Source organism: Actinocrispum wychmicini, from assembly GCF_004345645.1.
GTDB lineage: Bacteria > Actinomycetota > Actinomycetes > Mycobacteriales > Pseudonocardiaceae > Kibdelosporangium > Kibdelosporangium wychmicini.
Window position 1 is genome coordinate 1 of sequence record NZ_SLWS01000002.1, and the last position, 115,343, is coordinate 115,343.

Sequence of the window (115,343 nt, forward strand, 5' to 3'; positions counted from 1 at the left end):
TGGCGTCATCGGTGTCACCGAGTACGCCTGTTGCAAGGTGGTCACGCCCTCCCCAAAGCGCCGCGACCCCCGTACAGTCATCTCTCACACCTCCTCGATATTCCTAAGGTCGTGTCCAGGCATGACGGCGGGTTCCAGGCAGCCACCCGAGACACCCGCCGCCCTGCCGGACAAACCATCACCACTCCTCCGAAGAAGCACGTCAAGCTCCTCCAGAGACACCTTCAACACCGCCGCGAGTTGACGGCGACGTAGCGGTTCGGGAACCGACTCGCCACGCTCCCACCGGCTCACAGTGGACCGGTCAACACCCAACGCATACGCGAAGCTTTCCTGGGTATGTGCCAGCACCTCCCGCCGAGTAGCAAGCCCGCCGCGCCGTTGCCTGATCATGACGTCGCCCTGTCCTGCTCACGAATCGCCTGAGCACGGGTACGTTGACGGCGAGCAGCCACGAACGCCTCTCGCGCCAGCACCGGGTACATCTTCCCGATGTCGATCAACACATCGGCATTCGCCTCATGCCACTCCGCCCGCTCCTCAACAGGAACCGAGTCATTCGGCCGGTTCTCGACCAACTGAACGATCCTGCGCGCGAACTCAGCCGCCCGATCCGTACCCGTCGCCGCCTCCTGCCCCTGCTCACCAATCCGCTCAGCCTGTTGCAGCTCACGGCGAGCAGCCACGTTCGCATCCCGCGCCAGCACCGGGTACAACCCGCCGAGCTCGAACAGGACCTTGGCGTTGCGCTCATGCCAACGCACCCGATCAACAAGCGGCCCCCCGCTCGGCCGATTCGCCAGCACCTCAACCACCTTCCAAGCGACATCGACCGCGCTGTACTCCTTCCTAGTCACGGCCGCCCTCCAACAACTCACGGGCACACTCCCGCGCCGCCTCAGCCTCACGCCGCGCCGACGCCGTATGCGACGAATCAACCCGAGCGATCTCATCCAGGATGTTGGCCTGCCGCAGATACCAGGCCGCCCACTGCACCCTGGTCGCCGACTCGGTAGGCCGCGCCGACCGCAGGTCAGCCAACGCCACCGCCAACACACTCGGGGAATCACCCGGCCCCTGCATGTCCATCACTGATACCCGCCGCCCGAATCGCCGAATGGATCACGCGCGACGAAACAACGTCCACTGCGGTCACCCGCCTCAGCAGGCGCGGGCATCCCGTCCGGGTCCAGCCGTTCCGCCAACACCATGGCCGCATCCGCCAGGTCCAACAGGAACGCCGCGAACATCGCGCGGTCACCCTTCCCAGCCGGTGACGCGATCAACACTTCGCCCGGGTCCAGCGACAGTGACAGGCCCGGCGGATCGTTCTTACTCCCCACCAATACCTCCACTGTCGCTTCCGGACCCACCGCCCACAACACCTGACCTAGCCCAGACATCACGCCGCCGACTTCGACGCATCACCGGCCGATGCCGCCTTGCCACCACCCGAGGCACGCGAGCCCGCACCCGCACCGGCCGCCTTGAACCCGGTCGCCCGGAACGCGTACGACTGGTACTTGAACTCACCGTTACCCGCCAGCCGAGGCTCAGCCGTCACACCCTCCAACTCAATCGGCCGCATCCCCGGCAACACCTCACTCGTAGTCGGGACCGGCTGAACGTCACCGACCAACGTGATCGTGAACGACGCCCGCTTCGCGTTGCCCTCATCCGGGTCCGTCACGTTGATCTTCCACTGCCGCTTGCCCGTCAGCTCGTCACTCTTCTGCCGCACCGGCCGACCCGACGCCCTGTCCTCCCGAGACTGATACTCGTTGTCCGGCAACACCTCACCGACCAACACCAGACCCTTCGGGAACGCCTCATCAAACGAAATCGGAAACCGGTGACCCTTGGGAATAGCCATCATTAGTCCTTCACTGGTTGTTGTGTATCGTTGCTTCCTGCTTCATGGTCCACAAGTTCAGAACGCCCCCGCGTAAGCACGTCAATCAGCGAGTCAAGCGCCGTACGATCCACCAGCAATACGATCGGGAAGGCGTTGCCAAAGCGCACCTCCACGCGGTCGGCGAAACCGAGCGTTCGCAGGCGAACCGGCAAGTCGTTCGTGATGTGCACCAGTACTACGTCTCCCACGGCAGCACTCAGCAGTCACCACGTCCGTACCCGGACCTACGTTGCGCTTGGGGTCCGCTTTGGCTGATCATCCTCAGCACCTCCTGTACTCGTCCTGACGTTCCCGGCACCTACCACTTTCGACGAAAACGTGGGACGTACCCACCGCACCAGAGGATTTCTTGGGACGTCCCTGGTACACTCAAGTCGTCCCTCGTGTCCCTGGGAGGTCCCGCGTGCCGAACGAACGTCTACGAGATGCCCTGTTCAGGAGGGGGTTGGCGCCCGCCGACGTAGCGGCCAAGATCGGCGTTGACTACAAGACGGTTGAGCGTTGGATCACCAAAGGGCGTACACCGTACGCGAAGCATCGCCACACAATCTCTGCCCTTGTTCACGAGTCGGAGAACTACCTATGGCCGGACGCAATCGCCCCTGAGCGGGTAGCAGAAATCGCCGAGTCCGAGGTGGTAAAGATATATCCGCACCGACATGCACTCCCGCGTGAAGTATGGGATACGTTGCTGCACAACGCCAATGACCACATTGAGATTTTGGTGTATTCGGGGCTTTTTATGACCGAAGACCCCAAGATGATCCGCAGACTTCGCGGGAAAGCCATGGCTGGTGCGAGAATTCGCATACTACTTGGGGAGCCCGACAGTGATGAGGTCGAGAAACGGGGTAATGACGAGAATATTGGCACCGGCACAATGGGGGCGAAAGTGCGCAACGCACTCGCCTTCTTCAAGGCTATTAACGGCGAATCTGGCATTGAGGTTCGTTGTCACTCGACCATTCTCTACAACTCAATTTATCGATTCGACCAGGACATGCTCGTAAATACACACGTTTACGGCTTTATGGCCGCTCACGCTCCCGTCATACACCTACGGCAGCTTTCGAGTGGTAGCTTGTTTGAAACATACTCAGAAAGCTTCGAATCAGTATGGAAGGGCTCAACACTCCCGGTTTGGTAGTTTGTGGACTGGTTCACCTTGGAAAGGTTCCTCTTGTCACGCAAAGATTTCTATAACGACCCCGGCGCTCCCGTAGCAAATAGTATTACTGTCGCGGTAAGTGTTGTTATTCAGAACAAGACTGGTGAGCTTCTCCTCATTCGGCGCACGGACAATAACCTGTACTCGATCCCTGGAGGCGGTCAAGAAGTCGGCGAGTCGCTTGCGCAGACGGCTGTTCGCGAGGTTCGAGAAGAGACCGGCATTACCGTTCGAGTGGTCGGAGTGATTGGGGTCTATTCCGACCCGAAGCACGTTATAGCGTACACGGACGGCGAGGTAAAGCAGGAGTTTTCTATTTGCTTCCGAGCAGAGCCTATCTCGGGCACTCTTCAGACCAGCAGTGAGTCAAGCGAGGTGCAATGGATCAGCCTCAAGGATTTGAGGGGTCTTGACATGCATCCGTCTATTCGCTTGCGCATCGACCATGGACTAACACGTCAGGAAGCGGCCTACTTTAGCTAGCCTGGCGGGATACCTTGCTTTACTCGCCGGCAGGTTCGCTCAGCAGCACCCTGCAATTCGGGAGTGGATGCTTCAATGGCCTTCGACACTAGATGGTCGGCACCATAGCGGCGCCGAACTTCACTCAGGCGATCATCTATTGTCGTCGGCCGCCCGTCTGGCGCGGTTGTCATGTCTGCCCACCAAAGGGCGTCACGAAGAGCTGTGCGCTCATCCGGATAACCCTCAAGCGTCGACTCCAAACCGCGCAACTTTGCCTCTTGGATCGCGTTGGAGTGACGGGCTATCAGGGCGCAAAGCCTGCTATTTGCATTCAAGCCTTCGAGGTATTGCGCACCGTCAAGCGGGTGAAATCCGGTCTGTACGACGTCGGGAGCATAACCGACATCGTGCAACAGGGCTGCGGCGACAAGCAAGTCAGCGTCATGCCCGAACAGTGCAGCAACTTCGGCCGCTCGAACTGCTACACCTTGCACATGCGCCCACCGACGCGGCAATGCTACTTCAAGTCGCGTCCGCGCTATCTCACGTGCCCACGTCTCGATACCCATAATGCCATTGTAGGAGCACACAACCGGTCACGCTCAACGCCGGAGGACTATCCGTCTACCCGCGCGTGGGGCGCCCTCTCGTGTCTGTCGATTGTGTCCGTCCGATTGCGTCCGTCGTGTGTTGCCGAATTTGGCTCTATGGGATCAAGGCGCGCCGCCGCCGCCGGCGCGCATCACGCTCGCAGCTCGGGCCAGCGGCATCGCGACACGACCGGGCTCCCGCTCCGCTCCGCCCGGTCGGCCGCCCGCCGAGCCCCAAGCTGCACGCGTGAGTCCCAGCAGCCGACGACGGCGCACAGGCCCCACACACCAGCCCCTCAACACACCCCGAACACACGTCAACCCGCCAGCTCCAACCACGCGGAGCCGACGGGTCGACAACCCACGAACACAGTGACCCACACAGGCCAGCACCAGCCGCGGAATCCACCCGGGCAGCACCACAACTACCCCAACGACTTTTATGGGCGTACTTCCAGCATGGTCACCCTGCGCCGCTCCCGCCGTCTCACTTTCCAGCCCCCTACCGATACGGGCACAGCAACAACGACCGCAACGCGAGGTCACCAAAGGTCCCTCTCCTTTGATCATTTAACACCGGCCCGCCGCCATCAAGAGCGCCTAACGGCGTCGCTCCGCAAGCTCCGCGATGGACGCAAGCGTCCACTCTTGACAACGACGACCCGGTGCTAACGCGCGGCAAGGGCGAGGGGTGAGGGGGCGGGCAGGGACCGCCCCAATCACCTCCACACCGCCCGTCACCGAGGAGGCCACCATGACCGGACAGCTCGCATTGTTCCCCGCCTTCCAGCTCACCCTCTGGACCCGCTACGACCTGAACCAGACCTACGGCCCCGACCGTCCCAAAGGGACCAGGGCAGGCAAGGCCAGGCCGTCTACAGGCCGTCCCACGTCCAGCCACGTCCCGCCGCAACCGGACGCAACGAGCACAAACCAGCAGGTCAGGACAGGTACGCGGGGTTACACCCGCAGGCCGGGGAAAGCCGGGCGAAAGATGCCGTCCTTCTTCCGTGCTGGGTGGCTTTCCCACCTTGCCGAGCTCAGCCCCGGCATCGCCGACCTGGTGACCAGGGAGGCCGCCCGGGTCCGGGTGAGTCTTCCGCTGGGCAACCGGGTCATCGACATGTCGAAGACCGGGTGGTTTCCCCTGGACGCGAAGCTCTTGGGCGTCCAAGATGAAGAGGACCAGGCATGGTCTCCGCAAACCCACGCCAGCCCCGGACCGCCTGGTGGATCCTTGCCCACGGTCGACGTGGACGACCTGCCCGACCACCTCACGTTGTGGCGCCTACTGGCGCACGGCGACACTCTGATCGACCAGTTGGCAGCTGTCTGTCCGGACATCCGATCACCGGGTCCGATCCTGCCGGCCCGGCCGTCGGACGCCGCGTACTTCTTCGACCTGGAATCGTGGTCGCACAGTGGGAAGCCGGACATAGACATCCCGCCACCGCATGGACATCTGCTGTCGATAGCCGCAGGGACCGGTATGACCCCGCGCGAGGCGGCACAACGGGCAATTGATCTGGGCGCGAACGGCGTCACGGTCGAACACTTCACCGGCGACGTGACGCTGGACCTGAACACGACCGATCGCGCGCTGCTCAGTAGCAGCCTCGACGGCCGCCCGCTCTGGCTCACGGTCGACAAGCCGGTGGAGCCCGAGCACATCGTTCTGGCCCACCAGCGGATGAGGATCAGTTGCGACACCGCAGTTCGGCGGCTCAGCGAACTCGGCTATCACGTACGCAATGCCGACCACCTGCCGAAACAGCCCGCAGAGCAGGACGCGGTCCTGTTGAGAGGCTTGGACAGCAGCGAAATCGTGCCCCCCGGACACATACTGGCGGTGTCTCGGCGGCTGGTCAGGCCCGTCCAAGAGGTCGTGGAACGTCTCGCTGTCTACGGCCTACGCGCGCGTTCGATTCCCGAACCGGTACTCGACCATGACGTCAAGATCCTTTGCCGAGACGCGGACGGTGACGAACCTTGGCTCAAGCCTACGGCCCGGGTTCGGCGGCATCACGTCGTCAAGGCTTCGGCGATACTTGGCCTCGCCTGTGCTGACATCGCGGCTCGACTTCGCGAGTACGGATTCGACGTGAGTCCGATCGAGAATCTCCCGGCACGCGCGGGTGAGAGCGAACTTGCCCTTCTTCGAAGGGAGCTCAACGGCGAGGGCTCCTGGATCGACACCGACAAACCCGTTCCCGCAGGTCACCTCGTCGCGTTGTCCCATCATTACGGCTGGACCGTTCGTGAAGCCGCCGATCGCATGGCCAACTACGAACTGACCATCCCGGCGGAACTTCCGGACAGGCCTGAAGTCGGTGATCTCATGCTTCTCAGCGAAGGCTTCGACGAGGAACCACCGTGGCTCACCACTGAGGATCCGATCGCGCCCGGTCATATTCTCGACGCTGCGCAACGGCACGGTCGCACCGCCGAAGAGATCGCTGACCGGCTACGAGCCTACGGGTTCGACCCGCCACCGACGAGCACTTTGCCCGACCGCCCGACGCTGATCGATCTCAAGCTTCTCAGCCGATACCTTGACGGTACACATCCGTGGCTGACCAGAGCGGAACCGGTGACCCTCACGTTCCTGATCCGTGCGGCGCGGAAACTCCGCCTCGATATTCTCGAGGTCGTGACCCGCCTCACAAACGCGCGGCTGGACGTCCCCGACCCCACGGAACTCGTGCGCACAGCTCTTGCACGAGTGCCTCGTGTCGCACCCCCACTGTGGACAGTGGGAGAAGGAGCCAATGGGCAGGAGGACGTTTGAGATAGTGGATCTGACAGAGATCTAGCGGCTCGCAGGTCGATCCAAGAGCGAGATCGCGGCCAGTCCCGGCGCGGGACCGCGGACCGTGTGGCCGGCCTTGATGCAGGGCCGATCACAGTGTCAGCGTGGTGACGGAGTCCGAACGAACGGGTCGCGGGGCGGACGGCTGTCCTGACCGTCGGGGTCGGCGACGCGCGTCGGTTCGACCGGTTCACTGAACAGGTTCTCGCGTGAGGCGCGGTGCTCCGCGAGCGGATCAGTCTCGCCGTTCCACTGGTAGGTGCACGGATGACTGAACAGGCCTTGTTCCGCTTGCACTACGGTACTGATGGAAGGTCCTTTCAGAAAGATCATGGGGTGTCCCGGGGCAACGTCACCGCCGCGCTCACCGGGAGAGATACCGTGGCACGCGCACGCGGACCACATTCACCCATGGCAACTCCGCGGCCGCCGCCCTGCACCTGTTGCCGCTGTTCCTGGTCCAGTCGCTGCTCGCGTTCAGCAGCGGCGTGACCGCGACGATCGCCACCTTCAAGGGTACCCGCTTGGCCGGGGCGGGCTGGGTCACGCTGGGTATCGGCGCGGCCGGCCTGATCCTGCTGGGCGTGTCGGCGGATCCGAGCCCGGCGGCCGCCCTGCGACCCGGGTGGCACTGGATCCTGCTGGGGATGGCGGCGCCGGTAGCGGCCATCGCCGGCTACGCCAAACGCCGCGATGACAGGTGGGCGGCGCTGATGCTGGCGCTCGGCGCCGGCCTGGGCTTCAGTGTCGTCGGCATCTCGGCGCGAACGCTGAATCCCCCGGACGCGATCTGGCGGCTCATCCTGGAACCGCCGGTCTGGTCCACCGTCCTCAATGGACTCACTGCGGCCGTGGTGTTCGCGATGGCCCTGCAGAAGGGCAGACCGACAGCGGTCACGTCCATCATGTTCACCACCAACACAGCACTCTCGTCGCTGATCGGGCTCGTCTACCTCGACGACCGTGTCCGCGGCGGTTTCACGGTCCCGGCCGTCGCCGGATTCGTCCTCGCGATCACCGGTGCGATCGGCGTCGCGCACTACTCGGCCAGTACCCGCCAAAAAGCACCGGGACGCGACCACATCCCGAGATAGCAGGCCCAGGTCTACCATTGAGGCACAACCGCTCCGGACCTCGGCGGCATGTGTGCACGCCCATAACGCCAGGTCGAGAGGTACCACAGTGGACGTTTCGGATACCGGCCCGCAGCGTCACCCCGCGGAGAGTCCACACCCGGTCGGCGACGCCTTGCCGGTCGTGCCGAGGCTCTTGCAGGTGAGCGCCGCACTGGGCTGGCGGTTGTTGGTGGTCGCCGGCGCCCTGTACGTGATCGGTTTCGTCGCCGGCTATCTCGGCGCGGTGATCGTCCCGATCGCCATCGCCCTGCTGCTGGCCGCCCTGCTCGCACCTGCCGTCGGATACCTGGTCAACCATCGAGTACCCCGACCGCTGGCCGTCGTCGTGGTCCTCATCGGCGGCCTCGCGGTACTCGGCGGGTTGCTCACGTTCGTGATCATCACCTTTGTCAACGGCCTGCCGGCCCTGCGAGTCCAGCTCGGCACCAGCCTCGACACCGTCGGGAAATGGCTCACCACCGGCCCGTTGCATCTGAGTGCCGAGCAAGTACGAACCGTCGTCGACAACCTGCTCACCACCGTGACCAACACCCAGACCGGCATCACCTCGGGAGCCCTGACCACCGCCGCGACCATCGGCGAGGCCCTCGGTCAGATGCTGCTGATCCTGTTCGTGCTCATCTTCCTGCTGTCCGACGGATCCCGGATCTGGGCGTTCCTGCTACGCGCCGCCCCGCACCGGGTCCACGCCCGGATCGACGTCGCCGGCCGCCGCGCCCTGGCCAGCTACGTGCGAGCGACGGTCGCGGTGGCCACAGTCGACGCGGTCGGCACCGGGACCGGCCTGGTCATCCTCGGTGTTCCGTTGGCGATCCCGCTGGCCGCACTGGTCTTCCTCGGCGCGTTCATCCCGATCGTCGGCGGGATACTCGCCGGCGGCATCGCCGTGCTGATCGCCCCGGTCGCCAACGGACCGGTGCAGGCGCTGGTACTGCTGGGCATCGTCATCGGCGTCCAGCAACTGGAGGCCCACGTACTGCAACCCCTGCTGCTGGGACGAGCCGTCCAACTCCACCCACTCGCCGTGGTACTCGCCATCGCGGTCGGCCTGGTCGCGGCCGGCATCCCCGGCGCACTGCTCGCCGTCCCGCTGCTCGCGGTGCTCAACTCAGGTATCCGCTCTCTGCGCAACGAAACCGCCGACCAAACCGAGGTCGAGGCATCCGGCCGTGAGCCGGCCGCGCTCACAAATAAACCGGGCCACCCGTGAAGACGGGCGGCCCGGCCTGTTCATTCGGCTTTCCCTGTTATCCGATACAACCCGGAACAGGAGACGGACTGCTGACACAATTCGTCGGGGTGTTGGCCGTCACCGTGGAGGTGTTGAGTGTCGCCGAGCCGGCGACGTAGTAGATCCCACCGGGATTCACGACCGAGGAGTTGAGCGTTACCATGCTGCTGGTGATCGTGAGCGTCCCGTTGACGCTCGCGATGCCGCCGGCCTGGTGGGCGGTGTTGGACTTGACGGTACTGCTGGTGAACGTCGCGGCCGCCGGCGTACCGGTGCTGTAGACGGCACCGCCGAGACCGTCCGCGGCGTTGCCGGACAGCTGACTGCCGGTGAGGGTGACCGCACCGAAGTTGAGGATCCCACCGCCGTTGTTGTGGCCTGTCGCCGCGGCGTGGCCGCCGCTGACGGTGACCGCCTTGAGCGTGATTCCGCCCGTGGGCCCGACCTGGGCGATCCGGAACGCCGACGCCGTACCGGCGCGGGTGATGGTGTTGGCGTTGCCCTCGAAGGTGATAGGTGTGGTGATGACCGGGAGCCCGGCAGGGCCGTTCACACCGTCGCTGCCATGGCTGGCCGTGAGGGTGTACGTGCAGCCCGGGGTCAGGGTCACTGTCCCACCGCCGGCCGCGTTGGCCGCCGTCACCGCCGTGACGAGGGATGTCTCGTCACATGCGACTGCCGCCTCGGCGGTCGCGGGTACGAGCAGGGCCGTGCCGGTGGCAAGAGTTGCCGTTCCGGCAAAGGCGAGAATTGTGCGACTGTATCGCATGAGGACTTTCTTGGAACTGAGACCGATGGTGGTCGAGCGCAAAACTCGAACGTCCCGCAGGAGCGGTCACCGGCGGTCAGGAACAACCATCTCGAACACTACACCGGTTGACCCGGCGTGCCGGATATGTGACCAATTCGACCCGATTCAAACTCAGGCCGGCCCGGCAATTCTGGATCACCCGATAATGCTCGACGGTCCCCGTCCGAGAACTCGGCGCCGCTCGTGTCCAATGCGGGTCTATACTGGTGCTGTCACGGCATTGCTCCTTCCGCGATCGGGCTCGGAACACCGTCCGGTGGACGAAGGACCGCTCCAGACCCTGGCGGCGCATGAGTCACCGCTGTCGCGCCCATGAGTGGTCTACCGCGGAGGAGACATCGGCCATGGTCAACATCAATGCCGCTTAGTTAAGCGATCTTGCCGAAGATGTGCAGTTCAGGGGGTTGGTCGTAGCGGGTGCCGGTGTGGCTGGGACGTTTGGTCAGCTTGTCGCCAACCTGAATTCGTTTGACCACGCGGGGATACGAGCGTTGCCGACGTCCCCGGGTGCGGCGTTGCCGGATCTCGTCACAGGTCTCGATGATCGCGTTCGTCAGGCGGTGAGGGGGAAAAACCCGCCTGGTTGGTGACCTGGCGGCGGACGGCGTTGAGGCTGCGGACGAACGACAACTCGTCCACGTCCAGGCCGTCATCGGCGTCCATATCGTCCGCGGCCTCGTGCATGAGATCCCGCACCGCGTAGTGCTGTGCGTGCCGAAAAACTAGGTCCGTGCTGTGAGCTGGGACTTCGCCGACAGGGTGCCGGGGATCCGGCGTCAGTCCTGAACATGTTCAAATAGTTGGCCGCGACTCTTGAACATGTTCAGTTTGACCTTCGTGGCCTGTCCTAGTCGAGAACCTCGCTATCGGTTCTGGCCTGGGCGTTTACGCGGCGGGTTGGTATTCGTTGAGTAGTCCGCCGAGGCGTTGTCGGCGCCGAATCCGATCGAACCGTGCAGGGAACGGGACCACGGTTGGTTCATCGTCAGGAGCACGCAGAAGCATCCCGGCACCCTGGTGGCTGCGCCCGGCGTTGTGGTGAGTGACATAGACGTCGAGCACCTGGCGCAGATGACGTTCTCCGGTGATGAGAATCCGGTCAGTACACTCCCGGCGGACAGAGCCAATCCAGCGCTCAGCGAAAGCGTTCATCCGCGGGGCCTGCGGCGCGGTGAGCACGATCTCGATGCCGACAGACGCGAAGACCGCGCCGAAAGCAGCACTGAACTTGGCGTCACGGTCGCGAATCAGGTACCTGAATCGGTGGCCGACCTCCTCCAGATCACCGGCAAGACCACGGGCCACCTGAACCACCCAGTCCCCCGTCGGATGCGCTGTAATGCCGAGCAAGTGGACCCAGCGTGTCGTGATCTCGATGACGAACGCGGCATACAACCGCTTCAACGCCACGGTATCGACGTGGAAGAAGTCGACAGCAATCAGGCTTTCGGCCTGGGCGCGGAGAAAAGTGCGCCAACTGTCGTCGCGGTGGGTCGATGGCGGGACCTTGTTGGCGCGCAGGATCCTACGGATGGTGGAGGCAGCGACTCGATGGCCGAGGCGACGCAACTCGCCCTGGACACGAACCACACCCCAGGTCCGGTTCTCTTTCGCCAGACGCACAATCAGAGCTACCAGTTCGTCGCCGATCGGCGGACGACCCGGCGGCCTCGGCTGCCGCCATCGCGCTGCGACCAATCGACGGTGCCAGCGCAGCAACGTTCCCGGCGTGACCATCCGGCAGGCGCGCAGCGCGGTGGGAAGCAGCCGGGCCAGCGCGGCCAAGACCGCCCGATCTGACCAGGACAGGCGCGGCCTCGGATTGACCCGCCGTAATACGGCGACCTCCTGCCGTAATGCGAGTATCTCCGCGTCCTTCGACGCCGACGATCGAGCGAACAGAGCAAGCCACGACAGCACCTGGACAACGAGCCGATAGACCAGACCAACAGACACGAACGCCGATCTTCAGACACCACGAACGCCCAGGTCAAACCAGATGGCCGCGTTCTCGACCAGGACAGGCCGGTAGAGCGTCGACTTGGGCCTGCGACTGCTCGTCGGTGGTGACTTCGTACACGCGGTTACAGGCCCAGGCGTGCCTTGGTCTCAGACACAGGCTCGTCGTCGGGGACCCGCTGCCCGGTGAGCCTGCCCGCGGCCCGCCGGTACATCGCCCGGTGCCCTTCAGGTCCAGCTGCGGCGGTGAGCTGCGCGACCGTCCGCCAGTCCTCAAGGGTCTCCAGGACAGGGGCCAGGTCAAGCGTATCGGCGGCGATGGCCAGAGCCGCGCGCCAGTCCCGTGCGAACTCCTCGGCCTCCTCCGGAATGAGGGCAGCGCGCACCTCGGCGGCGGTGGCGTTGGCGAACGGCGGTCCGCTCCGGCCGTGCCGAGGTTGAGGAGCTGCTGCGGCAGTCACACGCAAACCATAACCCATCGCTCTGGTGACTGCGCCCGGCGTTCTGAAAGGCGGCATAGACGTCGAGCACGTCGCGTAGGTGACGTTCCCGGTGATGAGGCCCCGGTCGAAACCGCGCTACCAAATGTCATCCACGCAGATCAGGGGCGAGCGCTGCGAGATCGGACCTGCCCAACGCCCCAGCACCACACACCGCCACTCGGTCCTCGGCACGAATGACTCGACACCACTCGCGGGACCGCGCCGCACCCAGCCGCAACCGCTTGCGCAGAGTCTCCGCAGAGATCGGCCGACCAGTCCTCACCCAATGCTCGCGATTGAGCCGAACCGCCTCGGAGAACCGACCCCGATCAGCCCGCCCCACCGGCAACTGAGGTACCGCCTCGCGCTCAACCTGCCGCGACGACTCCGCCACTACATGAACCGTCGACTGCTCTGTGGTGCTCTCCGAGTGAGCGCCGGGCGCCGGGGTCAACGGCGCCGATGGCATCTCCGCAACAGCGCCCTCAGCCTGGACCGCAGCGAGCACACGCGCACACGCATCGCTCGCGTGGACACCGGCACGCAGCAACCACACCACATCCGCCGGAGCCAGTCGCCGCCACCGCCGACCGTAACGCCTCCGAAGCAGAGCGATCACCCGACGCAACTCCAACTCTGTGTCGACTGCCTGGCGATAGCTGGTCAGCTGCCACAACACCATCCGCCGCCACAACAACCACGTCCGCCATGGCGCCAACGCCCATCGAACCAATGGGATCGCGTCGCGCAACGTGTTGTTGGCCTGGCCTATCCGCCGAAGCAGTACCGTACGGCCTGCTTCGACGATCGCCAGCAGCATCAACGGGGCCGCCGAATGCAACCCAACCGCGATCCAGTCCGGCCATCCGCCCGCCGCGTTCGCAGCGATCGTGCCAACCGACAGCACACGAACGAGTTGCCGCAGCCACCCGACCGGCGCGCCGATCCAAGCCAGCACCACCACAGCGATCAAGCCACCGTCGATACCGGCCGGCACCCAGTCTGCCAACGGCACACCCTGCCGCGCAGCCAACTCAGACACCGTCACATACGAACCTGCCAACCCATAACCGGCTACCACCACACCCAGAACCACCGCCGCAGCCACAGCTGCGAGCTGTCCCGAACTCAACCTGCGCACACGTTCCCCCGCCGAGAACTCGTCCGATGAGGACATCATTGCTGAGATTCCTCCCGCAGTCGTGGCTGCCGCTGCCACCATGCTCATCACGACCACCCTCCTGCCGGTGAACGATCCGACAGAACCCGGCACGTGCGAGCCCGAGGAGAGCCCGAGAGGACCGAAACAACACAACACCTCGCGACACGACCCGGCAAGCCACAATGGACACGACGTGCGAAAACACTGTAGAACACCATTATTCGTCACCACCTGACACGGCCTCCTCTTAACCAGCGGGTTCGGGGTTCGAGTCCCTGGCGGCGCACCCGAGAAAGTCGGCGGCGACCAGCCAATCCTCTCATCGTTGAGGATCATGCTGGTCGCCGTTGATCTATGGTGGGGCCGGCGGGTGGCCACGGTTGGCCGCCAACGCGTCCGTGATGCGCCGAGGTCGTCTTGCCAGACTTCGCATCCGACCTGCGACAATCCATTTCGCGCACGCAGCACCTCGCCTCGGTGCAGCTGTTCACTGAACGCGTTCAGAAGCCCCACCCTATATCGACGAACTCACGCTCCCAGCGCTTCGATCTCGCCGCCACGGCACGCCCGCGGCGTCACAGTCTGCCGCCCATCCGGGGACAACCGGCTGCTCAAGCTTGGAACAGCAGACCCCGTCCGCAGTCGCCATGTCATCTGCGGACTTCCTCGTCCGGTGGCCTGAACGTCGCTCAGCCAGACGCTTCTTCGGTTGTGGCAACAACTCCTCACATATGAGTTGGTCTTTCTGATCGATCTGCTCGCTACGCCACCTTCACCCGCGCCCGTGTCCGCGGCGGCATCACTATCGGCGTCACTCCGGCACGCGAGCGTCGGCGACCACGCCGGGGCCGACCTCGCAACTTGCGCGCCGTCCGTTGCGCAGCACGCAATACCAGATCTACGGCCGCTTCCGCCGCCTTGTGCGCCAAGCATGGCAACACACTGGTGTACGTGTCCGCGGTGAGCACGATGCTCGAATGTCCCAGCATGTCCTGCACCGTCTTCAGCTCGTTGCCCGCCGCCAGCGACAGACTAGCCGCACCATGCCGCAGATCATGCAACCTGATCGGCGGAAGCCCAGCCTGTGCCGCCACCTTCCGGAACGTGTGGGTCAGATAGCCTGGACTCAACGGATCACCATACTTGTTGACAAACAAGAACCCGTCAGCACGCCGTCCACGAGACGCTTACGCTCCTGCGCGTCACGCAAGCGCCGCAACACCGCCACCAGCACATGATCCAACGCGACCACGCGCACACTCGACTCCGTCTTCGGTGGACAGATCACAGTCTTGCCATTGTGATCCTGAACCCTGATGCGACACCATCAACACCCGCGCATCCAGATCGATGTCGCACCACCGCAACCCCGCCGCCTCACCGCGGCGCAGACCCAGCAACGCGACCAACAAAGTACAGCGGATACAAATGATGGCCACGGGCGTGGTCCAAGAACGCCGCAGTCTGCGCGACCGTCCACACCGCCACCGACGGCCGCTCTCCAGTGGCCTGCCAGTGAGCGACCCGAGGTTCGGTCCACACCACCGCTCTCGGCCGACGCCCGGACGGCAACTCCACCCACCGAGCCGGGTTCTGCTCGATCAGACCACGCCGGATCGCACCATTAATGCCACCCGCAGCACACCCCGAATACGCTGCAACGTCGCGGCCGACAACGGTTTGCCCCGCGCGGTCGGCATCCGCATCAACGCTGCGAACATGGCTTGAATCTTGCCCACGGTCAAGTCCTTCAACACAATCCCACCCAGGTACGGCTTGAGATAGTCCCGGACATGCTGCACATACAGACGGCGAGTCGACACAGCCAGCGACTGGCGGGTCTCAAGCCAGAGATCCAGCCACTGCCCCACCGTCACCACGCTGAGATCCGGATCCACATCCGCACCCAGCAGATAGTCGCGCGCCTGCTCAGCCGCAACACGCGTCCGAAACCCACCACGCCGCACCCGCTGCCGCGTCCCGTCCCGGCCAACCGGCAACTCGAACGAGAAATACCACGACCCATGCCCACGCTCACTCAACCGCGGACACCCTCGACCGAGGCGACGCCCGTCGACGCGACAACCACACCGTTTGCACACGTTTCCTCGCCTGTCCATCATGAGGTCCCTTCACATATCGATCTATGAGCCCTACCCACGGCGCTGCCACTGAGCGTCGACCGGGCCGCATCACAGACCCCGCATCCAGATCGTCTACACACAACGCCCTGAACAACAGCCAAGTCGTTCCGCGCCAGCACACCTCATCTCACGTCAGATACGCCCGCAAGCAAACGATCCGAAGAGAACATCGAGAAATATCACCGATGTGAGTGACGGGCAGGGCCGCTCGCGCATGTCGAGACGCCGGGCCACGTCAGTGTCGCCATCACCACCGGTGCGGTTCACCGCGTGGCGTCTACTTCCTGCCGGTGATCGTGGCCAGGACCTGTTCGGCGACCGCTGTCGTCGCCTTGCATGAGCCCTGCTCCCGAGGCGAGATGACGTTGTACTGGAGCACGTTGACGCCGACGTAGCTGGTGTCGGTGATGCCGATCGCGAGGTTGCAGAACTCCGGGGAACCCTGGCCGGTGTAGTAGATCACCGGATGGCCGGCCATCGTGTCCGGCTTCCAGTACTCGGGTGAGGCGCCCTGGGCGTGTTCGGTGACCAGCTTCGCCAGGCCCCACTGCGGCTCAACGAAGGTGGTCACCCACAAGGTTGCGCCTGCCGAGAATGTCATCCACGCAGGTCAGGCGGCATGGTGATACTCGTTGAGAATGCCGCCCAAACGCGGGCGTCGACGGATGTCGACACGGGCGAGTTCGTCCTTATTGGTGATCAGCGCTGGCAGCGGCCGTAGTGGTTGGGCGTTGGCGATATACCTGATGGACAACCCTGCCGGGTGATCATCGCAAGAGCAGGACAACGCTGACACCGCCCCAAGCCAACACCCATATCGCTATTCGAACCCCTGGCTGGCCAAGCACGAGATCAACTCCTGGGCGTCTTGTCGTCTCTGTGGGCCGAGGGGGTGTCGAAGTCGGGCGGCAGTTCGGGGATGGGGGCGAATTCGTTGGTGCGTGTATCGACGTAGAGGGTCAGGCGCCCGGGTAGACACACCGAACAGTCCGGGAAGACCATCACATAGCTAACCATCGCCAGATTGGCCAAGAACTGCGCGCGACCGGGAATGATCATCTCGCATTCCTCACCGGGTGCGGTGGCCGGGATCGGCAGCAGGGGTGGGACGAATGGGGTGCTCGCGGTTACCAGCGGCCCGACCGATACAGCATCCGGTCCCGCCAATGTGCGGTTCCGGTGTTCGCCAGCCGTTGCCGGAGCAGGAAGACGTGGTTCGATGGCAGGCCAACCGTGCGATCGGTGACATCGCCGGCGAACGCTTCGAGGTCGCTGGCGAGCGCGATCGAGTCGCCCGGCACAGGCACGCCGCGTCCCTCTGGGGTACCGCCGAGGCGCAGCAGCCGTTCGGCCTCAGTGAGCTGGTCGTATTGGTCGAAACCGATCTCCCGGACGATTTTCTGGTAGTCACGGAGCCAGCGTGGGCCGGCGAATTCCGCCAGCAACTGGTCGAAGCTACGCCACCATCGGCTGCGTGGCAGCCGCTCCGCCAGACTGAGCCACTGCCGTCGGCGGAACTCCGGTGTGTTCGACGGCGCGGCCGCCAGCACCGGTTCGTCCGGCCAGAGCGGCTCGACCTCGGCCTCGGACCGGCCACCGGCCAGCAGGGCCTCCGCCAGTGCCTCCCAGATCTCGGGCGGCAGGTCCGCTTCGCCCTTCTCGACCCTGCTGAGCCGTTGACGGCTCACCTCATCCTCGGGAAAGCCATGCGTTTCGAGCAGCTCGATGAACTTCTGCTGAGACATCGTCCCGCGCAACGCCTTCAAGTGCTGCCCCTTCATCGCTGCGCCCATTCCTTGTAACAGTCACCGAGATCTTCGGGAGGTACCGTAGCCGTGTAGATGAGGCCCAGCAGAAGCGTAGGGAAGCAGTGCACGCCGTTGGGCCACATCGCCTTGACACAGAACCGGTACGTGCCGGGCCGTTCCGGCGCTCGCACCACGCACCGCACCTCAGCCGTGCCACCGGGATCGGTGTCGGGGACAGGCAGGAACGGGACCGTCTTCGGGCCGTCGGCAGTGAGGCCAACGGGAAACAGCAGCCGGTCCCGCCACGGCACGGTGCCAGTGTTGTGCAGCACCCACCGCACCACTCGGTATTCGCCCGGCCACACCAGCATGCCTTCCGGGTTGGGTAGGTCGCCGTCGCCGAGCGTGCCCGTCTTGTCGCCGCGGCTGGGATGCCAGGCCGACCGGTCATTCCATCGATCCCGACGGGCGCGTAGTTCGTTGGCCTGGTCCCGAAGTATGGCGAGTACGTGGTCCGGAGCGTCCCGCAGGTCGGCGCGGAGCGCCTCGAACTCCGTGCCGGGCGGAAAATCCGTCGGCAGGTTGCGAGTTCGTTTCGGCGGAACGTGGCGCTGGTCCGCGCGCATCGCGTTCGCCCACGCGTGCATGGCAATGAGGTATCCGTCGCCGCCGAAGGCGATGTCGTAGGCGCGGACCAGCCACGGCCGTACCCGGCTGGCCTGAGCGTATTCGGCAGTCTCGTCGACGCCGTTCTTGCTCAGCCATTCCGGCACCCGCAGCCGCGCGTTGGTCCCCCGTTCCACGTGGGACAAATACTTCTGGGTCACCAGATGCGGCGGCGAATGGCGGCCGCCGGTTCGCGATTCAGCCCCCTCGATGTCCGGATACAACCGGCGGAGCGTCGCGTTGAGCACCTCGGCCGACGCCTCTTGGCTGTCGCCGGTCGCGGCTCTGATCTGCCGCATCGCGGCGCTGAGCTCGCGGGTGGGGACGATATGCCGTGGAGCGCCGGCTAGCCGAACGCCGGCCAGCCTGACGCCCTGCCAGAAGTCGATCGACGCCACGCCGGTGAGCCCCTCTCGCTGGATACACAGGATGATCCGATGACACGTGGTCGCCCCGGGGACACGATGCCGCGGCAATGTTAACTTGCGCGGATATGACGGTCGTCCGAACAGTGGCGTCATGCGGCGGAGTTCTTCATCAACACCCTCGTTCCTCGTGCTGTGCGACGAATGGCTGCCCCGGCACGGCGGGATCTCGTCCTTCCACCGATCCCTCGCGATCGCACTCGTCACAGCCGGTTACCGTATCGCGTCGCTGGTGCTGACCGCGTCGCCGGCGGAACACGCGGACGCGGAGCACCATGGTGTGCGGCTGATCACCGCTGTGGACACGCCGGGTGGTCCCAATTGGTATGTCTGCCCGGACAAGGTGCGAGAGTTCGCCCCGGACGTCGTGATCGGCCACGATCGCGTGAGCGGGAACGCGGCGTGGTGCTACGCGAAGGTACAGTTCCCCGGCGCCCGGCTGGTGCACATCGTGCACACCGCTCCGGCGGAGATCGAGCCGCACAAAGGCAACAACGAGACCACCCGGATCATCGAACAACGTGAAGACTTCACACGGCGCCTGGCCGCTGACGCGGACGTCGTCGCGGCTGTCGGACCTCGGCTGACGCGCACCACCCAGTCTGTCATCGACGACGGGTACGGCACGGTCCAGGTGGTCCGGCTCGATCCAGGGCTGACAGTTCCGGCGGCTGCCGAGGGTCGCCGCAGGCGTGTGCCGGCTACGTCGTCTGTGTTGATGTTGGGCCGTACCAACGAGATCCGGCTCAAAGGACAAGACATCGCCGCGAAAGCGGTGGCCGTGCTCGCAGCGAGCAGTGACATCCCCACCCTCTGCCTGCGGGTACGCGGCGCACCCGCGGACGAATGTGACCGGCTGCGCGCCCACCTGGCCGGCCTGGCCGGAGCGCCAGCGGACCTGATCTCGGTGCTTCCGTTCGTACCGGACCGGGACCGGCTGGATATCGAACTCAACCAGGCTGCGCTGTGCGTCATGCCTTCCACTGTCGAAGGATTCGGCCTTGTCGCCCAGGAAGCGATCGCCGCAGGCACACCGGTCTTGGTCAGTTCCCGAAGCGGCATCGCCGAGCTGCTCGCCGAACAGCTCGGATGGTCGGCCGAACCCTTAATCGTGCCGGTCACCGGCGACGTGGACCGGGACGCTGCGGCGTGGGCGGATGCGATGCGACGCACACTCACCGATCTGTCCGGCGCGTTCGACCACGCACACCATATCCGTGAGCTGCTCGCCCCAAGGTTGCGCTGGAACGCCGTGGTCGACCGATTGGCGGGCACGAACCGCCCAGGCAGTGCGGTGCACCTGGGCTGACGTCTCAAGAGATCGCGTTCAGGCGGGCGCGAACCCCGTCAGCCTCCGGGTTTCCCAAGCACTCCAGCAGCGCCAAGGAACGCCGCCAAGCTGAGGTTGCCTCAGCCACCCGCCCGGCCGCCTGGTGCACGAGCCCGATCTGGTCCAGCGCGAGTGCCGCGAAATAGTCATCGCGCAAGGCGACGTCCAGCGCGAGCGATTCCTCATAGGTCGCCACCGCCGCGTCCCACTGCCCGAGATGGTGATAGACGGAACCGAGTACGCGCAACGCATACGCCCTACCTTCGTCGTTGCCGATAGCCCGGTACAGCGCGAGGGCGGCGGTGCAACAGCTGATCGTCTCCTGCGGGGCGCCCAGGGCCAGCGCGCAGCGGCCGATCGCGCTCAAGGCAGTGGCGCGGAGATTGGCGCTGCTCGCGGCTTCGGCCAACATCAGGGCTTGGCGCGCGTCGGCGTACGCCTCGGCCACCCGGTCCTGTCGCCAAGACTGGGTGACCCGGCCAAGCAACGAGTCAGACTCCTCGGCTTGCTCGCCGAGCTCATGAAACAGGACCACCGCCCGTCCGAGGAAGTCCTCGGCTTCCGCGTCCCGGCCTTGCCGGACGAGAGACTTGCCCAGTACCCGGCAGATCTTGGCCTCCCCGTACGGGTCGCCGAGCCTGTGCGTGCCGAAAACCACGTCCATCAAGGTCAAGCGGCACGTTGATATTCGTGAAGGATTCCGCCGAGACGATCGCGTCGGTGGACGGTAAGGCGTTCGATCTGGCCGGGTTCAAGTACCAGCGGGAGGGCTCGCAGAGGTGCTGCGGCGGCCAGCGATCGGTGGGTTCGGTGCAGGTTGTAGTGCCGCTCGTACTCACGCAGCGCGTGCCGGAGGTGGGCCTCGTTCCACATCAGCATCCGGTCCAACAGTTCGGCCCGTAACGTCCTCACCCATCGTTCGATGATCGCGTTCATACGAGGCATCCGGACACCGGTCAACACCGTGGCGACCCCGGCGCCACTGAGGATCTCGTCGATCAGTGCGGGGTACTTGGCGTCGCGATCGCGGACGAGGAACCTGACCCGCACGAGGTGTCCAGCGTCTTCGAGATCCATCAGCAAGTTGCGGACGGCCCGCGTCACCCAGGCATGGATGGGATGCGTGGTCGTGCCGAGTATGTGCACGCGTCGGCTGGCGTGATGGATGACGGCGAGGATGTACTGGCGGACGCCGGTCAGAGTGACGGTCTCGATGAAATCCATCGCCAGGATCGCCTTGGCCTGGGAGCGCAGGAAGTCAGCCCAGGTGACAGACACCCGGAGCGGGGCCGGTTCGACGCCAGCCCTCTTGAGGATCTCCCACACAGTCGAGGGAGCGATCGAGATGCCCAGGAGGGCGAGTTCGCCATGGATACGCCGGTAGCCCCACGACGGGTTCTCGGCGGCCAGGCGCAGGACAAGGCGGCGAATCGACGCGACCGTGCGCGGACGCCCTGGCCCGCGGCTCATGCTCGCGCGGACGTGGCGGCGTTTTACCAGGTTGCGATGCCACCGAAGCACCGTGTCCGGACTGACCAGCAGCCGCAACCTACGCAGCGCCGCGCGGCCCAGCGGCACCAGCAGTGCTGCGAGCAACGCCCTGTCCTCAGGCCACAATCGTGGACGCCGGTCGCCGAGTTGTCGTTGCAAGACGGCGAGTTGGTGGCGTAACGCAAGGATCTCGACGTCCTTCTCACGATCGGTCATCGGCAGCAGCCGAAGCATGCCGAAGGCGTGAGTGACAGCGAGATAGGCGAAGCGAACGAGCACGAATCGCGATCATGCCGGACAGCGACCGGTCACACGCCGATGGCCGTTGACCTGCTTCGATGAATTTCTCGGCACGAATAACATTCACACCGTCGAGAATCCTGAAGCGGGACGAGTTCTCGGCGAGTTCCCGAAGAGGGTCGCCGCCCCTATCCGCGGCCGGCCCGTAGGCGACCGGTGAGTTGTCGTCGGCGTGGTGTGTGCGACTCGTCATCCCGAGTGCCACCAGCCATCACCCGACGACCCGCCAAACATGACGACGATGCCGGGGACTCATCAAGTTGACCACTCAATCAGCGATCGAGCCGGACGTCCCGCGCTCCCATCCGGGCGGGATGTGTTGCCAGTTGCCGGCGATGTTGGGATAGTCGTGGCAGGTGGGATCACAACCCTGGGGGCAGAGCCACTGTGTCACTGTACGAGTATCTGGCTGACCGGTATCCGGGTCCCGTCTACATCTATGATCTCGACCGGGTAGTGGCCGCCATCACGGATCTCCGGGAAGCCCTACCCGACCACAGCCGGGTCTACTATTCGCTCAAAGCCAACCCGCACATCGACATCGTTCGTGAGCTGTGCTCAGCGGGTTGTCTCGCGGAAGTCAGTTCGTCCGGTGAGTTGGACAGCGCGTTGGCGGCCGGGCACAGTGGCGAGGACTGCCTGTACACCGGCCCGGGAAAGACCGACGCAGAGATCGCTTATGCCCTGCGGCGCGGCGTCGGCCTTGTCTCGGTCGAGTCGGTGGCCGAACTGCGTCGGCTCGACCGACTGGCGGCCGCGCAGCAGGGTCCTGCCGGTGTCCTGCTGCGCGTGAACGCCCACCGCGAGGCCGGGTCCGGCGGCATTCACATGACCGGCTCCGCGTCTCAGTTCGGGATCCACTTCGATCAGATCGGCGAAGCGGTCGCGGTCGCCCAGGATTGCCCGTCGATCGATGTGCGCGGTCTGCACCTGTTCTCCATGAGCAACGCTCAGGACGAGGACAGCCTCATCAAAGAACTTGAGTCCAACATCGCCACCGCTCGGCGGATCCAGGACACGTTCGGCCTGCGAGTTCGGCTGGTCGACCTGGGCGGCGGCTTCGCCGCGCCCTACACCCAGGCACAGACCCGGCCGAGCTATCCCGCTCTGCGGGAGGCGTTGCGGAGACAACTCGACCAGCATCTCCCTGGCTGGCGCTCTGGTGTCCCGGAGGTGGCCTTCGAGTCCGGGCGATATCTGGTCGGGGACAGCGGCAGTCTCATGTGTACCGTCACGGACGTCAAGACCAGCAACGACACCTGTTTCGTCGTCCTCGACACGGGCGTGAACGTCCTCGGCGGGCTCTCCGGTATCGGGCGGCTGCTCCCGTTGTCCGTTCATCCCCTCGCCCCGTTCCCCAGTGCCGACGCCAACGAGATCCGGGCCACGCTGGTCGGTCCTTTGTGTACACCCGCGGACGTGCTTGGCCGCAACGTGGATTTGCCCGCCGTGCGACCGGGAGATCGCCTGGTCATCCCGAACGTCGGCGCCTACGGCCTCACCGCGAGCCTGCTCGGGTTCCTCAGCCGCCCCACTCCCTGTGAGATCGTCCTGCGGCACGGGAAGATCGTCTCGGAGTCCCGTCTCGAACTGGTGCGGGTGCCCGCGGGCAAGGAGTCAGCCAGGTGATCTCGCGTGTCTTCGACCTTCTGGACACGGCGGCCTCAGCCAGACCGGACGATCTCGCGGTCGTCGACGATGCCGGCGAGTGGACGTACGGCCAACTCGCCGACCACAGCCATGGCTTCGCCGCCTGGCTCACATCTGCGGGGATCGGTGCCGGCGACCGAGTTGTGGTTGAAGCCACGCCTCGTCGTGAGTTCGTCGCGATGCTTTACGGCTGCCTCCGAATCGGCGGGATCTTCGTCCCGATCAGCCCAAGCATGAAAGAATACCAACGTGACCACGTTCTGGCCGACGCGGAGCCGGCTATCGTCATCGCGGACTCCGATCAGGCGGACGTGTGGCAGCAGGTTCGGGCGACGCTCACCGAACCCTTCCGATCGGCCGAGGTCTTGCCGACCGATATCGCACTGCTGATCTACACGTCCGGAACCACGGCGGCTCCCAAGGCCGTGGTATCACACCACGGCCACGTCGTCTTCGCGACCGGTGCCATCGGCTCCCGGCTTCGATACCGGCCCGACGACGCCGTGCTGTGCCGGCTGTCCTTGGCCTTCGACTACGGGCTGTACCAGGTGTTCCTGTGCGCTCAGGCGGGTGCACGACTGATCCTGCCCGGCCAGGGCGCTCCCGACTTGCTGCTGCTCGCCGAAGCGCGACGCAACCGCGCCACCGTGGTTCCAGTAGTGCCGTCACTGGCCACGATTCTGCTGCACTGCGCGCGACGTGACCGGGCTTCAACCGGCATACGCCTCTTCACGAACACGGGCGAGGCCCTGTCGCCCGCGACCATCGCGCGACTGCGGGAACACTTCCCTGGTGCCGGGATCCAGTTGATGTACGGAACCACGGAGTGCAAACGGATTTCCATCCTTGAGGTCGACGGTGACCTGGAGCGTCCCGGGTCAGTCGGTCGCCCGCTGGACGGCACGAAGGTGGATATCGTCGGGGAGGACGGTAGGCCGCTGCCCGCCGGCGAGACCGGCGAGATCGTGGTGCGCGGTCCACACGTCATGGCGGGGTACTGGAGATCTCCCGAACTCACTGAACGGACGTTCCGAACCGACCAGGACACCGGAACTGTCGCCCTGCACACCGGCGACTATGGATGTCTGGACAGCGTGGGGCATATCTACTTCCACGGCCGACGAGACGACATGTTCAAGCGCAGGGGCACACGCACCAGTGTCCAGGAAATCGAAGCCGCCGCCAAGGACATCCCGGGTGTCGCCGAAGCGGTGTTGTTGCTTCCCAACGAAGAGCGCGACATCGTGTTGTGTGCGGTGGCGACGATCGGGCCAGCGGACATCCTCAGTGGACTCGGTGAACGGTTGGACTCGGCCAAAGTCCCGGACGTGTGCCTGGTGTTCGACCACTTCGACCGTAGCTCGAACGGGAAGATCGACCGGGAGTCGGTGGCGCGACGCGTGTCCTGACCGAACCGCTCAGCGCGCCAAGCTCCGCACCCGCATCCGGGTGTATTCGAGCAGGCCGTAGTAACCGTACTCGACACCGATGCCGGACGAACGGAAGCCACCGAACGGCACGTTCGACCGCAGGTCGCCATGAGTGTTGACCCAAGCGGTCCCGCAGTCGAGCGACGCGGCGACAGCGGCGGCTTCGGCCTCGTCACCCCACACCGAGCCGCCGAGGCCGTATTCGGTGTCGTTCGCCCGCCGGATCGCCACGTCGACGTCCGTATACGCGAGCACCGGGAGCACCGGGCCGAACTGCTCCGTCACCTCCACCTCGGTTCCTGGCGGCAGCCGGTCCATGACCGTCGGGGGGTAGAAGTAGCCGGGCCGGTCAAGCTTCGCCCCACCGGTCACCGCTCTCCCGCCGGCCTGCCGGGCGGCCGTCACCAGGCCCGACACCCGTTCGAGCTGCGCGTGTTCGGCCAGCGGGCCGAGGTCGGTCACCGGTGCGTCCCCGTCGCCCACGACAGCTCGCCGTGCCTCGGACGCCAGCGCGTCCACCAGATCGCCGTAGTCGGCCTGGTGTACGTATACCCGCTTGATCGCCGCACAGAACTGGCCGCTGTTGACCATCGCACGTCGAAATATCCCGGGAGCGATCCGACTGATGTCCGTGCCGGGAAGGACGATGCACGCGTCGTTCCCACCCAGTTCGAGGATCACCTTCTTGAAGTCACCCGCCACCGACCGGGCGATCAGCCGACCGGTGTGGATCGACCCGGTGAACGACACCACTTGCACAGCTGGGTCCCCCACCAGCGCCTGCCCCACATCGCCGGCGCCGATCACGATGCCGAGAACGTCGGCGGGCAACACGTTCGCCAGCAGTTCGACCATCCGCAGGCTCGACAGCGGAGTGACCGGCGAAGGCTTCAGGACGACGGTGTTCCCGGCCAGCAACGCGGGCGCGATTTTGGTCACCGCCAACAACACGGGATAGTTCGACGGCGCGATTGCCGCCACCGTACCATAGGGCGGACGACTCAGGTCGATCTCCGCCGCCGGCTCCGCCACCAGCGACTCCGATGGCACCCGCAAAGCGGCGGTATGGCCGAACCACTCAGCCGCGAGGGTGACTTCGGCGCTGGCGTCCGCGAGTGGCTTGCCTTGTTCGCGGGTAAGCAACTCGGCCAGTTCCGGTATGTGGGCGTCGAGCGCCTTCTCGCATGCGCGTAGTCGGTCCCGTCTGCTGTCCTCGCCCAACTCTCGCCAGGCCGGTGCGGCAAGCGTGGCCGCTCGCACGGCACGGGTCACATCTTCAGCCGCACTCGTCGCAACGGTCGCGAACACTTCGCCCGTCGCCGGGTTCAGCACCGGCAGTTCCTTGTTCACCACGACGGACACTCCCCCTGTCACTGGCCATTTTCACCACGTGCGGTGGCGCTGTCCGGGACGAGTTCGTACACATCGAACAAGACGGCGTGCTCGACATTCAGGCGGCTGCCGTGGGCTGACGCGATCTCCGTGAGGAATTCAGCCGGCTTGACGGCCGCGTCATCGAGCCCACGCAGGTAAGCCGAGTGAGCACTGAGGGAGGCGATGCCGCGGTCCAGGAAGCCCGTCACGTCAACACCGTGCGACGGCTGCGCCGAGCCTGCGAAGCATACGAACCGTACGCCCGACCATGGCTCCAGCCCCTCGTCGAGAAGCTCCGGAAAGACCCACCTGTTACCTGCGTCCCGCGCGGCATCGAGCGCTGCCAGCCCGACCGCCCGATGGTCCGCCTGGTTGGTCAGTCGTGCGGCCATCCGCTCGGTGTAGGCGTAGCTGACCACTACGTCCGGCTTGTCCCGCCGGATGACCCGCGCGATGTCACGGCGGAGCGGCAGCCCGTACTCCACGACACCGTCGCGATAGTCAAGGAACTCGACCGCGTCCACGCCGACTTCGCGAGCGCCGACACGCTCCTCCTCGGCGCGCAACGGCCCGGCCTCGTCCGGACGCATGCCATCGATACCGGCTTCGCCGCGGGTCGCCAGCAGGTAGCTGACCTCCTTGCCGTGCGCGGTCCATTTAGCTATCGCCGACGCGGCACCGAACTCCAGGTCGTCCGGGTGCGCCACCACACATACTGCGCGCTGCCAGTCCTCTCGCAGCCACGAAGGAGACTGCGGCGTGTTGGGCATGTCGTGATGCTAGATGGTCGGGTCGTCGACGGCCAACGGTCCGCTGTGCGATTATTCGGTGTGCCTCCCCGGCCGGCGGTGGGGCGGCGCTGGCCCAGTCCTCGGCGGGAGCGCAATGTCCGACACCATCGACCTGGTTGTCCCCAACATCGCGGAGTTCAACCTCCGTCATCCGCGACTGACGCTCGATCCGGCCACGGTCGACAGCTTCCAGCTGTTCGGGCGCGCGATGGCGGACCAGAGCGTGTTCTGGAGCCGAGAGCGGCGCGTACAGGTACTGCCGACCACAGTCGACATGCAGTGGTTCGCTGACGTGCACGAGGCCATGGGCCTGAGGTCACCGCCCTTGATCTGCCCGACGTTCCGCAGTGGCAGGATCATCGAGGACATGCTTGACGACGCGGCGGCAATGGCCGCCCTACGCCGGCATCTCGCGGACCACAAGCGAGTTCAGTTCGTCTCCTGGGGAGCGACCGAGGACCTCTACCGTCTCGCGGCGGCGGTCCGTGGGTTCGGACACGAGGTTCTGCTTGACGTTCCCGCCGAGAACCAGTACTGGACCAGCTTGTACCTGGACTCCAAGGCCAGTTGCCTCGACCTTGCCAACCAGATCCCCGGTGTGCGGGTCGCCCCGGGCGTCACAGTGGACTCCTGGCACGAACTGCGCGGGATCCTCGAAATGATGCGCGCGAACGGCGACACCGCGATCGTCCGCGGCTTCTATGGCACCGCTGGCGAGGGCTCGGCCGTGGTCCAGCCCGAACCAGGAGCCTTGGACGAGTTCTGGCGCGTGCTACGCGACGATCCGTTGCTGCGCATGTTCCCCCTGCTCGTCCAGAAGTACCTGCCACACCACCACGACTTCGGCAACCCCGCGGTCGACATGCTCATCGCCGACGACGGCATCGCGGACCTTGTCCTGAGCATCATGACCGTGGACATCCACCGGTTCGTGAGTGTGAACATCGGTGCCGGCCTGCTCCCCTCCGCCATCGCCGACGAGATCACCGACATCTCCCGTCAAGTCGCGGCCGCGGCCCGCCGGCTGGGCTTCCGCGGCTGGTTCGGGATCGACTTCCTCGCCGACGAACGCGGCGACATCCACGTCACCGAGTTCAACGCCCGGCGCACCGGCGGCACACAGTGGATCCCGCTGCTGGACAGCTGGCAGCCCGCTCGGGACGCCGTCGCCCACGCCCAGCACGCGATCCCCGTCCCGGCGTCGGCTCCGCCGAACCTCGGCTACCCGGACCTGCGCCCGGCCTTCCAGCGGTTGCGGCATCAGGGGTTCCTTGCCCTACCTGTGGCCACTCGGCTGCTGTCCCATCGTAAACGGTCCTACGGCTTCGTCACCCTCGGTGCTGACGCCGCGACCGCCGAGAGCTACGCTGACACGGTGCGCGACGCCATCGAGTCCAGTCTCACGTCTTCCGCCGGCTTCGACGGAAGCCTGACATGACAGCACAAGACATCCAGCAGTGGTTCTATACCCAACCGGGTCCGATGACGGCCCTGCCCGACCCGCTGTCCTGGTTCCATGACCTGCCCACAGACCCCGGCCTGCTCCGGCAGGTTCTGCACGGCGTCCTGATCCACGGCGACCTGGTTCACCTCTACGGACTTGGTCATGACGACGTCCGCATGCGGGAGATCCATCTCCGCCCGGTGGGCGAACTGCTCGCCGCATTGCGGTCCAGGGCGGACCTTCCGCTGGCCGTCGCGCGGCAGCCCGAGGACCGAGTTTGGGGTTCCTGCCGTCATTTCGCCGTGCTGTACTGCGCGCTGCTCAGAGACCAGGGCGTGCCCAGCCGGGTGCGGTGCGGCTTCGCCAACTACTTCGATCCGGCAAGCTGGGTGGATCACTGGATCCTGGAGTACTGGAACACCGGGACACAGCGCTGGCAGCGGGCCGACGCCGAGCTTGACCCGGTGGTCACCAAGGTCTTCCGGGTGGCCCTTGACCCAGAAGATCTACCGGCGACGGCGTTCCTCGCGGGGGCTGAAGCCTGGCGCGGCTACCGGCGGGGCGAGCTCGATCCGGAGTTGTTCGGCTTCGGCGACAGTCGTGGCGCCAAGATGATCGCGGGCAGCGTGATCCGTGACCTGGCCGCGCTGAACAAGGACGAAATGCTGCCGTGGGACTACTGGGGCGTCGTGGACGACTGGGACCTGGGAAGGTCCACAGTGGACGAGTCGGTGATCGACGGACTCGCCGACGCGGTGCTGGCCGACGCCCAGCCGGAGCTCGAAAGGGCGTATCGGCGAGACGGCATCGCCGTGCCCGCCGATCTCGACTTGGTGCGACCTGACCGCTGAGCGGACTCAGGCGTCCGCTGCCCGCACGGCGGCCACGTTGGCCGCATTGATGTCGAGCAGCCTGTCGTTGGACACCATTACCTGCGCCGAGTACAAATCCCGGAGCAGCCTCGCGATGGAGTACGGCCCGTCCTCCTGGTAGCCAGCGAAGCCGCACATTGCCAGCGCGTGCTGTGCCACCTCCACACTGGACGTTGAGGCGGCCAGCTTCAGCGCGTTCATCCGCGCCCGGAACGCCTTGTCCGCTGTCCGGTCGTCACGGTCGACGGCCTCGAACCACGCGATCGCGTCGTCCAACTGGGCCTCCAGCCCCACCAGGATCTGGTCGGCCCAGGCCATCCTGCGATCGGTCACGGCGGACTGTGTCCGTTGCGCGCGTTCGTCAAGACAACGCGCGGCGCGGTGGAGGGCCTCGGACGCCAGCCCGATCCAGACCCCGGACCAGAGGATCTGGGACCACGGGATGAGCGTTCGGGTGGCGATCTCCGAGAACGGGTCGGGCAGGATGTGGTCCGCCTCGAACCTCGTTCTCAACATGAAGCCGGGGCTGCAGGTGCCACGCATCCCCATCGGGTTCCAGTGATCGGTCCGTCGCCGTTCGACCTCGCCGCCGAGGACCAGCACCGCCACCTGATCGTCCGCGGCGGCGGCCGGGTTGCGGCGCGCCGACAGGAAAAACGCCCCAGCCTGCTCGCCGTAGGACACTGTCGGGGAATCTTTTTCCAGGCTGTATCCCGATGCGTCCCGTACGACAGCCGCGTGACTTCGGCGCAGGTCGCCTCCTGAGCCCCGCTCACTGGTAGCGGAGGCCAAAAGCAGGTTGTCCGCCACGATGGTGGACAACAAACCGGACACAGTGGACGAACCGTCCCCTCCGTGGCGGGTGACGCACGCCAACTGGAGTTGGTGCATCGCCCAGATCATGGCACTCGCCCCGCATCCACGGGCCAGCGCCATGCCGATGCGCGCCAGGGTCGACAACGGCAGCCCCAGCCCGCCCAGAGTGGTCGGAGCCGCCGCGGCAAGCAGTCGCGCGTCGGCGATAGCGCCGAGTGTCTCGACCGGGAACGCGGCCGCCCGGTCCACGGCAGCGGCATGATCCGCCGCGACGCTGGTCGCGACGCGTTGCGCGGCGGCGATCGCTGCCAGTGCGGATACCTGAGTCAGCGTGGAGTCACTCACGAACCTGACTCACCACCTCCGGCCGTCGGTACTCGGCTCGCCATCGACGCCCAGGTGGCATGTTGTCGTGGACTTCGTCGACTCGCGCGAGCACAAGGCCGTCGGTCGCGAACGCCTCGATCTCGCCGCGAGTGAGCGGCCACGGCATCGACCCGCGCTTCTCGTCGTCCGCACGGGCATGGGCGACAACCAGAAGCGTGCCGCCCGAGGCGACCGTGTCCACGATGTTCCCGATGGCGGTCGCCCTGGCATCACCTTGGTGTACCTGCACTGTGTACGCCTCGACCACCAGGTCGTAGGCACCGCGCCAGGCCGGGGGTGGGTTCAGCACATCGGCGACGACGTACTCGACCGGTGATCCGGCCGACCGGGACTTCGCCTGGGCCACGGCAGTCGGTGCCACGTCGAAGGCGGTGACGGCGAACCCCAGACGCGCCAGGTACTCCGCGTCGTCGCCTAACCCGCATCCGATGACCAACGCGCGCCTGCCTGAGCCGGTCACCTCCTGATCTGCCGCCCAGGCGACCAGGTGCACGTTCGGGATGTACTCCGCCCAAGGCACGACGGCCTCTCCGCGCCCGGCGGCCGCGTACAGTTCCTCGAACCAGCCAACCGGGTCTCCCCGGCCCAGGGACGCCGCCGCCAGCCGCCGGGCGGCGGCTGGACGGTTGCCTGTCACGGCCATGTTCCCCCTGCCCTGAGTCGCGACGGCCGAACGGCGCTACTCGCCGACGGCGATCGGCGTGGTGTCCCGAGCGGCCAGGAACTCCGGCCGCGGGTTCTCCGTGTTCGTCGCCGGGTTGCTGACTCCGTTGTAGACCAGTATCAACGTGCGCCGCCCGAAGGGCGAGATGTTCTGCGACGACGCGTGCAGAATGTTGGGGTGGAAGAAGAGTACCGACCCGGCCGGCCCTTTGGGGCTGACCAACCCCCGGCTGCGGACAAGTCGCTCGATGACGTCGTGCCGGACACCGTACTTCTCGTCGGCCGTCAACGTCGACACCCACTGGGGCGCGTCCTCGTAGCCGATCGGCAGACCTTCCTTCTCGACCGCGGCGAGCACGCCCTGGTCGTGCGAGCCTGGGACGAACGTCAGCGGCCCGTTGAACTCGTTCACCTCGTCGAGGAACACCGCCGCGTTGACCAGGTTCGGTTCCCGGATGCCGTCGTCCTGGAGCCAGTAGATGTAGTCCTGGTGCCACTGCCACTGGTCACCTACGAACGGCGCCTTGACGTTGACCTTCGACTGGTGGACGTAGACGGGCTCACCGATCAGGTCCATCGCGGCACCGGCCAGTTCCGTCAACCGGCTCAGCGACGCCACCGTCTGGTCGGCCAGATGCGGCCCGTAGACGGACCGGACGGTGACCCCGTCGCGCTCCATGATCCGTCGTGCGCTGTCCTCGTCTAGAATGGCTGGCACCGCCGCGGACAATCGGGTCATGGCCACGGCAGGGAGGCGTCCGGGGGCGAGGACGTACCCGTCCCGGTGGTACGCCGTGACAGCCTCGGCGCTCAACACCGTGGTGCTCCCGGTCATTTCCATGGTGGTCGATCCTCTCGTTGTCCGCGCGGACGAGATGGTCCACGGTCCCCCGGCACACCGGTCAGCTCGTCCCTGGGCCACTCCGCCGGCACCCGCTCCTCGACTGCCGCTGTCGAGGTGGCACCGGGTCGAGGCGAGTTCGTCGCGTCCCATGAACCACGGTCGCGGAGATAGAGCGGTGCGCGAGCGCGAATCGACACCGGACTGGCCTGCCCGCCAGTGAGCTTCATTCGGACGGTCCCGGACACGCCCGCGCTCACGCTGGAGATGAACTCCTGGGCCGCCACGCGCAGCCGACCGAACCAACGGCCCTCGACGGCCTCACGAACCCACAGCTGATCCAGATGCAGCTTCTCGCGGATCGTCTCCGCGTCCACCGTGGCCGACAGCAGGTGGGCGAAGCCGGCCAGCAGGACGTGCGCAGCGGGCATTTCCCTGGCTTCGAGCACCTTCGCACCCGTGCTCAGGTGCTCCAGCCCCACATACCTGCCGAGTCCATGGGCTCCGGCCAGCCGGTTCACCTCGGCGATCAGCTCGACCAGGCCGAGCGGCCGCCCGTCCACTTGGACCGGAACGCCGCCCTCGTACCGGATCTCGGTCGAGTCCTGTGCGACCGGCTGGCCGGGCCTGGTCCACTCGTAGAGACGCTCGGGGATTTCGAACCGCTCCGGATCCTCAAGCACACCTGACTCGAACTCACGGCACCACAGGTTGCTGTCCACGCTGATCGTGCGGTCGGCCAGCTCGTCGACACCGACAGCGGCCAGCTCCGCCGCCTCGCGGGAGCGGGACACCGGAGTCAGCTCGAACGGTGTGCCGAACATCCCGGGAAAACCGAGAATGTCAAGCGAAGTGTTGATACGCCGCAGGGTGTTCTGCGACGGGTGGGCCGAATGAACGATCGCCGTGGCACCGCACTCGGTGGCCACCTCCATGGCCTTCAACGCGATCAGTGGACGGCTGAGGGAGGAGCTGATCGGATAGCCCGCCAGGTAGTGCGCGCCGGCCTGGATCGCGGGGGCCACGAACTCGTCCGCGAACTGCTCGCGAGCGTCCACTACGGCCAGATCGGCGCCGAGCCTGCCCGCCCGGCTGGCCAACGAGTCGACACCCAGGTCGTCACCGACGTCGACGACCAGCGCCACGACCTCGCGAACACCGGCCTCACGCAGCAACTTCAGCAGATAGGAACTGTCCAGCCCGCCGCTGTACAGCGCCACCACGGGTGCTCGGTGGCCACCGAGCCGCGCGATGTCCTGAACACGCCGGATCCGTCGATCGCTCATCCGCCGAGCACCGCAGTACGCATGTACGCCACCCCCAGGTAACTGAGCGTCAGTCCACCACAAACCACCCTACAAGCCAAGGGCCTTGCGGTGGTTGATGTTTCGCACGCGACCAGCACTGGGACGAACGGCGCCGCGCCTTGCGCACGCGCTGGGCCTGTGGTACCCATCAGATCACGGTGTCGTCTGCAAACTGGGGGTTGCGGCGTGGACGCGAGACGCGTGCCATCCCCGGGTGATGGCCCGGACTTTTGCGAGCGACGACAGGGGCGGCATGGACTTCGGCATGTTCTTCGAACTCCAACTGCCGCGGCCGTGGGCGGATGACGACGAGCAGCGACTGTTCCACAACGCGCTTGAGTGGGCCGAACTGGGCGAGCGGGCCGGGATCGGCTACGCCTGGGCACAGGAGCATCATTTCCTGGAGGAATACTCCCATTCCAGTGCCCCGGAGGTGTTCCTCGCCGCCGTCAGCCAGCGCACGAAGACCATGCGGATCGGCCACGGCGTCAATTTGATGCCGCCGCAGTACAACCACCCCGCGCGGGTCGCCGAACGCATCGCGACCCTCGACCTCGTCAGCGGCGGGCGGGTGGAGTGGGGCACCGGGGAGTCCAGTTCCAGGCTGGAGCTCGAAGCGTTTCATGTCGACTACGTGAAGAAACGCGCACTGTGGGCGGAAGCGCTCCGGGAATGCGCGAAAATGCTGGCCGCGAACCCCTACCCGGGCTATTCGGGCGAGTTCTTCTCGATGCCCGCCCGCAACATCGTACCGAAGCCGGTGCAACGGCCGCATCCGCCCATGTGGGTGGCGTGTACCAACCGGGACACCGTGAAGCTGGCCGCGCGCCTGGGTCTTGGCGCGCTCACGTTCGCGTTCATGAACGGTGAGGAGGCCGCTTTCTGGGTTCGGGAGTATTACGACACCTTCAAGGCGGAGTGTCGCCCGATCGGTCGCGCTGTCAACCCCAACATCGCCATGCTCGCCGGCGTCATGGTTCACCGCGACGAGGATGTCGCTCGTCAACGCGGGCTGGCGGGCCAACAGTTCTTCAAATGGGCGCTCGCGTACTACTTCCGCTTCGGCACGCACACGCCGGGGCGAAGCGACCTGTGGCGGGAGTTCTCCCAGGCTGAGCCGGAACCCATGGCCGGCATCGCCGCGGTCGGCACGCCGGATCAGGCGCGTGCCCACATCGCGGAACTCGAGGCCGCCGGTGTCGACCAGGTCATCTTTCTCCAGCAGGCTGGGGACTACGAGCATGATCATGTGTGCGAGTCCCTGGAGCTCCTCGGTACCGAGGTGCTGCCTGAGTTCAGCGAGCGCAACGAGACACGCAAGAAACGGAAGGAAGAGGAACTCGCGCCGTACGTCGAGCAGGCGCTGCGGCATGTTCCGCCCCTGCCGGACACTGCCGTTGAACCGGTCGAAGCGTACCCGGTGCTGTGGGAGCGGCGCGGAGTGAACAGTCAGGAGTGGGGTGCGAAACGCGCGCTGGACGCGGCTCAACTCTGGCGGCTCAACGTCGGGCAGGGTGGCAAATGACACTCGTGGATGTGCTGCGTGAACGCGCTGCCGACGGTGCGGAGCGCGGCTACCGGTTTGTCAGCGACGGCAAGGTCCCGCCCATGTCACTGTCCTATATGGAGCTTGACCGTCGCGCCCGCGATGTCGCCGCCGAACTGAGCCTGTTGGCGCCGCAGGGCGCGAGAGCGATCCTGCTCTATCCGCCGGGGCTTGAGTTCGTTGTCGCGTTCTTCGGTGCCCTGTACGCGGGTGTGGCCCCCGTCCCGGTCTACCCGCCGAGCGGAGCGGATCTCCGCCACGCGCTCTCCCGCCTGGAGCACGTAATCGCCGACGCTCGCCCGGAGGCGCTCCTCACCACCGGCGCGCTGCTCGCCGCGAACGAGTCCGCCGGGCTCGTCGACACCCCTGCGGGCGCGCGTTGGATGGCCACCGACCGCGTGTGCCCCGGATCCGGGGATGGCTGGAAACCCCCGAGAGTGCTTGACGGTGACGTGGCGTTCGTGCAGTACACATCCGGCTCCACGGCGATGCCGAAGGGCGTCGTGGTGCGTCACCGACATCTTATGGCGAACCTGGAGGCCATCCGCGCCGCGATGAAGCTGTCCGCCGACACCACCGCGGTCGGCTGGGTGCCGTCATACCACGACATGGGGCTGGTCGGCTTCATCCTGGAAGCGCTGTACGCCGGCTTTTCCTCATACCTGATGGCACCGCAGGACTTCCTGCGCCGGCCCGCGCTCTGGCTGGAGACGATCTCCCGGTTCGGCGGCGTGGTGAGCGGTGGTCCGAACTTCGGCTTCGACCTGTGCACCCGGCGCGTCGACGACGCGGACCGCGATCGCCTTGACCTGTCGAGCTGGCGGGTGGCGTTCTCCGGTGCCGAGAAGATCCGGCCGGATGTGCTGCGACGGTTCGCGCGAAGGTTCAGCTCGGTCGGCTTCGACGCCAACGCGATGTTCCCGTGCTACGGCCTTGCCGAAGCGTCCTTGTTCGTCTCCGGCGCCCAGTACGGGAATGGGGTCGGCACGGCGTGGATCAGTCGGTCCGCGCTGGAGAACGACCGAGCCGAGCCGGCAGAACCAGACGCGTCCGGGGCGGTTGAGATAGCGTCCTGTGGACGCGTGGCCGACGGCCATCGTGTCGTGATCGTCGAACCGACGACCGGTCGCCCGCTCGGTCCCGACCGCGTGGGTGAGGTGTGGTTCGCCGGTCCCAGCGTCACATCCGGCTACTGGCGCAGGCGTGACGAGTCGGACGACGTCTTCGGCGCGGTCCTCGCCAACGGCGGTGAGCCGTTCCTGCGCACTGGAGATCTTGGCTTCCTGCGCGATGGCGACCTCTACCTGACCGGCCGCCGCAAGGACCTGATGGTGGTCCGGGGACGGAACATCTACCCCGCGGACGTCGAAGAAGCGGCGCAGGCCGTGGACTCGCGCCTGCGGCCCGGTTGCGGCGCGAGCTTCCTGGCCGACGGCGACAGCTCGAACCTGGTGCTCGTTCAGGAGACCAGCGAGCAGGACGACGCCGAACTCGCCGAACTCGCGTCGGCCGTTCGGCGGGCCGTGTTCGAACGACTGGAGGTCGGCGTCGACGACGTGGTCTTCATCCGGCCTCGGTCGGTCGCCAAGACGTCCAGCGGCAAACTGCGTAGGCACGCGTGCCGCGCGGACTATCGCGCCGGTGCACTCGATGTGGTGTTCCCGTTGCGGGGCACCGGATCCCGCGTCGAGCCGGCGGAGGCGTAGGACGTGAGCATGCGGCCTGACGCACTCCGTTCGTGGCTTGCCGACCGGGTCCGTGAACGAGCGGACCTGGGGTCGGCCGATGTCGACATCGACCTGCCACTCGCCGGTCTTGGCATCAGTTCGGTGCTGGCCGCGGAACTCGCCGCCGACCTGTCGGCGTTGACCGGCACCGAGGTGCATCCGGCGGTGTTGTTCCAGTACCCCACCATCCGTACCCTCGCGGACGCCCTTGGCGGCGAGGTGTCCAGCAAGCGGCGGCCTGCTCCGCCGCCGCCCGGCGGGGACGCGATGGCGATCATCGGAATGTCCGCCCGGGTGCCGGGCGCGGACTCGGTGGCCGAACTCTGGACCCTGCTGCGGGAAGGTCACGATCCTGTCGGCGAGGTGCCGTCGCGACGCTGGCAGCTGGACCCGGAGTCGCTGACCGATGCCGAGCGGGGTGTGCGCTTCGCCGGCCTGCTGGCCGACATCGAGTCGTTCGACGCGGAATTCTTCCGGGTGCCGTACGCGGAAGCCGTCCGGATGGACCCGCAACAGCGACTGCTGCTGCAGGGCGCATGGGAGGCGCTGGAGGACGGTGGCCAGGTACCCGCAGATCTGGCCGGCACCCGCACAGGTGTCTACGTGGGCATCTCCAACAACGACTACGTGCGGCGGCAACTGGGGTCGCCGCAACACGTGCACGGCCTGACGCCCACGGGGAACGCGCTGTCGGTCGCCGCCAATCGGCTGTCGTACATGTTCGACCTGCGCGGCCCAAGCCTCGCGGTGGACACGGCCTGTTCGTCATCCCTGGTCGCCGTTCACCTCGCGATGCGGGACCTCCGAGCGGGCATGTGTGAGCTGGCGATTGTCGCGGGTGTCAACCTGCTGGTCGAGCCGGACGCCTCGCTGGCGTTGGCCAGGGCGGGCATGCTCGCGCCGGACGGCCGCTGCAAGCCCTTCGACGCTGCGGCCAACGGGTACGTCCGGAGCGAGGGTTGCGTCGTCGCGGTGCTCAAGCCTCTTGATCGCGCACTGGCCGACGGCGACCGCGTATACGCCGTCGTGCTGGGCAGCGACGTCACTCAGGACGGTCGCACCAACGGTCTCACGGCACCGAACCCGGCGGCCCAGGAGGATGTCCTGCGCCGTGCCTACGCCGACGCGCGGATAGAACCCTCCGCCGTGCAGTACGTCGAATGTCACGGCACGGGAACTCTGCTCGGTGATCCCATCGAGGCACGCGCGCTCGGCACCGTCGTCGGTGCGGGCCGACCGGCGCACCAGCCGTGCCTGATCGGTTCGGTGAAGTCCACCCTGGGCCATCTGGAGTCGGCAGCGGGGCTCGCCGGGCTCGTCAAGCTCGCGCTCAGCCTGCACCACGGGTCCATCCCCGGCACACTGCACTTCCGGTCGGGCAACCCGCACATCGACTTCGCGGGACTCGGCCTTGAAGTCGTCGCCGACGCCCATGACTGGCCGGCGGGCGACCGGCTGGCCGCGGTCAGCAGCTTCGGCTTCGGCGGGACCAACGCGCACGTGGTGCTCAGCGGAGCCCCGACCGGTGCGCGTCGCGTCGCCACCGGACAGTCCCACCATGGACCGTACGTGTTGCCGGTTTCGGCCCGACACCCTGAGTCGCTGGTGGCAGCCGCGCATGGCCTGGCGGACCGGCTGGCCGGGACGGACGTCCGTGATCTTCCCGCGGTGGCCTCGGCCCTGTCGCTGCGTCGCACCCATCATCAGTGGCGCCACGCCGTTGTCGGCAGCAACGTCGACGAACTCGTCGCCCAGTTACGCGAGATCGAGACGAACCGGCCCGCCACGTCCCAGCCAGACCGCCGCCTGGTGTTCGCGTTCCCCGGCCAGTCGGAACACTCGCCCGAGGCACTGCTCGCTCTCGCGGACACCATGCCCCTCGTCGCGGCGACTCTTCGTCGCTGTAGTGAGATCATCGAGGACGAGGCCGGGTGGAACCTGCTGGACGTGCTGGCCCAGCCGGACGCCGATGAGGTGCTGCGAGCGGACACCACACAGGCCCAACCGGCGACCGTAGCCACTCAACTCGCGCTCGCCGCCGCCTGGCGAAGCCTCGGGCTGCGCCCGGACGGGGTGATCGGCCACAGCCTGGGCGAGGTGTCGGCCGCGGCCGCGGCCGGGGCCTTGTCGCTGGACCAGGCCTTGCGGGTAAGCCTGGTCAGGGGACGGGTCATCAAGACCGTGACCGGAACGGGCCGCATGCTGGCGATGGCGATCGGTCCCAGGAACGCGGAGGACATCGTCACCGCGGCCGCCGGCCGGATCGCTGTCGCGACGGTCAACGGCCCCGCATCGGTGGTGCTGGCGGGTGACTCCACCACGCTCGAACAGGTTCGCGCACGGGCCGAGACGGACGGAATCCTGGCACGATGGGTGCCGGTGGACTATCCGTCGCACAGCCCGTGGATGTCCGGCGCGGCGGCTGATCTCACCGCGGCGCTCGCCGACCTGGAGCCGGCAACGCCGGTCATCCCGTTCTGGTCTTCGGCCACAGGGGGCGCGTTCACGGGCCTCCTCGACGCGGCCTACTGGGGTGACAACCTGCGCCGCCCAGTGCGTTTCGCCGACGCCGCCGGCGACATGCTGCGGGCAGGGCCGGTCACGGTCGTGGAACTCGGCACCCATCCCGTCCTGCGCACTCCGCTCGCCCAACTCGCGGCCGCGGCAGGGCGGCCGGATCTGGCCTTTGTGGCGACCATGGACCGTGGTGTCGAACCGTCACGATCGTTCCGCGCCGGGTTGGCGCGACTCTACGAACTGGGCGTGGATCCACAGTGGGACCAGGTGGTCGGCCCATCAGACTACGTCCCCGTGCCGACCTACCCGTGGCGCCGCAAGCGCTACTGGCTGCCCCGCCCCGCCACCCGGACCAGCGGTGGCCGGGGTGGGCATCCCCTGCTGGGCCGGCGGCTCGACCTGCCCGCACCCTCGGGACGCCGAAGCGACCGGTGGGAGCTGGAACTGACCGGCGAGCCACCGTCCATAGTGGCCGGGCACGTGGTTGCCGGCCAGGCTGTGTTGCCCGGCGCAGGCTATCTGGAGATGGCCCTGGCGGCGGGGCGGCAGTTGGGCATCAAGGGACCGATCGAGATCCGGGACGCGCGGTTCAGCGCGTTCCTCCCGCTGTCTGACGGGTCTGGGACAGTGCAGACCATCGCCGAACCTAACAGGGACAACGGCTTTACCGTCACTATTATGTCCAAACAGGACGATGGTGACTGGACTGTCAACGCGACGGCGACCGTCGCGCCCGCTGAGGTTGTGCCGACGACCGTGCCCGACCCGGCCACCGCTCGAGCCACCTGTTTCCATCCCCTCTCACCATCCCTGTTCTACGAGACACTCCGCGCGGTCGGCCTCGACTACGGCACCGGATACCAACTGCTGAACGACATCTGGTCGGGTGCGGGCATGGCCGTGGCGACGTTGGCAGCCGCTCCCGACCCCGAACAGTCCTGTGTGGTCGACCCCAGATCACTGGACGGCGCGCTTCAACTGCTCGCCGCGGCATCGCGGGTCGCGCCCGACACCCGACCGGTCCTACTCGGGGTACGACGCCTCGTGGTGGACGCGAACTGGCCCACGTCCGGTGAAGTGTCCGCCGTCGCCAGGCTTGACGACACTGGCGCCGCGATCTTCGTGGGCCAGCAAGCCGTTCTGACGGTCGACGGCATTGCGGTCGCGGCAGCCACGCCCCCCGTCGCCGACGCTCACAGTCACGAGCTGCACTGCTACGACATCGTTTGGCGCCAACAAGAGAACGACCAGACGCAAGCGCGTGAGCTGGACGGTTCGGCCTGGGTACTCGCCGGGGCGGGAGACGTCTCCGACGATCTCGCCGCTCGACTGCGTGCGGCAGGCGCCACGGTGCGAACTCTCGACCGCCACAACACCGACTTGGCCAGGACGTTCGCCGACGTACATCACTCCGGCGCCGTCGATGTCGTCTACGTCGCCGGTGTCGCGGCGGTCCCGGACGTTCGCGAGACCACCGAGGAGATCACCGAACTCGCCGCGCTGATCAAGGCGGCGTCGTTCGCCGACGTAGAGGTGCGCGGGCTGTGGGTCGTCACGGCTGGTTGCCAGGATGTCGGCGGCGCGACGCAACCTGTCCGGCCTGGTCCAGCCGCTCTGTGGGGTCTGGTGCGCGCCCTGCCGTTCGAGAACGCCACCCTGCGGGCGTACTGCGTGGATCTGGACGCGTCGCCGACTGAGAACTCGATGACCGGGCTGTTGGCCGAACTGCGCGCGCCGTCGACCGAGACCGAGATCGCCTTGCGCGATGGCCGACGCTATGTGGCCAGGTTCGTCACGGCTCCGGCTCTTGACGGCGGCGACGCCGATCCAGGCATCGAACCCGTACAGCCCGGCGCGAGCTACCTCATCACCGGCGGCTACGGCGCGATCGGGCTACGTGTCGCGCATTGGCTCGCCGCTCTTGGCGCCGCCCACATTGGACTAGTCGGTCGCACGCCACCCGGGGAGCAGGCGCGCGAGACTCTCGCCGAGCTCGAACGAGATGGCCCGAAAATACACCTCTTTCTCGGCGACATCGCCGATCCGGGCACCGCCGAGAGCGCCGCCGCCGAACTACGGCGGTTCGCCCCCATCAAAGGAGTCGCGCACGCCGCTGGGATTCTTGCCGACGGACCGCTGTTGGACATGCCGGCCGCGGCGATCGAGTCGGTGGTCCGTCCGAAAGTCGGCGGGGCGCTGTGCCTCGACGTGGCCACCGCCAAGGACGACCTTGACTGGATCGTCCACTTCTCCAGCGCGGCCTCGGTGCTCGGTTCACCGGGCCAGGCCAACTACTGCGCCGCCAACGCCTTTCTCGACGCCTATGGTGTCACCCAGCGGACGTCGGGCAGGCGGGCCATCGTGGTCAACTGGGGTGCGTGGGCAGGACCCGGACTCGCCCAGGGCGTCTCCGACGGGCCGCTTCTGGGCGCGTACTCGACGCTTGACCCGGACCAGGGCATCGAGGCGCTGTCGGCGATCGTGCGAGCGGGTCGGCCAAGAACCGTCGTACTCGCCACCGATCTACGGCACTTGGTCCGTCTGTTTCCCGGCGTGGTCGGCGTCGCGCGGTTCAGTGAGCTCACGTCCGCGGACGATGCCGTGCTGTACGGCTTCGGGCTCGGTTCCCAGCCCTCATCCCGGCCCACGCTGAAACAGTCGTACATCGCGCCCCGAAACGAGTTGGAGCGCCGGATCGTGGGCATCTGGCAGCGGTCGCTCGGCTTCGACCGGATCGGGGTGCACGACGGGTTCTTTGAGCTCGGCGGTGACTCGGTGTTCGCCAACCAGATGGTGCTGGAGGTGAACAGGACGCTGGGTGTCGGCATCACTGCGGCGGACGCGTTCGCCCGTCTCACCGTGGCGTACTTGGCGGAGCTGGCCGAGCAGGACATGCTCAAGCGGCTCGAATCGCTCACCGAGGAAGAAGCCGAGCGTCTGCTGCGTTCCGACGACAGGTGAGTCGCCACTCGGCACTCCACGAACGGGGGAAGGACATGTTGGGGGCGGTCTACCGTGGAGCACACCACGTCGAACTGTGTACGGACCTCGCGATGCCAACCGTCGCGGAGCCCGGGGACGCGGTAGTACGTGTCACCAGATCCGCGATCTGCGGTACCGACCTGCACCCCTACCGGGGTGAGTTGCCTGACTTCGCGGCAGGTACGGTGCTCGGCCACGAGTTCACCGGGGTGGTGGTCGAAGCCGGTGTCGCGGCGTCGGTCAAGCCCGGCCAACGGGTGGTCGGCTCCGACATCGTCGCGTGCGGCCGGTGCCCGATGTGCATCCGGGGCTGGCACTACCAGTGCGCCGACGTCACGCTGTTCGGCTACTCCACGGTGGTCGGTCGATCGTTGGGCGGGGCACAGGCCGAGTACGTGCTCGTCCCACACGCCGATGTCGTGCTCGCGGAGATACCGGACGACCTGACCGACGAGCAAGCACTGTTCACCGGGGATGTGCTCGCCACCGGCTATCAGGCGACTCTGGCCGCCGGCATGGCGCCCGGCGACACCGTTGTGGTCGTGGGTGGTGGGGCTGTGGGCCTGACGGCGGGGCTTTGCCTGCGCGTGACTGGCGCCGGCGCGATCGTGATCGCCGAGTTGGCCGCGGAACGGCGTCAAGCGGCCGCCCAACTCGGGTTCCTGTCGTCCCACCCGGATGAGCTGCCCGGCCTGGTCGCCCAACTCACCCGTGGCGCGGGCGCACCTGTCGTGGTGGAGGCCGTGGGGACCGACGCCGCTCTTGGGCTGGCCCTGTCCGTGGCTGGGCCCCAGGCCACCGTGGTGTCAGTCGGTGCCCACCATGGCGTCGCGTTCCCGTTCCCCACCGGAGCCGCGTTCGCCCGTGAGTTGACCGTGAAGTTCGTCGTGGGCAACCCCATTCGGGTGCGTGACACCTTGTTCCGGCTGATCGCCAGTGGTCGGCTCGACCCGACCGCCGTGGTGTCCCATCGACTTCCGCTCACGGACGTGGTCAACGGCTACGACCTCTTCGACCGGCAGGAGGCGACCAAGGTTGTTCTCGTCCACGGCTGAGCGCCGCGACCTGCTGGGACACCACCGATGACGAGCCTGTCACCGGCGCACGCCATCCTGCTCGCCGGCGGTCGCGGTACGCGGCTGCACCCGTACACGCTGACCAGCCCCAAGCCGCTGATCAGCATGGACCGCTGGACGATACTGGAGATCATCATCCGGCAGCTGCGGTCGTTCGGGGTGACCAGGGTGACTCTCTGCGTCTCCCACCTCGCGGAGATGATCATGGACCAGTGCGGCGACGGGAGCCGCTTCGGCGTCACGGCCGACTACTGCGTCGACATGGACCCGAGAGGCACCGCAGGACCACTCGCCTCGGTGGTTGACTGGACCGAACCGGCCGTGGTGATGAACGCGGACATTCTCACCCGGATGAACTTCGCGGACCTCTACGCGCACCACACCGCTGGTTCCGCGGTGCTCACGGTCGCCGCCCACGTACAGGACCTCGACATCGACTACGGCCTGGTGCACGTAGTCAACGGACACGTGGTCGACGTGGTGGAGAAGCCGCGGATGGAACTCAACGTGTCGGCCGGCATCTACGTGGCCTCACCCGAGGTCCGCGACCACATCCCGGCCGATCAGGAGTTCGGCATGAACGAACTCATGCAACAGTTGCTGTTGGCGGGCCGAACGGTCAGCGCCTACCGCTTCTCGGAGGACTGGTACGACATCGGCACACCCCAACGGCTCGCAGACGCACGGCGGTCCTTCGCCGCCAAGCCGTCGGCGTTCTTGCGCGAGTCAGTCTCCAGTGACCGCATGCCGGCGACCAAACTGAGCGCCGACCGACCATGACCGAACCGAGGGACAGTTTTCGGATGAGCACAGTGGCCGACCGTTCGACCATCCCAGGACCCCGTGGCCTGGAGATGTGGCGACTCCTGCTGTCCCTCCGACGGGACCCGCTCACGACGTACCTGGGGAGTCACGCCAAGTACGGTGACATCATCCGGTTCCACGAACCGACCGGCGCGCCGTGGGTGTTCATCGCCCATCCCGACATGGTCGCGCACATCCATCAACGCAACCACCGCAACTACGGACGTGGCTCGCTGAGTCAGCCGTTCGCGTTGTTCCTCGGCGACGGCCTGCTGACCAGCGAGCGGGAGACCTGGTCGGTCCGGCGGAGGCTGATGGCGCCCCACTTCCGCGCGGACCATCAGGACGACAGCGTCAAGGCGACGAGGACGGAGACCAGCCGGCTGCTGGACCTGTGGGCGTCCCGGGCGGACACCGCGTTCGACGTCTGTCACGACCTTGAGCGACTGACGTTCCGCATCGTCCTCAGTGGACTATTCGGGATGGACCTCGGTGCCGGCGAAGATCCAGCGCTGCGACAGCTCACCAACGCGCTCACGTTCGTCAGCGCGGAAAGTTTCCGGATGTACCCGTTGCCCGCCGTGGTCACCGCAAGGCGGCGGGCGAGGTTCGCCGCCGACATTCGCGCACTGGACGCCGTCGTGACCACCGCGGTCGAGCGGCGCATCGCCGAGGGACACGATCGCGGTGACCTGCTGGACACTCTCATCGCAGCGGACCTCGGGCCGCGGGTCGTGCGCGACGAACTGCTCACCATGCTGCACGCGGGCCAGCACACCGTCGCCAGCAGCATCGCCTTCACCCTCTATCTGCTCTCCACCCACCAGGACATCCAAGACCAGGTCCACGCGGAACTGGCCAGGTTGGGCGGGCGGCCGCCCGGTCCGGACGACCTGAGCGCGCTGCCGTTCCTGCACCAAGTGTTCTACGAGGTCATGCGGCTCTACCCGCCCGCGTGGGGCGGGGTCCGCGAGGCCCTGGACGACGACGAACTCGGCGGCCACCCCATCCCCGCCGGCACTCCCCTCGTGTTCTCGCAGTACGTCACGCACCGGCATCCCGAATTCTGGCCCGAGGCGAACAAGTTCGAGCCGGGCCGGTTCACCGAAGACGCCAGCAAGGCCCGGCACCGGTACGCGTACTTCCCCTTCGGTGGCGGCCCGCATCTCTGTATCGGCCAGGACATGGCCTTGGTCGAACTGTCCACTGTGGTGGCGATGGTCGTGCAGCGATTTCGCCTCAGTCTCGCACCGGGCGCGACGGTCAAGCCGAAGGCCCTGCTCGACCTCGTCCCCGCCAACGGGGTCCCCCTGGTGCTCCGCCCCCGCCGGGAGAAGCCGTGACCGGCCAACCCGTCGAGAACGACGGCCGCGAACCACCGCGCCCCGACGAGCCGGAACAGGCCCGTCGCGACCAGCGATTTCGCCAGCAAGCCTTGGACAGCCACAGCATCAGCCGAGCGCTTGGGCCGGCGGTCGAGTCGCCTTCGACGATTCCGTTCGGACACGTACGCCTCCGTGGCCAGTTTGTCGCGAACCTCCGCCGCTCGCGCCTCCAACGGCGCCGAGTGCCGGTGCGCGTCCAGATGCAGGCCAGCGACTGCGGACCGACCTGCCTGGCGATGCTGCTGGCGTATCACGGAACCGACGTGGACCTTCCCACGCTGCGCAAGGAGACCAACGCCGGTCGCGACGGGGTGTCCGCGCGCGTACTGCTGGACACCGCTCGCCGCTACGGCTTGACCGGGCGAGGTGTGCGTACGACCGTCGGTGGGCTGCGTGGGTTGCCCGCCGGCAGCATCCTCTTCTGGAACTTCGGTCACTTCGTGGTCCTGGAACGTGCGACACGGGAGTTCGTGGATGTCGTGGACCCCGCTCACGGCCGGCGCCGGATCGCGATCAGCCAGGTAGCCGAGTCGTTCACCGGCGTGGCACTGGAGTTCCAGCCGCCGCTGCCTGGCGCGGGCCGTCCGGTCCGGCGGGAGAAGGCGGACAACCCGTGGCGTTTGCTCCGCCTGTTCTTCCCGACCACCCGCGCGTGGCTTCCGCTCACCGCCACCTCGTTGGTGTTGCTGGCGGCCAACCTGGTGGTTCCGCTCGCCACCGCGTATTTCGCGGACAGCGTACTGCAAGGTCGTTCCACCGTGTCGTCGTCCTTCTTCCTGCTTGCCATACTCGGGCTCCTCGCGGCGTTCTTCCTGCTGCAGACGACGCGGAGTCTGGCGATCCTCATGCTCCAGACAGTGACCGACAAGCGGGTCACGTTGGGTGTGCTCCATCATCTGCTTGCCCTGCCGTACGAGTTCTTTCTCGGCCACAGCCCGGGTGACCTCGCCATGCGGGTACGGACCAGTACCCAACTGAGGCAGGTGCTGACCAGCGCCACGATGTCCAGCATGTTCGACGGCATCCTCATCCTGGTGTACATGGCGCTGCTGCTGATCGCCGACACCGTGCTGGCGCTGGTGGTGATCTCGCTGGCCGTGCTCCAGGTCGCGGTCATGGTGCTGGCCTGGCGTCGGCAGGGCTCGCTCGCCGCCGACGCGTTGGAGGCCCAGTCCCGGGCGCAGAGCGAACTGGTCGAGCTTCTCGACGGCCTGGGCACCCTCAAGGCCACCGGTCTCGACGCCGCGGCGGCCGAGCGGTGGAGCCACAGCCTGGTCGAGGAGATCAACAGCCGGGTGCGGAGCAAGCGCAACCTGTCCCTGTGGACCGGCGGCAGCCTCAGTGTCCAGTTCGGAGCGCCACTCGTGGTGTTGCTTGTCGGTTGGCTACGGATCGCGAACGGAGCTCTTTCACTGGCCGAGGTTCTCGGCTTTTCCGCGCTGGCAATGGGGTTGTTCGTGCCGCTGGCCAACCTGGTCCAGTCTGGACTGCAGCTGTCCGAGCTCGGCGCGACGTTGTCGAGAATGGGTGACATCCTCAACACGCGGCCGGAGAACGATCGCGCGAACCTGGTCGAGGTGCGAGAAGTCCGCGGCGGAATGGACCTTCGCGACGTCGGGTTCAGCTATCCCGGTGGCTCCTCCCCCGTGCTCAGCGACGTCAACCTCAGGGTGCGGCCGGGAGAGTTCGTCGCCGTGCTCGGCCCGTCGGGGTGCGGCAAGTCGACCCTGGCGATGCTCGTCGCCGGGCTGTACCTGCCGAGCTCGGGTCAGGTGCTCGTGGACGGCGTGGCCACTGACGAGGTGGACCGGTCCAGCCTGCGTGCGTCCATCTCGTTCGTCAACCAGGACACCAGGCTGTTCGCCGGGTCGATCAGGGACAACATCGCCTGGGGCACCGATGGCCTGACCGACGAGGAGGTCAAGGTCGCGAGCAAACTCGCGGGCATTCACTACACGATCATCAACATGCCGATGGGCTACGACACCCTGCTCGGGCCTGGCGGGACCGGCCTGTCCGGCGGGCAACGCCAGCGCGTGGCGCTGACCAGGGCGCTGGTGCGCAAGCCGAAGCTGCTGGTGCTGGACGAAGCCACCAGCGCGCTCGATCCGCAGATGGAGGAGCGGATCTTCACGGGCCTGCTCGGCCTCGGCTGCACCCTGGTGGTGATCGCGCATCGGCTGACGAAGTTGGAGGCCGCCGACCAGATCCTCGTGTTGTCGAACGGCCGGATCGTCCAACAGGGCACGCACAGCGCCTTGCGGGACCAGCCGGGTCCCTACTCCTCGCTGGTCGGCCACCCACGCGACAAGACCGAGGATGCCAGGTGACGAGGCCGAGCCGGTATGTGCGAAGTGCCGGTCGCGAGCCAGACAACCCGATCTGGTGGCCGGTATCTCGCGTCGCGGCCGAGATCGCGGCAAAACGTCTGTCAGCCCGTGAGTTCCTTGCCCTGCTGCGCGATCGCGTCGAGCGGCACAACAGCGCGCTGGGCCTTGTGGTAACGCTCGATGAGCGTGCTGCTTCCGCCGCATGGGCGGCGGACGAAGCGGTCGCACGCGGCGAGCCTGTCGGACCGCTGCATGGCGTCGCGATGACCGTGAAGGACAGTTTGTCCACGGCCGGACTGCGCACTACGGGCGGTACTCCCGACCTCGCGACACATGTACCCGATGAGGACGCTCCAGTGGTGGCTGCCCTGCGCCACGCGGGCGCGATCATCTTCGGCAAGACCAACATGCCGGAATACGCCGCGGATGTCCAGACCGGCGGTGCCCTGTTCGGTCTCGCGCGCAACCCTTGGCATCCCGACTACACGACCGGCGGCTCCTCCGGCGGCTCGGCGGGCGCGGTGGCGGCCGGTTTCACGCCCGTGGAACTCGGCTCCGACGTCGCCGGGTCCATCCGCATCCCGGCCGCGAACTGCGGAGTGCTCGGGCACAAGCCCAGCTTCGGCATCGTGTCCATGCACGGGCACGTGCCGCCGTTCCCGCACAAGCACGCCACGCCCGACATGTCCGTGGTCGGACCTATCGCGCGGACCGCGCGGGACGTCGAGATCGTCCTGGACGTGGTCGCCGGGCCGCATCCGTTCGACCGTCCCGCATGGCATCTCACGCTGCCGAAATCACGTCCCTTACGCAGGGTCGCTGCCTGGTTCGACGCCCCGTACTGCCCAGTCGACGCCGAGGTGCGGAACGCACTCGCGACGGCGGCAGCGGCGCTGGTCGCCGACGGCATCAGCGTCGACGTCGGCAGTGCCGCGGAGCTCGGTCTGGACATTGACCTCGCCCGCAACGACGAGGTGTTCCGCCGGCTGCTGACCGCGGTGGCGTCCGGCGGCTACAGCGATGCCCTGATCGAGGACATCGCCGTGGGGCGACGCCCGGTGAGCGCGGAACTGGGAGCCGAATACGTAGCCCAGCGGCATCGACACTGGCTCGTCGCCAACGAACAACGCGCCCAGTTCCGGTTGCGCTGGCAGGAGTTCTTCGCCAAGTACGACGCGATCCTGCTGCCCGTCACACCCAACCCGGTCAGTGAGCACGACAGCAGGCCGTTCGAGGACCGGACGATCGTGGTGAACGGTGTCCCACGACCCTACTGGGACCAGATCGTGTGGTCTGGGCTAGCCAGCGTCAGCTACCTGCCGAGCACGGCGGTGCCAGTCGGCTTGGACACCCGTGGGCTTCCCTTGGGGATCGCCGTGGTTGGTCCCTATCTGGCGGACCGCACAACGCTGGCCCTGGCGGGGCGCCTCGCCGACCTGCTGCCACCCCTGACGGCGTGAGCGGCTACATGCCGCGCTTACTGAGCTTGCGTAGCGGGATGGTGGACATGATCTCCCGCTGCTTGCCGAGAGGATCGAGCTCCAACCGGCACTCGGCGTCCAGGATCATCGTCGGCCTGCTGTCGAGGTCGTACCGCGGCCAGTCCGGCAGCCCGTCGTGCCGCGGGTCACCGGTTCGCGCGAACGACACCAGTGCCGTGCTCATCTTCGCCGCGAGTTCGTACCGCTCAGGCCCGCCGTGGGTGATCGGCGCGGAGTCGACATTGTCGAACCAGAACGGCGCGTCGACGATGTGCGTCGACTTGTACTTCCCTCCTGCCGCAGGACTTTCCCAGCGGAAGAAGTAACAGAACACGGGTGTCGTCGAGTACCTGACCTTGTTCTCGGCGAGCCGCAGGACCGGGATCCTGGTCGTCTCCGCCCAGAGGGTCAGCAGCCGGTCGGCCGGGCTCACGTCGGGGTGTTCGGCCTGGTAGAGGCGAAGCACGTCCTCGGCGACGTCACCGAGCATCCCGAACAGGATGTCGTCGATGACGTCGTCGGACAGCCCGGCCACGATGTCCACGCCCAGCAATGTCATCTCGTCCTTGGTGCTGCCGACGACCATCGGCACGTCCGGGGTGTGCCCGCGTTCGATGGCCGAGAACACGTTCTCCGGCAACACCACGCCGTCGAGGACCGGCCCGAGTCGGAAGGTGCCGCCGAAGTGGAACTGGCCGCCCGTCTTCGCGCCCGCCTTGATGTGCGCCATGATCAGCCGTCCGGCACTCACCTCGTGCAAGCGGCTCAGGTCGGGGGGCGTGCAGCCGACCTCGTGCAGCACCGCCTCGGCTGTTCGCGTGGCGTCCTCCGGCAGGATCCCCAGCGAGCCACCGGCGCTCACCGAGAACGCCTTGTGGTACAGGCCCCGTGCGGCCGGCATGGCCAGCAGCGCGTTGACCGCGCCTCCCCCGGCCGACTCGCCCATCAGCGTGACATTGTCAGGATCGCCACCGAAGCCCGCGATGTTGTCCTTGACCCACCGCAGCGCGCCGACGACGTCCAGCAGGCCCACGTTTCCCGCGCTCGCGTACTGTTCACCGCCGAGTTCGGCCAGGTGCAGGAAGCCGAGCACACCCAGCCGGTACGTCGGCGACACCACCACGACATCGCCACGGCGAGCGAGGGCGGCTCCGTCGAAAATGGACCAGGCGGCCCAGCCGAACAGGAACGCACCCGGATGCAGGTTCACGATCACCGGACGCTTGCCGGCCGCGTCCAGGCCGGTGGTCCACACGTTCACCGTGAGCATGTCCTCGCTCTGCTTGTGCGAGGCCGGCGCGTCGAACAAGTCGACCAGCGTGTCGCCCTCCTGCGGCCGCAGCGCCCGTGGTGCCTGCGGACACGCGGGTCCGAACTCGATGGCTTCGCGGACACCGGTCCACGCGGCCGGTGCAGTGGGCGGCTGGAACCGGTTCGCACCCCCGGTGGGGCCGCCATACGGGATGCCCTTGAACATGTGGACGTCGTCCACAGTGACACCACGCACCTTGCCGGCGGCGGTGTCCACGACCGGGCCGCCCGTCATCTGGTGATCCACTACTTCCCCCTCGGCATGTCCTGGGTGGTCTTCGGCACGGGTGTGGGCTGGTGCGACCAGTTCGCCGCGAGTTCGGCGAGTGCCCGGCGATCCACCTTCCGGTTGGCGTTCAACGGGAACTCGGGCAGCGCCCAAGTCCATCGCGGCACCATCTCCCACGGAAGCACGTCGGCCAGCCGGTCGGTCACCGCCTGTGTCGGCAGCGGGTCGCCGACGTAGAACAGAGCCAGTTCGCCCCGGCCGTCATGGGCGAATTCCACCGCCACGGCGTCGTCGACGCCGAGTTCACCGCGCGCGACGACCTCGATCTCGGCCGGCTCGACCCGGTTGCCCCGGATCTTCACCTGGTGGTCCACCCGGCCGAGATAGGCGAGGCCGGCGCCGGCCATCCGGCGGACCAGGTCACCGGTCCGGTACCAGCGACGGCCGGCATGGTCGACGAACCGGCCAGTGTCGTCGGCCGGATCCAGGTAGCCAGCGAAAACCTGGTCCCCGGCAACGCAAAGCTCACCCTGCTCGGTGGTGACGGCGCCGTCCTCACCGAGCAGGATGCCCGCCAAGCCGGGGTACAGCTTCCCGATGGGGACGATGTCGTTCACGCACACCTCGCGGGAGTGGTCCGGCTGCCATCGGTACGCGCTGCACGCGATGGTGAGTTCCGTTGGTCCGTACAGGTTCTCCACAGTGGACTTGTCCGCGGCCAGCTGCCAGTCCGTCGCGGCACGCCCGGTCAAGGGTTCACCGCAGAACAGGCTCCAGCGCAGCGACGGCATGCTGCGTTCCGTCAGCCCACCTCGACGGCGCACGATGGGGATCGCGCTGGGCACCGAGAACCACACGGTAAGCCCTTGGTCCCGCACGAACCGCGGCAGGTCGGCGAGAACCTGTGGCGGAGTGCTCACGCTGGCAGCGCCGGCACCCCAGGCCATGAACAGGTCGAACATCGCCAGGTCGAACGTGGTGTCGAAGGTCTGCGACAGCACATCCTCCGTGGTCAGGGCATAGCGCTCGTGGTTGACGGCCAAGAAGTGATCGACGTTCGCGTGCGTCACCGGCACGCCCTTGGGGCGGCCCGTGGACCCGGAGGTGAAAAGCACGTAGGCGATGTCCTCGGCTCGGCACGGCACTGGCGAGGTCAACGCCTGAGCAGGGTCCGGACGTACCCCTCGGGCGGCGATCGCGGTCTCTGGATCGGGTACCAGTATCGGCATCCCAGCGAACAGAGCCGCCGACTCGGCCGCGATCTGAAGCCCCCACCGGTCGGCGATCACGGCGTCGAGCGCCGCCGCTTCGGCCATGGCCGCCGTCCGCCGGACCGGGAAGTCCGGGCTGAGCGGCACGACCGCCGCCCCGGCGTACAGGGCGGCGAGGATGCCGACCCGTGCCTCGAAAGTGCGCCCCGCCAGTACTCCAACGGCACCGGGGGACCCCTTGGCGGCGAGCAACGTCCCTGCCCAGATGAGGGCCGTCTGATGGATCTCCTGGTACGTCCAGGACTCACCGCCGATGCGCAGAGCTGGACGGTACGGCGCCGCCGCAAGACCCCTCAGGAACCAGTCGGGCAACGTCCGGGACGGCGATCCGGCCGGCGGCACGCTCACCAGTCGACAGACGCTGACTCGCAAAGACCGATCCGTTCCAGGAACTCCATCGTGTGCGCCATGAGTTCGCGATGGATCGCCTTGCGCGCCGGGTCAGCGGTGAGGCGTGAACGCAACCCGTGCGGATCCGGGAGCCCGGCATCCGCGTAGGCACGCGAGTTGTACAGGGCACGCAGGCACATGGTGATGTAGCGCCCGAGATAGTCACCGGCCTTGCGGACCTCGTCGCGGCCGACGGTGTCCGCCGCCTCTTCGCTCAGTGCGCGCATCATCTGCCTGCCGAACGCGATGTGCCGCGACTCGTCGCGATGATGCACGTCGTTGATCTGTTGAACCAGCGCCGGCAGCCGCTCGTCCTTGGCCATGCGGGCGTTGAACACGTCGCACAGCTCCTCGGCGATGAGGATGCGGCCGAACACGATGACATCCCGCAACACGTCCTGCTCCGGTCCGTCGCCGAAGATCAGCTTCTTCGGCTCGTAGATCTTGCCACCGTACCGCTGGCAGAAGGTGGCGAAGAACCACATGTGTTCGTTCTCTTCATGGATGAAGTCGTGGAAGAACTCCGAGAGCCCCGGGTAGCGGGTGGTGTAGATGCGGTTGGCCACTTCGCCGATGAGCTCACGGATCAGGTGCACGTTCATGCTGAAGAAGTTCACCGACTCCCAGTGCGCGAGCCGCAGCCGCTGGGGCTCGGACAGTTCGTCCCAGGCGTCGGTGCCGTAGCACGTCATCAGTTCGGGCGCGATCCAGTACCGGTCTTCCGCCAACGACTCCGGCCACTCGAACAGCTGGTAGACGTTGTAGTGCTGCTCCCTGGACAGCTGGCTCAACCGGCTCGCGATCTCGTTGAGGCGGCTCCGTGCGGTCAATCTTGGCTCCTATTCCCGGACCTTGACGTCCACGAGCGTGGGATCCACGGTACACAGCAGCTCCCAGATCGCCCCTGGCGTGGCGAACGCGGCCGGGCTGAGCAGTTCCTGGGGGATGTCCAACCGGAACTCGTCCTCAAGGGCCACGATCAACTCGACGATCTGGATGGAGTCGATGCCCAGCTTGAACAGGCGAGTGTCCGGGTCGAGCGGCACATCCTCGCCAAGCATCTTGCTGCTCGACCGCAACACGTTCTCGAACCTAGGTGACCACGATGCCATTCACATCTCCCGACTTGCCCGCGTGACCGAGACTCGCCGCCGTGCGCTCGGGGGCATCGGATGATGTTCGGACCAGCTCAACCCCCATGACGTTCCGGCAGCCGCCCCCTCTCTCCTGACCGCAGTGTTCACCAAGCTACCACCGACACCCTGAGGTAATCGAGATCCTGCTTGGCGGATCACGGCTGTCGCGATCGTGATCCGCGGGACCCGCCCTGGTCCACCATCGCGTAGACCCGAACGGGAAAAGTGCCCATACCGGCGATCGCGACCGGCGCGGCGTGCAGCCGGAACCCGTCCGGCGGCAGGTGCTCAAGGCCGCACATGTGTTCCACGATCGGAATGCCCGCGGCCAGCAACCCGGTGTGCGCGGGGCGACTGTGGTCCGACATGTCGTCGATGTTGACCGAGTCGATGCCCACCACGGCTGGTCGTCGCTGAACCAGCCAGGTCACCGCGTCCCGGGTGAGGAACGGATGGTCGCCGTCGGTGTAACGGGTCGTGCCCCAGAACCGTGACCAGCCGGTGCGGATCAGCACCGCCCGCCCCGCGACGTCCGTACCGCCAAAGGTGCTCTCGTCGATCGCGACCCGGTCCACATCCGACGCGTCGACCACCACGCCGTCGACGTCGACCACCTGGGACAACGGGAAAGTGGCGAGGTCGTGGCCGTCGGCGTACCGGTGGAACGGGGTGTCAAGGTACGTACCCGTGTTGGCGACCATCGTGATCCGGCCGATCTGGAACTCGGTTCCTGGCCCGTAGCGCGCTCGCGAGTCCGCGCGGGACAGATGGTCGACGATCTCCGGTCCGGGCAGCCCGGGATAGGTGATCATGCCCGACCGGACAACATGACTCAGGTCGACCACTCGCCGCCCGTGCTCTCGTGTCTCTGCGGCCGCCATTCGCGCCTCCTCCCTCCCCGGGCATGGCTACCCGGTGGTCGCCGGCCAGTCCAACCGTGGGTCGAAGATGTCGCGAAGCTCGTCCCAAGACGGCTCCGACGACGGGTCCGGCGGCAGGGGCACGTCCCGCAGCCGCCGGTACACCTCCTCGGGCGGACGCCAACTGTCGCCGGTCGCGGCCCGCCAGTCGCGGAACGCGTAGTACCGGCTCTCCACGAACTTGGTCGCCAGCTCGCGCACGCTCAGCCCGTCAACCACCTTCTTCTGTTGCCGCACGATGGAGACGATCGCGTCGCTCATCGCCCTGGCCGCCGAAACGTCGGCCACGGTAGCTCCGTCGACGTCAAGGCTCGTCGCCGTTGTGGACGCGAGCAAGGCATTGCGGTGCAACAGATGGTTGAAAATGTCGATGCTGAACTCGTCAGTGTCGTCGTGCAGTGTGCTGAGCCGGATGGTCCGGCAGGGCGGCACGGGCAGTTGCGGCCACAGCACGCCCGGCGAGATGTCGAAGAAGTCACGCACCACCAGCACTCGCGACCAGCCGTCGGGTCCTGTCACCTGATAGGGCCCGTGGATGACGAATGAGATGTCCGTCCACCCGTAGAAGTGGAGGGACCAGACCAACGACTGCGCCGCGCCGGACAGGGCGAACGCCGCCTGGGCCAGTTCGCGACCGTCGACCGTGGTCGCGTCCCACCACCGGGCCGTTCGAGCGAATTCTGACGCTTCGCCATCGGTGAGGAGGCGGTGGGTGCCGTCGCGGCAGAACACGTCGCCGCTTTCCCGTTCGGCGAGGCCAGCGAACACGGTGTCGACGAAGTCGAGTCTCTCGGCCACTGGCAGACCGGCGTCCTTCATACCGGGCACCAGGTCGAGCATAAGCGATTTCGCCGAACTGGCACTGGGGTACAACGCGACGATCTCGGCCGGCCCCAAGCCCTTGGCCCGCAGCGTGTGCAGCCTGCGCACGAGATCGACAGCCTCGACATCGGAGTAGTACGGGGCGATCCGCGCGACATGCAGAGGCCACGGGACGATCTGCCCCGCGTTGTCGAACGCCGTGCGAACGGACTCCAAGAAAGCGTCGACCGACAGGCCGATCGTCGGCTCAGTCAACCGCGAACACCTCGCCCGTGTCGCCATCGACCATGATGAGCGCCCCGTCCTGGATCGTGCTGGTGCCATCCCGAGTGCTGACCACAGCCGGGATACCGAGTTCCCGGGCCAGGATCGCGGGATGGGACGTGAGTCCACCGAGATCGGTCACCAGCGCCACCGCGTGCTCCACGAGATCCGCGAACGACACCGGGTCGGTCAGCACCGTCACAAGCACCTCACCGGGCTCGACTGGACGGAGCTTGTCCCGCATCACGCACGCCCGGCCACGCGCCTGGCCCCCGCTGGCGGCGATCCCCTTGGCCACCGGCCTCATGATGTCCCACCTCGTTTCGATACCCGCGTCCTCGATGACTTCCCCACCGTCGTCACGGGTCGTGCCTGCACCACCCACAGGCCGCGGTCGTCGACCGCCCATTCCACGTCCTGCGGACCGCCCAACTGGGTCTCGACGCTCATCGCCAGACGCGCCGCCGCTCGTAGCCACGCTCCCGTCCGCTCGTCCACATCGGTGAGGCGCTCGTCGTCGAACCCGTCCGGCCGTCGAGGCAGAACGTACGAACCAGCTGGCATGCCACCGGACACCAGCGTGTCGCCGGTGCCGTGGGTGTACTCCAGCACCAGCTCGGACGCGCCGGTGACCGGGTGACAGGTGAAGCAAACCCCGGACAGGAACGGCTCAAGCTGCTCCTGCACCAGCACTGCCATCGCGCGGGGTATCGGGACGCCTAGACGACGGGCGTAGGCGTGCGCGGAAGAACGGTCCGCGGACGCGGCCACGCGCCACACCGCGGCCGGAACTTCGTCGTAGGGCACGTTCAGGTCCGTGCCGAACTGGCCCGCGAAGCTGGCCAGTGCCGAGTCCTCGGCGACCGCCGAACTGCGTACCGCGAAGGTCCGGCAGTTGGTCCGCATCCCTTCACGGACAAGTGCTTCAACGGCCTTCTCGGACAGTTCACCGGACCGGCGCAGCTGGTCCGCTCGGAGCGTCACAACCCAGCCTGGCGGCACCGGGAAGCCCAGCCGCAACAGCCTGGCCAGGTTCGCGGCCTTACCGCCGACGTCGCGGGAGTCGGCGGTCGCCAAGGGCACAAGAAGGCCGTCCTTCGACGCGGCCGAACCTGACAAGAGCCCCCCAAGGACGCACGGCATCACGATCTGGCGGTGTGACTCATCGGCATCGTAACCCACCTCCGCCGCCGCGGCCGAGAATGATCCTCAGCGGGCCGATATCTCCCACAACGCGTTCGCGACCTATAGACTCGCGGCCATGAGCCATGGGGGGCGGGGGCTTCGGCACTATGCACGCGAGGGCGAGCCGTACGACGACGTCCAGTCCACTTCCCTCGTCGCCATGCTCCGGAAGCACGCGATGTCCCGAGGGGACGAGCCGGCGTTCCGGGTGTATGACGGCTCGACATGGGAGCAGGCGACCTGGCGGGAATTCGGTGACCTGGCCGCGGCGAGCGCAATCAGAGCCGCGAACGAGTTCCCGGCCGGTCGGCCGGCTCTGGTCCAGCTCGACAACAGCATCGTGTCGCTGGCCGCCCTGGTCGGACTTGCGGCGGCCGGCGTCGACCTCGCGGTGTTCGAGGCGGAGAGTTCCCTGTTACGGGACGACAGGTCCGCGTTACACGAACTCGGGGCTGACACGGTCGTCGGAACTGCCGATGTGCCAAGCCGTTACCGCGTCCTGCCGGCCGGCGAACTGACCCGGCCCAGCACCGAACGGGACACGCTCGCCGCCATCGCGCGGCTGGAAAACCGGAACGCCGCCGTCTGGCAGTCCACGTCAGGCTCGACCGGCGAACCCCGACTGGCCCGGCAAACGATCGCGAACCTGCTGCGTGGCGGCGAAATCTACACTGGGCGCTACCACGTGACCGAACAGGACACGGTGGTGGCCGCCGTACCCATGGCGCACTCGTTCGGGCTCGTAGGCGGTCTGATGTGCGCGTTGGTCTCCGGTGCCGCGTTGACCACCTTCACCCGGTTCAGCCCGCATGGACTACGGGCGGCTGTCGAGTCCGGCGCCACCATCGTCCTCGGTACTCCCCTGGTGTACGAACTCACGACCAGGTTGGCCCGACCGGCCACCAGCGACCTGAGGATGGCGTTGTCCTCAGGGGGACCCCTTGACCCCGCAGTGGCCGAGTCCGCGCGGCAACGGCTCGGCTGCCCTGTGTACCCCCTGTACGGCAGCACGGAGATGGGCATCATCGCCAGCCAGTTCCCCAGAACGAAACCTTGGCCGGCAGGGCATGTCGGCGTCGCCGCACCCGGCGTCGAGTTGCGACTGGCCGACCACGACGACGCCGCCTCCGAACTCCTTGTCCGCACAAGCACCATGTTCACCGGCTATTGGGGCGGCGACACCGACGCGTTGGACGACCAAGGCTGGTATCGAACCGGTGATCTGGCAACCATAGCCGCCGATGGCACCGTGACGCTGGTCAGTCGCAAGGACACGTTCATCAACGTCGGCGGCCGCAAGGTCAACCCGGCGCGGGTGGAGCGGCTGATCGGGGGGCACACCGCCGTGGCCGAGGTCGCGGTCTACGGCGTGGACGCGGTCGGCGGCCAGGAAGTATGGGCGGCGGTAGTGCTGTCCAAGCCTTGCTCGGTCGAGGAACTGTCGGCGTACTGCGGCTGCCAGTTGATGGCCTACGAGGTGCCTCATCGAGTTCACGTCATGGACTGGCTGCCGCGCAACGGGATGGGCAAGATCGATCGCGGCCGGCTGCCCAGGCTGGCTTGATCCGTGGAGTCGCTGACGCCGAGCGAAGAAGTGGGGGAGTCATGAAGGTGCTGATCACTTTCGGCGGCTACGCACCGCCCGTGGTCGGCCCGCCGGCCGCCACCCCGACACGCGCTGGGGCGGAACTCATGGCGTTGTGCACCGGTGGCGCCTTGGCGGAGCGCGGGCACCAGGTCGCGGTGCTGACCGACAGTCAGTCACATCTGATCCCACCACTGGTGCCGTGGCCGGTCGACGGCGGCGATCCGCCATGGACGCCGGACGTGGTGCACGCCTTCGACCTGGCGAAGCCGTCGACCGTCCAATCTGGACTTGACGTGGCGCGGCAGTTCGGGACGCCCTTCGTGTTGACACCGTCGAGCGCCCGCAAGGTCTGGCCCGACCCGTCCTTCGGGGACGCCGCGTGTGTCTCGGCCGATCTGGTCCTGGGTCTGACCCCGTCCGAGGTGGACGCGCTCGCGCTGCCGGATCGTTCGTCCGCGCGGCTGGTCGGGATCGGCCCGAGCCTGGCCGCCACGGCCGATCCTGAGACGTTCCGGCGAAAGCTCCCCAGCGATGGCCCGGTTGTCCTGTTCCTGGGCCGGCGAAGCCCGCTCAAGGGCCTGGATGTCCTGCGACTCGCCGCGCCACTGGTCTGGCGCGCGATCCCTGAGGCGATCTTCGCGGTCGCCGGACCGTCGTGGGAGGGAGACGACGGCGGTACCGCACCGGACGACCCGCGGTTCGTAGACCTCGGCGAAGTGGACGTAGGGGCCAAGACCGACGCCATAGCGGGCAGCACCGTGCTGTGCCTGCCCACGCGAGCCGATGTCTTCCCATTGGTGTTCGTCGAGGCGTGGACGCTTGGCCGTCCGGTGATCAGCGGGGACTATCCGGGTGTCGCGGACGTGGTGCGGGCCGGCGTGGATGGACTGATCTGCGACGTGCGACCGGAAGCGGTGGCCGAGGCGATCATCGAACTGCTTTCCGATCCAGCCCGATGTAGACGGTTCGGCGCGGCCGGACGAGCGCGGGCCGAGCGGGAACTCACGTGGGCGGTCGTCGCCGAAGCGGTCGAGTCCTGCTATCGCGAAGTTGTCGGAGTGGGGATCCTATGACGACCGTGCGGCAGGTGCAGTTCAGCGACAACACGATCGGCGAGGAGGAGGTCGCGGCGGTCACGGACGTTCTCACCAGCCGCTGGTTGTCGGCCGGCAAGGTGACGCGCAGGTTCGAGCGGGCGTTCGCCGACGCCTTGGGCGTCCCCGACGCGGTCGCGGTCTCCAACGGCACGGCCGCGTTGCACGTCGCGCTCGCCACACTCGGCGTCGGGCCGGGCGACGAGGTCGTCATGCCTTCCCTGACGTTCGTCGCCGGCGCAGCCATGACCACCCTGCTGGGAGCCAGGCCCGTGTTCGCGGACGTGCGGTCGGAGCACGATCTCACCGTCGATCCGGACGCGGTCGAGGCGTTGCTGACCGATCGCACCAAGGCTGTGATCGCCATGCACTACAGCGGCTTCTCGGCCGACATGCCCAAGCTTCGCGCCATGACGGCGGACCGGGGCGTCGCACTGGTGGAGGACGCCGCGCACGCCCCGCTCGTGCTGACCGACTCCGGGATGTTGGGCACCATCGGTGACGTTGGCTGCTTCAGCTTCTACGCCACAAAGAACATCACCACGGGTGAGGGTGGTCTGGTGGTCGGGAACAACGAGGCACGGCTGGCCGCGTCCCGACGGATGCGCTCGCACCACATGACCTCCGCCACCTGGGACCGGCACCAGGGCGGGGCGCTCAGCTACGACGTCACGGCGCTGGGCATGAACTACCGGCCAACCGAGATCGCCTCGGCGATCGGGACCGTGCAGTTGAGTCGCCTGGACGCGGACCGCAAGCGGCGCCTGGCGATCACTACCCGATACCGCGAACTGCTGGCCGGCCGGCCCGGCCTGGTCATCCCGTTCGGCGACCGAGACCTGGTCACCGAAGACTCCGCTCTGCACCTCTTCGTTGTCCTGCTCCCCGAAGGTGTCGACCGAACCGACGTACGCGAGGCGTTGCGGCAGCGGGGAGTGCCGACGTCCGTCCACTATCCGCCGACGCACCAGTTGTCCTTCTATCGCGGCACGACGGTCACTGATCTACCGGTCACCGACCGTGTCGCCGGCCGACTGCTCACCCTGCCGCTGCACGCGCGAATGTCCGATGAGGATGTCGACTACGTGGCGAACGAGCTGCGCTCGGTACTGGCCACACGATGACCTTCACGCTGCGAGATGGACAGCTGCTGAAAGACGGCATGCCTTGGCGTGCCGTGGGTGTGAACTACCATCCATCGGCTGCGGGTTGCCGGATCTGGCTGGACTGGAACGTCGTCGCGATCGAGCACGACTTTCGCACCATCGCCGGTCATGGGCTCAACACCGTGCGGGTGTTCGTGTTCTGGCGGGATGTCGAGCCCGAGGAAGGCTGTCACGACACCGAGGTGCTCGGCCACGTCCGTACTCTCGTCGAACTGGCTGAGCGGTACGGTCTGGCTTGTGTGGTGTCGGTGTTCACGATCTGGATGAACGGCGAGCGACTCGACCTGTCGTGGCGGCGGGGGCGGAACCTGTGGCGCGATCCCGTGTTGCTCGACCGCGGCGAAGCGTACTTGCGGGCCTTGGCCCATGTCCTGCGAGGGCTGGACAACGTGCTCGCCCTCGATCTCGGTGACGAGATCGGCAACATCGACCCGGGCGCCTCGGCCGCGCCGGATCGTACCGAGGTGGCCGACTGGCAGACAAGAATGTCCACCGCGGCTCGCGAGATCCTGCCTGGAGTGCTGGTTTGCCAGGCCAATGACGTGTCCGGGGTGTTGCGTTCCGCGTCGTTCGGCCCCGACAACGGAGTCGGACTCGATGTGCACGCCGTGCATGGCTGGCCGCTGTGGACACCGGGTGCGGTGGAGTCGACGGCGTCGCTGAAGGCCAGCCAGTTGCCATCCTTCCTCGTTGGCTACGCCTCGGCGTACGGTCCGGCGCTGGTCGACGAACTCGGTTCCTACGGCGTGAGCGACACGATCGCGGCGGGCTACCAACGTGCGGGTGGTGCCGCTGCGCTCGCGTCAGGCGCGGTTGGCGTCCTGGCGTGGTGCTGGCAGGACATCACTTCCACCGCGCCGCCTTATGACACCCGACCGGCTGAACGGGTCGCGGGCCTGCTCAGGGCGGACGGCACCGAGCGGCCGGCGCTCACCGCACTCGTCGACACCGCGCGACTCGCCGCACTGCTCAACGACTTTCGGCCCGATCGCCCCAGGGTCGCCCTGTATCTGCCGGAGTCGGCCCGCACCGCCAACTCGTCCTATTTGGACGCACCCGTGGGCACCGTGGCCACGTTCTTCGCGAGCCTCCTGCTGCGTCGCGCGGGCTTGCCACACCGAGTGGTCGCCGGCGACGTCGGCGACGCTGACCTGCTCGTGGTGCCGTCGGTGGCCCGGTTGACGCTGAGAGACCAAGACCGGCTACGTGACCACCTGGAGCGCGGCGGCACAGTGTACCTCTCGGTGGCCGACCATGTCGGCGGCCTGCCAGGCGCCGACCTGACCGGGGTCGAGCCGGTCGATTTCACCCTCGTCGACGACGACGACCACCACCAGCGGCTGCGATGGGTTGCCCAGGAAGGCGGACCAGGCGGCGAATGGCCGTTGGCACCGACGCCCGTCCGGCAGGTGGTGGTCCGGCCGACCACGGCCCGAGTGCTGGCGGTCCTCGCCGACGACATACCCGCGTGCACGGTCAACAACGTCGGTCCCGGCCGGTTCATCGTCGCCACCGTCCCGGTGGAACTACAGCTCGACCGCCCTGGGGCGCTGGAAGACACGGACCTGCACACTCTCTACGCGACGATCGCCGGCCTTGCCGGCATCACGCCACCGATGGCGACACCACCCGAGGTGGAGGTCGTCACCGGAACGATCGACGGGCAGCCGGCGACCGTCCTGGTCAACCACGGGATCACAGCTTCCCCGTTGCCCGGCCGCCGACTCGCGGTGCCCGCGAAGGGATGGCTCGTGTTACGCTCCGGACAACTACTCGCTCAGGCCGGTTAGCGTGCTAGGCGGCGACAACCGCGCCGTCGTAACCTGTCTCCAGTTCCCGCCGGACACGGTCCCGAGCTTTTTCCCACCAGCGGCTGCCCACCAGCTCGTGGCCGATCCGGTCGTAGGCGGCGAGTACTCGTTCGCCCAGTGGTGTCGCAATGGATGCCTCCTGGGCCATCCGCTCGGCCCATTCGTCCCGGCAGGCACATCCTTGCCGACGTAGGTCCTCGACGATGTCGTAGCCGCCGTTCGCGTTGAAGGCGTTCAGGCCATCGATCACCCTGTCCCTGCAGAGCGGGCATGTCGTTGGCGCCTCGCGCAACGGATCCGACACCTGTTCGCGGCGGCGCGGGTCGGTGGGCGTCGTGGAGTACCAGGAGAGGACAACCGACCGGGCCGCGTCCGGGCCGAGACGGTGCAGTGCCTCCACCAAGGACCACAACGAGGGACAACGGTAGGAGTCCCGTTCCCACAACCACTCCTGCAGCGTCCATCCCTTCACGTTGGACGGGAACAGGACGCAGATGTGGCTGCCGTTGCCCAGTGCCCAACGGATCGTGCCGACCGCCGACTCGATGGCCTCCTCCTGGGTCAGGAACGGCACCCCCAGCAGAACGTTGCTCACGGGGAACGCGTGATGCCGCCGAAGGGCAGCGGTGGCGTTCCGGTAGCTGTCCGGGCTCAACGACTTCCCGACACAGTGTGCCTGCACCCACGAGTGCGCGGCCTCCAGGCCGAGGTTGACGAACAACCGTTTGTCGCCCACCAGGGATGCCGCATGGGCGATCATGTCGGGCGACAGTGTCTCCGGCCTTGACTCGCAGGAGAAGATCGACGCGTCCGTTTCGGCCGCCATGGCGAGGATCGCGTCCCGAGCCGCCGCCGGGACCTCGGTCACGTCGAACATGTTGCCGAGCGGAGAGATGCCGAGCGCGTCGTAACTGTCCTTCAAGGATAACGCTTCCCGTACGCTATCGACGATGCTGTCGGTGCCCACTCGCTCGGCCACGGCGTAGTTGCACATCGTGCACTCCCCCGCACGGTCGTAACGACAGCCAAACGACCGGAAGAAGATGTAGGTGAGAACGCGCTCCGCACTGGGTCGAGGGTCCATGGCGACCCGCTGTTCTCGCACGGCGTAGCGCCAGCTCTCCTGTTCCTTCGGCCGTGCCGACCGAATCAGGATGTTGGCCCTACGGACGAGCGAATTCGCCTGGAGCATCGGATCTCCTCGCGTCTGGTTCCGTTGTCGGATCTGGTGCACCGAGGCCCCGCCCGGCGAGTGTCCGGCGCAGGAACGGTGCCATCGCACTGTGTTCGTGACGCGCGATGTCCTCCGGTGTGCCGACCGCGACCACGCGTCCGCCGTCGGCCCCGCTTCCCGGGCCGAGGTCGATCACCCAGTCCGCGGCCGCGATGACGTCCACGTTGTGCTCGATGACGATCATGGTGTGGCCGGTGTCGACGAACCGGCGCAGGAAGCCGACGAGCAGTGCTACGTCGACCGCGTGCAGGCCACTGGTCGGCTCGTCCAAAATGTACAGGCAAGGTCCGTCCCGGCCGTCACGGCACAGTTCGCGGGCGAGCTTGAGGCGCTGGGCCTCACCGCCGCTGAGGGTCACCGCGCCTTGCCCCAGGCGCAGGTAGCCGAGTCCGACGTCGACGAGAACTCGCAGCACGTCAGCGATCTTCGGCTGGTCGCTGAAGAGTTCCGCCGCCGTGCTGACATCCAGGTCCAGCACCTCGGCGATCGTGTGCTCCCGCCATCGCGCGGCCAGCACGTCCTCGTTGAACCTCCGGCCGTGGCATGCTGGGCAAGGCACCCGGACGTCAGGCAGGAAGTGCAGCTCCATGGCCTGTTCACCGGAACCGCGACAGGTCAGGCACTGCCCGGCCTCCGCGTTGAACGAGAAGTGCGCCGTCGACCACCGGTGCCGCACCGACAACGGCAGCCGGGCGAACAGCCGCCGGATCTCGTCGAAGATGCCGATGTAGGTCGCTGGGATCGACCGCGAGTTGCGGCCCATTGGGTCCTGGCTCGCGCTCACCACCCGAGTGAACCCCTGGTGCCCGCTCAGGTCCGTGAACGGACCACGAGGGACGCGGCCGGTGTCCGCGGCGGCCGACACAGCGCGCTGGAGCAGGTCGGTCACCAACGAACTCTTCCCGCTGCCGCTTGGCCCGGTGACGCAGGTCATCAGGCCGTGCGGAACGGCTACGGTCACGTCACGCAGGTTGTGCAGCCGCGCGCCGGTGAGTCGCAGCTCGGCGGCCGGATCGCGGGGTCGCCGTTTGGTCGCGCCGATCACCAACTCACCACGCAGGTACTTCGCCGTTGGAGAGTCGGACTCGGCGGCGAGCACCGCCGGCGGCCCGATCGCCACGACCTGGCCGCCGAACTCGCCCGCGCGGGGACCTATGTCGATGATGTGGTCCGCGGCGCGCATCAAGTCCGGGTCGTGTTCGACGAGAATGACCGTGTTGCCCGCGTCGCGCAACTGCCGCAGGCTGTCGGCCAGCCGCCCGGTGTCGGCCGGATGGAGGCCGACCGACGGCTCGTCGAGGACATACACCACGTCGACGAGGGTGCTGCCGAGCTGCCGGGCGATGCGCAGCCGCTGCCCCTCCCCCGCGGACAGGGTCGGCACCGGGCGATCGAGAGCGAGATACCCGAGGCCGACCTGTTCGACATGGACGATCTTTCGTCGCAACTCCTTGTCGATCTCGGTCACCGCCGCGGCGACCACGGCGGGCATGTCCGTGGCTCGCACCTGGTCGAGCCAGGCGGGCAGGTCCCGCACCGGCCGGCCCATGGTGCGCACGATGTCGTCGCCCGCCAACCGAACCGCGAGCGCGCCGGGCGCCAGCCGGCGTCCTTCGCAGCCGGCGCACGGCGCGGACTTCATGAACCGCTGGTAGAACTCTTTGCGTTCCAGCGTCTTTGCCGCGCGGAACAGCCGCTCGATCTCCGGGATGAGGCCCGAGCTCGTCCGTTTGCCGAGGAACGCGGTGACTTCCGCGGACACCGGTCGCTCGGTCCCGCCGTGCAGGATCACGTCCCGCAACGCTGGAGTCAGGCTCAGCCACGCGGTGTCCAGGCTGGCGCCGAACACGTCCACCAGCTGCGGAAGATCCTGCAACGGCCAGTACGTCTTCTTCCGGTCGAGCCGCCGGTCGCCGTAGAAGGTGAGCGCCCCGGCCCGGACAGAGGCGTCCTCATCCGCGACAAGCAGGTCCGCTGACACGCCGTACCGCACGCCGAGGCCTTCACAGTCCGGACACATGCCTTCCGGCGAGTTGGGACTGAAGAACTGCGACGAGGTCGCGATGGCAAGATGACCGCACGCACCGCACGTCCATTCGGTGTCCAGGTACCTTGGCGGTGCGCCATCCGGCTCCACCAGCAGCACCGCGTCCGGTGTCCGTGTGGCTTGCAGGACACATCGGCGCAGTTGAGCCGCCAGATCCTCGTCCGCACCACCGGACCGCCGCGCGACCACTCTTCGCGGCAGGTCGGGTTGGGCACCCGTGGACAGGGCTGACCGCCGCACCAGACTGAAGACGGCTGGGCGATCGCCCACCGCGGCGACACCTTCGGCGATCAGCGCGTCGGGCGAACGTGGGGCGACCAACGCGCTGCATCCGAGGCACGTGTGGACGCCGGCCCGGGAGAACAGCAGCCGGACCAGGTTCCCGATCTCGGTGATACTGCCCACTGTGGACCTTGGGTTACGTCCGGGGACGTGTTGCCTGACCGCGATGGTCGGGCCAAGTCCGGTGATGGTCGTGACTTTCGGCCTGGGCAGTTGGTCGAAGCCGCGCCGCTGGAACGGCGACAGGCTCTCCAGGTACTGGCGCTGTCCCTCGGCGAAGATCGTGTCGAACGCCAGCGAGGACTTCCCACTGCCTGAGGGACCAGTGATCACGGTGATCGCGTGGCGGGGGATCTCGACGGTCACCGACCGGAGGTTGTTCTCCCGCGCCTCACGGACCACGATCCCCTGGCCGCGTTCGGCCGCCAGGCGGTTCACCGGGCACCCGCGAGTTCGGCCAGCCTGGCGCAGATCGGCCCCCACGCGTCCGCCACCGGCTGGGCGTCCGGGTCGGCGCCCGTCGCGGACATGTCCTCACTGAGCAGTGCGGGCAAGCCCACCGACGCGCACAACGGCAGGAACGGCTCGAACCATCCCTCGCCGACCCGATCCATCCAGTCCTCAACGGACACTTCGGCGAGCGCGACACCGTGAGCGCGCAGGGTGGCCCAGGCATCAGTCCAGGACAGTGGCGCCGCTCCGACGAGATCCAGGTCGTCGACGGGGGACGGCGACAATACGTTGGTCACGATACGGACGGTAACGTGGTCGGCCGACACCACGTTCAGCCGACCCGGAAGCGCGGGCGCCGTACCAGTCCGGACACACTCCCGCAGGAAGCTCTCCAGGAGCCCCGGCCTTGGCGGTCGGACGGAGAGCCGGCCGAGCACGAACCCCGGCCGGTACACCGAGACGGGCATGCCTACTTCCCTGCCGCGGACCGCGACGAGTTCGGCTGCCGCCTTCGACTCGTTGTACCCGCCGGCGGGGCGCCTGCCGTCCGTCGACACCGCTGAGCGGGTGGACAGGTGGTGCAGCGACTTGATCCTCGTCTGGCCGGCCAACTGGGCCAGCTTGGCAACACCATCGACATTCACGGGGGCGAGCACCTCGTACGGGTACAGGAAGTTCACCCATGCCGCGACGTTCACGATCGCGTCCGCGTGGGTCACTGCCTCCAGGTCTGCGGTGGACAGTCCGGCGTTGGGTTTCGCGAGGTCCGCTGGGTGGTAACGCAGCCGCGGATCGTCGGCCAGGTTCGGATCCGCGCCGTACGCGTCCAGCGCGGCCCGCGTTCGGGCTCTGGCATGGTCGAGTCCATCGGCACGAACCAGGCAAGCCACCTCGGCGACGCCGCGACTGGCCAGCAAGGCCCGTAGGACACCAGGGCCAAGTGCGCCGGTCGCACCCGTCAGCACCACTCGCTCAGGGGGAACCGGGGCCCGGCTCGTCGTGCTGGGCGGTGTGACAACTACCAGCGGCCGAGGCGTGTCCGGCTCGTCCGACACACTCATCTCTTGCCGGGGGTGCTGTTCGACGAGTCGTGCCAACGCACGTACCGACGGACTCCTGACGACGTCGTGCACGGACAGCGGGCACCTCGTGGCCCGCGAGACGCGCCAGGTGATCCGAGCGAGGTGAATCGACGAGCCGCCCAGTGCGTAGAAGTCTTCGGTGACGCCGATCTCCGGCAAGTCAAGGATATCCGCGCACACCGCGGCCACGATCCCCTCCACTTCGGTGGACGGCGCCACATGCCCGGCCGCGGGCCGGCTGACGGCTCGCTCCACAAGCGTGGCGTAGTCCACCTTGCCGTGCCGGGTAGTCGGTATGCGGTCAAGAACGTGGAGTGCGTTGGGCACCGCGGCGGCCAGCAGATGGCGCCGGGCGTGCGCCGCGATATCGTCCAGAGTGGACTGATCAGGACCCACGACGAACGCGACGAGTGAGCGACGCTGGTCGTGGTCCGTCGTCACCACAGCCGCGGCGGTCACTGCCGGATGTCCGCACAGGACGGACTCGATCTCGGCCGGATGCACCCGAACACCGTTGATCTTGGTCTCGGTGTCGACCCGGCCGAGCAGCCGCAGGTACCCGCGTTGGTCCCAGACAGCTCTGTCACCCGTTCGATACCAGCGGACCGTCAAGCCGCCCGGTCCCCGTTCGATACCGAACCGATCTGAAGCGGTCGATCTCGAAGGGAGGTAGCCGCTGGCGACCGTGGTGCCTCCGATCCACAGTTCGCCCGCCCAGAGTGGTGGCAGCTCGCGACCCAACCGGTCACGTACCGACACGACCACGCCGGGGAACGGCCGGCCGATGGGCACCACCGGGTGGGTCAACGAGTCGGCCGGACCGATGTCGAACACCGTGGCGTCCACTGAGGACTCGCTCGTGCCGTATGTGCAGTACAGTCGAGCCGCTGTGGGCAACAAGGCACGCAGTCGGCGCGCGTCAGCGGCGTGCCAGGTGTCCGAGCCGACCATCACCCGGCGCAGCGTCGGCAGGTGCTCGTCGGCCTGTTCGAGGTAGTCGACCAGCAGCCTGGCCACGGCCGGCACGAACTCCACCGTGTCAACGTGTTCTCGCTGGATCAGCCCGGCCAGCCGGGCCGGGTCGAGGGCATCGTCACGTGCGGCCAGGACCAGAGTTCCCCCGAAGCACAGGGCACGAGCCAGGTCTCCCACGAAAACGTCGAACGAGAACGGCGCCAGCTGCAGATGCCGGCCGGGAGCGCCGGCAAGTCCGAACTCGACTCCCCAGGCACTGGTGATCGCGGCGATCGCCGTACTGGGTACCGAAACGCCTCGTGGAGCCCCGGTCGAGCCGGAGGTGAACACGACGTACGCCTCGCCGGTTCGCTGCTGGGCCGGTTCCTGCCGAACTGACATCCGCCAACCGTCCCCCCAGGACATTTCGTTGGCGCGCCATGATTCGGGCAGTCCACGGAACAACGGCGCGGACGCCACGACCGCGGCCGGTTCCACCACGGCGAGCATCTCCGCCAGCCGACGGGCGGGCACGTCGTCCGAGATCGCCACGAAGCTCATGCCGGCCCGGATCGCCGCCACCACCGCGACGACGGCCTTCGCCGACCGCTCACCGAGCACTGCGATCCGCGCACCGGGCGTGACGCCCGCGGTGCGCAGGCCCGCAACCAGGTTGTCCGCCAGCACACCGAGTTCGCGGTAGGTCAGCGAGTCGTCGGGAGCGACTACGGCCAAGTCCATGGGACGATCCCGGATCGCCGCCTCGATCCGGTCGGCCACCGGCACGGGCTGTCGTGTGCTCTGGGTGCCGGCGTGTTCGGCGAGCCATACGCGCTCGGCCCGGGTCATCAGTTCCAGGTCAGCGAGCCGACCCGCGTTGTTCGCGGTCAGTGCCGTGAGCACACGTACGTACAGATTTGCCAGCCGGCGCAGGGTGCCAGGAAGGAAGCGGTTCGCCGGGCACTCGATGGCAACGGCGCGTCCCTCCGCCGATTTGACGATCTCCAAGCTGAGACTGAACTTGGCGCCGCCGTTGTGGATGAACTGGTACCGCAATGACGCTGAGCCGAGCGTTGGCAGGCGATCCGGCAGGGTCTGCACCGAGAACTCACATTGGCACAACGGGTTCATGCCTGGCACGCGCTGGGGGTTGACCTCGGTGACCACCCTGCCGAAGGACACGTCCGCGTGCGTCCAGCCCTGCCGAAGTGCCGCCCAGGCATGTGCGATCAGAGTGTCCACTGTGTTGTGTCGCCCGACGCGCACCCGCACCGGCACACTGTGGACAAGAAACCCGATGACGCGCTCGTCAACCGCGGACCGGCGAAGCGACACCGGCACGCTCACCACTACGTCGTCGGCACCCGCGATGATGTCGAGCAGCACGCCGTAAGCGGCGAGCAGAACCGCGTTCGGGCTCACCGCCAAACGGCGAGCGGTCCGTTCGATGGTCTCGTTCAGCTGGGCCGGCAAGGCCATGCGGATCAAGCGGCCCGCAGGCAGCCCATCGTCGCCGCCCATGTGGTCGTAGGGCAAGTTCACGATGTCCGGCGCGGACCTGACCGTGTCGGCGACCTCGCGGCACAGCCGATCTGTTTCGCCGGACGCGTCGCGAGCCAGTTCGGCCGCGCGGATCGTCGCGACCTGGACCGGATCGGGCAGGTCACTCTGTCGTCCCTGGACCGCGGCCGAATAGAGGGCTGCCACCTCCTCCAGCAGCACCCACAACGAGGAAGCGTCACATACCGCGTGGTGCAGCACGACTGTCAGCAGCCACCGCCGGTCGTGGATGCCGAACACGGCCGCCCGAACACGCGACTCCCCGTCCACGAACACCTTGCTGGCCATGGCTTGTGCCTCGGCGATGGCCTCGGCGTCCGACTCGACAGGGATCATGGGACATGGCACCCGTACCTCGAGCAGCACCTCGCGGACGGGTGTGCCCTCGACGGAGCGAACTACCGTGCGCAGGATGTCGTGGCGTGCCACCACTTCGTGCAGGGCGTCGGCGAGCGTCGGGACATCCAGCGGCCCGTCGACCCACACCGCGAACGGCACCAGGTAGGCCGGGCCGCCGCTGTCCTGTTCCAGCAGCCAGAGCTCCTCCTCAGCGGCGCTGAGCTGGTTTGACAACGAGCCGGACGGAGCGGTCCGGCTTGCCGCCGCGGTCACCCGACGCGCTCCGCCAGGATCGTGGCGGCAACGCCGACAAGCCGATCGGCGAGCGCGCGGATCGTTGGTGTGCCAAGAAAGGCACCGACGTCCACGGACACGCCGGTGTCTCGGACGAGAGTGGCGAGCATGGTGTTGACCGCCAGCGAGTCACCGCCGAGCGCGAAGAAGTTCTCATCGAGTCCGGCGACTTCACCGGCCAGAAGGGACGCCCAGATCTGCCGTACGTACTGCTGCTGGAGCGTCAGGACAGATGTGTCCGACGCGTCAGGCTCGAGGCGGGCGGACAGCCGGCCGGTTGCGGCACGGTCCAGTTTTCCGTTGACGTTGAGTGGCAGGACGTCCACCACCGCGACTCGGGACGGCACCATATAGCTCGGCACCAGATCACGCAGTCCAGCGCGTACCTCGGCTGCCACCAATGGACAGCCGGGCGCGGGCACGACCGCCGAGTCGATCCGAACCGCACCGTCTGGTCCGCTCTGGACCCACGCGGCCGCCTGCCGTACCCCGGGCAGCCCGAGCATGGTCGCTTCCACCTGCCCGAGTTCCACCCGGCAGCCACGAACCTTCACCTGGCGATCGCGCCGTCCCACGAAGTAGAACCGCCCATCGGCCCCAAGCCGGCCGAGGTCCCCGGTCCGGTACACGCGACCGCGCTCGCTGTCCCGGTATCCCTCGGTCAACGTCACGTGCCCGTCCACCAGATAGCCACGGCCGACCGGAGCACCGGTCACCACCAACTCACCGACCACCCCCATCGGCACCGGTTCACCGACGTCATCCACCACGAGCACACCGGCGTTCGCGATCGGTCGCCCGAGCGGGACCTGCATGGTTGCCGGTAGTTCTGTGACATCGACGCATGTCGCATCGCCCGCCACTTCCGAACTTCCGTACAGGTTGACCAGCCGAGTGCCGGGCAGCGCGGTGCGCAGCCGAACCAGCAGGCCCGCGTCGAGCGGCTCGCCACTGCACATCAGCCAAGCCAGCGTGGGGACGACCGAGGCGAGGTCGGGATAGGCGTCCAGTAAGTGACGCAGGATCGACGGCGTGGCGAGCAGCCTGGTCACCCGATGGTGGCTCATCACGTCCACGAGTTCGCTCGCGTCCCACACCGCGCGATCCGGCACGATCGCCAACGGCACACCGGCTAGCAGGGGAACCACGGTCTCCGCGATGGCGTCGACGAAGCCTACCGGTGTCCGTAGCGCGGCTACTTCACCTGCCGTGTAAGGAAAAGCGTCCCAAGCCCAGTAACACCGGTTGTGCAGGCTCCGATGCGTACCCACGGTGATCTTCGGTGGCCCAGTGCTCCCCGAGGTGGCGACGAGCCAGGCCGGGTCATCCAGCTCCCTCCGCACGGCCGGCTTCCCTGGTGGCGCTTCCTGTTCGGCATCGACCACTGCCACGATCCGGGTCCCGACCGCCCAACCGTCGATCTCGTCGGTGAGCACGGCGGCTGGCCGGCATGCGCGTACCAGTATGTCGCGATGCTCCCGCGGGTGATGGACGTCGACGAACATCGGTACCGCGCCGACCCGCCAAGTCGCGAAGAGCGCGGCGACCGACCGCGCGGACCTCGGCAGATGAACGACGACCACGTCACCGGCTCGAACCCCGGACACATCAAGGCGGCGTGCCAGACCATCGCGCAACGCCCGCAGTTCGGTACGGCTGACGGTGACCGGGCCGTCCAGCAGGGCCAAGGCGCCGGGGTCGGCATCGGCAAGATCGTCGAACCGAACCGACACGTCCATCTCAGGCCATGAACGCGCGGTGTCGTTGACCGCCGCGATACGTGCCCGTTCGCCGGCTCTTACACCGACCACCGATCGTACGGTGGCCGCCGGCTCGGTGATCGACGTGGACAACTGATCGAACGTGGCGGCCAACTCGGCCACAGTGCCCTCGTTCAGCACATCCGTGGCGTACTCCCAGCCGAGGTCCAGGTCCCCGACCGCGCCGACCGGCGTCACCTCCAGCATCAGGTCGAACTTCGCGGTGCCCGTGTGCAGCGGGACGGGCGTCACCGCGCAGCCAGCGAACCGAGGCGTCACGCTGTCGTTGTTCTGAAGCACCATGACGACATCCACCAGCGGGCTGTGCGCTCGGTCGGCGGCCCTTCTGATCCGGACGGCCAACTCCTCAAGAGGCACGTTCTGATGGCTGAGCACCCACCGGGACTCCGCCCACAGCTTGTCGAGCAGATCGACGATTGTCGTGTCCATGGCGGCGGATGCCCGGATCGGTACTGTGTTGGCGAAGAAGCCCACGGTGTTCTGGTACTCCGGCTCGGTCCTCGCCGCGACCACGGTACCTATCAACAGGTCCCACTGCCGGGTGCAGCGCGCGAGGCACAGATAGAACATCGCAAGCAGAACGACGTACAGCGATGTTCCCGTCTCGTCGGCCAGTGTGCGTAACCGATCTGCCGTCGCGGCAGGTAACCGGGTGCGCAGGATCTCCCCTGCCATCGAGCGAGCGGGCGGCCGCTGGCGATCCGGGCTCAACTCCACCCGATCGGGCGCCGGGACCAGTCGAGCGGCGAACTTGTCGGCACTGGCGAGTGGTTCCCGGGAGCGGCGCTGGGTCTGGGCGAACTCCCGGTAGCCGGCCGGAGCCGGGCCCAGCTCTCGACCGGCGTACAGGTCGGTCAGCTCGCGGTAGATGAGGTCCATCGACCAACCGTCGGTGGCGATGTGATGCACCACGACGAGCAGGAGTCGTCCACCGTCCGCGGTGGCGTAGGTGCGGAGCCGCAGCAGGCGCCCTTCGGCGAGATCGAAGGGCATGTCCGCGTCTGCCCGAGCGGACGCCAGGACTTCCGCGGGTGACTGACGATCGTCGCGATGCGCGATGTCCGCGGTAGCCGTGATTCCACAGTCGGCCAAGCCGGGATCCTGGTGGGTGTACTGGGTGGACAACGCGGGATGCCGGGCCACCAGGGCTTGCGCCGCACGATCGAGCGCGGGCAGGTCCAGGTCTCCGACGACGTGGAACGCGTTCACGACGTTGTACGCGGGGCTTGCCGGGTGGTAGCGCTGGGCCAGCCACAACCGTTCCTCGTTGTAGGACAACGGGTTGTCCTCGGCGGGGACTGTGATCGACGTCGTCCCGGTGCGGTCGGCCATTCCGTCGACGAGCCCAGCCAGAAGCGTCGCGCTCGCGCCGTCGAGCAACGCCTCCAGCAGGAGTTCGTTGGTCTCGTCCGACGTGCCGAACTCGACCGCGATCCGGCCCACCGCCTTGACTGCCCTGATCGAGTCGCCACCGAGCTTACGGAAGCCCAGGTCCGGGTCAACGTCCCGGTTGCCGACGAGCTCACCCAGGATCTCGCGGATCGCCGCTGTTGTCTGCCCGTCGGCGGCTACCGGGTCAGTCATCGACGACCCCCGCGCGTCGATCCCCCACACTGCCCACCCCCCAGTCGCAGCGAGGATGCGCGACCGATCGCCGAACCGGCCGTCACGTGCCCGCTGTCCAGACACTCCCCGATATCGACCATAGGGGGATGGGTGAGCAGCGTCAACGCCCTGGACAAGCTACGCTCGCAGCTGCTAACGGTATGGCTACGATGCCTTGCCGACGAGGGGGTCCATTGATCGACGTACTGGTCGTCGGTGGCGGGGCCGCCGGTACCGCCGCTGCCCTGACGCTCGCCAGGATGCGCAGAACCGTCACTGTGGTCGACTCCGGCGAGGGAAGAAACGAACAGTCACACCACCTTCATGGCTACCCTGGCTTCGACGGCGTACCGCCGGCGGCCTTCCGGGAGAAATGCCTCCAGGAGCTGAAGAACTACCCGGATCTGTCGCTGACGTCGGACACCGTGGCGTCCATCGAGTGGGATGACCACTTCCGGGCCACCCTCCACACCGGTCAGCTCATCCTGGCTCGACGCCTGCTCCTGGCCACTGGGCTGCGTGATCTCCTCCCGGACATACCGGGCGTGGCCGAAGCCTGGGGAAGCGGCGTTTACCACTGTCCGCAGTGTCATGGCTGGGAGTTGCGCGACCGGCCGATCATGGTTCTGGGTGGTAGGCGTGCGGCACATCTCGTCACGCGACTCGCCCGGTTCAGCCAAGACGTCACCTGGATCACGTCGGCGGACACACCACCCCGACCAGCCGGCGTACGGATCGTCGCCGGCACCGTGGCGCGAGTGGACGGTGCCGTCGGCGAGGTCCACGCCCATCTCGCCGACGGACGCACCATCGCGGCGGAAGGCATGTTCGTCACCCCCGTCCAGGAACAACGGTCATCGTTCGCCGAACAGCTCGGCTGCACGTTCCTGCCGGACGGCCGGGTTGTGGTCAACCAGTTCGGCTACACCGGGGTCGACGGCGTCTACGCGGCCGGTGACATGGCCCGGATGACGGCCACCCGTTACCAGGCCGCCACGGTACTCAACTCGGCGGCGGCGGGCGCGCAAGCCGGCAGCGGCGTCGACCAGGAGCTGACCCAGGCAGACCTCGGAACACCGCCCGACGCCCAGGCGTGACCCAATTCAGTCGCCGATTCGACCGGTTCAATTCGCGGTTGACTCCGAGTTCACGCAGGTCAGCGATACCACGAAAACACCTCCGACCATTTGACGTCCATCCAGTTGCTAAGGTAGCATCGTATTGTCGAACAAACTGGAGGAATTGCCATGCTGATGGACGATCAGTTCGACCTTGAGGTTGTGGACATCCGAGCAATGCCGGATGAGGAACTCGACGACGTTGTGGGTGGCACCGGCACCCTCTCGCTCTGCGTGACCTGCTGACATTTTGCAGCAAGCAACGTCAGTGTCGCCCGGACCGCCGTCCTCGGATGCCGGTCCGGGCGTCGCTCTGTTCAGGCCACTGTCACCCTGAACGTGTTCGGCACGAGCACAAACTCCGCCGGTTCAGCGGCCGACGTGCAGTAGTCGCGTATCTCGTCGATGGACAGCGATACGGTGGCTTCTACTTCAGCGTGAAGTACGTCCCGCTCATTTTCCCTGTGTTCCAGCGATACAGTGGTCGATCGCACGGCAGGATGAGACTCCACCACTTCGCTCATCGCATGGAGATCGGCGCACATCACGACCCGTCCCGCCGAGTCACGTATCTCGGCCAACCCATGACGCTCGACGGACCGAACCAACGTCTCCGACGGGCTGGACAACAGCTCGGTGAATCGGGCAAAGAAGTCGTCGCTGTCCGGTGGCGCGAAATAGGAGTCCACCAAGCCGACGACAAACTCGATCCGACTGGAATAGGTGTGCACCATCAGCTCGATGCCGACTGCGCGCGTCGAGGCTCTGGAGAGATAGTACCGTGAGTCGATCTCCAGCTCGCCCGGTGCCAAACGGCGGGTGTCCGTGGCGTGTTCGAAGTGATTCGCGAATACCGTACGGGTGGCCGGGAACGACCATCCGTTCGACAGCTTCTCGTATTCTGTCCGCAGGTCGCCGGCGGGCACGTGGCTGCGCGACATCGTCTTGAACAACTCGCCCTGCACCTGCGCACTGAGCGATCGCAAGTCGTCCGCGCGGTTGATCACGAGCGGCAGGCTCACCGCGAACATGCCGGCGACCTCGCGGTCCGCGGCCGTCCGCTGGTCGATCGGCACATGCACGACCAGCCGGTCCTGCGGCGAGACTTCCAGAATCGCCGCCACGAAGACCGCCACCGCTCGCTGGAACTCGGACAAGTTCATGTCGGCGCACTCGGCCCGCCACCCGGACAGCGCCTCACCGGTGAGGGAAAGACTATGTATCGAACCCGTGGACTGCGCCTTGCTCGATGGCCAGACTTGAGTCACCGGAGGCGCGCCAGCAATTTTGTCGCGCCAGTACTCGCGGACCGCGGATCCATTCCGCTGTTCAAATCGGCTCCGCTGATTCGTCACGGCGTCCAGGAATGTCAGCCTCGCCGATTCGATCGTCATTTCCTCGGGGTCGATTCGACCGTCGTAGCGCTGCCAGATCTCACTCGCGATCAGCCCCCTGGCCCGGTCATCGACGGCCACATGCTGAAACACACCGAACAGCGCATGCAGATCTGCGGAGTACCGAAAGAGACGAAACCGAAACGGGTAGTCGCCCACCAGATCCGCCTCGGACATGAGATCGGCGGTCAGCATGTTTTCGACGTACCGGTCGAACTGCTCCTCCGAACGAGCCTGGACGGCCGCGGCGGCGACAATACGTGAGTCCTCGGGTTGCGGCAACAGGCGCTGCCGCAACCCACCATCCCCGGACAGAACCAGAGCGACCCGCAGGCAGTCGTTTCTTCGCACCACCGCCCTCAACGCGGAGACGACACCGCCGACCGACAACGGACCAATGATTCGATACACCAGGTGCAAAGATGTCGAATGCCCGTTCGAAGGACGTCCCACGCCGGTCAGATGGTGTTCCTGGCCGAAAGTCAGCGGATAAGTCTGAGTGTCCATCCAGCCCCCATATTCGCCGAGTCCTAGGAATACAACAGCCGCAAGTCGTCGTGCAACGAAGCCTTGACTTTGCGGGTGTACTCGTCGAACAACACCTCTTCGACCCCGTTCTCGACTGCCCGCAGCACCGCCTGTGCCACATCGGCGGGGTCGCTCTTGGCTCGCTCCAGTCCCTTCGTCATGTCGGTGTCGATCGAGTCGGCGTGAACGGCCACGACCAAGGTGTTCTGCTGGCGAAGCTGCTGACGCAACGCGTTGGTCATGGACCAGGCCGCCGCCTTGGATGCCGCGTAGGCGCTGATCTGCGGCACGGTCACCCAGGAAAGTACCGACAAGATGTTGATCAATGCGCCTCCTCCGTTCGAGGAGAGCACAGGCGCGAACGACTGCGCCATGGCCAGCGGGCCAAGGTAGTTGACCTCCATGTCCCCACGCGCGTGCTCCAGGGGCACTGTGAGGGGCCGACCAGCTGTGGCGACGCCCGCGTTGTTGACGATGACGTTGACGTCCAGCAGCCGCGCGGCCGCGGCGGCGACCGCCACGTGATCGGTGACGTCGAGTTCGACCGGGACAACTTGGTCGGCGGTAACCGTTGCCGCGTTTCGCGCGCACGCATACACTTTCGCCGCGCCACGCTCGAGTAACGCACGGGTGAATGCGTGCCCGAGTCCTCGGTTCGCTCCGGTCACCAACGCGACGGAGCCTTCGACCTTCACAGATCCCCCCATGGTCAATTCGGTCAAGCGCTATACGATCCCGTGGTCTCGTCATTGACGTCTCTGGAGCGAACCCCTTGACCGAGAACCCACTCCGTTACGGAGTCTACCTTCCGCCCTTCGGTCCGCTAGGCGACCCGAAAGCGCTCGTCGAACTGGCGGTACGTGCCGAGGCCGCCGGTTGGGACGGGGTGTTCCTCTGGGATCACGTGGTCACCGACGCCATGCCGATCGCCGACCCATGGACCACCTTGGGTGCCATCGCGCAGGCCACCGAACGCGTGCTGCTTGGTCCGACCGTCACTCCCCTGCCTCGGCGCCGCCCATGGGTGGTCGCGCGGCACGCCTCAACGGTGAGCCGCCTGTCGGGCGGTCGTCTCGTACTCGGTGTCGGCCTGGGCTCGGACGAGACCGGTGACTTCAGCCGGTTCGGCGAGACCGTCGACCCACGTACCCGCTCGGCCATGCTCGACGAGGGCATCGAGGTGATCCAAGCCCTTTGGGAGGGGCGGGCCTACCAGCACCAAGGCACGCACTATCAGGTCACTCTCGACCAGACCGCACCGGAACCGCACCGCCTGCCGGTCTGGGTGGCGAGTTCCACAGGCAACCCGCACGTCATCCGCCGCGCGGCGGGCTGCGATGGCATCTTCCCCAACCCGGACGACGGTGCCATCACGCCCGACGACGTCGCTGGTGTCCTCGACGCGGTGCGTCGTGCCGGAGTGCCCGCGGACCGCCCGTACGACGTCGCCGTGCGCGGCAACGCGAGCCCGGCCTGGCAGGAACCGATCAAGGTCGACCTGGCGGGACTTGCCCAGGCGGGTATGACTTGGTGGATGGAATCACTTATCCACTTCGACCCGCTGGAACTGTCCATGGAAGTTGTCGACGCAGGCCCACCCCGCGTGTGACCCGCGCGAGAATCGACGTACGAACACTGACGACTCTGGGGAGACACGATGGGGGATGGTCGGGAACTGTCGGCGGCGAAGCAAGCGTTGCTGGCGCGGTGGCGGTCCGGTCAGGTGCCGGCCGCGCCGGTCGAGATCACGCCAGGCCCACCGCCTGACGGCCCCGTCCGGGCCTCGATCCAGCAGAAGGAACTCTGGGACCTGTACGACCTGGCTCCCGGGAGCAGCAGTTCCAACATCTCCTACGCCGCCACCGTGAACTCCGACGTGGACGCCGGCGCCCTGGCCACTGCGATCGACCAACTCTCCCTGCGCCACGAGACGCTACGGACCACGATCACCTTCGACGGATTGGCATGGCAGCACATCCATGACCAACCGCGGCCCGAACTCGAGACCGTCGATCTTTCGTCACTCCCGCCCGGCGAGGCGCTCGCCGAGGCGCACCGAATGGCCAATGCCTTGGCCCAGCAGGGGTTCCACATCACAACGCCCCCGCTGGTCCGAGTCGTGCTGTACCGACTCGGACCCGGCCGGCACCTGATCGCGGTGGTCGCCAACCACGCGGTCGCCGACGGATGGTCATTGGCCATCGCGATGAAGGAGACCACCCAGATCTACGACGCCTTGCTCTCCGCGAAGACGCCCGATCTGGCCCCGTTGCCCGTGCAGTACCGCGACTACGCGCGCTGGCAGTGGCAATGGATGGACAGCGAAGAGGCACTGCGGCACGCCCACTACTGGGAGAAGGTCCTCCGGCCCGTCTCCGCGACCCGACTGCCGACCGACTTCCCTCGGGGCGCGAACCGCGACCTGCGGGCCGGGTTGGCACAGATGGCGCTGTCGCCCGAATTGTCAGCGGCCGTGCGTCGCCTGGCGCAGGCCGAGCAGGTGTCGTTGTTCACCGTCCTGTTCACCGCGTTCGCCGTGCTTGTCCGGGAGCGGACCGGGGATCCCCTCGTCAGCGTGGGAACCCCGGCAGTCAGCAGGCCACATCCGCAGACCCTCCCCTTGATCGGGTTCTTCGCCAGCGTGGTGCCGCTGTGCACGGTCATCGAGGACGGCGACACGTTCCACAGGCTGTTGCACAGGGTCCGGGACGTCGCGTCCGACGCGATGACACACCAGGACTTCGCCCTGCCCATGTACCTCAATCGCGTGGAGGTGGATCGCGATTTCGCCCACCATCCGCTCTACACGGCGATGTTCGTCCTCCAGCCACCGATGCCGGCGTTCGAACTCGCGGGCGCGCCGCTCAAACCAGTCAACTTGGACCGCGGCGAGATGTTCAGCAACTTCGCCGTACACCTGTGGAACACCGAACCCGCCATCCACGGAACGATCGGATACTCGACTTCCGCATTTCGCCGCTCGACCATCGACGAAATCATCGACCGCTACCTCGACATCCTTCACCACGCCACCGCCGACCCCGCCCGGTTGGTCGTTCACCTGTAGCACCTGCTGATGCGGCCCGTCACCGCCCACTCCGCCAGGGCAGACACTGAGGACTCACGTCGACACGGTCTTGCCTTGAATCGCCCGCCGGTGGCATGCTTGAGTTCATGAATAGTGTGGGGGATCTGATTGATACCATCGATTTAACCGGCTGGCGCTCCAACGCGGACGAAAAGATTGCCCGTCAGCTGGTTGACTCATTTCAGCGCATCGGTTTCGCATATGTCACCGGGCATGGTGTTCCCGACGAGACTGTCGAGCGTGCCTTCGACGCCTCCCGACAGTTTTTCCACCAAGACCCGGCCCAACTGGACACCGTGCACTACCGCCACGCGAACAAGTACCACGGGTTCGTGCCCAGGGGTGCGACCCCAGGTATTGGGTCGTTTCACGAAATGTACGACTTGGGCTTGGACATCCCCACCACCTACCGAGGCCCTGGTGCTGTCATGCGCACCACCCCCAACCTCTGGCCTGAGAACCTCCCGATGTTTCGCCCGGCTGTCGAGCGTTACCAGGGCGCGATGCGTGACCTCGCCGACTCGATCCTCGCCGCCCTCGCAGTCGGCCTCGGTCTGCCCGCCGACTTCTTCAGGATCCGCTGTGCGGAACCGCACGCGCAGATGCGACTGCTGCACTACCTGCCGTTCGCCGCGGACTCAGCGGACAGGTTCAGCGTCGGCCGGCACTGTGACTACGAGACTGTAACCATCCTCGCCCAGGATGACGTGGGCGGCCTTCAGGTATCTGGCCCGGACGGGCAATGGATCAATGTCCCGCCGCTCGACGGCACGTTCGTCCTCAACGCCGGCGACATGTTGACCAGATGGACCAACGGGCTGCTCCCTGCCACCCCGCACCGTGTCCTTTCCCCCACTGACACGGAACGGTTCTCGGTCGCGTTCTTCTACGCCACCAGCTATGACGTAGTAGTTGAACCAGCACTGCCACCGGCCGATCCCGATGGTCCCCAGTATGAACCTATTACTACTGGCGCCTACATGTGGCAACGCTTTACCGAAGAAGGCATTTGACTTCTCGATCAGGGAGTCACGTTACCAGCGGTCCCAGCCGGGTAGCCCCGGCTGGGCCAGAAACGTCTGATACCCGAACAACCATGACACACGATCCGCTGTGGAGCGATTGGTACGGGCGCCGCCCCGGTCGGCGGGGATGTCAGATGCCGTCCTCGGTAAACCGCTTCTCCATGTACGCTCCGGTAGTTATCGGCGCGTACTCCTGCGCCTCGTCGGTCATCGGCTCACCGATCGGTTCGATGAGCACGTCGTAGCTGGTGCCGTAGAAGAACGCCACCGAGTAGCGCTCCTCGGTCCTGGGCGTCAGCACCCTGTGCGGCGTCGCCGGCATCCGTCCGTTGGTCCAGAAGGTGAGCATGTCCCCAGCGTTGATCACGAACGCGCCCTCGATCGGCGGGACGTTGATCCACTGCTCGTCCGGGCCACACACCTGCAGACCGCCCACATTGTCCTGGGCGAGGATGGTCACCGCCTCGTAGTCGCTGTGCCGCCCGACGCTCAGCGCGTCGTCCGGCGCGTCGTGACGCGGAAGATAGTGCAGCAGCCGCATCTGCGCGTGCGGCTCGGCACATCGGATCGTGAAGAAATCCGTCGGCAGCCCCAGGCCCGTCGATATCGCGCCGAGGATCTCGTCGCAGAGAGCCCGCATCGCGACTTGGTAGCGTTGGACGGCCGGCTTGAAGCCGGGTAGGTCCGTCGGCCACAAGTTGGGCACTCGACGCATGAACGCGCCGGGACCCTCATATGTGGTCGCGATCTCCATGCCGGTGTCGTAAATCTCGTGGAACGAGCCGGTTCCTGGAATCACGCCAGCGGGAACATAGCCGTGATAGTTGCTCGCATGACGGTAGTGCAAGGCATCGAGAGCCTCGGCGTCCTGGTGGAACAACTGCCGCGAGGCGTCGAATACCCCCGCGACCGTGTCACCGGGCACGCCGTGCCCAGTGACATAGGCGAAGCCGGTGCGCTGAAAAGACTCGACGAGGCGGAGTGCGGTCGCCTCGTCGGCGTTCGTACGCCACGCAGCCAAATCGATGACGTCGATAGTTTCCCCCGCAGCAACGTTCATGAGATCCAAGCATGCCAGCGCGGGCAATTCAAAGCAAGGGATGCCGCTACGGACCGTCTCTTGTGGATCAGCCTGTCCACATGGGGTCGTGAATTGCCGTCCTGCCCGTACGATCACGGTCATGGCTGAATACGTCACAGTGATCGGTCTCGGTTATGTCGGCCTCCCGGTGGCGGTGTCCCTCGCCGGAGCCGGGGTCCGGGTGGCCGGGGTCGACACGAACCCGGTGGTACGGAACGCCGTCCAGGCCCGCCAGGCACCCTTCTTCGAACCCGGCCTCACCGAGGCGTTACGCGCTCTCCCGGAGGGCATGCTTACCGTCGCCGCAGCACCGCCGGCCACTCGGCCACCGCGCGCGATCGTCATCTGCGTCGGTACCCCAACAGATCCTGACACGCTCCAGCCCGACCTCACACACCTGCAGGCCGCTGTGGATGTCGGGGCCTCGCACATGGGCGACAACACCTTGGTCGTCGTCCGCAGCACAGTGCCGGTCGGCACCTGCCGACAACTTGTCCTGCCGAGGCTGCGCGCGCAGGTCGCCAACCCGATGCTCGCGTTCTGTCCGGAACGGCTGATCCAGGGCACCGCACTGGCCGAAATCCGGAGCCTCCCCCAGATCGTCGGGCCGCTCGACGAGCGGTCCCTGGCCGCCGCGGACGATCTCCACGCCACCCTGACCGACAAGCGGGTATCCGTGTCCTCGTTGGAGACGGCCGAGATGATCAAGCTTGTCGGCAACGCCCACACGGACCTGATCTACGGCTTCGGCAACGAGGTCGCGCTGATGGCCACGGCCCTCGGTCTGGATGCCGGCGAGGTCATCCGCTCGGCCAACACCGGCTACCCGCGACCGGACATCTCGCTTCCCGGATATGTCGGTGGCAGCTGTCTGACCAAGGACCCTTATCTTCTGATGTACTCGGCCTCCTCTGCCGGATACTCGCCTCCGATGGTCGCCGCGGCAAGGCAACTCAACGAAGAAGTTCCCGTACTGGCCGTCGGACGATTCACTCGGCAACTGGCCGAACTGTCGAACCGGCCGTTCACCGAATCGAAGATCCTGGTGTGCGGCATGGCCTACAAAGGGCGGCCGGAGACCGATGACGTCCGCGGCGCCGCCAGCACCACGGTCGCGCGACTGCTCGGCGGAAACGTGAAGACGCTGGCAGGGCATGATTTCCTGGTCCCCGACCACGTAGTGCGCGGGCTCGGGTTCGAACCAGCGGGACTTGAGGGCGGCCTGCATGACGCTGACGGCGCCCTCTTGCTGGTAGACCACCCTCGCTACCGAGACATCACCGCCGATCAGGTCCGTGCGCTGATGCGTGGACCACGCCTCATACTGGACATGTGGGGTATCGCTGAGGACGCGCTCGCCGACGAGGACGGCATCACCTATGTGAGGTACGGCCGTGGCTGACCGGATACTCGTCACCGGTGGGGGCGGGTTCGTCGGCTACCACCTGGCCCAACGGCTGCTCAGCGACGGCGCGGAGGTCGTGATCCTCGACGATTTCTCCCGCAGCCGGCCCGACCGGGACTTCGACCGTCTGCGAAAGCACGTCCAAGTGGTCGAACACGACCTGCGCCTCGCCATCCCCGCCGCCCTCCTGCCCGGCGACTTCGACGGGGTGTACCACCTCGCCGCCGTCGTAGGGGTCCAACGCACGATCGACAACCCGGTCAATGTGTTGCGTACCAACGTCTTGTCCACCCTGAACCTGCTCGACTGGTGTTTGGCAAGTCCGCCGGGCATGCTGTTCTTCAGTTCCACCAGTGAGGTCGCGGACGGCGCGGTGACAGCGGGCTTGACCGAACTGCCCGCGCCGGAACAGGTACCCTATGTGGCGACGGAACCTTGGTCGCCCAGGACATCGTACTCGCTCAGTAAGGTAACCGGCGAGCTGTTGGTGACGCAGTGCGCCAAGGACTTCCCGGTTCGCATCGGCCGCTACCACAACGTCTACGGGCCCCGAATGGGCAATTCACATGTCATCCCCCAGTTCCTGCGACGGGCGCTCGACGGCGTGGATCCCTTCCCGATCTATGGCGCGAACCAGACCCGCGCGTTCTGCTACGTGGACGACGCCGTGTCCGCCACCGTCGCGGTGGCCAGGTCCGCGCCCGCGAAAGTGGTCGCCAACATCGGCAACGACACCCAGGAGATCACCGCCAGGGACCTCGCGGCCCATATTTTCACCGTCGCTGGAGTCCAGCCGCGGGTGGAGATCTTCGGCCCACCGCCGGGTTCGCCCGATCGGCGACTGCCGGACCTGACCACCCTGAGGACGTTGACCGGTTACCAACCTCGGGTCAATCTGGCCGAGGGCCTGAGGATGACATACGAGTGGTATGCCCAGTGACCGAGTTTGGGTATTTCGGCGTGTGATCGGAGCATCCAGCGGGATGACACTGGCTGGATCATGGTTCGGTGGCCGCTGATCGAGGCTCTGGTGTGGCCGGTGGTCATTGAGTCGCTCCCGCGTACGCGGGGATCGTTCTACCGTTGTGGGTGCCGAAAACCACGTTGTACCGCTTCAAAATAGAATTCAGGTCAGTGGCCAGCAGGAGTACCAAACAGGTTCAGGCTGCTCGTCGGTACTCGTTGATCACACCACCCAGTACCCGATGGCGCCGGATCGCCGAATCCAGGGCCGTGACGGAAGGCCGATCCACGTCATCAGGTGCCCGCTGTGCCCGCGACTGGTGAGGTCGGTGACCGTTGTAGTGGTCGACGTAGTCGGCAAGGAAGACGGCGGCGTGGCGCTCGTTGTAGATCAGCAATTGAATCGTGCCTGCCCCCGACGGAGAGGCCACCGAGCCTCCGGTCGTCGTCGGTCAGTTCGGCGACCAGGGCGGCCACCGGCAGGTGGGGGCGTCGCAGCAGCCGCGCCACCGCCACCCGCAACGCGATCGGCAAGCCCGAGCACAGCCTGGCCAACGCGATCGACGCTGCCGGATCGGCATCGACGCGCCCGTCGCCGCAGTGCCGCCGCAGCAGTTCCACAGCGTCGTCGTCGGCCAGCGGTTCCAGTTCGACCGGCATGGCGCCGTCCAATTCCAGTTCCACGAGTCGGCCATTGCTGGTCGCGACGACGACACTGCCGCCCGAATTGGGGAGAAAGGGACGCACATGGGCGGGCTCAGTGACATCGTCCAGCATCACCACGCAGCGGCGCGTGGAGATCGTCGACCGATACAAGTTGGTCCGAGCCGCCAACGACGTGGGAATGGTCGACTCCGCCACTCCCAACGATCGCAGAACGTCCGCCAACCCGTCTCCCACGGCGGTACCGTCCGGCGTGCGCAGCGCCGCGAAATCGACATACAGCCGGCCATCCGGGAAATGCTCGCGCTGCCGCGCCACCCACGTGTACACCATCGCGCTCTTGCCAACGCCGACCAGCCCGGTAACCACCGCGAGCTGGGAATCCACGCCCGGTCGTCGCGGCACCAACTGATCCAGCAGCGCCAACTCGTCGACCCGGTTCACAAAGGCCGGATTTGGCCGAGGAACCTGGTCGGGGTCATCCACACGCACCATCCACGCCCCACACATCCCGCCGTCGGTGACAGGAAGACAACGCTACGCCATCCACCGCATAGTTTCTCGGCACGTCGCACATCACCGACGACAACGGGACCCCACCCACCCGGACAGCTACTGTTCCCGAATGAACACCACAGGACCATGGTGGGGCACACCGGTCGTCACTTTCGCCGGGGTGCTGCTGACGCTGTTCTCCACAATGTGGATCACCTACAGGACCAAACGCAGGGAGACCGCGTTCCGGTGGGTCGAGGCCAAGAAGCAGCTCTACATCAGCTTCACGCAATCCTGCCACGACCTGCGGCGCCTTGCGGTGTGGACCGCCGCCGAGACCGAGCCGCACACGGCGCTGGCCGCGATCCGCCTGCTGACCGTCGAATTCGAGATCATCGCTCCGCCTCGTGTCACCGAGCACGCGGCCGCGACCCTCCTCGCCGCCGAACGACTCGCCGACCACATTGTCACGATCCGCGCAGAGAGCAGGCCCGGCCCAGGCAACACGATCGCCGAACGGTTCCGCGAACCCCACACACAGATCGAGCAGGAGCTGTCCGTCACCATGCGCGAGTTCGTCGCCACCGCCCGCGCCGACCTCGATGTCAAGTCACGGTTCGCACCGTTGACCGCTGGTACTGAGTGACCACGGAGGGTGGCCCCGAATATGTCCAGACAAAGCCAACGTCAAGAAGCTCGACGACGACAACGCGATCGCCTACAGCACCGTCAACGCCATCGCCGGCGGATGACCCGACCGGCCGCGGGCTTGACACTCGTGGCGATCCGGGCTGGAGCCCGCGTCGTTCCAGGTTAGGGCAGGTATTACGGTGCGGGTATGACGTCGTCCGGGCCCTGGCAGGTGTCTGCGCCGGCTGGTTCGGTTCCGGGTGCGGTGCTGACCTTGGTCGTGACCGGCCGACCCAAGGCGCGCTCACCGTTCGGCAAGCCCACGATCGGTGCGGCCGTCCTCATCGCATGCGTCCGCCAGACCGGCAAGCCGGGCTCCCATGGAGCGGTGGACGACGGTCGGCATTCCTCCTGTCCGGAGGAAAACGCCCGATCCTCATCGCTCGCCGCTCCCAACGGTTTCCCCACCGCAGCACAGCTTGATCTGAGTGTGCACACATCAGTGCACGATCCTGTCTCGATGACGGGCGCGACCCCGTGAGAACACCGTGGGTGCGGGTTCCGGTCGGTATCCACGCGGACCGCTGGAGCACGATCGCCGCCGCTCGAAACATTCTCTTCGTCACGCACACCATGGCCTCGGCCAACCGGCTCATGGACCTGCTCGACATTTTCGACTCCGACCACCGGGTGCAGATCGTCCACACCTGCCCCGACACCGCGGGCATCCCCGCCGGAGTGACCGAGTACTTCACTGACCGCGGCCTTGTCGCCATACCCTGGTCGCAAGCCGTCCAGACCCCATGGGACCTGGTGATCACCGCGAACACCAGCGGCGGCCTGCACGACTTGCACGGGCCGATCATCATCATCTCACACGGAATCGGATACACTAAGAACATAAATCGGGAATCGGGAATCGGGAATCGGGAATCGGGAATCGGGAATCGGGAATCGGGAATCGGGAATCGGGAATCGGGAATCGGGAATCGGGAATCGGTCTACGGCCTGTCCGCGGAATCTCTCATCTCCGGCGGGCGCGTCATCGCAGACGTGCTCGTGCTGTCACACGGGGAACAGCTCGACCGTCTCGCCACGGTGCTGCCGTCCGCCGTGGATCACGCGGTGGTGGCCGGCGATCCACGTTTCGACCGCATTCTGGCCTCGCTGGGAGAGCGGTCCCGATACCGGGCGGCCCTCGGTGTCGCGCAGCAGGACACGTTGGTCGTCGTGTCGTCGACGTGGTGGCAGCGGTCGCTTTTCGGTTCCTGGCCGGACCTGCTGCGGCAACTGCTGGCGGAGTTGCCGGTCGACCGCTACCGAGTGGCCGCGGTCCTGCACCCGCACATCTGGTTCGGTCACGGTCCCGCTCAGGTCCGGTCGTGGCTGGCCGCGTGCCTGCGCGCCGGCCTGATCCTGGTCCCGCCGCAGGAAGGGTGGGCAGCGACGCTCATCGCGGCCGACGTCGTAGTCGGAGACCACGGCGCGGTCACGACGTACGGGGCGTCGATCAACAAACCGGTATTGCTCGCCACGTTCCCCACCGACGATGTGGCCGAGTACACGGCCGTCCACGCGCTGGGCGCGGTCGCTCCCCTGCTGGACCGCGATCGTTCGCTCCTTGACCAGGTCGACGAGACGATCGCGGGGTTTGTCCCTGCCCGCCACCAACAGCTGACCGCGCTGGTCAGTGCTGTTCCGGGCAAGTCGGCAGCGACGCTGCGCGAGCTCTGCTACCGCATGCTCGGGTTGCCCGAGCCGTTCGGGCCGGTTCCGGTCCCCCTGCTCCCCCTGCCTGACGCGGCCGGCACCCGAGGCGGCATGGCTGCCCGCGTGTCCGGCACCGTGCGCGACGACGGCGTGGTCCACCTGTCCCGGCATCCCGCCGACGCGCTCATCGGCCGGGCCACCGCACGTCCCCGGCTTGTCGACGCGCACCTCGTGGCGGCCGCCGACCATCCACTGCCCGTCGTTCGCGGCAACGCGGACATCATCTTCCGGCGGGGCCACGACGTCCAGTGGCTCGATGACGCCTTCACCTGGCATCCCGTCAGCGCGATGGCCGCCCTGGTCCCCTCCGACGACATCTGCCTGATCCGGATGAAGGACGGGAGGACGGTCGAGTGCCGGGTGGCAGGCCAGGATCCACTCATCGCCACCTCTGCCCTGTACGTGTGGCACTCGTACCGGAACGGACAGACCCCGGATTCCCTGCGCGTCCAGACCGACGCAGGTCCGCCCCACACACTTTCGATCACGAGACGGACCTGACCAGTTATTGCTCTTCGTCCGGCTCGCCAAGATCCCTGCGCAGGTCCCGAAGCCGGTCCAGGTCGTCCTGCTCGGGCGCGATGTCGACGATGACCTCCAACGCCTCCATCTCACCTCGCGCGGACCTGTCCAACCGGAACAGGTCCGCTGCACGACGTGCCGTGGCCAGGGCCGCCGTGTCCCCGAGCCGGGCAAGGATCTTGCCCAGAACGAGCAACGACTTGGCGAGGTTGTCGCGCTCGTCCGTGCCCTCGAAGAACTCGACCGCGTGTCGCGCGGGCTGCAGACCGTCGATGTCCTGCTCGGCGTCGAATGCCGTCCTGGCACGCTGCAGCCACAGCAGGGCGAACATGCGCGGGCGCAGGTGTTCGGGGACATCCCGCGCGGCCACCTTCCACGACGCGTCGAACTTGCGCATCGCGGCGTCGAAGTTCCCCCTCTTCGTCTCGATCTTGCCCTCCCACTCCAGTGCGCTCTGCGCTCCGGTCGCGTCACCCGCCTCGACAGCCGACCGGTAGGACTCGGAAAACGCCTCCCCCGCCTGATCCAGATCCCCGACACCGAACAGAGCGGAGCCCAGTTGGGACGCCATCCTCATCCGTACCCGCGGATCGCCGAGCTGTGTGGCGGCTTCGAGACCGACGCGGTGGCTGGTGATCCACTCCTCGTAGTGGCCGTGCAGGTGGTACACACCCCACAGCGCCTCGCACATCTGCCAGACCACGTCCGCCAACTGGAACCGCTCAGCCGAGGTCACCACCGCCAAGAGGTTGCCCCGGCGTTCCTCCAGCCAGTCCAGAGCAGCCTCCCGAGTGACCACCGTCGGGTCGGGTGCGAGGTAACCGGGCCCGATCCGCGGCCGGTCGGACAGAACACGATCGCGGCTGATCGTCTGCTCGACATACCAGCGCACCACTCGCTCAACCACAACCGAATGCTCCGCGAACGGCTCGTCCGCCTCCGCGCGATCACGGGCGTGCCAATGAGCCACGTCGTGGAACTCGAACACATCCGCGCTCACCCGCGTCAACAACTGCGCGGCGGCAAGCGCCGCAAGCAGCGTCCTGACATCGTGCTGCGACTGATCCAGCATCACCGCCGCCGCGTCCACGAACACCGTCGCCCCGGGATACAGCCCAACCACCAGCCGGTACGCCCGAGCCTGCGCCTCGGGCAGGCCCACGTACGCACGATCGAAACTGTCCCGGACGTACTCCTGCGTCTCCGGGTCCAACGCGCCGAGGCCCCGGCGGGCCAGGTCCCGGATCAGCTCGGCGACCTCCCACTCAGGCGTACTCGCGATCTGCGCGGCGGTCGCCCGGATCGCCAACGGATAACCACCGCACACCCGCGCGACCGACCCCGGAGCAACCCGCGCCGCACTGAACCACCCACCACCCAGCACCCGCTCGAACAACTCCAGCCCAAACCGTTCCTCCAGCGGATCGACCGCCTTGGACTCGAATCCCATCAGGTCCAGCCGGCGAATACGGGACCGCGAGATCACCACGACCGCGGACGTCGGCGAGTTCAGGAGGAAATGCTCGACTTGCGCCGCACTGGACACCTCTTCGAGAACCACCAGAAAACGCTTCCCGTGCGTCCGGGTCCGGAACAGATTCTTGCGCGACTCAATCGACGACGGCAGGTCTCCGCGCCGCACACCAAGGTCGGCCAGCACATCGCCAAGCGCCTCGGACACCAGTGCGTCACCGCCAGAGACAGCGTCCCCCAACGGAATCCGCAACGCCCCAGCCGAGAACCACTCAGCCATCCGTCTGTACCACTCCTGCACCACACTACGCACGCCGACACCAGCAGGACCGTGCAAGGCCAAACACGCCGGACGACCAACCGCCGAGGCCGCCGCCAACCGTTCACCCATCCAGGCCAACAACGGCGTGCGGTCAACGAACTCCGCAGGCGGCAGCGGCAACTGCTGCATCACCGTCATCCGATCCCTCCCCGATCCGCCCGGCCGACGACCCTACCGAAGAGCCTCGGCACCGTACGCCGCCCTGCGATCATCTCGCGACCACAAGATCCTGCCGAGCACGCTGCCGCACGCGCCGCCCAACACCACACGAAGTTCACCCATTCAGCGGGACAGCACGTCGGACCGGGGCGGGCACGAGTTGCTCAGGTGAGACGGTGCTTGAGTGCTTCGAGTTCGTCGTGCAGCGCGGTGGGCAGTTTGTCGCCGATGGTGGCGAACCATTCCTCGATCCGGGGGATCTCGGCCGTCCACTCCCGCACGTCGACTGCCAGTGCGGCGTCAATGTCCGCCCGCGGAGTGTCCAGGCCGTTCAGGTCGAGCCCGTCCGTGGTGGGGGTCCACCCGATCGGGGTGTCGACGGCGGGGGTGGTGCCGTCGAGGCGTTCGACTGCCCACTTGAGCACGCGGGCGTTCTCGCTGAACCCCGGCCAGAGGAACCGGCCGTCGGCGCTGCGGCGGAACCAGTTGACGTAGAAGATCTTCGGCAGCTTGGCGGCGTCGGCGTGCTTGCCGGTGTCGATCCAGTGCTGGAAGTAGTCCCCGGCGTGATACCCGATGAACGGCAGCATCGCCATCGGGTCGCGTCGTACCACGCCGACCGTGCCCGTGGCGGCGGCGGTGGTCTCCGAGGAGAGGGTGGCGCCGAGGAACACGCCGTGCTGCCAGTCGCGCGATTCGACCACCAGCGGCACGGTGGTGGCCCGGCGGCCGCCGAAGAGGATCGCCGAGATCGGCACGCCGTTCGGGTCGTCCCATTCCGGCGCGGTGATCGGACACTGCGCGATCGGCGTGCAGTAGCGGGAATTGGGGTGCGCGGTGAGCTCGTCGCTGGCGAGCGTCCACGGTTCACGCTTCCAGGTCGTGAGGTGGTTCGGCGGCGCTTCGGAATAACCCTCCCACCAGACGTCGCCGTCGTCGGTCAGCGCCACGTTGGTGAAGATCGAGTTTCCTTTGTAGAGGGTGCGCATCGCGTTCGGGTTGGTCCTCCACCCGGTGCCGGGCGCGACGCCGAAGAACCCGTTCTCCGGGTTGACCGCGTACAGGCGGCCGTCCTCGCCGAAGCGCATCCAGGCGATGTCGTCGCCCAGGGTCTCGACCTGCCAACCGGGAATGCTGGGTTCGAGCATGGCCAGATTGGTCTTGCCACACGAACTGGGGAACGCGGCGGCGACGTAGTGGACCTTCCCCTCGGGTGCGGTGAGCTTGAGGATCAGCATGTGTTCGGCCAGCCAACCCTCCGCACGGGCGATCACCGAGGCGATCCGCAGCGAGTAGCACTTCTTACCCAGCAACGCGTTGCCGCCGTACCCGGAGCCGTAGCTCCAGACCATCCGCTCCTCGGGGAACTGGGTGATGTACTTGGTCTGGTCACAGGGCCAGGGCACGTCCTGCTGACCGGGCTTGAGCGGCGCGCCGACCGAGTGCAGGCAGCGCACGAACTCCGCGTCCTCGCCGAACAGGGCCAGGGCTTCGCTGCCCGTGCGGGTCATGATGCGCATCGAGGCGACCACGTACTCGGAGTCGGTGATCTCCACACCCAGCATGGGTTTCTCGGCCGTGAGTGGGCCCATGCAGAACGGGATGACGTACATGGTGCGGCCGGCCATGCTACCCCGGTAGTGCTCGGTCATGATGACCTTCATGTCGATCGGGTCCATCCAGTTGTTGGTCGGACCCGCGTCGGCCTCGTAGGTCGAGCAGATGAACGTGCGGTCCTCGACCCGGGCGACGTCGCTGGGATCCGAGGCGCACCAGAACGAGTTGGGCTTCTGCCGCAGCCGCACGAACGTCCCGGTCTTGACCAGCCTGTCGGTCAGCGTCCGCCATTCCTCGTTCGAACCGTCACACCACACCACGTTCTGCGGGGTGGTCAGCTCGGCGACCTGACGCACCCAGGCCAGCAAGGAGCTATGCATGGTCGGGGCGTGGTCCAGGCCGGGGATGGAGGCTGCGGTCATCGTGGTCTCCTTGCGGCCACCCGGCGCGGCTACGGCCGGTCAGCCGAAACGTGGGTCGCGGGGGCGAGGGGTTGTCTGGTGGAAGGCGCGGATCGCGGCGTCGGCGACCCGGCGGGCGAGGGCACGGTCGGGACCGTCGGGTAACTGCAGCTCAGGTGGGGTCGCCATGACCAGGGCCAGCGCGCAGGCGTGGTAGACGTCCACGTCCAGCCGCGCGTGCCGGACCTGGGTGATCGCGCGAAGCAAGCCGGGAAGCACGAGCAGCGGCATGCGTGAGTCCTGGCGGGTGATCACGACGGGTGTGGCGGTTGGGTTGACTGCCGTGAGGCTGCCGTGCAGGTCGATCACGACATCGGCACCCGTCGCGATGCGGTGTAGGGGAAAGGCGACGGCGTCGGCACGTTTCCAGGTGGTGATGTCGCCGACCTCGGCGGCTACCAGCAGCGGGGACAGCAGCGGCATGGTGTCCGCGCCCGCGATCACGACTCGGCCGGACCCGGTCGAGCGGCCAGCACGGGTGAGCGTGGTCAGCACCATGGCGGTCAGCGCGATCGCGGTGGTGTCGTGATCGGTGACCACCGGCGTCTCGCCCGCCGCGAGGCGCGCTACGTGGGCACGATCAGCTGTGACATGCGGGAGAAAGGCCACGCCGACCGCGGGTGGGAGGCCACGTAGTGCGGTCCGCAGTCGCTGCGGGTCATCGGCGTTGAGCGGGATCACGTGGGTCGACAGACCCGCCGCGTCGTGGATCAACGCGGAATACCGGCGCAACAGGTGTTCTACGTGGGTGTCCTGGTCTGGCAAGGCGCTGCCGTCGCTGACCACCGCGACCACGGGATCGTTCGCCGTCACGAGGCGTGCCCCAGCCGCGGTTCCGCCAGCCGACGCACCTGCCTTGGCACCTCCACGATCACTCTCCTACGGTCGCGGATTCCAGCACCGCCGGGTCGATCCAGTCGCCGGTGTCGATGCCATGCCGAGCGGCCAGGTCGAGCAGGTCCCGGATCCGGGCCGCGTGCAGGTGGACCTCGTAGTCGTGACCGGCCCGCTGGGCCGCGGTCAACGTCTGTCGGGCCCGCTGGACCTGGCCGCGCAAGGCTGCTTCGAACTGGCTCATCATCCCCACATCTGCTGCGCCAACAACAAATACATCATCTGCGCACTTAAAGAACTTCGCAACTGCTGGATCGTGCGAGAACGTGTGGATGTGAGCTGAAACACCTCGCGATGGGTGAGCGCGGCGGGCTACAGGTCGTTGCCGGCGTAGGAGAGGTTGAAGCTCTTGTTGGTCAACGGGAAGTCCGGGACGATGGTGTCGGCCAACGCGACCGGCAGGGCGGGCCAGTTGAAGAAACTCGGGTCGACGATCTTCACGCGGGTCAGCGTGCCGTCGGGAGCGAGTTCGACCCGGTGCACGATCGTGCCGCGCCACCCCTCGACGATGCCCACGCCGGACGTGCTGACAGCGTGGCCGAGCGGCGCGCAGGGCGTGTCGCCGGTCGCCCCGGCGAGCCTGTCGATGATGTCGATGGACGCGGTGATCTCTTCGGCGCGCACGAGGAAGCGCGAGAGGACGTCCCCCTCGGTGCGGGTGTACTGGATGCGTGGGAATTTCTCGTGCAGGAACGGATGGTCGTATCGGGCGTCGGTGGTCAGGCCGCTGGCGCGGGCGACGTAGCCGAGGGTGCCCAGGTCGGCCGCCTGCGTCTGGGTGAGCACAGCGGTGCCTGCGAACCGGTCGGCCACCACGGTGTTGTCGAGCGCGAGGGCGACGATCTCGGCGATGTCCGCGCCGACAGCTCTCAGTTGGCCGATGTCGGGCAGGGCGGCGATGGTGGCCCCGCCAGGGTGGATGGCGCCGCGCAGCAACCGGTGACCAGTGACGTGGTCGTTGATCCGCAGGAGTTGCTCGCGGACGCGTTGGGCGTGGGTGTTGAGGATGCCGTGGCCGACGTCGTTGCACAGCGCGCCGATGTCGGTGATGTGGTTGTAGAGGCGTTCCAGTTCCAGCAGGATCGCCCGGATCCGCCGGGCCGCCGAGGAGACGTCGTGCCGGTGGGCGTCTTCGATCGCCTGGCAGAATGCCAGAGAGTGCCCGACGGTGGTGTCGCCGCTGACTCGTTCGGCGAGTTCCAGCGCCTGCTCCGGGCGTCTGCCCTGGAACAGCTTCTCTAGTCCTCTGTGGACGAACCAGAGCCGGGCCTTGAGGTTGAGGATGGTCTCGCCGACCACGGAGAACCGGAAGTGCCCCGGGCCGATCATCCCGGCGTGCACCGGCCCGACCAGGATCTCGTACACGCCAGGGCCTTCGACGGTCCGGAACGGGTACGGGCCGTCGACGTCGCCGAACCGCGGGGGTTCGCCGGCGTCGGTGAGCATCGGGTGCCAGCCCTGTGGCCAATGGAAGTGGCGGACCAGGCGGCGTGGCAGCGGGTGGCCTGTGGGCACGATGCCGAACAGGTCGTGCATCTCCCGCTCGAACCGGCCGGCCGGGAAGGACAGGGCGGCCAGGCTCGGCACTTCCGGCTTGTCGCGGCGCAGCGGGACATGCAGTTCGACGCCTCGGTCCGGGCCGGCAGCGGTGAACAGGTAGACCGCGCGCAGCTGGTCACCGTCGTCATGCGCGGCGACCAGCGCGACCCGGAAACCCTGCTGCAACAGTGACTCCGCCTCGACTGGCAGGACGGCCGGCGCGACGGTCACGGCAGCAGATCGTGTCGTCATCGTGCGCCCACCGTGGTCTCGGCCGCCAGACGCAGCAGCGTGGCCAGCGGTCCCGCGACGACACCCAGCACGACGCAGACGAGCAGTCCGCCGATCAGGGCGAACGCGGTGGGCATCGGCAGCCTGCGCGTCCCGGTGGCCGTTCCGGGGCCGTCGGGTGGGCTGCCGAGCAGCATCCGGCTGGTGTGCGAGACCAGGGCGGCGGCGATGACCAGGACCAGGAGCAACGCCGCGGCGGTCACCCAGCCCACGCCGGCGGCGAACCCGGCGCGGACTACGCCCAATTCGCTGGCGAACACACTGAACGGCGGCAACCCGATGAGAGCCAGGATGCCGACCCCGACTCCGCCGGCCAGCACCGGGTGGTGCGCGGCCAAGCCCCGCACGCCGTCGATCCGACTGGTGCCGGTGACCTGGAGAACCCGCCCAGCCCCCAGGAACAGCGTCGCTTTGGCCAACCCGTGGCCGAGAATGTGCAGGAGCACCGCGGCCAGGGCGAGCGGGCCGCCGATCGCGGCGCCCAACGCGACCAGACCGAGGTGCTCGATGCTGGGTACGCGAGCATCCGCTTGTAGTCCCGCTGCGCCACCAGCAGCGACGCCGCCACCGCGAGCGACACCACCGCCATGCCGGCCAGCAGGGTGCGGATGAACCCGATGCCCAAGGCGCCGTCGGCGATCATCTTGACCCGCAGGATCGCGTAGAACGCGACCGAGAGCAGCACCCCGGACATCAGCGCGGACACCGGCGCCGGGGCCTGGGAGTGCGCGTCGGGCAGCCACGCGTGTAACGGTGCCAGGCCGGCTTTGGTGCCGAACCCGAGGATCAGCAGCAGGACGGCGATCTTGGTGACCCCGGGGTCAAGACCGGACGCGTTCGCCGCCAGCGCCGCGAGGTCCAGCCCGGCTCGGCCGGGTGCGTGCGAGGCGGCGAAGTTGAGCACGATGGTGCCCAGCAACGCCAACGCGATCCCGGCCGAGCAGATCACCACGTACTTCCATGCCGCTTCGACCGCCGGGCGGGTTCGGCGTTGCCCGACCAGGAACGCGGTCACGATGGTGGTGGCCTCGATCGCCACCCACACCACGCCGAGGTTCGCGGCCAGCACGGCCAGTGCCATCGCGGCCAGGAACAGCTGGACCAGGACACTGTGCCGGGCGGCGGTCCGTGTCGTGGCCCGGCTCGCCGCGATCTCCGCCTGCAGGTACGCCGGACTGGCCACGGTGGCCAGCAGCGCGACCGCGCCGATCACGACGAGCATGAACGCGGACAAGGCATCCGCTCGCAGCAACCCCGCTACGGCTGCACCGGACCGGACGACGTCTACCGCGATCATGATCGCGGCGGCCAACACCACGGCCGCGCTCGCCGCGCTGAGCCAGACGGTGGACCTCCGCCACCCGAACACCGCGTAGCCCAGCGCGCCGAGGACCGGCACCACGACCGGCGTGAGCAAGGTGATCATCAGTCGCGCAACTCCCGCAGTTCGTCCAGGTCGGTATCGCCGAAGGTCTCCCGCATCCGGGCGGTGAGCACCTGCAGGACCAGCACGGCCAGCAACACGTCCAGCGATACGCCCAGCTCGACGACCAGGCCGACACCGGCGGTGGTGAGGAACCCGACCGCGGTGATCCCGTTGTCCATCAACAGAAACCCGACCAGCTGCGACAACGCGCGACGTCGGGTGACCAGCACGAAGAATCCGATCAGCACCACGGTCACCCCGACCGGGATCGCCTGCGTCGCCACGGAGGGCGCCAGCCGCACCAGAGGCTGGGACACCGTGTACGCCAGCAGGGTCAGGACAGCGGCGGCCAGCAACGACGCGGCCACGTTCACCAGAGGTCGGGTCTCCCGCCGGGCCTCGCCCGCACTCGCCAACGCACGCCGCAACAAGGCGGGCAGCACGCCCGCCCGCAATACCAACACGCCAACCGCCACCACCCACAGCTCAAGGGAGTTCTCGTGCGCGGCCAGGACGCCGACCAGCACCGCGAGCGCGAGCCCCTGCAGCGCGAACACCTGGATGATCACCGCGAGCTCACGGCGCCACAGCACCAGGACCGCGGTCAACAGCAGGCCCCCACACGCGAGGTCCAGCAGTTGCGTGAACGGGCTCTCGGCCATCACGAATCCCTTTCAGGCCAGGAAGAACGAGGCCGAGACGGACAGCAGCGCGAGGAGGAACGACCCAGCCAGCAACTCGGGCACCCGGAACAGACGCAGCTTGGCCAGGAACACCTCCCCGGCCGCCAGCACCACACCGAGCACACCGACCTTGACCACCAACGCCAGCCCGCCGACCGCCACGGCCAGTGGCGCGGCCGACGTCGCGATCCCCCACGGGACGAACAGGTTCGCCAACAGCCCCAGGAACACCGACAGCCGCATCGCCGAGGCCAACTCCACCAGCGCCAGGTCCGGGCCGGCGTACTCCAACACCATCGCCTCGTGCACCATCGTCAACTCCAGGTGCGTCGACGGGTTGTCCACCGGCAGCCGACCGGTCTCCGCCACGATCACCACGACCAACGCCACCGCGGCCAGCAAGCTCACCGGAGAGATCACCCGCGCCGGATCATCCAGGGTGGACGACACGATCGCGCCAAGGTTGGTCGAGCCGACCCGCACCGACAAGGCGAAGATCGACACCAGCAGCGTGGGTTCGACCAGTGCGAGAATCGTCATCTCGCGGCTGGCGCCCATCCCGCCGAACGCGGTCCCCGTGTCCAGCCCGGCCAAGGCGAGCACCACCGCGCCCAACGCCAGCAACGCCACCACCGCGAACAGATCCGCCACCGGATCCACCGCCGAATCGGTGGTCACGAACGGCGCCACCACCGTGACCGCCAGGGTGGTGGCCATCAACACCAGCGGCGCGATCCGGAACACCTCGCTGGTTCCGTGCGGCGTGATCCGTTCCTTGCCGAAGAGCTTGCGCAGATCCCGCCACGGCTGCAGGACACCTGCCCCGGCACGGCCTTCCAGCCTGGCCCGGACCTGTCGCATCACCCCGACCAGCAACGGAGATCCGGCCACTATCAGCACCGGCTGCCCGATCCCGCCGACAACTCCCAGCGCGCTCACCGAATCACCGCCAGCAAGACCAGCAGCCCGCACACGGTGTAGAAGCCATAGCCGAGATAACGGTGCACGCTCCCGGTGGCCAGCCGCCGTCCCACTCGCCCCCAGAGGGACACCAGGGCGAGCACGGGCTCATAAAGCCGGCGTTCGATCCGGTCGGGCACCCGCCGCCGGTACTCCACGGCCCGCACCAGATACCGGGACTCCTCGTGATGAGTGACGTCCACATCGGTCTCCGGTTGGACCACGTTGTCGAACACCCGCTGCAACGGCTCCGCGAAGGAGGTCGCCGTGTACTCCATCCGCGCCGACATCGGACCACCACCGCAGTCCCATAGACGCACGATCCGACGCGCCCGCCGCACCACCACAAGCCGCAGGACACCCACCATGACAACGAAACCCACCAGCAAGGCGACTGTGAGCATCAGCGGCGACAAGGCGCCGGTGACCCCGGCCAGCCGTACGGTCACCGCCCCGGACGCCGTCACATCGCCTGCCCCCACAGCGATACCTGTCGCCGTTCCCACGGCGGGCAGCGCCGCCATCGGCAGCACCGCCAACACCACACATGCCGCACCAGCCAGTCCCATCCCGATGAGCATGCTCGGCGGACTCTCCCGCGCGGACTCAGCAGCCGCGGTACGCGGTTTGGCGAGGAACCCCACGCCGAACGCCTTGACGAAGGTGGCCACTGCCAGCCCGGCGGTCAGCGCGACCGCCGCCACGGCCACCGGCATCGCGATCGCCGCGGCCACCCCCGAAGACAGCCCATGAATCAACGCCTGCAACAACAACCACTCGGACACGAACGCCGTGCCCGGCGGCAACGCCGACGCCGCCAACGCGCCCAGCCCGAACGCCCCGGTGGTCAACGGCATCCCCGACCGCAGACCACCGAGCGCGTCCAGATCCCGAGTGCCGGTCGCGTGCAGAACCGAGCCGGCGGCCAGGAACAACAGGGTCTTGAACGCCGCATGGTTGACCACGTGCAACAGCGCCGCCGCCAACGCCAAGCCCGCCAGCACTCGATTACCCGACGAGGCGAACAACCCGGCCGCACCCACCCCGATGAGCACCAGTCCCATGTTCTCCGTCGTCGACTGCCCCAACAGTCGCTTCAGGTCCGTGCTCATCGCGGCCTGCAAGATCCCGTACACCGCCGAGACCGCACCCAACGCGAGCACCAGCAGCCACCACCAGCGTGCCCCGCCGCCAAGCAGATCGAACCCTACCCGTACCAACCCGTACACACCCAGATTCACCATCGCCGCCGACATCAACGCCGATACGTGGCTCGGCGCCTCCGGATGCGCCCGCGGCAGCCACGCGTGCAACGGCACAATCCCCGCCTTCGACGCGAACCCGGCCAGCGTCACCACGAACACCAGCCCGGCAACCCACGGCGACACGTGCCGGCCGGCCTCGCGCAACGCGGGGAACGAGTCGTCCGCCGCGTGCGCGACCAGCACTAACAGTCCAATGAGGATGGTCACGAACCCGAGATGGGTCATCACCGCGTACCAGCGGCCGGCCTGAGCCACCTGTGGTCGGCGTCGGTGCTCCGCCACCACCAACAGCAGCGAGAACAGGGCCATCAACTCCCAGCACACCAGGAACGTGCCCACACTCGCCGCCGCGGGCACCAGCAGCATCGCGACCACGAACAGCGGGAACACCACTTGCGCCGGACGGGCGTCCAAGCCGTGCGATCGGGTGTAGGAGATCGCGTAGACCCCGACCGCGACCGCCACACATCCCGTGACCGCGACGAACAATCCCCCCAACGCGTCGAGCGTGAACGACACCCCCGACAGCGGCAGCACTCCCGGCAGCGCCACGGACAACGACTCGCCGCCCACGGCCGCGATCCCGGCCACCGCACCAGCCGCACCCGCGAGCGCGGTACCCACACCCACCAGCGCCGGCCGCAACCGGACCGGAGCCACGAGGGCGGCCACCGCCGCCAGCACACCCAGGAGCCCGGCAACGCCGAGTCCCAGTCCCGCGAGATTCATCGGCCGGTCAGCTTCCGCAGCCCCTCAACGATCGCCTCCGGCCGCGGCGGACACCCGGCGATCTCCACATCCACCCGCACCACGTCCCGCACGGCACCGGCCACCCCGTACGCCCCCGCGAACACACCACAGTTCCGGGCACAGTCACCGACCGCGATCACCAGCTTGGGACCAGGCACGGCGTCGTACGTACGTCGCAGCGGCTCGGCCATGTTGCGGGTCACCGGCCCCGTCACCACCAGCGCGTCAGCGTGCCGAGGCGAGGCCACCAGCCGGGCGCCGTACCGCTCGGCGTCGTAGACCGGCCCGAACGCCGACCCGATCTCCACCTCACACCCGTTGCAGGAGCCCGCGTCCACATGCCGGATCTGCACCGACCCACCCAGCGGCGCCGCGGCCGGCAGCCGGTCGGCTGGACGTGGTGGCGCGGGCTCGGCAACCCGCCCGGTCCCGCGGATCTTGCGCCACAAACCCAGCACAGTCTCGCTCCCGCATTGATTACGTGTCGGTTCTCGGAGGGACTAGGGGGCGGTCACCCCGCCAGGGGCCAGCGGAGTGTCCGCGGCCTAGCCGGTCGACGGGGCAGAGCCGGACGCACCGGAGTCCCGGTCCACCCCCGCCATCGCCGACGTGGGGGTGCGCAGGTCTGCCAGCAGCTCGACCTGCCCGGACAACACGCCGGTCAGGATCTGCCGGGCCACCGCGAGCAACTCCGCCACGTGCGGGCTGATCAGCGAGTAGTAGACGGTCGAACCTTCCTTGCGCGTGGTCACCAGCCCCGCGCGGCGCAGCACCGCCAACTGCTGGGACAGGTTCGCCGGTTCGATCCCGACCTCCGGCAGCATCTCCGCCACCGCGTGCTCCCGCTGACTGAGCAGCTCCAGCACCCGGATCCGGGCCGGATGACCCAACGTCTTGAAGAACTCCGCTTTGAGCTGATACAGGGGCCTGCTCACCAGCACCCCTCCCTACCTGCCCGTATCCGGCAACCCGGACCATCGATCGTCGACATACCGCCGATCCTCCCGCGTCCGCGCCATACAGCAAGGACAGGACACTCGGTCGCATGGTTCAATAGTTGCCAATCTTAGCAAGTCCGAAAGAGCGTACCTCAACGGAGGGCCGTGATCGCCCTCACGGGAGCGGGAGGCGGAGATGCGTGAGCCGACCGTGCACGACGTGATGACCCGACACGTCATCACCGCGGTATCCGACACCACCTTCAAAGAGCTCGCCGGCACCATGCTCGCCCACGGCATCGACACGCTGCCGGTCATCGACATCAGCGGCAGGCCGGTCGGCGTGGTGACCGAAGCCGACATCCTGACCAAACTGGAATTCCACGGCGGCACCGACCCCTTACCCCTGCTCGCCGGCTCACACGGCCGCGCCCGATGGCACAAATCCTCCGCCCTGCACGCGGCCGACCTCATGACCACGCCACCGATCACCACCACCCCACGCACCTCGATCAGCACCGCCATACACCAGATGGCACAGCACCGGATCCGCCAGATCTGTGTCGTGACCTGCTCCGGCCACCTGGTCGGCATGCTCGCCCGCCGCGACGCCCTACACCTGTTCGTCCGCAGCGACAGCGCCATCGAAACCGATGTCGAAGCCGACCTCGCGACCAGAACCAGCCACCCGAACCAGGTCACCGTGTGCGTCACCGACGGAATCGTCACCCTCGACGGCACCCTCACCCTGCACAGCACCGTCCAGCGCGCCGGCCACGCCGCACACCACGTACCCGGGGTCGTCGCCGTCCACAACAACATCCGCTACGACGTCGACGACCTCATGATCACCGGGCTCTAACTGTCTCGTTCGCTCGCACCCCTTCGGCCGTCGGCCCGCCCGGACGACTACACAGCTGCCGCAGCGGAGCTCGCGACAACGTTGGCCCCGGGCGCGCGGGGCGCCGGGAAACAGCGGCAGAACTGGCCGAGAGGCGATTCGCCTTACTCCACCGGGACTTCCCGTCGACATCCGTCGTCGTCGGATTTCGGCCAAGCCGAGACAAGAACCAGGGAACAGACATGATCGTCGAACGTCACGATCGCCCAGGCCAAACTGGTTGGCCGCGTTCTCTACCGGGACAGGCTCCCGCGAGAGTCACCTGACGAGTTTGACGGCCCGGCGAGCGGTTGTTGTCCCGGTGCGTGGTCGGGGTGGCGCGGCGTCGAAGCTGATCGGGTTCACGATGACGCCCAGGGCGTGGCTGACAGCCAGCAGCGCGGACTGGTAGGCGCCGGCGATCCAGCCGTGGTGCAGGCTGAGGTGTTCACCGGCGAAGGACACGTAGCCCTCGTTGCGTTGCATGATGTTGCGTAGAGCAGCACTGTGTTCATCTTCGGGTCCGAGGGGTACACGAGCCACCACGGTGCGCGGTCGGTGTGGGATTGGCCGCCGGGGCTGTCCCACCAGCGTTTCGGGAACTGGAGGCCGACCTTGTACAGGTCCTCGGTGGCCAACCGTCGCATGGCGGCCTTCTTCTCCACTGCCCAGGACGCGACGGCGGCGATCGGGGTCGTCATGTGGATGGTGATGTGGTGCGCGCGCAGGTAGTCCGCCATCGCCGCGGTGAGCTTGCCCAGCCCGCCTTCCAGCGTCGCCCAGCGTGCGTTGGGGTCGAACTCGCCCCTTGACAGCACGACCTCGGGCACGGCGTGGTCGAAGTTGCCGGTGGCCGAGAGGACGGTTTCGACGTAGTTGATCCGGTCGGCCTTCCAGCCCATCTCCCGGCGTAGGTATTGGCCGAAGGAGAAGTTGTCGTAGCTGAGGATGGCGGCGAGGCGTTTCTCCGGGTCCTTGATCGACGTGAAGTTCGACGCATCAGAACCGGGGCCGGTCATTGAAGCGCGGGTCAGCGTATGCGGCTGCTCGGCGCCCGTGGGGTAGGTGTACTTGGTTACCGTGTCGCCGCCTGGCGACCGCCGGCCATTTCGCGACGGCCCGGTGCGGGTGCCGCGTCGGGGACACCATCAGGCACCGCCGTAGATCGTTGCCGGCACCGGGAACATGCGAATCCAGTCGACGTCTTGTCTGGCAGGCCGCATCAGCGTGCCCGACGGAGAGATCATGTCCAGTTACCGGTCCGACATCCAGCGCGGGCCCAGCCGGCACTGGGCCAAGACTGGATGCGCCGAGAGCGGGCCTTATGCCTGCTGGCGTTCGGGCATGTCGTTCCACGTGTGGTCGAGGCGGTTGCGGACCTCGATCACACCGGGGATCTTGGGCACGAGCCGGCCGGCGATCTCGACCTCGCACTTGCGCTCCAGCCGACCGAGCATGGTCACCACACCGTCGTGGACGGTCACGGTGACCGACTTAGGATCGGCCCACAGGGTACCCACGAGTACCTCCCGCATGACCTCGTGCTGAATGTCCTCATCGGACCGGCGGAACAAACTCAACAGGTCACGCCTGGAGACCACACCGACGATCTTTCCGTTGTCGGTGACGAACAGTCGGCGTACGCCGCGCCGGGCCAGCTCCCGAGCGGCGGAGGTCACCGTGTCGTCCGGCGACACTGAATACACAGTGGCGGTCATCAGGTCCTTGGCCTGCAGGGCGTTCGCCTTGCGTGTGCGTTGTCGCGTTTGCTTGCCGGTGAACAGGCCGTGGTGTTCGTCCTCGCCGTCGTTCTCCTGCTTGTGCAGGAGGTCAGCCTCGGACACCACGCCCAAGGGGCGGCCGTCCTTCGCGATCACGGCGACCGCGCTGATCTGCTTGTCGGCCAACAGGTCGACGATCGTCTTGAAGTCGGTGTCCGGGCCGACGGTGTACGGGTCCTTGGTCATCACGCTGGCGACAGTGGGATTGTGCATCGGAACCTCCTCGTATCGGCATTACTGTCGCTGTGTAGCGTCCGCCGGAGATAGGGGCCAACGGCCCGGCCGGACCGGGTCTTCGCGATCTTCGCCGAGCATGGCCTGCCTGGAGGTCGCCGCTGGTTGCGGCACACGTTAGCCTCAACTGTCGGAAGCCCACGGCATGACGTTAGGTGAGGCGCGCGGTGAGAGATGAGTCCAGTGACCGGATGATTCCCGACCTGAGCCAGCTTCGCCTGGACGCGTTGTTGCGTGAGCTGTTGGATCGGGCTGCCGAGGTGTTGGAGTCCCAGGATCGGATCCATCGGTTGCTGGACGCGGTGGTGTCCGTCGCGAGTGACCTGTCGTTGCCGGATGTGTTGCGGCGGATCGTGCAGTCGTCGATCGACCTGGTGGGTGCCCGCTACGCCGCGATGGGCGTGCTCGCCCCGGAAGGCACCAGCCTGCAGGAGTTCATCTACATCGGCATCGACGACCAGCAGCGCGAGCTGATCGGCGATCTCCCGCACGGCAAGGGCATCCTGGGTCTGCTGATCAAGCATCCCGAACCGATCCGCTTGCCTGATCTACATGAACATCCGCAGTCGTACGGGTTTCCCGCCAACCACCCGCCGATGAAGTCTTTTCTGGGGGTGCCGGTGCGGGTCCGTGGTGAGGTGTTCGGCAACCTTTACCTGACTGAGAAGAAGAGCGGCAGCGAGTTCACCGAGGAGGATCAAACGGTCGTGATCGCGTTGGCCGCCGCCGCGGGGATCGCGATCGAGAACGCGCGCCTGTTCGCGCAGACTCGTCAGCGTGAGGCGTGGTTGCAGGCGTCGAACGAGCTGACCGGGGCGCTGCTGGCCGACCAGACTTCCGCGAGCGCGCTTCGGCTGGTCGCTCGCCGCGCGGCTGAGGTGTCCGGGGCGCCGCTGGTGGCGGTCGCCCTGCCCGACGAGCTGACTGACCGCTTGGTGTTCGAGCTGGTGGAGGGCGATTTCACCGAGTTGGTCGACCATCAGGTGCCGCTCATGGGCAGTGTCCTCGGCGAGGTGTTCAGTCGGGGCGAACCTCGGGTGATCGACAACGTAGTGGGGTCGGCCGATCAGTCACCGATCGGCTGGGCCGGCGAGGCACCGGTCGCGTTCAAACAACTGGGGTCGACCGTTCTGGCGCCGTTGGCAGCCGGCCAACAAGTGCTGGGTGTGCTGGTGGTCGCCAAGACCGCCGGGCAGATCCCGTTCCTCGAACCGGACCTGCGGATGGTGACCACGTTCGCCAGCCACGCCGCACTGGCCATCGAGTTCGCGCGGGCCCAGGAGGACCGGCAACGGCTCGCGGTGTTCGAGGACCGCGACCGGATCGCCCGCGACCTGCACGACCAGGTCATCCAGCGACTGTTCGCGATCGGGCTTGGCCTGCAAGGACTGACCCGACTGGTGGTCAAACCAGAGGTCGGCACCCGGGTGGCCGGCTTCGTCGAAGACCTCGACCAGACCATCCGCGAGATCCGGCGCAGCATCTTCTCCCTGCAAGAGGCCCCAGGCGGGCCAGTCAGCCTGCGGGGCGAACTGCTGCGGGTGATCCAGGAAGGCGCCGGCGCGCTCGGGTTCGAACCCACAGTCAGCATGGACGGCCCATTGGACAGCCTGGTCCCTGACGACATCCGACCCGACGTACTGGCAACACTCCGCGAGACGCTGTCCAACACCGCACGGCACGCCGAAGCGCACACGGTCACCATCGGTATCCGGGTCGACAGGGACGGAACAGGCCTGCGGCTGTCGGTCCGCGACGACGGCAAAGGCATGCCGACGCAGCCGGAGCGCCAAAGCGGTCTGGCCAATATCACCGAGCGCGCCGCGCGCTGGCATGGCACCTGCGACATCGACTCCACACCCGGTAGCGGGACCGCCATCACCTGGGCGGTCCCGCTACCGACACGGGACTAGGGTTCGTCGGGCCGGACCACGGCCACTGGGCACGGCGCGTGGTGCAACAGCGCCTGGCTGGTCGAACCCAGCAGCATGCCCGCGACCGGCCCGCGTCCGCGTGATCCGACCACGACCAACTGGGCGTTGCGGGCCTGGTCGATCAGGGTGCGCGCCGGGTGGTCGTGGGTGACCACGCGCTGCACCCGGACGTTCGGGTATTTCTCCTGCCAGCCCGCGACCCGCTCGGCGAGCAGTTGCTCTTCCTCGGTACGTACCTCGTACCAGTCGACCGCGAACGGCGCCATGGCGAACGCGGACGCGGTCACCGGGTCGCTCCAAGTGTGCACGGCCACCAGCGGAACATCCCGCCGGGACGCCTCGTCAAAGGCGAACGCGATGGCGCCCTCGCTCGCCGGGGAGCCGTCGACACCGACCACGATCGGCTTGCCGGTGCGGTCGACGTCCGCGCCCTGGACGACCACGACCGGGCAGTGGCCACGGGCTGACACGGCCACCGCGACCGACCCGATCAACAGTTCGGCGAACCCGCCGTGACCGCGGGCACCCAGCACCATCAACTGCGCGTCCTGGGACCCGCGGATCAACGCGTCGACTTCGTACTCACGGACGAGTTCGGTACTCACGTCATCCCATGTCTCCTTGGCGACGTCGGCCGCGATGGTGAGCCATTGGCGGCCGGCCGCGACCACGGTGTCCGCCATCGACGGCGGCATCGGGGACGGCGACCTGCCGTCCACCGGCATGCAGGCGTGCACGATACGCAGGGGGATCTTACGGGCCGCGGCTTCCATGGCGGCCCAGCGGACCGCGCGCAGCGCCGACTCCGAGCCGTCGACACCGACCACAACGGGTTTGATGGACATTGTCAGTTTCCTTCCTGGGCAAGGGATCGGACGAGGTCGACCGCGGTGAGCACGCCGACCACCCGCTGTCCGGAGAACACGACGAGCGCGTCGCAGCCGGATTCCTGCATGATCCGCGCGACGTCCGCCCGGCTGGTTCGATCGTCCACTGTAGGCGGCGGCCGGTGGCACAACTCCCCTGTGGTGGGCAGCGGGCCTCGGGTGCGGGTCAACAACCCGAACAGCAGATCGGTTTCGCCAAGCAGGCCGACACACTGGCCGTCGGCGAGCACCGGCAGGTGCCTGATCTGATTGGCCTGCATGGTTCTCAACGCGGCCAACGCGTCGACTTCGGCGTCGATGGAGATCACCGGCGCGGTCGCCAACTCGGCGGCGCGCGCGGCGACGGCGGTCATGACGACGTCCTGGGCCGGATGACTGCCAGCGGGCATTGGGCGTAGTTGACCAAGGCTTGGCTGGTGGAGCCCAGCAGCATGCCGTGGTATCCGCCCAGTCCCCGGCTGCCCACCACGATCAACTGGGCGTTTCCGCGCAGCCATTTCTCGGCCTGGGCGTGCAGCGCGGGCCGCATCGCGTCCTCGATCGTCTGGTCCGGATACCTACCGGTGGGGTCATGCTGGACGTGCGTCAGGGTGAGAGGAAGCCGGTGCAGTGCCGCTTCTCCTGCGGCCCAGCGAACCGCGGCCAGCGCGGCGGACGAACCGTCGACGCCCACGACGACGGGCCGACGGTGATGCGACAGGGTGTTCATCGGCTCCTCCACAGATGGCTTGGTACTACTGAACAATCCCCCATGACGATGCCCGTGACGCAGTGGCGACCGACCCACACCACCTGGGCCGTTAGTCCCTAACGGCCGCGTGGCTCCGGCTTGGACGATTCGCCGTATGACCGCGGGATGGATGACCCGGCACGAGACCCACATCGCCGTGGTGCTCTTGGCCGGCGACCGCGCCTACAAGATCAAGAAGCCCGTGGACATGGGATCCCTGGACTTCAGTACGCGGGCCAAACGGCTGGCGGCGTGCCGCCGCGAGGTCGAACTCAACGCCAGGTTCGCCCCGGACGTGTATCTCGGCGTGGCCGACATCATCGGCCCGGACGGTGAACCGTGTGACCATCTCGTGGTCATGCGCCGGATGCCGGACGAGCGCAGGCTCAGCGCGCTCGTCCGCGCCGGCGAGCCGTTGACGGACACCATCCGCCAGTTGGCGCGGACGATCGCGGCCGTCCACTCCAGCGCCCGGAGCTCGCCAACGCTCTGGTGGCGCTGGGTTAGCCGGAAGTAGAGCATGGTCCGGTCGTTGCCTCACCAAGCGCGTCAACCAGCGCTCGTACGCCCAGCTACGTACATGACCCTACTTTGGTGCGCACAAACAAAAGATGAGCGGTACCGTGAAGCCGCATCCAATTTCCACTGGAATGAAGGGCCGGGCCGGAGGACTTGGCGGACCGGTCCCTTCGGAACTGCCGGCCGTGCCGCCACCAGGCGACAGTGCGGGTGACGAAGGAGAGTCACATGCACTGGTATTACAGCGGGTGGGTCCTGGGTGGCTCGGCTGGTTGTTCACCGCCATCACCACGATCGTGTTCCTCGGTGGTCTGGTCACGCTCGGCGTGATCGTGGTGCGTCAGCTCCGCCGCGCCGGCCCAGCGAAGGGCGAGTCGACGGAGGAGATCCTGGTCGTGCGGTTCGCCCGCGGTGAGATCGACGAGGAGGAGTACCGGCGGCGCTGGGACGCTCTGCGGCAGTAGGGCCTTTCGACCCTCCCAATCCTGGCACCCGGCCCTAGGTGGCATCGCCCGTCGGCGGGCACTGTGGAGATCGCGAGACCTCCAGTAGCGTTCTCGTTGCCGGCCTCAAGGAGTCACCATGGGCATCTCGGTCTTTCTACTCGACGACCACGAGGTCGTCCGCCGCGGGTTGCAACAGCTGCTGGAGGCCGAGCCGGACATCGAGGTTGTCGGCGAGGCGGGTACCGCCGCCCAGGCCCTGGCCCGGATCCCCGCGCTCCGGCCCGATGTGGCCATCCTGGACGTGCGGCTCCCGGATGGCGAAGGCGTCTCGGTCTGTCGGGATATCCGCGCGTCGATCGAGCCACCTCCGGCGTGCCTGATGCTGACGTCGTACTCCGACGACGAGGCCCTGTTCAGCGCGATCATGGCCGGCGCGGCCGGGTACATGCTCAAGCAGGTCAGCGGCAACGACCTGGTCGGCGCGGTCCGCACCCTCGCTACCGGCGGCTCACTGCTGGACGCGGGTGTCACCGCCACCGTCCTCAACCGGCTGCGCAGCGGCGGCGAGCAGGAGGACCCGCGCTACGCCTCGCTCAGCCCGCAGGAGCGGCGCATTCTCCACCTGATCGCCGAGGGAATGACCAATCGGCAGATCGCCAGCCAGCTGTACCTGGCTGAGAAGACCGTCAAGAACTACGTCTCCTCATTGCTGCACAAACTCGGCTTCGAACGCCGCACCGAAGCTGCCGTCTACGCCACCCGCAGACGCGAAGAACAGCGCTAAGACCCTCGTCCCCAGGGTCCTTCGCCCCTGCCGTGGCCAAGGCACGAATCTGGGCGTATGAAGACACAGAAGATCATTGTCGGCGTTGATGGATCGCCCGCGAGCCACGCGGCATTGCGCTGGGCTACCGACCTCGCGGCGACCACCGGCGCTGTCGTGGCCGCGGTCGATGTTCAACGCCGTACGCCCGCGCTCATGCCAGCCGCGTCCATGGCACTTCTCCCCTACGGCACGCCGCCTGAGACACCAAGGGAGACCCGGGCTGAACGGCTGCACGCGATCGTCGCCGAGAACGGCGTGCTCGGCAGCGTCACCCAGGCGTGCGTCCGGCACGCCCCCTGTCCGGTCGTGATCATTCCCGCCCAAGGGAGATGATGAGCTGATGGACAAGAAGAGATGGCGTGATCTCGAACCGCGGCAACGGCGCGCGATCGTCATCGGCGGCGCTGTTCAGGCGACGCTGGCACTCGGGGCGTGGTACGACCTGTCGCACCGGCCGCGTGAGCTGGTCAACGGACCGAAAGCGATGTGGGCGCTGGTGATCGCGATCAACTTCATCGGCCCGATCGTCTACTTCCGGTTCGGCCGCCATCTACAGGAACCGGCCGAGCCGGGTGCGGGTGACGAGTAGCGAGCCCAGGCAGAACGACCCCCACGATCCCGCCGACGACCACAGCGAGTGCCTTGACCTCGGCCGGCGCGGCCAGCGGTCGCAAGGCCGTCGCCAACCCGATCAACACCGGGCCTTGCACGACGAACGCGGCGAACGCCGCCCGCGCGGCCCAGGTCCACAGCGGACCCGTGCCGGTGAGCCGCCGTTGCCCAAACCGAGCAGCCACACGGACCCTGCCACCATCACCGTGCCCTCCGAGCCGCGGCCAGCGGTCTTCGCCTACTAGGGAGAACGGTCATGGCTCTCACCGACATCTGGTTCGTGCTCATCGCGGTCCTGTGGACCGGGTACTTCGTCCTGGAGGGCTTTGACTTCGGCGTCGGCATGCTGCTGCGTGTCCTTAGCAAGGACGACACCGACCGCCGGGTGCTGATCAACACGATCGGCCCGGTGTGGGACGGCAACGAAGTGTGGCTGCTGGTCGCTGGCGGCGCCACCTTCGCCGCCTTCCCGCTCTGGTACGCCAGCCTCTTCTCCGGGTTCTACCTGGCACTGCTGGTGATCCTGGTCGCGCTCATCATCCGGGGCGTGGCGTTCGAGTTCCGCGGCAAGATCGACAGCGTCCGGTGGCGCCGCAACTGGGACCGGGCGATCATGGTCGGATCCACTGTCCCGGCGCTGCTGTGGGGTGTCGCGTTCGGCAACATCGTGCACGGGGTTCCGCTGGACGCCCAGCACCACTTCACCGGCACGTTCTTCATCCTGCTCAACCCCTACGCCCTGCTCGGCGGCCTCGCCACCCTGACCGTGTTCATGTTGCACGGCTGCGTGTTCCTCGCGTTGAAAACCACCGACACCGTACGGGACCACGCCATCGCACTGGCCAAACCGCTGGGCTCCGCCGCGATCCTCTGCGCGGGAGGCTTCCTCGCCTGGACCGCCGCCGACCATGGCGGATGGGCGTGGCTGTTCGCGATCGCCGCCGCCGTGGCGCTCGTGCTGGGTGTCTCCTACGCCATCGCCGGGCGGGAAGGCGTGGCGTTCGTGTGCACCGCGGTCGCCATCGTGGCCACCACGGTCACACTGTTCGCGGCGTTGTACCCGAACGTGCTGCCGTCCACCACGGACATCGCCAACAGCCTCACCACCACGAACGCGTCGTCTACACCGTACACACTCAGGATCATGACCTGGGTCGCGGTCGCGTTCACCCCGATCGTGCTGGTCTACCAGGGCTGGACGTACTGGGTGTTCCGCAAGCGCGTCACCCGCGCCTCGATCCCCTCGGGGCAGCGATGAGACCCCTGGACCCGCGGCTGCTACGACACGCGTCAGCCGCCCGCCCATTCGTCATCACCTGTGCCGCACTGGGTGTGGCGACCGCGGTTCTGGTTCTCTGCCAAGCGGAACTGCTCGCGACCATCATCACACGGGCGTTCCTCGACCACGCGGGACTCAGCGTGCTGGCCCTACCGATCGGAGCGCTGGTCTTGGTGGTGCTCGGCCGATCCGGGATCGCCTGGCTCGCCGAGACGTCCGCCCACCGGGCCGCCGCGAGTGTCCTGTCCCAACTCCGGGACACCGTGATAGGCGCGGCCCTGCGACTGGGCCCACGGACCACGAAGTCACCCGCTGAGCTGGCCACCCTCGCCACCCGCGGGGTGGACAAACTGGACGGTTACTTCGCCCGGTACCTGCCGCAACTGCTGATCGCGGCCGTGGTGCCCGCCGTGGTCGGGGCCCGGATCCTGCTGGCCGACTGGGTGGCCGCGGTGATCGTCGGCGTGACCGTGCCGCTGATCCCGATCTTCATGATCCTGATCGGGCGCTACACGCAACGGGACGTCCGCCGCCAATGGCGCACACTTTCCGTCCTGGGCAACCACTTTCTCGACCTGGTCGCCGGACTGGCCGTGCTCACCGCGTTCGGGCGGGCACGGGCACAGGTGAAGTCATTGCGCCAGATCAACGACCGGTACCGCAGGCACACCATGCGCACTCTGCGCGTCGCATTCCTGTCCGCGCTGGCGCTGGAGCTACTGGCCACCTTGTCGGTCGCGGTCGTCGCGGTGTCCATCGGCCTGCGGCTGCTGGCCGGCGGACTCGACCTGCACACCGCGCTCGTCGTACTCATCCTCGCCCCCGAGGTGTACCTACCGCTGCGAGCTGTCGGCGCACGGTTCCATGACAGCGCCGAAGGCCTCGCCGCGGCCGAGGACATCGCCGCGCTCACCGAAACCCCGACCCCGCAGGCCACCCGGACGCCCGCCCCGGACCCTGGGCAGGCGCCACTGCACCTGATCGACGTGACCGTCAACGGCCGGTCCGGCCCGATCCTCGACGCGCTGAACCTGCGGATCGAACCAGGCGAGATCGTCGCCGTCACCGGCCCCAGCGGAGCCGGCAAATCCACCCTGCTCGACCTGCTACTCGGCTGGCGCCAGCCGGACTCCGGCCAGGTGCGCGTCGACGGCGTCGAGCTCGCCGACCTGGATCGCGCCGCGTGGCAGCGCCGAATCGCATGGGTCCCCCAGCACCCCAACCTCGTCGCTGGAACCGTGGCGGACAACATCCGCCTCGGCAACCAGGACGCCACCACGACCGACCTGGAGGCCGCCGCGTTCGCCGCAGCGCTCGACGTTCCCGTCGCCGGCCGTGTGGGCGAACTCGGCGCCGGGTTGTCCACCGGACAACGCCGCCGAGTGGCGCTCGCCCGCGCGATCCTCGCCGACCGACCGCTGATCCTGCTCGACGAACCCACCGAAGGCGTCGACCCCGACACCGAGGCCGCCATCCTGGACCGCCTCCCCGCCGTCCTGGCCGGACGCACCGCCGTGATCGTCACCCATCACCCGGCCGTGCTCGACCTGTGCGACCGGGTGATCGCGCTGTCCGGTCAGACCTCGGACGCCACCGAACCCGATCCCGTTCCCGATCACGGGGCCAAGCCCACTTCGACCCGCCCAGCCCCGGTCTCCATCTCGCCAGATCCGCAGGTGCGGCGCGCAACCTGGCGACCGCTGCTGGCCGCCATCCGCCCGTACCGGATCAGGCTGGTCCTGGCGTGCGTGGTCGCCACCCTCGCTCTGAGCTGCGGCATCGCTCTGACCGCGACATCCTCCTGGCTGATCGCCAGCGCCGCCCTGCACCCACCTGTGCTGAGCCTGCTGGTCGCCATCGTCGCCGTCCGTACTTTCGGCCTGGCCAAGGGCGTCCTGCGGTACGTCGAACGGCTGCTGTCCCACGACATCGCCCTGCGGGCACTCACCGAGCTACGTGTGCGGGTGTGGCGGCAACTGGTGCGGATCGGCCCGGCCGTGACCGAACGCATGCGACGCGGCGAACTCCTACACCGCCTTGTGTCGGATGTGGACAGTCAACAGGACGTCCTGGTGCGTGGCTTGGTTCCGGGTGTCTCGACATTCCTCGTACTCGCTGGGACGGCCGCCGCGTTGGGAGCGTTCCTCCCCGGCGCGGGCATCGTCGCGGCGGTCGGATTCGTCCTGACCGGTGTTGTCGCGCCAACTGTCTCCGCCGCGACCGCGCGCCGCGCCCAGCTGCGATCGGCCTCACTTCGGGCGGACGTGACCGCCCGCACCACCGAACTCATGCAGGCGTCAGCCGACCTGATCGCCTTCGACGCGTCCACCGCACGCCGAGATCACCTCCTTGCCATGGACGCCCAACTCACCGCCGCCGCCCGGACGGCGGCCGTCACCCGTGGCCTGGGCAACGGGCTGGCGTACCTCGGCGTCGGGCTCACCTCCGTACTAGGCCTCGTCCTGGGCATCCGCGCCGGGGTGTCCGGTCCGGTCCTCGCCGTGCTGGCGTTGACGCCGCTCGCCGTCGCCGAGATCGTCGCCGGCCTGCCCGACGCCGCCCAACGGCTACTCGGTGCCGGCCACGCCGCCCGTCGCCTGGCCGATCTGGACGGCACCCCGACCCCACAGTCCGAACCAGCCGCCCCACACCAGGCCCCACCGGCGCGCAGCATGTCCACCAGCCGCCTGTCGGTCCGTTGGCCCGGCGCCCGCGGGGACGCCGTACACGACGTCGACCTGCGACTCGCCCCCGATCAGCGGATCGTGCTCACTGGTCCGTCCGGTGCGGGCAAGAGCACGCTGATCGCGGCGCTCATGCGCGAACTCGACCCGTCGGCGGGCCGGATCCTCATGAACCACGCCGACACCCGGCTCTACGCGAGCGACTCGGTCCGTGCGCGGCTGGCCTGGTGCGGCCCGGAGGCGCACCTGTTCGACAGCACCCTGGCCGAGAACCTCCGCCTGGCCCGCCCCGACGCCACGGACGAGCAACTGCGGGCCGCCCTCTGCCAGGCTCACCTGGGACCGTGGCTCGCCAGCCTGCCCGACGGCCTGGACACCCGGCTCGGTACGCACGGAACACCGATCTCCGGCGGCGAGCGCCAACGCATCGCCGTCGCCCGAGCCCTGCTGTCCGACCGACCAATCCTGCTGCTCGACGAACCCACAGCCCACCTCGACACCCCGACCGCACAAGCCCTCGCCGACGACATCCGTAGCGCCACCCAGGGCAAGTCCGCGATCATCGTGACCCACCATGCACCGGTGTTCGCCGGGTTGCCCGCGTTCTCCCTCGAACGGGAAGATGCCCAGCAACGCAGGCGCGCGAGCGCTGAACGTGGCTTGCGAGTTCAGGACGTACCGCAACAGGACCATCAGCAGCGTCGGCACCATGATCAGCAGGGCGACCGTGCCTGGGTCGTGCCGTAGCTGGGTGCGAATGCGCCGGGTTGTCCCGAGCGTGATCGATGCGTGCATCAGTGAATCGTCTCCACCGTGACGATGCCGGCCACGTTCAGTTGACGCCCAGCCCAGCTCGTTGTATACGTTCGTCCATCATTGAGAATCAGGGTTTCGGGGAAGTGCTGCGCGGTCATCGGCGCGCGGCGCGGCTGACGCTGGAGCAGCTGGCCGAGGCGTCGGGGGTCAGCGCACGGACCTTGTCGGACATGGAGCGCGGGCGAAGCAAGGGGCCCCAGCACCGGACTGTCACCGCTTTGGCAGACGCGCTTGCCCTGGAA

Annotated in this window: 100 protein-coding genes and 2 pseudogenes (1 of these 102 running past the window's edge); 42 read left to right on the forward strand and 60 right to left on the reverse strand. The window is 67.2% G+C overall.

What is annotated here, in order from left to right; genetic code table 11:
• Positions 1-84: 84 nt before the first annotated feature.
• From EV192_RS08635 to EV192_RS08660, 6 genes are read right to left on the reverse strand one after another with little or no spacing between them, the layout of a single operon-like run.
• Positions 85-393: a helix-turn-helix transcriptional regulator gene (locus EV192_RS08635; protein WP_243726731.1), complete on the reverse strand. Its 309-nt coding sequence runs from the start codon at positions 391-393 to the stop codon at positions 85-87.
• Positions 390-857: a hypothetical protein gene (locus tag EV192_RS08640; protein ID WP_132113197.1), complete on the reverse strand. Its 468-nt coding sequence runs from the start codon at positions 855-857 to the stop codon at positions 390-392. The genes EV192_RS08635 and EV192_RS08640 overlap by 4 nt, the downstream gene beginning before the upstream one ends.
• On the reverse strand, positions 850-1,089 hold the full coding sequence (locus EV192_RS08645; protein ID WP_132113200.1) for an AMED_5909 family protein: 240 nt from the start codon (positions 1,087-1,089) through the stop codon (positions 850-852). The genes EV192_RS08640 and EV192_RS08645 overlap by 8 nt, the downstream gene beginning before the upstream one ends.
• Positions 1,089-1,343 carry a hypothetical protein gene (locus tag EV192_RS08650; RefSeq protein WP_132113203.1) on the reverse strand — a complete coding sequence of 85 codons (255 nt, stop codon included), beginning with the start codon at positions 1,341-1,343 and terminating at the stop codon, positions 1,089-1,091. Before EV192_RS08650 ends, EV192_RS08645 begins: the two co-directional genes overlap by 1 nt.
• Before the next feature lie 59 nt (positions 1,344-1,402).
• Complete coding sequence (locus EV192_RS08655) at positions 1,403-1,873, reverse strand: hypothetical protein (protein ID WP_132113206.1); 471 nt, start codon at positions 1,871-1,873, stop codon at positions 1,403-1,405.
• A 2-nt stretch (positions 1,874-1,875) separates the two neighbouring features.
• On the reverse strand, positions 1,876-2,085 hold the full coding sequence (locus tag EV192_RS08660) for a hypothetical protein (RefSeq protein WP_132113209.1): 210 nt from the start codon (positions 2,083-2,085) through the stop codon (positions 1,876-1,878).
• Positions 2,086-2,318: 233 nt separating this feature from the next.
• Between EV192_RS08660 and EV192_RS08665 the strand changes: the two genes are divergently transcribed.
• Positions 2,319-3,062 carry a DUF5919 domain-containing protein gene (locus EV192_RS08665; RefSeq protein ID WP_132113212.1) on the forward strand — a complete coding sequence of 248 codons (744 nt, stop codon included), beginning with the start codon at positions 2,319-2,321 and terminating at the stop codon, positions 3,060-3,062.
• A 33-nt stretch (positions 3,063-3,095) separates the two neighbouring features.
• On the forward strand, positions 3,096-3,566 hold the full coding sequence (locus EV192_RS08670; protein WP_132115185.1) for an NUDIX hydrolase: 471 nt from the start codon (positions 3,096-3,098) through the stop codon (positions 3,564-3,566).
• Here the strand turns inward: EV192_RS08670 and EV192_RS08675 are convergent.
• Positions 3,563-4,117 carry an HD domain-containing protein gene (locus tag EV192_RS08675; protein WP_132113215.1) on the reverse strand — a complete coding sequence of 185 codons (555 nt, stop codon included), beginning with the start codon at positions 4,115-4,117 and terminating at the stop codon, positions 3,563-3,565. The two genes, EV192_RS08670 and EV192_RS08675, sit on opposite strands and share 4 nt — an antisense overlap.
• A gap of 1,510 nt (positions 4,118-5,627) precedes the next feature.
• Here EV192_RS08675 and EV192_RS08680 point away from each other — a divergent pair.
• The 3 genes from EV192_RS08680 (at position 5,628) to EV192_RS08690 (ending at position 9,293) form a co-directional block, all read left to right on the forward strand.
• Entirely contained in the window at positions 5,628-6,926 is a 1,299-nt protein-coding gene (locus EV192_RS08680) for a wHTH domain-containing protein (protein ID WP_132113218.1), read from the forward strand.
• A 464-nt stretch (positions 6,927-7,390) separates the two neighbouring features.
• Positions 7,391-8,041 (forward strand): hypothetical protein, encoded by a 651-nt coding sequence (locus tag EV192_RS08685; protein WP_132113221.1) that lies wholly within the window; start codon positions 7,391-7,393, stop codon positions 8,039-8,041.
• An 88-nt stretch (positions 8,042-8,129) separates the two neighbouring features.
• The gene (locus tag EV192_RS08690; protein ID WP_165960285.1) at positions 8,130-9,293 is read left to right on the forward strand and encodes an AI-2E family transporter; all 1,164 of its coding nucleotides are present in this window, start codon (positions 8,130-8,132) and stop codon (positions 9,291-9,293) included.
• Positions 9,294-9,330: 37 nt separating this feature from the next.
• On the opposite strand, the gene EV192_RS08695 is transcribed toward EV192_RS08690, so the two are convergent.
• The 11 genes from EV192_RS08695 to EV192_RS08745 form a co-directional block, all read right to left on the reverse strand.
• Positions 9,331-10,083 carry a hypothetical protein gene (locus EV192_RS08695; protein WP_207925942.1) on the reverse strand — a complete coding sequence of 251 codons (753 nt, stop codon included), beginning with the start codon at positions 10,081-10,083 and terminating at the stop codon, positions 9,331-9,333.
• A 570-nt stretch (positions 10,084-10,653) separates the two neighbouring features.
• Entirely contained in the window at positions 10,654-10,821 is a 168-nt protein-coding gene (locus tag EV192_RS53680) for a hypothetical protein (protein ID WP_165960286.1), read from the reverse strand.
• 189 nt (positions 10,822-11,010) lie between these two features.
• Complete coding sequence (locus EV192_RS08700) at positions 11,011-12,081, reverse strand: integrase core domain-containing protein (RefSeq protein WP_132113224.1); 1,071 nt, start codon at positions 12,079-12,081, stop codon at positions 11,011-11,013.
• A 128-nt stretch (positions 12,082-12,209) separates the two neighbouring features.
• Entirely contained in the window at positions 12,210-12,545 is a 336-nt protein-coding gene (locus EV192_RS08705; RefSeq protein WP_132113227.1) for a DUF6247 family protein, read from the reverse strand.
• Between the two features lie 127 nt (positions 12,546-12,672).
• Positions 12,673-14,064 (reverse strand): DUF2637 domain-containing protein, encoded by a 1,392-nt coding sequence (locus tag EV192_RS08710; protein ID WP_132113231.1) that lies wholly within the window; start codon positions 14,062-14,064, stop codon positions 12,673-12,675.
• Positions 14,065-14,489: 425 nt separating this feature from the next.
• Positions 14,490-14,885, reverse strand: a complete 396-nt coding sequence (locus EV192_RS57310; RefSeq protein WP_132113233.1) for a tyrosine-type recombinase/integrase — start codon at positions 14,883-14,885, stop codon at positions 14,490-14,492.
• 444 nt (positions 14,886-15,329) lie between these two features.
• On the reverse strand, positions 15,330-15,770 hold the full coding sequence (locus EV192_RS08720) for a tyrosine-type recombinase/integrase (RefSeq protein ID WP_165960288.1): 441 nt from the start codon (positions 15,768-15,770) through the stop codon (positions 15,330-15,332).
• 379 nt (positions 15,771-16,149) lie between these two features.
• Entirely contained in the window at positions 16,150-16,443 is a 294-nt protein-coding gene (locus EV192_RS08725; RefSeq protein ID WP_132113239.1) for a DUF3558 domain-containing protein, read from the reverse strand.
• 281 nt (positions 16,444-16,724) lie between these two features.
• A complete protein-coding gene (locus tag EV192_RS08735; protein ID WP_132113245.1) occupies positions 16,725-16,931 on the reverse strand; it encodes a hypothetical protein in 207 nt (68 codons plus the stop codon).
• A 68-nt stretch (positions 16,932-16,999) separates the two neighbouring features.
• Entirely contained in the window at positions 17,000-17,653 is a 654-nt protein-coding gene (locus tag EV192_RS08740) for a hypothetical protein (protein ID WP_132113248.1), read from the reverse strand.
• Complete coding sequence (locus EV192_RS08745) at positions 17,650-18,684, reverse strand: NBR1-Ig-like domain-containing protein (RefSeq protein WP_165960289.1); 1,035 nt, start codon at positions 18,682-18,684, stop codon at positions 17,650-17,652. The genes EV192_RS08740 and EV192_RS08745 overlap by 4 nt, the downstream gene beginning before the upstream one ends.
• A gap of 121 nt (positions 18,685-18,805) precedes the next feature.
• On the opposite strand from EV192_RS08745, the gene EV192_RS08750 reads away from it, so the two are divergent.
• On the forward strand, positions 18,806-20,020 hold the full coding sequence (locus EV192_RS08750; protein WP_132113254.1) for a glycosyltransferase family 4 protein: 1,215 nt from the start codon (positions 18,806-18,808) through the stop codon (positions 20,018-20,020).
• Between the two features lie 4 nt (positions 20,021-20,024).
• Here EV192_RS08750 and EV192_RS08755 read toward each other — a convergent pair whose 3' ends face one another.
• Positions 20,025-20,705: a tetratricopeptide repeat protein gene (locus tag EV192_RS08755; protein ID WP_132113257.1), complete on the reverse strand. Its 681-nt coding sequence runs from the start codon at positions 20,703-20,705 to the stop codon at positions 20,025-20,027.
• A 5-nt stretch (positions 20,706-20,710) separates the two neighbouring features.
• The gene (locus tag EV192_RS08760; RefSeq protein ID WP_132113260.1) at positions 20,711-21,811 is read right to left on the reverse strand and encodes an integrase core domain-containing protein; all 1,101 of its coding nucleotides are present in this window, start codon (positions 21,809-21,811) and stop codon (positions 20,711-20,713) included.
• 408 nt (positions 21,812-22,219) lie between these two features.
• Here EV192_RS08760 and EV192_RS08765 point away from each other — a divergent pair, with 408 nt between their 5' ends.
• A complete protein-coding gene (locus tag EV192_RS08765) occupies positions 22,220-23,461 on the forward strand; it encodes a type III PLP-dependent enzyme domain-containing protein (RefSeq protein ID WP_132113263.1) in 1,242 nt (413 codons plus the stop codon).
• On the forward strand, positions 23,458-24,891 hold the full coding sequence (locus tag EV192_RS08770; protein ID WP_207925943.1) for a class I adenylate-forming enzyme family protein: 1,434 nt from the start codon (positions 23,458-23,460) through the stop codon (positions 24,889-24,891). Before EV192_RS08765 ends, EV192_RS08770 begins: the two co-directional genes overlap by 4 nt.
• A 9-nt stretch (positions 24,892-24,900) precedes the next feature.
• On the opposite strand, the gene EV192_RS08775 is transcribed toward EV192_RS08770, so the two are convergent.
• Positions 24,901-26,265 carry an aldehyde dehydrogenase family protein gene (locus EV192_RS08775; RefSeq protein WP_207925944.1) on the reverse strand — a complete coding sequence of 455 codons (1,365 nt, stop codon included), beginning with the start codon at positions 26,263-26,265 and terminating at the stop codon, positions 24,901-24,903.
• Positions 26,266-26,282: 17 nt separating this feature from the next.
• The gene (locus EV192_RS08780) at positions 26,283-27,056 is read right to left on the reverse strand and encodes a PIG-L deacetylase family protein (protein ID WP_132113269.1); all 774 of its coding nucleotides are present in this window, start codon (positions 27,054-27,056) and stop codon (positions 26,283-26,285) included.
• A 115-nt stretch (positions 27,057-27,171) separates the two neighbouring features.
• Here EV192_RS08780 and EV192_RS08785 point away from each other — a divergent pair, with 115 nt between their 5' ends.
• Both EV192_RS08785 and EV192_RS08790 read left to right on the forward strand, forming a co-directional pair.
• Positions 27,172-28,515: an ATP-grasp domain-containing protein gene (locus tag EV192_RS08785; protein ID WP_132113272.1), complete on the forward strand. Its 1,344-nt coding sequence runs from the start codon at positions 27,172-27,174 to the stop codon at positions 28,513-28,515.
• Positions 28,512-29,372 (forward strand): transglutaminase-like domain-containing protein, encoded by an 861-nt coding sequence (locus EV192_RS08790; RefSeq protein ID WP_132113275.1) that lies wholly within the window; start codon positions 28,512-28,514, stop codon positions 29,370-29,372. Before EV192_RS08785 ends, EV192_RS08790 begins: the two co-directional genes overlap by 4 nt.
• A 6-nt stretch (positions 29,373-29,378) precedes the next feature.
• Here the strand turns inward: EV192_RS08790 and EV192_RS08795 are convergent, their stop codons facing one another.
• From EV192_RS08795 to EV192_RS08810, 4 genes are read right to left on the reverse strand one after another with little or no spacing between them, the layout of a single operon-like run.
• Positions 29,379-30,554 carry an acyl-CoA dehydrogenase family protein gene (locus EV192_RS08795; RefSeq protein ID WP_132113277.1) on the reverse strand — a complete coding sequence of 392 codons (1,176 nt, stop codon included), beginning with the start codon at positions 30,552-30,554 and terminating at the stop codon, positions 29,379-29,381.
• Positions 30,547-31,233 (reverse strand): class I SAM-dependent methyltransferase, encoded by a 687-nt coding sequence (locus EV192_RS08800; protein WP_132113279.1) that lies wholly within the window; start codon positions 31,231-31,233, stop codon positions 30,547-30,549. Before EV192_RS08800 ends, EV192_RS08795 begins: the two co-directional genes overlap by 8 nt.
• Positions 31,234-31,275: 42 nt before the next feature.
• The gene (locus tag EV192_RS08805; protein ID WP_165960290.1) at positions 31,276-32,100 is read right to left on the reverse strand and encodes a phytanoyl-CoA dioxygenase family protein; all 825 of its coding nucleotides are present in this window, start codon (positions 32,098-32,100) and stop codon (positions 31,276-31,278) included.
• Positions 32,091-33,386 carry an argininosuccinate synthase-related protein gene (locus EV192_RS08810; protein ID WP_132113283.1) on the reverse strand — a complete coding sequence of 432 codons (1,296 nt, stop codon included), beginning with the start codon at positions 33,384-33,386 and terminating at the stop codon, positions 32,091-32,093. The genes EV192_RS08805 and EV192_RS08810 overlap by 10 nt, the downstream gene beginning before the upstream one ends.
• 238 nt (positions 33,387-33,624) lie before the next feature.
• Here EV192_RS08810 and EV192_RS08815 point away from each other — a divergent pair, with 238 nt between their 5' ends.
• The 8 genes from EV192_RS08815 to EV192_RS08850 all read left to right on the forward strand — a co-directional run bounded on the left by EV192_RS08815 (position 33,625) and on the right by EV192_RS08850 (position 49,234).
• Positions 33,625-34,932 carry an LLM class flavin-dependent oxidoreductase gene (locus EV192_RS08815; protein ID WP_207925945.1) on the forward strand — a complete coding sequence of 436 codons (1,308 nt, stop codon included), beginning with the start codon at positions 33,625-33,627 and terminating at the stop codon, positions 34,930-34,932.
• Positions 34,929-36,659 carry a fatty acyl-AMP ligase gene (locus EV192_RS08820; protein ID WP_132113285.1) on the forward strand — a complete coding sequence of 577 codons (1,731 nt, stop codon included), beginning with the start codon at positions 34,929-34,931 and terminating at the stop codon, positions 36,657-36,659. The genes EV192_RS08815 and EV192_RS08820 overlap by 4 nt, the downstream gene beginning before the upstream one ends.
• Positions 36,660-36,668: 9 nt before the next feature.
• Entirely contained in the window at positions 36,669-42,158 is a 5,490-nt protein-coding gene (locus EV192_RS08825; protein WP_132113287.1) for a type I polyketide synthase, read from the forward strand.
• A gap of 92 nt (positions 42,159-42,250) precedes the next feature.
• A complete protein-coding gene (locus EV192_RS08830; RefSeq protein WP_165960291.1) occupies positions 42,251-43,234 on the forward strand; it encodes an alcohol dehydrogenase catalytic domain-containing protein in 984 nt (327 codons plus the stop codon).
• Between the two features lie 27 nt (positions 43,235-43,261).
• The gene (locus EV192_RS08835) at positions 43,262-44,035 is read left to right on the forward strand and encodes a nucleotidyltransferase family protein (protein WP_132113291.1); all 774 of its coding nucleotides are present in this window, start codon (positions 43,262-43,264) and stop codon (positions 44,033-44,035) included.
• Positions 44,036-44,058: 23 nt separating this feature from the next.
• Complete coding sequence (locus EV192_RS08840; protein WP_165960292.1) at positions 44,059-45,402, forward strand: cytochrome P450; 1,344 nt, start codon at positions 44,059-44,061, stop codon at positions 45,400-45,402.
• Entirely contained in the window at positions 45,399-47,774 is a 2,376-nt protein-coding gene (locus EV192_RS08845; RefSeq protein ID WP_132113295.1) for a peptidase domain-containing ABC transporter, read from the forward strand. Before EV192_RS08840 ends, EV192_RS08845 begins: the two co-directional genes overlap by 4 nt.
• Positions 47,775-47,941: 167 nt before the next feature.
• Positions 47,942-49,234 carry an amidase family protein gene (locus EV192_RS08850; protein ID WP_243726819.1) on the forward strand — a complete coding sequence of 431 codons (1,293 nt, stop codon included), beginning with the start codon at positions 47,942-47,944 and terminating at the stop codon, positions 49,232-49,234.
• A gap of 4 nt (positions 49,235-49,238) precedes the next feature.
• Here the strand turns inward: EV192_RS08850 and EV192_RS08855 are convergent, their stop codons facing one another.
• From EV192_RS08855 to EV192_RS08890, 8 genes are all read right to left on the reverse strand, one after another.
• Entirely contained in the window at positions 49,239-50,801 is a 1,563-nt protein-coding gene (locus EV192_RS08855; protein WP_165960294.1) for a carboxylesterase/lipase family protein, read from the reverse strand.
• 11 nt (positions 50,802-50,812) lie between these two features.
• Positions 50,813-52,414: an AMP-binding protein gene (locus EV192_RS08860; protein ID WP_243726733.1), complete on the reverse strand. Its 1,602-nt coding sequence runs from the start codon at positions 52,412-52,414 to the stop codon at positions 50,813-50,815.
• On the reverse strand, positions 52,411-53,286 hold the full coding sequence (locus EV192_RS08865; protein ID WP_132113301.1) for a diiron oxygenase: 876 nt from the start codon (positions 53,284-53,286) through the stop codon (positions 52,411-52,413). The genes EV192_RS08860 and EV192_RS08865 overlap by 4 nt, the downstream gene beginning before the upstream one ends.
• Before the next feature lie 9 nt (positions 53,287-53,295).
• Positions 53,296-53,568 carry an acyl carrier protein gene (locus tag EV192_RS08870; RefSeq protein ID WP_132113303.1) on the reverse strand — a complete coding sequence of 91 codons (273 nt, stop codon included), beginning with the start codon at positions 53,566-53,568 and terminating at the stop codon, positions 53,296-53,298.
• Positions 53,569-53,747: 179 nt separating this feature from the next.
• Positions 53,748-54,473, reverse strand: a complete 726-nt coding sequence (locus EV192_RS08875) for a cyclase family protein (protein WP_132113305.1) — start codon at positions 54,471-54,473, stop codon at positions 53,748-53,750.
• Positions 54,474-54,500: 27 nt separating this feature from the next.
• Positions 54,501-55,589 (reverse strand): hypothetical protein, encoded by a 1,089-nt coding sequence (locus EV192_RS08880; RefSeq protein ID WP_132113307.1) that lies wholly within the window; start codon positions 55,587-55,589, stop codon positions 54,501-54,503.
• Positions 55,582-55,905, reverse strand: coding sequence for a PEP-utilizing enzyme (locus tag EV192_RS08885; protein WP_243726734.1), 324 nt, complete (start codon positions 55,903-55,905; stop codon positions 55,582-55,584). The genes EV192_RS08880 and EV192_RS08885 overlap by 8 nt, the downstream gene beginning before the upstream one ends.
• Positions 55,902-56,681: a PEP/pyruvate-binding domain-containing protein gene (locus tag EV192_RS08890; protein WP_165960295.1), complete on the reverse strand. Its 780-nt coding sequence runs from the start codon at positions 56,679-56,681 to the stop codon at positions 55,902-55,904. The genes EV192_RS08885 and EV192_RS08890 overlap by 4 nt, the downstream gene beginning before the upstream one ends.
• 178 nt (positions 56,682-56,859) lie before the next feature.
• Here EV192_RS08890 and EV192_RS08895 point away from each other — a divergent pair, with 178 nt between their 5' ends.
• From EV192_RS08895 to EV192_RS08910, 4 genes are read left to right on the forward strand one after another with little or no spacing between them, the layout of a single operon-like run.
• The gene (locus EV192_RS08895) at positions 56,860-58,347 is read left to right on the forward strand and encodes a class I adenylate-forming enzyme family protein (protein WP_132113313.1); all 1,488 of its coding nucleotides are present in this window, start codon (positions 56,860-56,862) and stop codon (positions 58,345-58,347) included.
• 41 nt (positions 58,348-58,388) lie between these two features.
• Positions 58,389-59,444 carry a glycosyltransferase family 4 protein gene (locus EV192_RS08900; protein ID WP_132113315.1) on the forward strand — a complete coding sequence of 352 codons (1,056 nt, stop codon included), beginning with the start codon at positions 58,389-58,391 and terminating at the stop codon, positions 59,442-59,444.
• Positions 59,441-60,589, forward strand: coding sequence for a DegT/DnrJ/EryC1/StrS family aminotransferase (locus tag EV192_RS08905; RefSeq protein WP_132113316.1), 1,149 nt, complete (start codon positions 59,441-59,443; stop codon positions 60,587-60,589). The genes EV192_RS08900 and EV192_RS08905 overlap by 4 nt, the downstream gene beginning before the upstream one ends.
• On the forward strand, positions 60,586-62,421 hold the full coding sequence (locus tag EV192_RS08910) for a glycoside hydrolase 5 family protein (protein WP_132113318.1): 1,836 nt from the start codon (positions 60,586-60,588) through the stop codon (positions 62,419-62,421). Before EV192_RS08905 ends, EV192_RS08910 begins: the two co-directional genes overlap by 4 nt.
• Before the next feature lie 4 nt (positions 62,422-62,425).
• Here the strand turns inward: EV192_RS08910 and EV192_RS08915 are convergent, their stop codons facing one another.
• Genes EV192_RS08915 through EV192_RS08930 form a run of 4 tightly spaced genes read right to left on the reverse strand, consistent with a single transcriptional unit; the run spans position 62,426 to position 74,052 of the window.
• On the reverse strand, positions 62,426-63,634 hold the full coding sequence (locus tag EV192_RS08915; RefSeq protein ID WP_132113320.1) for a hypothetical protein: 1,209 nt from the start codon (positions 63,632-63,634) through the stop codon (positions 62,426-62,428).
• Positions 63,606-66,443, reverse strand: a complete 2,838-nt coding sequence (locus EV192_RS08920; protein ID WP_207925947.1) for an excinuclease ABC subunit UvrA — start codon at positions 66,441-66,443, stop codon at positions 63,606-63,608. Before EV192_RS08920 ends, EV192_RS08915 begins: the two co-directional genes overlap by 29 nt.
• The gene (locus EV192_RS08925) at positions 66,440-70,666 is read right to left on the reverse strand and encodes an AMP-binding protein (protein ID WP_132113322.1); all 4,227 of its coding nucleotides are present in this window, start codon (positions 70,664-70,666) and stop codon (positions 66,440-66,442) included. Before EV192_RS08925 ends, EV192_RS08920 begins: the two co-directional genes overlap by 4 nt.
• On the reverse strand, positions 70,663-74,052 hold the full coding sequence (locus EV192_RS08930) for a non-ribosomal peptide synthetase (protein ID WP_132113324.1): 3,390 nt from the start codon (positions 74,050-74,052) through the stop codon (positions 70,663-70,665). The genes EV192_RS08925 and EV192_RS08930 overlap by 4 nt, the downstream gene beginning before the upstream one ends.
• Before the next feature lie 215 nt (positions 74,053-74,267).
• On the opposite strand from EV192_RS08930, the gene EV192_RS08935 reads away from it, so the two are divergent.
• Positions 74,268-75,170, forward strand: a complete 903-nt coding sequence (locus tag EV192_RS08935) for an NAD(P)/FAD-dependent oxidoreductase (RefSeq protein ID WP_165960296.1) — start codon at positions 74,268-74,270, stop codon at positions 75,168-75,170.
• A 338-nt stretch (positions 75,171-75,508) separates the two neighbouring features.
• Here the strand turns inward: EV192_RS08935 and EV192_RS08940 are convergent, their stop codons facing one another.
• Positions 75,509-77,092 carry a condensation domain-containing protein gene (locus tag EV192_RS08940; RefSeq protein ID WP_132113328.1) on the reverse strand — a complete coding sequence of 528 codons (1,584 nt, stop codon included), beginning with the start codon at positions 77,090-77,092 and terminating at the stop codon, positions 75,509-75,511.
• A 23-nt stretch (positions 77,093-77,115) separates the two neighbouring features.
• Positions 77,116-77,808 carry an SDR family oxidoreductase gene (locus EV192_RS08945; RefSeq protein ID WP_132113330.1) on the reverse strand — a complete coding sequence of 231 codons (693 nt, stop codon included), beginning with the start codon at positions 77,806-77,808 and terminating at the stop codon, positions 77,116-77,118.
• A gap of 77 nt (positions 77,809-77,885) precedes the next feature.
• Between EV192_RS08945 and EV192_RS08950 the strand changes: the two genes are divergently transcribed.
• The 3 genes from EV192_RS08950 (at position 77,886) to EV192_RS08960 (ending at position 81,214) form a co-directional block, all read left to right on the forward strand.
• Complete coding sequence (locus EV192_RS08950; protein ID WP_243726735.1) at positions 77,886-78,722, forward strand: LLM class flavin-dependent oxidoreductase; 837 nt, start codon at positions 77,886-77,888, stop codon at positions 78,720-78,722.
• A 48-nt stretch (positions 78,723-78,770) separates the two neighbouring features.
• The gene (locus tag EV192_RS08955) at positions 78,771-80,180 is read left to right on the forward strand and encodes a condensation domain-containing protein (RefSeq protein WP_132113334.1); all 1,410 of its coding nucleotides are present in this window, start codon (positions 78,771-78,773) and stop codon (positions 80,178-80,180) included.
• 95 nt (positions 80,181-80,275) lie between these two features.
• A complete protein-coding gene (locus EV192_RS08960; protein WP_132113336.1) occupies positions 80,276-81,214 on the forward strand; it encodes an isopenicillin N synthase family dioxygenase in 939 nt (312 codons plus the stop codon).
• Positions 81,215-81,356: 142 nt separating this feature from the next.
• Here EV192_RS08960 and EV192_RS08965 read toward each other — a convergent pair whose 3' ends face one another.
• A complete protein-coding gene (locus EV192_RS08965) occupies positions 81,357-82,409 on the reverse strand; it encodes an isopenicillin N synthase family dioxygenase (RefSeq protein WP_132113338.1) in 1,053 nt (350 codons plus the stop codon).
• Between EV192_RS08965 and EV192_RS08970 the strand changes: the two genes are divergently transcribed.
• Positions 82,408-83,709: a nucleotide sugar dehydrogenase gene (locus EV192_RS08970; protein WP_132113340.1), complete on the forward strand. Its 1,302-nt coding sequence runs from the start codon at positions 82,408-82,410 to the stop codon at positions 83,707-83,709. The genes EV192_RS08965 and EV192_RS08970 overlap by 2 nt on opposite strands.
• Positions 83,702-84,652, forward strand: a complete 951-nt coding sequence (locus EV192_RS08975; RefSeq protein WP_132113342.1) for an NAD-dependent epimerase/dehydratase family protein — start codon at positions 83,702-83,704, stop codon at positions 84,650-84,652. The genes EV192_RS08970 and EV192_RS08975 overlap by 8 nt, the downstream gene beginning before the upstream one ends.
• A gap of 317 nt (positions 84,653-84,969) precedes the next feature.
• Here the strand turns inward: EV192_RS08975 and EV192_RS08990 are convergent, their stop codons facing one another.
• Complete coding sequence (locus EV192_RS08990) at positions 84,970-85,824, reverse strand: NB-ARC domain-containing protein (RefSeq protein ID WP_165960297.1); 855 nt, start codon at positions 85,822-85,824, stop codon at positions 84,970-84,972.
• 139 nt (positions 85,825-85,963) lie between these two features.
• On the opposite strand from EV192_RS08990, the gene EV192_RS08995 reads away from it, so the two are divergent.
• The 3 genes from EV192_RS08995 (at position 85,964) to EV192_RS09005 (ending at position 88,734) form a co-directional block, all read left to right on the forward strand.
• A complete protein-coding gene (locus EV192_RS08995; RefSeq protein WP_132113348.1) occupies positions 85,964-86,479 on the forward strand; it encodes a hypothetical protein in 516 nt (171 codons plus the stop codon).
• A 249-nt stretch (positions 86,480-86,728) separates the two neighbouring features.
• Positions 86,729-87,004 carry a hypothetical protein gene (locus tag EV192_RS09000; RefSeq protein ID WP_132113350.1) on the forward strand — a complete coding sequence of 92 codons (276 nt, stop codon included), beginning with the start codon at positions 86,729-86,731 and terminating at the stop codon, positions 87,002-87,004.
• Positions 87,005-87,015: 11 nt separating this feature from the next.
• Positions 87,016-88,734 carry a hypothetical protein gene (locus tag EV192_RS09005; protein ID WP_132113352.1) on the forward strand — a complete coding sequence of 573 codons (1,719 nt, stop codon included), beginning with the start codon at positions 87,016-87,018 and terminating at the stop codon, positions 88,732-88,734.
• 4 nt (positions 88,735-88,738) lie between these two features.
• Here the strand turns inward: EV192_RS09005 and EV192_RS09010 are convergent, their stop codons facing one another.
• The 13 genes and pseudogenes from EV192_RS09010 to EV192_RS09060 form a co-directional block, all read right to left on the reverse strand.
• Positions 88,739-90,688 (reverse strand): hypothetical protein, encoded by a 1,950-nt coding sequence (locus EV192_RS09010; protein ID WP_132113354.1) that lies wholly within the window; start codon positions 90,686-90,688, stop codon positions 88,739-88,741.
• Between the two features lie 185 nt (positions 90,689-90,873).
• Positions 90,874-92,688: a phosphoenolpyruvate carboxykinase (GTP) gene (locus EV192_RS09015; protein ID WP_132113356.1), complete on the reverse strand. Its 1,815-nt coding sequence runs from the start codon at positions 92,686-92,688 to the stop codon at positions 90,874-90,876.
• A gap of 39 nt (positions 92,689-92,727) precedes the next feature.
• Entirely contained in the window at positions 92,728-93,540 is an 813-nt protein-coding gene (locus tag EV192_RS09020) for a hypothetical protein (RefSeq protein ID WP_132113358.1), read from the reverse strand.
• A 58-nt stretch (positions 93,541-93,598) separates the two neighbouring features.
• On the reverse strand, positions 93,599-93,805 hold the full coding sequence (locus EV192_RS09025) for a hypothetical protein (RefSeq protein WP_132113360.1): 207 nt from the start codon (positions 93,803-93,805) through the stop codon (positions 93,599-93,601).
• A gap of 128 nt (positions 93,806-93,933) precedes the next feature.
• Positions 93,934-95,412, reverse strand: a complete 1,479-nt coding sequence (locus EV192_RS09030; protein ID WP_132113362.1) for a hydrogenase large subunit — start codon at positions 95,410-95,412, stop codon at positions 93,934-93,936.
• The gene (locus tag EV192_RS55585; RefSeq protein ID WP_243726841.1) at positions 95,409-95,696 is read right to left on the reverse strand and encodes a hypothetical protein; all 288 of its coding nucleotides are present in this window, start codon (positions 95,694-95,696) and stop codon (positions 95,409-95,411) included. The genes EV192_RS09030 and EV192_RS55585 overlap by 4 nt, the downstream gene beginning before the upstream one ends.
• Positions 95,697-95,936, reverse strand: a pseudogene (locus EV192_RS56755) (proton-conducting transporter transmembrane domain-containing protein); the annotation flags it as partial.
• Between the two features lie 89 nt (positions 95,937-96,025).
• Positions 96,026-96,877: pseudogene (locus EV192_RS57120) on the reverse strand (proton-conducting transporter transmembrane domain-containing protein); the annotation flags it as partial.
• Complete coding sequence (locus EV192_RS09040; protein ID WP_132113364.1) at positions 96,877-97,539, reverse strand: hypothetical protein; 663 nt, start codon at positions 97,537-97,539, stop codon at positions 96,877-96,879. The pseudogene EV192_RS57120 and the gene EV192_RS09040, both read right to left, overlap by 1 nt.
• A 12-nt stretch (positions 97,540-97,551) precedes the next feature.
• Positions 97,552-98,499 carry a respiratory chain complex I subunit 1 family protein gene (locus EV192_RS09045; protein WP_132113366.1) on the reverse strand — a complete coding sequence of 316 codons (948 nt, stop codon included), beginning with the start codon at positions 98,497-98,499 and terminating at the stop codon, positions 97,552-97,554.
• On the reverse strand, positions 98,496-100,514 hold the full coding sequence (locus tag EV192_RS09050; protein ID WP_132113368.1) for a proton-conducting transporter transmembrane domain-containing protein: 2,019 nt from the start codon (positions 100,512-100,514) through the stop codon (positions 98,496-98,498). Before EV192_RS09050 ends, EV192_RS09045 begins: the two co-directional genes overlap by 4 nt.
• Complete coding sequence (locus EV192_RS09055) at positions 100,511-100,993, reverse strand: NADH-quinone oxidoreductase subunit B family protein (RefSeq protein ID WP_207925948.1); 483 nt, start codon at positions 100,991-100,993, stop codon at positions 100,511-100,513. Before EV192_RS09055 ends, EV192_RS09050 begins: the two co-directional genes overlap by 4 nt.
• Before the next feature lie 87 nt (positions 100,994-101,080).
• Entirely contained in the window at positions 101,081-101,470 is a 390-nt protein-coding gene (locus EV192_RS09060) for an ArsR/SmtB family transcription factor (protein WP_132113370.1), read from the reverse strand.
• Between the two features lie 199 nt (positions 101,471-101,669).
• Between EV192_RS09060 and EV192_RS09065 the strand changes: the two genes are divergently transcribed.
• Positions 101,670-102,335, forward strand: coding sequence for a BON domain-containing protein (locus tag EV192_RS09065; protein ID WP_132113372.1), 666 nt, complete (start codon positions 101,670-101,672; stop codon positions 102,333-102,335).
• Between the two features lie 380 nt (positions 102,336-102,715).
• On the opposite strand, the gene EV192_RS09070 is transcribed toward EV192_RS09065, so the two are convergent.
• The gene (locus tag EV192_RS09070; protein WP_132113374.1) at positions 102,716-103,372 is read right to left on the reverse strand and encodes a flavin monoamine oxidase family protein; all 657 of its coding nucleotides are present in this window, start codon (positions 103,370-103,372) and stop codon (positions 102,716-102,718) included.
• 303 nt (positions 103,373-103,675) lie between these two features.
• Positions 103,676-104,347: a CBS domain-containing protein gene (locus tag EV192_RS09075; RefSeq protein ID WP_243726736.1), complete on the reverse strand. Its 672-nt coding sequence runs from the start codon at positions 104,345-104,347 to the stop codon at positions 103,676-103,678.
• Between the two features lie 188 nt (positions 104,348-104,535).
• On the opposite strand from EV192_RS09075, the gene EV192_RS09080 reads away from it, so the two are divergent.
• Positions 104,536-106,281 (forward strand): GAF domain-containing sensor histidine kinase, encoded by a 1,746-nt coding sequence (locus EV192_RS09080; protein ID WP_243726737.1) that lies wholly within the window; start codon positions 104,536-104,538, stop codon positions 106,279-106,281.
• On the opposite strand, the gene EV192_RS09085 is transcribed toward EV192_RS09080, so the two are convergent.
• From EV192_RS09085 to EV192_RS53685, 3 genes are read right to left on the reverse strand one after another with little or no spacing between them, the layout of a single operon-like run.
• On the reverse strand, positions 106,278-107,147 hold the full coding sequence (locus EV192_RS09085; protein ID WP_132113376.1) for a universal stress protein: 870 nt from the start codon (positions 107,145-107,147) through the stop codon (positions 106,278-106,280). The two genes, EV192_RS09080 and EV192_RS09085, sit on opposite strands and share 4 nt — an antisense overlap.
• Before the next feature lie 2 nt (positions 107,148-107,149).
• Positions 107,150-107,542 (reverse strand): CBS domain-containing protein, encoded by a 393-nt coding sequence (locus EV192_RS09090; protein ID WP_165960298.1) that lies wholly within the window; start codon positions 107,540-107,542, stop codon positions 107,150-107,152.
• A complete protein-coding gene (locus tag EV192_RS53685; RefSeq protein ID WP_165960299.1) occupies positions 107,539-107,898 on the reverse strand; it encodes a universal stress protein in 360 nt (119 codons plus the stop codon). Before EV192_RS53685 ends, EV192_RS09090 begins: the two co-directional genes overlap by 4 nt.
• 136 nt (positions 107,899-108,034) lie before the next feature.
• Here EV192_RS53685 and EV192_RS09100 point away from each other — a divergent pair, with 136 nt between their 5' ends.
• The 9 genes from EV192_RS09100 to EV192_RS09145 form a co-directional block, all read left to right on the forward strand.
• The gene (locus tag EV192_RS09100; RefSeq protein WP_132113380.1) at positions 108,035-108,436 is read left to right on the forward strand and encodes a hypothetical protein; all 402 of its coding nucleotides are present in this window, start codon (positions 108,035-108,037) and stop codon (positions 108,434-108,436) included.
• A 250-nt stretch (positions 108,437-108,686) separates the two neighbouring features.
• Complete coding sequence (locus EV192_RS09105) at positions 108,687-108,902, forward strand: SHOCT domain-containing protein (protein ID WP_243726738.1); 216 nt, start codon at positions 108,687-108,689, stop codon at positions 108,900-108,902.
• A gap of 118 nt (positions 108,903-109,020) precedes the next feature.
• The gene (locus EV192_RS09110; RefSeq protein WP_132113383.1) at positions 109,021-109,668 is read left to right on the forward strand and encodes a response regulator; all 648 of its coding nucleotides are present in this window, start codon (positions 109,021-109,023) and stop codon (positions 109,666-109,668) included.
• 57 nt (positions 109,669-109,725) lie between these two features.
• Positions 109,726-110,043 carry a universal stress protein gene (locus tag EV192_RS09115; RefSeq protein ID WP_132113385.1) on the forward strand — a complete coding sequence of 106 codons (318 nt, stop codon included), beginning with the start codon at positions 109,726-109,728 and terminating at the stop codon, positions 110,041-110,043.
• Positions 110,044-110,050: 7 nt separating this feature from the next.
• Entirely contained in the window at positions 110,051-110,299 is a 249-nt protein-coding gene (locus tag EV192_RS09120; RefSeq protein ID WP_132113387.1) for a PLD nuclease N-terminal domain-containing protein, read from the forward strand.
• Complete coding sequence (locus EV192_RS09125) at positions 110,289-110,567, forward strand: hypothetical protein (protein WP_132113389.1); 279 nt, start codon at positions 110,289-110,291, stop codon at positions 110,565-110,567. Before EV192_RS09120 ends, EV192_RS09125 begins: the two co-directional genes overlap by 11 nt.
• 11 nt (positions 110,568-110,578) lie before the next feature.
• Complete coding sequence (cydB, locus tag EV192_RS09130; RefSeq protein ID WP_132113391.1) at positions 110,579-111,580, forward strand: cytochrome d ubiquinol oxidase subunit II; 1,002 nt, start codon at positions 110,579-110,581, stop codon at positions 111,578-111,580.
• Positions 111,577-115,032: a thiol reductant ABC exporter subunit CydD gene (gene cydD, locus EV192_RS09135; protein ID WP_243726739.1), complete on the forward strand. Its 3,456-nt coding sequence runs from the start codon at positions 111,577-111,579 to the stop codon at positions 115,030-115,032. The genes cydB and cydD overlap by 4 nt, the downstream gene beginning before the upstream one ends.
• A 152-nt stretch (positions 115,033-115,184) precedes the next feature.
• Positions 115,185-115,343 carry the start of an XRE family transcriptional regulator gene (locus EV192_RS09145; protein WP_165960300.1) on the forward strand. The gene runs 1,476 nt beyond the window's last position, so 159 of the gene's 1,635 nt are visible here — the first part of the coding sequence; the start codon lies at positions 115,185-115,187; its stop codon lies beyond the right edge, outside the window.

Excerpts from the sequence above, each read along its gene's own strand:
- EV192_RS08635 (WP_243726731.1), bottom strand. The coding sequence starts at position 393 with ATGATCAGGCAACGGCGCGGCGGGCTTGCTACTCGGCGGGAGGTGCTG.
- EV192_RS08645 (WP_132113200.1), bottom strand. The coding sequence starts at position 1,089 with ATGGACATGCAGGGGCCGGGTGATTCCCCGAGTGTGTTGGCGGTGGCG.
- EV192_RS08655 (WP_132113206.1), bottom strand. The coding sequence starts at position 1,873 with ATGGCTATTCCCAAGGGTCACCGGTTTCCGATTTCGTTTGATGAGGCG.
- EV192_RS08675 (WP_132113215.1), bottom strand. The coding sequence starts at position 4,117 with ATGGGTATCGAGACGTGGGCACGTGAGATAGCGCGGACGCGACTTGAA.
- EV192_RS08680 (WP_132113218.1), top strand. The coding sequence starts at position 5,628 with ATGACCCCGCGCGAGGCGGCACAACGGGCAATTGATCTGGGCGCGAAC.
- EV192_RS08695 (WP_207925942.1), bottom strand. The coding sequence starts at position 10,083 with ATGCGATACAGTCGCACAATTCTCGCCTTTGCCGGAACGGCAACTCTT.
- EV192_RS08710 (WP_132113231.1), bottom strand. The coding sequence starts at position 14,064 with ATGATCCTCAACGATGAGAGGATTGGCTGGTCGCCGCCGACTTTCTCG.
- EV192_RS08735 (WP_132113245.1), bottom strand. The coding sequence starts at position 16,931 with ATGATCATTCCCGGTCGCGCGCAGTTCTTGGCCAATCTGGCGATGGTT.
- EV192_RS08740 (WP_132113248.1), bottom strand. The coding sequence starts at position 17,653 with ATGAAGGGGCAGCACTTGAAGGCGTTGCGCGGGACGATGTCTCAGCAG.
- EV192_RS08750 (WP_132113254.1), top strand. The coding sequence starts at position 18,806 with ATGCGGCGGAGTTCTTCATCAACACCCTCGTTCCTCGTGCTGTGCGAC.
- EV192_RS08755 (WP_132113257.1), bottom strand. The coding sequence starts at position 20,705 with ATGGACGTGGTTTTCGGCACGCACAGGCTCGGCGACCCGTACGGGGAG.
- EV192_RS08780 (WP_132113269.1), bottom strand. The coding sequence starts at position 27,056 with ATGCCCAACACGCCGCAGTCTCCTTCGTGGCTGCGAGAGGACTGGCAG.
- EV192_RS08785 (WP_132113272.1), top strand. The coding sequence starts at position 27,172 with ATGTCCGACACCATCGACCTGGTTGTCCCCAACATCGCGGAGTTCAAC.
- EV192_RS08790 (WP_132113275.1), top strand. The coding sequence starts at position 28,512 with ATGACAGCACAAGACATCCAGCAGTGGTTCTATACCCAACCGGGTCCG.
- EV192_RS08805 (WP_165960290.1), bottom strand. The coding sequence starts at position 32,100 with ATGGAAATGACCGGGAGCACCACGGTGTTGAGCGCCGAGGCTGTCACG.
- EV192_RS08810 (WP_132113283.1), bottom strand. The coding sequence starts at position 33,386 with ATGAGCGATCGACGGATCCGGCGTGTTCAGGACATCGCGCGGCTCGGT.
- EV192_RS08815 (WP_207925945.1), top strand. The coding sequence starts at position 33,625 with ATGGCCCGGACTTTTGCGAGCGACGACAGGGGCGGCATGGACTTCGGC.
- EV192_RS08820 (WP_132113285.1), top strand. The coding sequence starts at position 34,929 with ATGACACTCGTGGATGTGCTGCGTGAACGCGCTGCCGACGGTGCGGAG.
- EV192_RS08825 (WP_132113287.1), top strand. The coding sequence starts at position 36,669 with ATGCGGCCTGACGCACTCCGTTCGTGGCTTGCCGACCGGGTCCGTGAA.
- EV192_RS08830 (WP_165960291.1), top strand. The coding sequence starts at position 42,251 with ATGCCAACCGTCGCGGAGCCCGGGGACGCGGTAGTACGTGTCACCAGA.
- EV192_RS08835 (WP_132113291.1), top strand. The coding sequence starts at position 43,262 with ATGACGAGCCTGTCACCGGCGCACGCCATCCTGCTCGCCGGCGGTCGC.
- EV192_RS08840 (WP_165960292.1), top strand. The coding sequence starts at position 44,059 with ATGAGCACAGTGGCCGACCGTTCGACCATCCCAGGACCCCGTGGCCTG.
- EV192_RS08855 (WP_165960294.1), bottom strand. The coding sequence starts at position 50,801 with ATGACGGGCGGCCCGGTCGTGGACACCGCCGCCGGCAAGGTGCGTGGT.
- EV192_RS08870 (WP_132113303.1), bottom strand. The coding sequence starts at position 53,568 with ATGGCATCGTGGTCACCTAGGTTCGAGAACGTGTTGCGGTCGAGCAGC.
- EV192_RS08875 (WP_132113305.1), bottom strand. The coding sequence starts at position 54,473 with ATGGCGGCCGCAGAGACACGAGAGCACGGGCGGCGAGTGGTCGACCTG.
- EV192_RS08885 (WP_243726734.1), bottom strand. The coding sequence starts at position 55,905 with ATGAGGCCGGTGGCCAAGGGGATCGCCGCCAGCGGGGGCCAGGCGCGT.
- EV192_RS08895 (WP_132113313.1), top strand. The coding sequence starts at position 56,860 with ATGAGCCATGGGGGGCGGGGGCTTCGGCACTATGCACGCGAGGGCGAG.
- EV192_RS08900 (WP_132113315.1), top strand. The coding sequence starts at position 58,389 with ATGAAGGTGCTGATCACTTTCGGCGGCTACGCACCGCCCGTGGTCGGC.
- EV192_RS08905 (WP_132113316.1), top strand. The coding sequence starts at position 59,441 with ATGACGACCGTGCGGCAGGTGCAGTTCAGCGACAACACGATCGGCGAG.
- EV192_RS08910 (WP_132113318.1), top strand. The coding sequence starts at position 60,586 with ATGACCTTCACGCTGCGAGATGGACAGCTGCTGAAAGACGGCATGCCT.
- EV192_RS08915 (WP_132113320.1), bottom strand. The coding sequence starts at position 63,634 with ATGCTCCAGGCGAATTCGCTCGTCCGTAGGGCCAACATCCTGATTCGG.
- EV192_RS08930 (WP_132113324.1), bottom strand. The coding sequence starts at position 74,052 with ATGACTGACCCGGTAGCCGCCGACGGGCAGACAACAGCGGCGATCCGC.
- EV192_RS08940 (WP_132113328.1), bottom strand. The coding sequence starts at position 77,092 with ATGGACACTCAGACTTATCCGCTGACTTTCGGCCAGGAACACCATCTG.
- EV192_RS08955 (WP_132113334.1), top strand. The coding sequence starts at position 78,771 with ATGGGGGATGGTCGGGAACTGTCGGCGGCGAAGCAAGCGTTGCTGGCG.
- EV192_RS08960 (WP_132113336.1), top strand. The coding sequence starts at position 80,276 with ATGCTTGAGTTCATGAATAGTGTGGGGGATCTGATTGATACCATCGAT.
- EV192_RS08970 (WP_132113340.1), top strand. The coding sequence starts at position 82,408 with ATGGCTGAATACGTCACAGTGATCGGTCTCGGTTATGTCGGCCTCCCG.
- EV192_RS08965 (WP_132113338.1), bottom strand. The coding sequence starts at position 82,409 with ATGACCGTGATCGTACGGGCAGGACGGCAATTCACGACCCCATGTGGA.
- EV192_RS08995 (WP_132113348.1), top strand. The coding sequence starts at position 85,964 with ATGAACACCACAGGACCATGGTGGGGCACACCGGTCGTCACTTTCGCC.
- EV192_RS09010 (WP_132113354.1), bottom strand. The coding sequence starts at position 90,688 with ATGACGGTGATGCAGCAGTTGCCGCTGCCGCCTGCGGAGTTCGTTGAC.
- EV192_RS09015 (WP_132113356.1), bottom strand. The coding sequence starts at position 92,688 with ATGACCGCAGCCTCCATCCCCGGCCTGGACCACGCCCCGACCATGCAT.
- EV192_RS09025 (WP_132113360.1), bottom strand. The coding sequence starts at position 93,805 with ATGAGCCAGTTCGAAGCAGCCTTGCGCGGCCAGGTCCAGCGGGCCCGA.
- EV192_RS09030 (WP_132113362.1), bottom strand. The coding sequence starts at position 95,412 with ATGACGACACGATCTGCTGCCGTGACCGTCGCGCCGGCCGTCCTGCCA.
- EV192_RS09040 (WP_132113364.1), bottom strand. The coding sequence starts at position 97,539 with ATGGCCGAGAGCCCGTTCACGCAACTGCTGGACCTCGCGTGTGGGGGC.
- EV192_RS09050 (WP_132113368.1), bottom strand. The coding sequence starts at position 100,514 with ATGAATCTCGCGGGACTGGGACTCGGCGTTGCCGGGCTCCTGGGTGTG.
- EV192_RS09065 (WP_132113372.1), top strand. The coding sequence starts at position 101,670 with ATGCGTGAGCCGACCGTGCACGACGTGATGACCCGACACGTCATCACC.
- EV192_RS09070 (WP_132113374.1), bottom strand. The coding sequence starts at position 103,372 with ATGACCGGCCCCGGTTCTGATGCGTCGAACTTCACGTCGATCAAGGAC.
- EV192_RS09075 (WP_243726736.1), bottom strand. The coding sequence starts at position 104,347 with ATGCACAATCCCACTGTCGCCAGCGTGATGACCAAGGACCCGTACACC.
- EV192_RS09085 (WP_132113376.1), bottom strand. The coding sequence starts at position 107,147 with ATGTCCATCAAACCCGTTGTGGTCGGTGTCGACGGCTCGGAGTCGGCG.
- EV192_RS09090 (WP_165960298.1), bottom strand. The coding sequence starts at position 107,542 with ATGACCGCCGTCGCCGCGCGCGCCGCCGAGTTGGCGACCGCGCCGGTG.
- EV192_RS53685 (WP_165960299.1), bottom strand. The coding sequence starts at position 107,898 with ATGAACACCCTGTCGCATCACCGTCGGCCCGTCGTCGTGGGCGTCGAC.
- EV192_RS09100 (WP_132113380.1), top strand. The coding sequence starts at position 108,035 with ATGACCGCGGGATGGATGACCCGGCACGAGACCCACATCGCCGTGGTG.
- EV192_RS09110 (WP_132113383.1), top strand. The coding sequence starts at position 109,021 with ATGGGCATCTCGGTCTTTCTACTCGACGACCACGAGGTCGTCCGCCGC.
- EV192_RS09115 (WP_132113385.1), top strand. The coding sequence starts at position 109,726 with ATGAAGACACAGAAGATCATTGTCGGCGTTGATGGATCGCCCGCGAGC.
- EV192_RS09120 (WP_132113387.1), top strand. The coding sequence starts at position 110,051 with ATGGACAAGAAGAGATGGCGTGATCTCGAACCGCGGCAACGGCGCGCG.
- cydB (WP_132113391.1), top strand. The coding sequence starts at position 110,579 with ATGGCTCTCACCGACATCTGGTTCGTGCTCATCGCGGTCCTGTGGACC.
- cydD (WP_243726739.1), top strand. The coding sequence starts at position 111,577 with ATGAGACCCCTGGACCCGCGGCTGCTACGACACGCGTCAGCCGCCCGC.